This window comes from Roseburia sp. 499 (assembly GCF_001940225.2).
In the GTDB taxonomy this organism is placed as follows: Bacteria; Bacillota; Clostridia; order Lachnospirales; family Lachnospiraceae; genus Petralouisia.
Map to the genome: position 1 here is coordinate 519,045 of NZ_CP135164.1, position 115,343 is coordinate 634,387.

The window sequence follows — 115,343 nt, forward strand, 5'->3', positions numbered from 1 at the left end:
GAATATTTAGACTCCATGTCATATCTGAGTAAATTTGTAATAGAGAAAAAAGAAGCTTTGGTAGAGGAAGAGGCTAAGGCAGTAAGTGAGATTGACAAGGTGAAAGATTCCTATAATGAAGTAATTGAGAATAATGCAAAGGTCAGTGAATCTATTGATGCGTTTGAAACAGAGTTTGCAAGAATTGGAGAAATGTCCGGAGAGTTTAAAGGTGTGATTCAGAATGTTACAGAGGTATCTCGTGGGGCATTACAGGATATTCAAGATTTAAAGGATAGCTCTACCAAGGTGGAAGGACAGTTTGAAGAAATTGCAAAAATATATGATGAATTTCAGCAGAGATTTGATGAAATCAAGGCAACTATGATGAATATTGTAGGGGTTGCAAATCAGACGAATCTTCTGGCATTGAATGCATCTATTGAAGCGGCGCGAGCAGGGGAGCATGGAAAGGGATTTGCGGTAGTTGCAGATGAGGTCACTAGTCTTTCCATTGGAATCAAAGAACTGGTCGGTGATGTAAATAAAAGTATGGAAGGACTTCAGGTAAGTTCCGAGAAGCTTACCAAATCCTTAGAGGATGCCAAAGAAGCTTTAAATATGTCAAAAGAGCAGATGAACAATACAGAGAATATATTTAACGAGATTAATGAATCTGTTTCCGGTGTGGAAGATGTTCAGCAAGGAATTAACGAAGTGGTAGAGCGTTGTTCCGGTCAGGTGACAGATATCCAGCGCGATATGGAGTCTTATGAAAATCAGTATGGACAGGTTATGGTAAATATCGATGGATTAAAGAGCCTTATGACACAGAAGGGATTCATTTATGAAGATATTACTAATATGATGGAGCAGGCGGAACCATTAATCCAGAAAATATCCGCTGAAGTGGAGTAGTATGCAGATTACATATCCGGATTATTATAAAAAATTTTCCTGTACGGCAGATAAGTGTAAAGACACTTGCTGTGCGGGATGGGGGATTGTAATAGATGACAATACCTTAAAGAAATATCGTCGGGTAAAAGGCGCATTTGGCAAGCGTCTGCGGCAGGAAATTGACTGGAGGGAAAAGTCTTTCTGTCAAAATGCAGGCAGATGCGCTTTTTTGAACCATCAGAATCTTTGTGATATTTATACAGAATTAGGAGAACAGGCATTTTGTGACACCTGTCGACGTTATCCAAGACATATAGAAGAGTTTGAGAATCTGCGAGAGATTTCCTTATCGCTTTCCTGTCCGGAAGTGGCTGAGATTATACTAAGCTGTCAGGAAAAGGTACGTTTTCTGACGAAGGAAAAGAAAGGCGCAGAGGAGACGTATGAAGAATTTGACTTCTTCTTGTTTGATAAGTTAATGGATGCCAGAAGTTTTATTTTGGAGGTATTACAGAATCGTGACTATTCGATAGAACATAGAATAGGAATTGTGCTTGGCTTTACTCATGACCTACAAAGGAGAATTCGTAATCAGGAAATTTTTCAAATAGATGAGTTGATTGAGAAATATCAGACTAAGGGTGCTTTAGAGCGGATGCAAAGAGAATTAGAAAGTTATCGGGAAAGTACCAGAGAAAAGATTCTTCTAATGGATGAGATGATGGAAGCATTGAACCGACTGGAAGTGTTAAATCAGCAATTCCCCGCGTGGGTACAAGAGTCCAGACGAATTTTGTATGAGCGGGGAAATATCTGGTATCAGTCTCAAATGCAATTTTTTCGAGAAAAAGTACCAGAGTATCGAATCATTTTAGAACAATTAATGGTGTACTTTGTATTTACCTATTTTTGCGGAGCGGTATATGATGAAAATGCCTATACCAAGATGAAAATGGCAGTAATAAGTACGCTGTTTCTTCGAGAATGGATGATGGCGGTCTGGATAAAAAAAGGAAAACAGCTGGAGTTTTCCGAAATTGTGGAGCTTAGTTATCGTTACTCCAGGGAATTGGAGCATTCTGATTTGAATCTAAACACCATGGAAGAAATGTTAGGGAAAGATTCGCTGTTTTCTATGAAAAATTTGTTTACTGTTCTTATGAATTAAGCTTGCTCTAATTCCTTCTTTTTTATCCCCATTATAAAACTTTTGTGTTAAAATAGCGATAGATATTTTGAAAAGGGGGAAGAACATGAAAGAAAAGCTATATACCATTCCCATTCAGGATGCATTTTCGAAAGACTGTGAGTGTCCGGTCTGTGAAATGTATCGTAAACTTGAGGAAAATGCCATCAACTATAACATTGGTCCCGGAGCCAGTTATATGGAGGAGGACATACGGGAGCAAAGCGACAAAGAGGGATTTTGCCAAAAACATTTAAAACTGTTATATGAATATAATAATAAGCTGGGACTTGCTATGATGTTGAAGACTCATATGGATCGCACCATAAAGGAACTGGAAAAGTTCTCGAAGACTTCTCTGCCTCAGCCGAATTCTATGTTTAAGAAAAAGGAAGTGCAGTCTCATCCGATTACAGATTATATTGCAAAGTCAGAAGAGGAATGTTTTGTGTGCGGTTATATCAATCAGACCTTTGAAAGCTATATTATGACCATATTTTATTTGTACGAGAGAGAGGAAGAATTTAGAGAACAGTTTGCTTCCTCTAAGGGATTTTGTATCAATCACTATAAGATTCTGTTTGAACAGGCGCCAAGATATTTAAATAAGAAGTATCTGGAAACATTTTTAAACACATTAAATCAGATATTTATGGAGAACTTTAAGCGTGTAAGAGATGATTTGGAATGGTTTATCCGAAAGAATGATTACCGTTATAAGGAGGAGCCATGGAAGAACGGAAGAGACGCATTGCCACGAGCATTGACGAAAGTGGGGAGTATCTGGAACGGAGAAGAATAGTGTGATATCATATATTATTAAGATAGGGAAGTTACAGGAGGCTTACAATGATTAATCAGATGTACAAAGATATGTTAAACGGAAAATCTATTATCAGACAGCAGTCTGAGTTCGCAACAGAATTAGGAAAAAAAATCGGATATGAAAATGTATTTGATTATAGTCTTGGAAATCCAAGTGTTCCGGTGCATGAAGCATATACGAAAACCATGCATCATTTACTGGACACCTTAAGTCCTGCAGAATTGCATGGTTACAGCCCATCTCTGGGAAATACAGAAGTACGTACCAAGGTGGCGGCAAGTCTGAAGCAGAGATTTGGTCTGGATTATGAAACAAAGCATATTTTCATGACCAGCGGAGCAGCAGGTGCACTTGCTCATGCATTGCGTTGTGTGACTCAGCCGGGAGATGAAGTCATTACCTTTGCACCATTCTTTCCGGAATATTGTGAATATGTGGGAAAGACGGGAGCAGTTCTTAAAGTGGTACCGGCGAATACAAAAGATTTCCAGATTAATTTTGAAGCGTTTGAAGAGATGATGAATGAGAAGGTCCAGGCAGTTTTGATTAATACACCGAATAATCCGTCTGGTATTGCTTACTCAGAAGAAACGATTCTTAAGCTGACAGAAATTATGGATAAAAAACAGAAGGAATATGGACATGACATCTTCCTTATCAGCGACGAACCTTATCGTGAAATTGTATTTGATGGAAAAGCAAGCGTTTATCCAAGTAAATACTATGATAATTCACTTTCCTGTTATTCCTTCTCCAAGAGTCTTAGTCTTCCGGGAGAAAGAATTGGTTACATTGCGGTTAATCCGAAAGCAACAGATGCGGATATCATTGCGGTAATCTGTGGTCAGATTAGCCGTGGAATCGGTCACAATTGTCCTTCTTCCAGTGTACAGCTTGCGGTGGCAGAAGTATTGGATAAGACCAGTGATTTATCTGTTTATGAGGAAAATATGAATCTTATTTATGATGAACTGGTAAAACTGGGATTTACAGTAGTAAGGCCGGGGGGAACCTTCTATATCTTTCCGAAAGCGTTGGAAGAGGATGCAAATGCATTTTGCATGAAAGCAAGAAAATATAATTTGATTTTAGTGCCAAGTGACAGCTTTGGAGTGCCGGGGTATTTCAGAATGTCATATTGCATTGATACCGAGAAGGTAGTACGTAGCTTAAAGGCGTTGGAGCAGTTTGTAAAAGAAGAGTACGGAGTGAAATAGAAAATTGTGATTATAAAAAACAGCGTGAATTAGATTTTGAGTGCTAATTCACGCTGTTTTATGTTTATGTACGATTAGTCTTCTACTAATGCAGCAGTAATAATTGCCATAGAATAAACTTCTTCCGCATTGCATCCACGGGATAAGTCATTGATAGGAGCATTCAGTCCTAACAAGATTGGTCCGTATGCATCGAAGTTACCAAGACGCTGTGCAATCTTGTATCCAATGTTACCAGCGTTGATATCTGGGAATACAAATACATTTGCATGACCTGCAACTTCATTGCCAGGGCATTTTGTCTTTGCAACACGAGGAGATACGGCAGCATCGAACTGTAATTCTCCGGAAATTGGAAGATCAGGTCTTAATGCTTTTGCTTTTTCAGCCGCATTACGCATCTTATCTACATCTTCGCCTTTTCCGGAACCAAGAGTAGAATAGCTTAAGAAAGCAACTTTCGGATCGATACCGAAAATTTTACCACAGTCAGCAGCTTCGGAAGCGATTTCTGCTAATTCATCTTCGTTTGGCTTAATATTGATTGCGCAATCAGCCATTGCCAGTACTTCATTTTCACCGGTTGCAGATGGACGTACCAGAATAAAACAGGAAGATACAATGTTGTGTCCGGGTTTCGTTTTTATTAACTGTAAAGCAGGACGAACAGTATCAGCGGTAGAGTAGGTTGCACCACCTAATAAAGAGTCAGCAACACCCATCTTTACCAACATGGTTCCAAAGTAATTTCCCTGCTTTAAGATTTTGCGAGCTTCCTCAGGCTGTACATTCTTGCTCTTACGAAGTTCGCAGAACAAGTCTACCATTTCATCCATTTTTTCATAATTTTCCGGGTCAATGATTTGAGCGCCACGGATATTGTAACCTAAGTCTTCGCCAGCCTTTTCCACTACTTCAGGTTTACCAATTAAGATTGGTGTTAAGAAGTTAGATGCCAACAGACGAGAAGCTGCTTCTAAGATTCGTGGGTCAGATCCTTCTGTGAAAACAATTTTTTTGGGGCTCTTTTTTAGTTTATCAATCATCATGCCAAAGCCTTGCATATTCATAGTAACTTTCCTCCTAATTCTAAAGAATTATTTTTACTCTAAATATAATTTACCACGTTTCAAATTTTTTTCAACGGATAGAGTGTACAAAAAGAAGAACAGAAGCCCATTTTTTTGTTTTTTTTTGAAAACAGTTCTTCTTATTGAGAAAAATAAGCGAATATAATTTTTTGTTTTCATAAAGGGTGGAATATGGTATTATAGTAATAGTTTTTCTACATGCTGTAAAAATAAATCACATGACGTAGAGATGAAAACTACATGGTGCGGTTGACAATACCGCTATGCGATGATAGAATAGAGTGATTGAAAAAGAGGATGCTATGGAAAAGGAACAAAAAGTAATTTATTATAGTGATGAATTGAATGATGAGTTTTCCGGTGATAACATTGTAACGAAGCGAATTGACGGGGAATATCGGTATACCAGAAATAGAGTTCTGGATAAGATTTGTCATATATTTTTTTACCGTATTATAGCAATACCACTGGCATTTTTGTATATGAAGATTCATTTTCGTCATAAAATAGTTAATAGGAAAGTATTAAAGCAGATGCGTGGAAAGAGATGTTACATATATGGAAACCACACACATTTTTTAGCAGATGCGTTAATTCCTACAATGGTTAGTTTTCCTAAGAAAATTTCAGTTATTGTGCATCCGAATAATGTATCCATGCCCGTGTTGGGAAGAATTACACCTTATTTGGGAGCGTTGCCTCTTCCGGATGAGAAGCAGGCATGTAAGCACTTTGTAGAAGCAATAGGTCAGATTATGAAAAAAAATGGATGGATTATGATATATCCGGAGGCACATATTTGGCCTTTTTATACAGATATAAGGCCGTTCAAGGACACCTCTTTCCGATATCCGGTACAGTATCAGACACCTGTTTTTAGTTTGACAAACACTTATCAGAAGAGACGTTTTTCAAAGAATCCTCGGATTGTTACATATATTGATGGACCTTTTTATCCGGACCGGACAAAAGTATCAAAGGAACAAAAATTACAACTGAGGAATCAAGTGTATGAAAGTATGAAGGAAAGAGCGAAGCAAAATAATGTGGAGCTTGTCAGATATATAAAGGTAGAAAAGAAAAAGGAAGAAAAAGATGATTAATATACTTTTTTCAGGAAATGCAGGAGTATTTGATGGAATATTGACGTGCATGTTGTCTATATTTAAAAGGACGGACACCAAAGAGCCGTTTCGTTTCTTTGTATATACCATGGATGTGACTAGAATCAAGCCGGAGTATCAGGCAATTAGCGACAGGCAGATAGCATTTTTAAATGAAATAGCACAAGAATATAATTTGGAAAATAAGGTAATTAAGGTAGATGTGAAAGAGTTGTATGAGAGGGAATTTGGTGGGTGTCCTAACGAGCAAGCCTATTGTTCTCCTTATACGTTGCTCCGTCTGTTTGCGGATATAGTGGAAGGAATGCCGGATAAGCTGTTATATCTGGATGTAGATATTTTGTTTAACAGAGATATCACGCTTTTATATGAAATAGATGTTTCGGGATATGAGTATGCAGCAGCAAGAGACCATTATGGGAAATATTTACTCAATCCTAATTATATCAATGCGGGAGTGTTACTCTTTAATATGGAAAAAATAAGAGAAACCGGATTGCTGGAAAAGTCAAGGAAGCTGATTAAAGAGAAAAAACTGACTTTTGCAGATCAGAGTGCAGTTTACCGGAGTACCACAAAAAAGAAAATGCTGCCTCAGAGGTTTAACGATCAGAAATTTTTACATAAACACACCGTGGTAAGGCATTTTTCAAAAAGACTATTTTATCTGCCTTATCCTCATACTGCAAATGTCAAACAGTGGAAGGTAAGTGATATTCATAGGATATTCCGGTACTATGTGTTTGATGATATTTTATTTGAGTATATTTATTTGAAGAAAAAATACGAAAAGGAATGGATGGGAGATTACAAATGAACAGTAATAAAATAATACCAATATTTTTTGCATGTGATGATAATTTTGTAAAATATACGATGGTATCCATGCGTTCTATCATGGATAATGCATCTAGAGATTACAAGTATGTGGTACACATTTTGAATACAAATATTAGTGATGAAATGAAAAAAGCTGTTATGGATATGACAGAGGAAAATTTTGAAATTCGTTTTGAGGATGTGACAGGTTATTTGACGTCTATTAGTGACAAACTGCCTCTTCGAGATTATTATTCCAAGACAACGTATTTCAGAATGTTTATTGCAGAGATGTTTCCGGAATATGAGAAGGCAATCTATATTGATAGCGATACCATAGTGAATGGGGATATTTCAGAACTGTATCTTCATGACTTGAAGGATAACTATGTAGGAGCAGCAAATGAACAGGTAATGATTCAGGAAAACGTATATGGAGAGTATGTGGAAAAAGTGCTGGGAATTGACAGATACCATTATTTCAATGCGGGACTTCTGTTGATTAACTGTGAACAGTTCCGAAAAAATCATGTGTTAGACCAGTTTGTTGACTTGCTTCATACCTATAATTTTGTAGTTACGCAGGATGAGGATTATCTGAATCTTATCTGTAAAGATAGGGTGCTGTGGTTAGAACAACCATGGAACACAGAGGTGTTTGGTGAAATTGCTTATCCGGAAAGTGAATTTAAGATGATTCATTATATTATGGTTTCTAAGCCATGGCACTATGAAGGAGCAAAGTATTCCGAACATTTTTGGCGCTATGCGAAAGAAACAGCTGTTTATGATGAAATTAAAGAAGTGCTTGCTAATTATACAGATGAACAGCGAGAAGAGGATGCAGCTTCCTGTGACCGGTTGCTTCAGATGGCAAAAGATGAAATTGCAAAGGAAAACAATTATCTGAATTTGTTAAAGAGAGGACAGTTAAAGTCAAAGGAACGTTTGGAGGTATTGGATAAAATCGCAAAGTTGGAGCGAGAAGGAAGATTTGACGAGGATGTGGAGGAAGATCCACCAACCCGTGAACTTCAGCCGGAGGAAATTGATTATCTGCGAAAAAAGGTGAAAAGTAAGATAAAGACAAGACTTACTTATAAAGTTGCAAGAAAGTTTATGAATCATTTGCTTGATAGTAAACAGTTAATTATCAAGGAAATAAAAGGGATTGAGAATTTCTGTAACTTAGAAAGTGGAGCAATTATTACCTGTAATCATTTTAATGCATATGACAGTTTTGCAATGCAGATTGCGTATGAGAGTTCCGGGCATAAAAAGAGAAAGTTTTATCGTGTAATTCGAGAAGGAAATTATACGAACTTTCCGGGCTTCTATGGAATGCTTATGAGAAATTGTAATACATTTCCGTTGAGTTCTAATTTCAAAACCATGGAGAAATTTATGAAATCCATGGATATTGTATTACAGAAAGGAAATTTTGTATTGATTTATCCGGAGCAGAGTATGTGGTGGAATTACAGAAAGCCGAAGCCATTGAAAAAGGGTGCGTATACCTTTGCAGCAAGAAACAATGTACCGGTACTACCATGTTTTATTACCATGGAGGACAGTGATATTCTTGGAGAAGATGGTTTTTATGTACAAGAATATACAATCCATATCGGAGAGCCAATTTATCCTGATAAAAATAAATCAAGGGCTGAAAATGTAGAAGAAATGCGCCAGAAAAACGCAGACCTCTGGAAAAAGATATATGAGGAAAATTATAAAGAAGAATTGAGATACAGTTGTAATGCATAACTAAATTCCGCACTGTGATGCCCCCAGAAGTTAGATTTTAGAATTTGACTTTTGGGGGCATTTCACTTGCCCGCAAACTCTTTTTTATAATAATTTTATACTTTTTTTATTGTATTATGGATGAGAATCTGTTTATAATGAAACCAGAACTGACCAGTCGGTCGGGAAAATACGAAACAGAAAAAAGTATGAAAAACGGAGGATGAAAGGTAATGTCAAGATTCAGTGTGAAGAAGCCCTATACCGTAATTGTAGGGATTGTGCTGGTAATTATACTTGGTATTGTATCATTGAGTAAAATGAGTACAGATTTATTGCCAAGTATGAATATGCCCTATGCAATTGTAATCACAAGTTATGCCGGAGCCAGTCCGGAACAGGTGGAACGTGTGGTAACGGAGCCGGTAGAAAGTGCTATGGCAAGTACTTCGAATATTAAAAATATTAGTTCACGTTCTGCGAATAACATGTCCATGGTTATTCTGGAGTTTGAGCAGACCGCAAATATGGATTCCGTTACCGTAGAGATGCGGGAAAGTCTGGATCAGATTAAGGGATATTGGCCGGACGAAGTGGGAAATCCTATTATTATGAAGATTAATCCGGACATGATGCCGATTATGATTGCGGCAGTAGATGTGGAAGGAATGGATACCCTTGCGTTAAGCGACTATACAAATGATGAGTTGATTGCAGAACTGGAAAGCGTTGAGGGAGTTGCTTCGGTGTCTGCTACCGGTACCATTGAAGAGTCGATTCAAGTTACCTTAAAGCAAGATAAAATAGATGCGATAAATGAAAAGATTGTGGCATCTTTGGATGAAAAATTTTCTGATGCAGAAAGCCAGATGGATTCTGCAAAAAATGAGATAGAAAGTGGAAAAGATAAGCTCTCCAGTGGTCAGGATGAAATGGCAGGGCAGATCAGTGATGCTCAAAATCAGTTAAATGACAAGAAACTGGAGTTGATCCAAACAGAGGCAGATTTAAATGTTAAGTTAGCAGAATTACAGCAGACCAAAAGTAGCACAGAAGCTGGAATTGCTGCGTTGCAAGAAGCACAGCAACAGGTGCAGACTCTGATTGGTACGAAGAGTCAGTTGACTGCCGCAATTACAGGTATGCAGCAGGCAGGGCAGGATACTACAGAACTAGAAGCAAACCTGGCTCAACTAGAAGCAGGTCTGGTAGCAGTTAAGGGGCAGATGGCGGCACAGGAAGGAAGCACGTTATCTGTAAATGCTTCCGATGAAGAACTGACAGCATATATTGCATCTGCTCTTACACAGGCACAACAGGGACTGATACAGATTAACGGTGGAATTGTTACCATACAGACAGCCCTTGAAAATATTGCAGCCGGAAAAACAACCATTAATGAAACACTTGCCACATTGAATGAAAGCCAGATTGCAGGTGTGATTGAAATGGGAAGTGCTTCTGCACAGTTAGCAGGTGGAGAACAGAAGTTAGAAGAATCCCAGAAGGAATTTGAGAATCAAAAAGAAGAGGCATATGATTCTGCAGATTTAAATAATATTCTTACCATGGATACGTTAAGCGGAATACTGACTGCACAGAACTTCTCTATGCCGGCAGGTTATATTAACGAAAATGGTGTTCAGTACATGGTTCGCGTAGGAGATGCTGTTGACAGTATAGATGCATTAAAGGACATGGTATTGATGGACCTTGGCATGGATGGTGTGGATACCATACATTTATCTGATGTAGCTGAGATTGAGGTAGTAGATGATTCTACAGAGTCTTATGCAAAGGTAGATGGGAATGCGGGAGTTATGCTTTCTATCGAAAAACAGACCGGATATTCTACCGGAGATGTAACAGACCGTGTGTATGATAAGATTGAATCTATGCAGAAAAGTAACAAGGACCTGCATGTATCTGTTTTGATGGATCAGGGAATTTACATTGATATGATTGTAGATTCTGTATTAAATAATATGATTTATGGAGCAATATTGGCAGTTATTATTCTGATGTTGTTCTTAAAGGATATTAAGCCAACATTGGTAATTGCTGTATCCATTCCGATTTCTGTTATTTTTGCAATCGTGTTGATGTATTTCAGCGGAGTTACTCTGAATATGATTTCCTTATCCGGTCTGGCATTGGGAATTGGTATGCTGGTGGACAACTCTATAGTAGTAATTGAAAATATTTATCGTATGAGAAGTGAAGGAGTACCGGCAAGAAAAGCGGCAGTCGAGGGAGCAAAGCAGGTAAGCGGTGCGATAGCAGCTTCTACATTGACTACCATATGTGTATTCGCACCAATTGTATTTACAGAAGGAATCACAAGACAGTTATTTGTTGATATGGGACTGACCATTGCCTATGCATTGTTGGCAAGTTTGATTGTAGCCTTGACCTTTGTACCAATGATGGGCTCTAAAATATTGAAAAAGACAAAGGATATCAAGCATCCGTGGTTTGACAAATTCCAGGATGTATATGGAAAAGTACTAGGAAAATTGTTATATGTAAAACCATTGGTACTGCTGGTAATGGTAGCTTTATTGGTAGTAAGTGCGTATGCTTCTGTTTCTAAGGGAACAGCTTTCTTCCCGGATATGGAAAGTACACAGATGACAGTAACCATAACGCCACCGGATGATTATGAGTTTGAAGAAATCTGTGAATTGGCAGATAAAGTAACTGAGAAGATTCAAGAAATTGAAGATGTGGAATCCATAGGAGCCATGGCAGGCGGCGGAAACATGATATCAATGGGTGACAGCAGTGATGATCAGGTGACTTTATACCTGATTTTGAAGGAAGATAAAAAACACAGCAATGAGGAAATTGCAGCAATGGTTACGGAAAAGACCAAGGATATGGATGGAGAAATTGCTGCCAATGCATCCTCCATGGATATGACATCTATGATGGGAGAAGGACTTTCTATTCAGATAAAGGGAAGGGATTTGGATACTTTACAGAGTATTGCAAAGGATGTAGCTGAAATTGTAGAAAAGGTAGAAGGAACGGCAGAGGTATCAGATGGTCTGGAAGAAACTACACCGGAGTTTCGAGTTACCGTTGATAAGGAAAAAGCCGCAAAATATGGAATGACAGTAGCACAGATTTACCAGCTGGTGTATGCACAAATGGAAAATACAACAGCAGATGCTACCATTTCTACAGATATTAAGGATTATGATGTATATCTGGAATCAGTAGAACAGAGTACCGCAAGTATTGACAGTATTAAAAATCTGACCTTTACTTATACAGATAAGGAAACCGGTGATGAAACGGAAATTCCGCTCGGTGATGTGGCAGAATTTGAGGAAACCGAAGGCTTAAGTACCATTAGCCGTGATGGACAGCAGCGTTATATTAATGTTACAGCAGCTATTGCAGATGGTTATAATGTAGGTTTAGTGGGAAGTGATGTAAAAGAAGCTATAGAAAAATATGAGTGCCCAGAGGGATATTCCATGAAAATGGAAGGAGAAGACGAGATGATTAATGAGTCAATGGAACAGTTGATGCTAATGCTGATACTTGCCGTTGCGTTTATCTATCTCATAATGGTAGCACAGTTCCAGTCATTAAAGGCGCCATTTATTATCCTGTTTACGATTCCACTGGCATTGACCGGAGGATTCTTGGCATTGTTCGTTACCAATAATGAAATTAGTATCATTGCCATGATTGGATTTATTATGCTGGCAGGTATTATTGTAAATAATGGTATTGTGATGGTAGACTATATTAATCAGCTTCGGCGAGCAGGAATGGAGAAAAAGGAAGCAATCATTGCAGCAGGAAAAGCTCGTATCCGTCCTATTTTGATGACAGCAATGACTACTATTTTAGCAATGTCCACTACTGCATTCGGAAGTGATATGGGTTCAGATATGTCCAGACCTATGGCAATCGTAACTATCGGTGGTATGATATATGGAACACTGATGACATTGGTAGTAGTGCCATGTATTTATGACTTATTCTATAGTAATAAGAGTATGGTAGAGGAAGAGATATAATGGGAAGTGTAATGGAAAGTTATGAAAAAGAACCTTGGGCGGAGGAATATCCGCCTAAGGTAAAGGCAATGTTTGAGGCCGTATTGGAACTGTTTGAATCTGGAAGGGGACTAAGTAGCCTGACTGTATCTGAAATTACCGCAAAGGCAGGTATCGGAAAAGGAACAGCATATGAGTATTTTTCCAGCAAAGAAGAGATTATTGCCGGTGCCTTAAATTATGAAGCCAAAAAGCATATAAAAATAGTAAACAATCTGATAGAAGAGGAACGTAACTTTAGAGAAATCCTAATGACAGGATTCGATATTATGGATTCTGTTTTTGAAAAACAAAGAGGTTTTGCTTTAATTCTTAGAATTGTTCGCGATGATACCATAAATGGCGGAAATGTGCTGACAGAAATAGAAAAGCATAAGTGTAACTTTGATATGGTAAAAGATATGATAAATCGAGTTGCGGAAATTGCAAGAAAAGAAAACCTAATTCGAGAAACAGATGAGTATAGAGTACAAAGCGCCATTATCTCTCAAGTGGCAGAATATGCTATTTTTGTTATGCATCAGAGAGTGTATCAGGACATAGATAAACAGGTGGCAAAGGAAACAGCGTATGAAAATATATTGAAGATGTTGAATTAAAAAAGAAAAAAACTTGACAATTCAAAACTTACCTCTTAATATATAAAATATATTTTAAAAGGTAGTGAGAAAGAGGAGTACACAACCACCCTTGAAAGAGAGAATGGTTCACCGGCTGAAAGACCGTTTAAAGTAGGAGTTGTGGAAGGTAGCTTTTGAACCGGAAGGCTGAATTTGCAGTAGGCTTTCACGATTAATCCCCGTTACAGGATAAGAGATATGTATTACTTGTAGTGCATAAATAAAGGTGGTACCGCGAATTTTCGCCCTTTACTGGATTTCCAGTAAAGGGCGTTTTTAGTTTAAGAAGAAAAGGAGAGAACAACATGAGCAAAGAACTTGCAAAGACCTATGATCCAAAAGACATAGAAGACCGTCTCTATCAGAAATGGGAAGAGAATAAATATTTCCACGCAGAAGTGGACAGAAGTAAGAAACCATTTACGATTATGATGCCTCCACCAAACATTACCGGACAGCTTCACATGGGCCACGCATTGGATAACACCATGCAGGATATTTTAATCCGTTATAAGAGAATGCAAGGCTACAATGCGTTGTGGCAACCGGGAACTGACCATGCTGCCATTGCAACAGAAGTAAAGGTGATTCAGTCACTGAAGGAACAGGGAATTGATAAGGTAGAACTTGGAAGAGAAGGATTTTTAGAGAAAGCCTGGGAGTGGAGAGAAGAATACGGTGGACGTATTGTAAAACAGTTGCGCAAAATGGGTTCTTCTGCTGATTGGGACAGAGAGCGTTTTACTATGGACGAAGGATGTTCCAAAGCAGTACAGGAAGTATTTATTAAATTATATGAAAAAGGATATATTTACAAAGGTTCTCGTATTGTAAACTGGTGTCCGGTATGTAAGACGTCTATTTCAGATGCAGAGGTGGAACATGAAGAAAAGGACGGATTTTTCTGGCATATTAACTATCCGGTAAAGGGAGAAGAAGGAAGATTCGTAGAAATCGCAACCACTAGACCGGAAACATTATTAGGTGATACTGCAGTAGCAGTAAATCCGGATGATGAAAGATACAAGGATATTGTAGGAAAAACATTGATTCTGCCATTAGTAGGAAGAGAGATTCCGGTTGTTGCGGATAGTTATGTAGATAAAGAATTCGGAACCGGATGTGTTAAGATTACACCGGCTCATGACCCTAACGACTTTGAAGTTGGAAAACGTCATAATCTGCCGGAAATTAATGTATTAAATGATGATGCTACTATCAACAAAAATGGCGGAAAATACGAAGGTATGGATCGTTACGAAGCCAGAAAGCTTATAGTAAAAGAATTAGAGGAGCAGGGCTTATTAGTAAAGGTAGTACCACATTCTCATCATGTAGGAACTCATGACAGATGTAAAACAACGGTAGAGCCAATGATAAAGCAGCAGTGGTTCGTAAAAATGGATGAGTTGATTAAGCCGGCAGTAGAGGCAGTAAAAAATGGTGACATCAAATTACTTCCGGAGCGTATGGATAAGACATATTTCAACTGGACAGACAATATTCGCGACTGGTGTATTTCCAGACAGCTGTGGTGGGGACATCGAATTCCGGCATATTACTGTGATGAGTGTGGTGAATTTGTGGTAGCAAGAGAGAATCCGGGTAAGTGTCCAAAATGTGGATGTACGCATATGACACAGGATCCGGATACATTGGATACATGGTTTTCTTCTGCACTGTGGCCTTTCGCTACATTAGGATGGCCGGACAAAACAGAGGACCTTGACTACTTCTATCCAAATGATGTACTGGTAACCGGATACGACATTATTTTCTTCTGGGTTATTCGTATGATTTTCTCAGGTTATGAGCAGATGGGAGAAGCACCATTTAAGACAGTATTGTTCCATGGTCTGGTAAGGGACTCCGAGGGACGTAAGATGAGTAAATCTCTTGGAAACGGTATTGACCCATTAGAGGTAATTGATAAATACGGTGCAGATGCCTTAAGACTTACGCTGATTACCGGAAATGCGCCGGGAAATGATATGCGTTTCTACTGGGAGCGTGTAGAGGCATCTCGTAACTTTGCAAATAAGGTATGGAATGCATCCCGTTTCATTATGATGAATATCGGAGATGAAAAATTAACAGCACCATCTCTGGATGCACTTGCACCGGAGGATAAGTGGATTTTATCCCGTGTCAATACTTTGGCAAAAGATGTTACAGAAAACATGGATAAATTCGAACTGGGAATTGCAGTTCAGAAGGTATATGATTTTATATGGGATGAATTCTGTGATTGGTATATTGAAATTGCAAAGACCAGAACCTTCAAAAAGGAAGAAGACCCGGAATCTGCAAAGGTTGCAATGTGGACATTAAAGACTGTATTGATTCAGGGATTGAAACTGCTTCATCCGTATATGCCATTTATTACAGAGGAAATCTTCTGTACTCTGCAGGATGAGGAAGAGACCATTATGTTATCCAAGTGGCCGGAATATACTGAAGAGTGGAATTTTCCAGCAGAGGAAGAGGCAGTAGAGCATGTGAAGGATTTGGTAAAGGGAATCCGTAATACCAGAACTGCCATGGAAGTTCCGCCAAGCAGAAAGGCAAAAGTATTCATTGTTACAGAAGATAAAATACTTCAGGATACTTTTGAGAGCATGAAGAGTGCCTATGCTGTGCTTGCAAGTGCCAGTGAAATTATGGTACAGGCAGATAAGGATGGAATTGGTGAAGATGCAGTATCTGTTGTAATTCCGGGAGCAGTAGTATATCTGCCATTAGAAGATTTGGTAGATTTTGAAAAAGAAAAGGAACGTCTGCTGAAAGAAAAAGACAAGCTGGCGAAAGAATTGGCACGTTCTAAGGGAATGCTTTCCAACGAGAAGTTTTTAAGCAAGGCACCGGAAGCAAAAGTAAAGGAAGAAAAAGACAAGCTGGCAAAATATGAGCAGATGATGGCTCAGGTAGAAGAGCGTCTGGCACAGATGAAATAGTTGATATAGAGACAAAAGGAACCGTTATATGAGAAAAAATCATATGCGGTTTCTTTTTTTGCTGACAATATTCGTCAAAATATTACAAAATGATTGAAAAACCTCTTGAAAATTGGTAATATAAGATATATAACCTTATTTTACTAGTAAACGTGATAGGAGGGAAACAGATGGCAGCATCAAAAGAGCCACAGGTAAAAATCAGTGAAGACGAAATGCAGGCATTTCTTTATATAGCGGATGAAATAAAAGATGATTATGACAATGAGGAAGCTGTCCGTCGGTTTTTAAGTGAAAAGGGAGTTAACTCTGGCATCATAGAGGAAAATTTGAGAGAGTTGCTGGAGAAACAATTGTATGGCCGAGAGATACTTATTGCGGAGGGAACACAGCCGCAAAACGGCGTAGACGGATATTATGAATATAAATTTAATTTAGATTATAGTAAGAAGCCAAAGATACGTCCGGATGGAACGGTAGATTATTGGAGTATCAAAATGTTGGAAACAGTAGAGGAAGGCCAGGTCATTGCAGTATACCATAAGGCATATCAGGGAACAGATGGTATGAATGTAAAGGGCAAAATTGTATTGGCAAAACGTGGAAGAGACCAGGTACCTTTACGAGGAAAAGGATTTGAACGTTCTGAAGATGGAAACATTTATACGGCGTTAGTCAATGGAAAAATTGAAATGATGAATGGCAGAATCACGATACTTCCGGTTTATGAAGTAAGTGGTGATGTAGACTTGTCTGTTGGAAATATTGACTTCAGAGGAGACGTAATTATTCATGGAGGTGTTTGTTCCGGAGTCAGTATCAAGGCAACAGGAACCATCACCATTGACGGTATTGTAGAGGGCGCACAAATTGAGGCAGGCAAGGACGTGGTATTAAGAAGCGGTGTCATGGGCGCATCCAGAGCAAGTATTACTAGCCGAGGAAATATTACCGCAAAGTTTTTTGAGTATACCAGAGTGCATGCCAATGGTTCTATTCAGGCGGATGTATTTTTAAACTGCAAGGTTTCCTGCGGCGGAAGTATTCTTCTGGATGGGAAAAAAGCAAGTATCGTCGGCGGAGACGTATGGGCAATAGAGAGTATTTCTGTAGATACTTTAGGAAGTGACGGAGAGGTAAAGACAAAGGTTCGAATCGGAAATGATGCAGCTGTTATGCGTCGTATCTCTGTTTTAAAGAATAAGATAGAAGTAGAACAGGAGAACTTGAGTAAAATCGAAGAGGGATTGAAGGTTTTACAGGATGTGAAGAATGATCCACGTCGGACTGAGTTATTACGTGTAAAGATTCGTGACAGTGCATTGTTGGCAGACGATACAGCAGAGTTGAATAAGTTGGAAAATCAGATAGAACGTGCACGGGGCGGAAATATTTCCGTGAAAGGTAAGGTATATCCAGGAGTATGTGTAGAGATGGATGAGTTACGCGTTGTTGTACGAGAAGAACAGGAACGGTTAGAATTTGTCAAAAATCCAGATAAGATTGTGATGTGTCAGTTAGAGTCATAAGAAACTGTCGAAAAAACAATACAAAATATGCTTGCATAAAATCACCACTTCTTTATAATTAGAAGTGGTGATTTTTTATGAGAACATACGAAGAGATAATAGAAGCAATAGCGGAGATACCGAAGTTTACAACGAAGCATCCGTTAGCACATACAAAGGCTTTTTTAGAGCGTCTGGGGAATCCTCAGAATCAGTTTAAAGTGATACATGTAGCTGGTAGTAATGGCAAGGGAAGTGTTTGTGCGTGCATTGCCAGTGTTTTGGGAAAAAGTGGAAAACGCACCGGATTGTTTATTTCCCCGCATTTGGTGGATATAGAAGAGCGGTTCGTGATAGACGGGAAGCAATGTGCCAGAGAGGATTTTGTTCAGGCAGTAGAAATTGTTCAATCAGTAGTAAAACAGATGGAACAGGAAGGGATTCCGCATCCATCTTATTTTGAATACCTTTTTGCTGTGGGAATGGTGATTTTTCAGAAAAAAAACGTAGAGTATGCAGTATTAGAGACGGGGCTTGGAGGAAGATTGGATGCTACTAACGTGATAGAACATCCATTGCTCACTGTAATTACATCCATCAGCTTGGAACATACAGAGATTTTAGGAGATACCATCGAAAAAATAGCAGCAGAAAAGGCAGGTATTTTGAAGCCGGGAGTTCCTATCGTATATGATGCTTCCAATGAAAAGGCAGCGGAGGTAATTAAGCAGCGGGCAGAACAGTTGAATTGTAAAAGGTTTCCGGTATATCCGGAGAAAATTAAAATTTTATTAAACACTGGGAAAAAGATTGATTTTTCCTATGAATCTAGGTATGATGTTACTGAAGTGCAAATTCCCTTTGGAGCACCTTATCAGGCAAGGAATGCTGCAGTAGCATTAATGGCCGCAAATTGTCTTCAGGAAACAGAAAATATTTCAAATGAAGCAATTCGTGAAGGAATGTGCAAAGTACAGTGGAAGGGAAGAATGCAGGAAGCGCAAGAGGATATTTATTTTGATGGTGCACATAATGCAGACGGTATTCAGTGCTTTTTGCAGGCGGTGAAGGAGATTTCCAAAGAACCGGCTATTTTGCTCTTTTCCATGGTGCAGGAAAAGGATTATAATAAGGCAATCAGAGAATTATTGACTGATGGAAAATGGGAGAAGATTTTTGTGACGACTATTTCCGATGCCAGAGGAATTCCTGCAAAAAAATTAAAACAGGTGTTTGAACAGGAAGCACTTGCAACGAATCAGAATATACAGATAACAGAGATAGATTATGTAGAGAAAGCCTTTGCAGAGGCAGTGAAAGCGAAAAAGAAAGGGCAGAAGCTGTTTTGTGCAGGGTCATTGTATCTCATTGGAGAATTAGAACAGCTAACAGGAGGTATGAAAGATGCTTAATTTTGAAGAAGAATTGAAGAAGTTTAAACCAAGTCTTGAAGTGGAAGAGGCTGAGGATGCGATATATGACAGAGACCTTACCGATATGACGGATATTATGCAGGAAATTATCAAAGAAGCAAGAGAACAAAGATAGACGAGACGGTGAGGAAGGTAAATATGGATTCTTATAACAAAATTATTCGTATATCCAATTTGTTATACAATATTGGATTGGAAAAGGCAAAGGTACGTGACTTGTCCGGAGCAGCAGAGAGTTTGCGGAAGAGTTTACGTTTTTATAAAGCAAATATACAAGCAAGAAACTTATTGGGATTGGTGTATTTTGAAATGGGAGAAACGGTTGACGCCTTAAGTGAATGGGTAATTAGCCGTAGTCTTCAGCCGGAAGATAATATTGCAGAGCAATATTTGGAATCGATTCAGTCCAATCGGGCGAAATTGAATACAATCAATCAGACCATAAAGAAATATAATCAGGCATTGCTCTATTGTCAGCAGGGAAGTCAGGATTTAGCGATTATACAGTTGAAAAAAGTGCTTTCGTTAAATCCGAATCTGATAAAGGGACATCAATTATTAGCACTTCTTTATATGCAGGTGGGAAGATTTGACCAAGCAAAAAAGGAGCTGCGTGCAGCAGGCAGAATAGATGCTAATAATACCCTTACTTTGCGTTACTTAAAGGAGGTAAATCTACAGCTTCATGGAGAACAGCCTTCACAGAAGAATAGTCGTAAAGAGAAGGAAGAACAGATTGCATATCAAAGCGGGAATGAGACGATTATTCAGCCGGCTAATTTTAAAGATAATTCGGGAATTATGACAATTCTTAATATTGTCATAGGAATTGTGATAGGTGTAGCCATTACCTTTTTCCTGATTATGCCAAGTATTCGGCAGAATGCAACTTCAGATGCCAAGAAGTCTGAGGTAGAAGCGAATAATAACTTGAGTACTAAGAACCAGGAGATTAAGAAGTTAGAGAGTCAGATAGAGGATTTGAATAACCAGATTGCAAGTTTGCAACAGAAGGAAGAGGCAGCGCAGCAGGTAACAAATACCTATGATAAGTTGATAGAAGGATATCATGCATTTGCGCAGGAGGATATGGAAGGCGCAGGAAATGTGTTGGCAGAGGTAAATCCGGACTTATTATCAGAGAGTGCACGGAATGTTTACAATGAAGTAAATGGGAAGGTAAACGAGCAGTATATTGCAAGTGTGTACGAAAAGGGTGAAAGTGCGTATAATAACCAGAATTACGAGGAAGCAGTGGCAGAGTTGGAAAAGGTAGTACAGATAGAAGAAGATTATGATGATGGAAATGCAATCTATTATCTGGCTCAGTCTTATCGTAAACTGGAAGATACAGAAAATGCTAAGAAGTATTATCAGAGAATGGTAGAACTTCATCCGGGAACGGAAAGAGCCAGAACTTCTCAGAACTATTTGGATGAAATGTCTGAGGAGCCTGCAACAGAAGAATAAAAATTTCAGAAACATACAAAAGACGTCATGAAGAGTGATTCATGGCGTCTTTTTTTATCAATGCAAGAAAGGAAGAAAAATATGGAACATAAGTATGAAAGAGATTATGGGTGTCTGATTTTGAAAATGCCCAGAGAACTGGATCATCACCAAGCGGAATTTTTGAAAGAGGAGGCAGATGGCTTGATTATGAAGTATCCCGTACGAAGTCTGGTATTTGATTTTTCAGATACGCAGTTTATGGACAGTTCCGGAATTGGAGTAATTATAGGAAGATGCAAAAATGTACGGTTTTCCGGTGGGTATGTAAAGGCAGTTCATTTAAATGAACAGATTCAGAGAATTTTTAAATTATCCGGATTAATGAAAATTATAGAAATTGACAAATAGAGGGATCGTAAGGAGGATTATATGGAATATTTAAAGAATGAAATGAAGATGGAATTTCAAGCAGTATCTTCCAACGAAGGATTTGCAAGAGTGGCAGTGGGGGCTTTTATTGCAGAATTGAATCCTACGGTGGACGAGCTTGCAGATATAAAAACTGCGGTCAGTGAAGCGGTAACGAATTGTATTATTCATGGATATGAACAAAGGGGGGGGAGTATCTGGATTCAATGTCGAATCGAAGGAAATCAAATAGAAATATCCGTTACTGATACCGGAAGAGGTATTCGGGATGTAGAACAGGCGAAAGAACCATTGTTTACAACGAAACCGGAGTTGGAACGTTCCGGGATGGGATTTGCATTTATGGAGGCATTTATGGACGAGCTAGAGGTATTGTCCAAATTAGGAGAAGGAACTTGTGTGATAATGCGTAAAACCATAGGACAGGGGTGAAGGAGTGGAGCTGCTGAAAGAGAAGCCAGAACAGAAAAAGTCCAAGGATGAACAGGTGAAGGAACTGCTAGAACTGGCTCACAGCGGAGATAAAGTTGCAAGAGATACTATGGTAAAAGAAAATATAGGATTAATCTGGAGCATTGTGCGAAGATTTTCCAATCGTGGATATGAAGTGGAGGATTTGTTTCAAATTGGAAGTATAGGATTAATGAAAGCCATTGATAAGTTTGATACTTCATTTGAGGTAAAGTTTTCCACTTATGCCGTACCTATGATAACAGGAGAAATCAAACGTTTCCTAAGGGATGATGGGTTGATTAAGGTAAGCCGAAGCCTGAAAGAAAATGGAGCAAAGGTAAAACAGGCAAGAGAACGGCTTCAGGCAGAACGAGGACGGGATGTTACCCTGCAGGAACTGGCAGAAGAGACTGGGATAGAACGAGAAGAAATTGTTATGGCATTAGAGGCAAATGGAGAAGTAGAATCTATTTATAAGACCTATGCCCCGGAAGATGGAAAGGAAACTTGTCTGGCAGACCGACTTCCGCAGGAAAAGGACAGCCATGAAGTACTTATTAATCACATGCTATTAGAGCAACTGTTAGAAGAACTGGAGGTAGAAGAGCGACAATTAATAAAAATGCGTTATTTTGAAGAGTGTACTCAGATGCAGGTGGCAGAGGCAATGGGAATTAGTCAGGTGCAGGTGAGCCGGATGGAGAAAAAAATTCTGCTGTCCATGCGCAAAAAGTTATAAAAAGAAATAAAAAGAAACGTATAAATACGAAAAGTCATGGCATACTACTTTCGAAAGAATGAAAAAGGAAGTGAGTAAATGAGCCATACAAAAATTTATCGATTATGCCTTCTATCAGTGGTGATACTTACCATTATAGGAGGTATTTTTTATTATGTTAATTATGTAGAAAACGAGACAGCGATAAGAGAAGGAACGTTGGTGCAGAATCAGGAGTGGGTAGAATATGGCATCTAATTCAGATACATTGTATATAAAAATTGAGCAGAACGTTCTGGTAAAAGAACCAAATGTTGTTTTAAAAGATATTGCAAAAATCACATCCACCAATCGAGAAATGGTAAATAAGCTAAAGACCATGAAGGTATATCAGTTTCATACACCGGCAAATCAGGATAAGAAGAAAAAGCAGAGTGAAGTTTTTTCCATTTTGAAGATTATTGAACTCATTGGAAAAGAATATCCCAATGTAGATATTCAGAATATGGGAGAAAAAGATTTTATTATAGAGTATGAGCCGGTTCCGGAAATAAAGTGGAAACAATGTTTTAAGGTTGCTATCTTATGTGTATTTACTTTTTTTGGTTCTGCATTTACCATTATGACTTTTAATAATGACGTAGGGGTGGGGGAGGTTTTTTTGGATTTCTATCAACAGGTAATGGGAAGACCTTCCGATGGTTTTACTATTTTGGAAATAAGCTATGCAATAGGTCTTTCTCTTGGAATTTTGATATTTTTTAATCATATGGGACGAAAGAAGATTACTCATGATCCGACTCCGATTCAGGTGGAAATGCGTACTTATGAAAAGGATATAGACACTACTTTTATACAAAACTGTGGCAGAAAAGGAACGAACAATGATGTGGATTAAAGAAGTGTTTTTGGCACTTGTCGGACTGGCATCCGGTTTCGCAGTGTCAGCAGGTGTATTCGCATTTATCATATCGGTAGGTGTAATTCCGAGAATGATTGGAAAGACCCAGACGGTGAAAGATGTCCTGATTTATGAGACAATCATTTTACTAGGTGGAACCTTTGGAAATCTGTTTTCTCTGTTTCAATGGAATGTACCGTTGGGAATACCCTTATTGGTGCTGTTCGGAGTATCTGCCGGAGTATTTACCGGGTGTCTGGCAGTGGCATTGGCAGAGATTTTAAATTCCTTTCCCATTATGTTTCGAAGGTTGCGGATTAAGGAAGGACTTGGATGGATGCTATTTTTTATGGCGATGGGAAAGACCTTTGGTTCGTTATATTTTTATGCAAATCATATGCAGAAATTCTAGAAAAGAAAGTGAGAAAATAAAATGGCACAGGAAACTATGGCACAAAAAGAAAAGAAAAATCAAGCGTATAATGAGTATGTAAAACAGGTGACACCGACTCATTCACTGCCCGCAAATATGGCAAAGGCATTTGTGTTAGGAGGAATCATTTGCGTAATCGGGCAGTTCATTTTAAATATAGCAATGAATCAATTTGGGTTAGACAAGGAAACCGCGGGAAGTTGGTGCAGTATGATTCTGGTATTGAGTAGCGTTATTCTGACGGGATGTAACATCTATCCATCATTGGCAAACTGGGGGGGCGCAGGGGCATTGGTTCCGATTACCGGATTTGCCAATTCCGTGGCGGCACCGGCGATTGAGTTCCAGAAAGAAGGGCAGGTATTCGGAATCGGATGTAAGATTTTTACCATTGCAGGACCGGTCATTTTATATGGAATCTTTACCAGTTGGGCCTTGGGACTGATTTATTGGATTGGAAAGTGTATTGGATGGGTCTAATTTCATATTGACAGTTAAAAAAATAAGTACCTATAATTATGATAGGTACTCATTTTTTATAACGAAAGGAGGAGAAGGTATGGAAGGGAACAGCCATGGGGAAAATTGGGAAAAGTTTTGTCAGTTCATAGAGGTTTTGAATCCATGTATGGATGATTATTTGTATATATTTGATATAAGAGAAGATTTTTATGCGATATCATCTGGGGCATTGAAACGATTTAAGATATCGGCTGCTCAATTTCATAATGTGTCGGAAGGACTTCGAGAGTTTGTTTATGCAGAAGATATTGATATGCTTTTAGAAGATTTGGCACTGATGATTTCGGGGGAAAAGGATTTTCATAATCTTCAATATCGTTGGCTGGGGCCGGATGGGAAACCTATCTGGATTAATTGTCGTGGACGTATTATAAAGGATACCGATGGAAAGCCTGAGTTCATGATTGGTTGTATAAATGAAATTGGGGCAAAACAGAAAGCGGATAACACCAGTGGACTTTTGGGGGAATCCAGTCTTATGTCCTATGTGAGGGAAGTAGGTCCCCGTGTGCCAGAGGGGTATATTCTTCGTATTGGTATTGATAATTTCAAAGAAATTAATGAAAATAAAGGAATTGAATATGGAGATATGATCCTGCGAAAGACAGCAGAGTGTATCGAAGGGGTAATCCAGCCTGGGCAGAAGTTATATCGGATGGTGGCAGACGAATTTATGGTTATAGACTTTCAGGGTGGAAGTACTAAAAAGGCTCATAAATTGTATAAGAAGATTTGTCAGAAAGTGGAAGAGTTTATTGAACAAAATCACTATGAAGCAGTTTATACTGTTTCAGGAGGCATATTAAGTTGTAGCCAGATACAGGATGAGTCTTTTTCTTCTATTATGAAATTGTCGGAGTTTGCACTGAATGAGGCAAAACGGAAGGGAAAAAATAGGTCTTATATTTTTGATGAAAGAGATTATAAGGAATTTCTGCGGAAAAAGGAACTATTGAGCGAGATGCGCTATGCTATATATGATGATTACAAAGGATTTGAAGTGCATTTTCAGCCGATTGTGGATGCGAAAATAGGAAAATTGGCAAGTGCAGAGACTTTGCTTCGTTTTCATTCAGAAGTGACCGGAGCGGTTTCGCCGGTAGAATTTATACCACTTCTGGAAGAAACCGGATTGATTATACCGGTAGGAAGGTGGGTATTAGAGCAGGCTTGTTCCAGATGTAGAGAGATTCAAAAATACATACCGGATTTTAGGGTTAGTGTAAATCTTTCGTATGTTCAGGTAAAAAAGAGCAACGTTTTAAAAGAAATTACCAGTATGATAGAGAAGTATGAACTGAATCCCCGTAATCTTATTGTTGAATTGACAGAAAGCGGATTTCTGGAGTCGGATTCTAATTTTCGAAAACTTTGTGATGGATTGAAAGAAAGTGGTGTTGCGCTTGCTTTGGATGATTTTGGAACAGGATATTCCAATTTCCATTATCTTTATGATTTAGGTCCGAATATTATTAAGATAGACCGCTCCTTTACCGTAAAGGCTTTACAAAACGACTATGAGCATGGTTTGTTGGAGCATATTATTCAGATGATTCACAGCATTGAACTTCGTATCTGTATAGAAGGAATAGAGACAGAGGAAGAATTAGCGAAAATCAATAAATTGGAACCGGACTATATTCAGGGCTATTTCTTTGGACGGCCTTGTCCTTATGAGACATTTTATGAAAATCATGTCAAGGTAGCAGAAGTAGAAGAATAGTTGACAACCCGAAATATCAGTGCTACAATAGGACAAAATTAAAGGTAGGTATATGAAATGCAGAATATTCAGTTGAGAAAACTGAACAGGGACGACGATTAACAGCGTTTGCAGTTGTGACATAATCACAGGTGCAAGCGCTCTTAGTGTTGTACCTGTGTGGGATAGAAAGGGAGAACCACATTGGTAAGTTTATCAGTGAGGTTCTTTTTTTATACAATAAATCCCTTGTCACATTATACCAAGAAGGGTGGTGATACTATGTGGCATAAAGACGATGCCGGCATGGATTATAGCGTAAGACCTTAGAAATTGAGAATAGATTAGGAGGAATTACGCAAATGAAAGAGTTAAAAAATCACATTGGAGAAACTATTAAGATACATGGAAGTATTTATAAAATACGAAGAATGAGTGGGTTTGCATTCGTTCTATTACGCACCAAACGCGAAGTGGTACAGTGTGTGTATAGTGAGGCGTTTTCTGATTTTCAAATGGAAGAATTGCAGGAAGAAAGTTGTGTGATTGTAACTGCACAGGTGGTGGAAGAGGAACGTTCCAGAACCGGATGGGAGCTTCGAATGAAGGAACTTCGGATACTATCCAGACCGGAAGAGGAAAGTCCCATTGTAATCAATCAGAAGAAGGTAGATACTTCTATAGAGAATTTATTGGACTATCGCCCGATTACGTTACGAAATGAAAAGCAAAGAGCAATTTTTAAAATTCAGGCAGGAATTTGTCAAGGATTCCGAAGATTTTTGGAAGAACAGGAATTTACAGAAATCCATACACCTAAAATTGTATCGGAGGGAGCAGAAGGCGGGGCAAATATTTTTCAAATGAATTATTTTGGAAAGGAAGCTTATTTGGCGCAAAGCCCACAGTTTTATAAACAGATGATGGTTGGCGTATTTGAACGTGTATTTGAAATAGCTCCTGTATTTCGGGCAGAAAAACACGATACGGCAAGACATTTAAATGAATATACCGGTGTAGATTTTGAAATGGGATATATCGAAAGTTTTGAAGAGATTATGGAAATGGAGACGGCGATGATTCAGTATGCTTTTTCTTATCTAAAAGAAAATTATGCGCACGAATTAGAATTGTGGAAGGTACAGGTGCCGGAAATCAAAAAGATTCCTTCCATTAAGTTTCAGGAAGCAAAGGAACTGGTAGCAAAAACTTATGCAAGAAAAATCAGAGATTATGAGGACTTTGAACCGGAAGAAGAACGATTGCTGGGTGAAATTATGAAGGAACGGACAGGGAGTGATTTTGTATTTGTAACACATTATCCTACCAAGAAGCGTCCGTTTTATGCTATGGAGAATCCGGAAAATCCACAGGAGACCTTAAGCTTTGACCTGTTGTTCCGTGGTTTGGAAGTAACTACTGGTGGGCAGAGAATTCACAACTATAAGGAGCAGGTGGCAAAAATGCAGAGTAGAGGAATGGATGTCAGTGCATTTGAAAGTTACTTGATGATACATCGCTATGGAATGCCACCTCATGGTGGACTGGGAATGGGGCTGGAACGTTTTACAGCACAGCTACTAGGCTTTTCTAATGTAAGATATGCCGCTATGTTTCCGAGAGATATTCATCGGGTAACCCCCTAGAAAGCCGAGGAAGGTATGGAAGTATCACTTGTTTTATGATATGATGTGAAGAATAAGAACAAATCCGAGGAAAAGTATGAGAATTGCAATTTGTGATGATGAAGTGGCACAATTAAAGTTATTAGAGTCCTATGTGAAAAAATGGGAGAAGGAACAGAAGGAAGTAGTAGAAGTCTGCAAGTATGAGCGGGCAGAACACTTTTTATTTCAATGGGAAGAGCAGCAGAATATGGACATTCTGCTGCTCGATATTGAAATGCCGGGTATGGATGGTATGACCATGGCAAAAAAGCTGCGTGAAAAGAAAGATAGTATCCAAATTATTTTTATTTCCGGGAATTCCGAGTATGCTTTAGAAGGATATGAGGTAGAACCGGTAACATATTTATTGAAACCTGTAAGCAGTGAGAAACTTTATGCAGCTTTAAACAGAGCGGTGGAACGTATAGGAAGGACAGAACCCGTGCTATTGGTGGAGGAAGCTGGTGGAAAGGTTCGCATTCCGGTAAAAGAAATTTTGTATCTGGAAAGTGAAGGACATGATACCATGATAAAAACTGAAAATGGTATCTTTCGCTGTAAAAAGGGAATTCAGGAAATGGAACAGATGCTTGCAGATGTGGGGGCGGGAACAAGGGGTGGATTTTGCAGAATTCATCGTTCTTATTTGATTTCTATGGGGGCTGTGCTTCGAATTACACGTAAGGAAGTAGAACTGCAGGATTATACCAGACTTCCAATTGCAAGAGGAAAATGGGAAATGGTGAATCAGGCATATTTGGCTTATTATCGCAGGGAAATGGAGAAAATGAATGAATAACCTGTTTTTTCAATGTGGATGTCTGGTATTGTATTTATATTATTGTTACCAAATAGATCAAATAGAAAAAGGAAAGGGAAAACTGGCAGTAGTTTTAGGAATAGTATCTGGAATAGTGGTTGCTTTTTCTTACTGGAATATTCCGGAACTTGGTTGGTTTTTCATCACGGGAACGATTCTTTTATACCTTTTGTTTTATGGAGAAGAAGCATTCCGAAGTGTTTTTGGAAAGGCAGCAATGTTGGGGATATTGGTGGTGGTGTCTGAGTTTGTTATTTTACGAACAAAATGGGTGAGTGAATTCACAGTGGGAAGTGTACTTTTGTGGATAAGCTTTTTATTATTAGCAGGACATCGTGGATATTTGAATGCGATATCAGGTATACTTACTGCAATAATTTATGGAATTATTGTGTGGTTAACGTGCTTTCAGTCTGAAAATGCATGGATATATTTAACTTTGGCAACGTTGATTTTTGGCGTTTTGGAAATGACGCTATATCACTATCAGAAGGGATACGAGACACAGACCAGAGATTTTCAACAGAATGTTTTGCTACAGCAGTATGATGAAATAAAAAATATTTATATGAATATGCGCGGCTGGCGTCATGATTATCACAATCATATTCAGGTAATAAAGGCACAGATGGCATTGCAGGAGTGGGAAGAGGCAAAACAATATTTGGATGAATTGGAGCAGGATTTGGAGCGGGTAGATACTTATGTGAAGTCAGGAAATCTTATGATAGATGCGATTTTAAACAGCAAACTGACATTGGCAGAACACAAGAGAATTGCGGTAAACTGCAAGGCACAGGTGTCGGAAGAGCTGGAAATTGCAGATGTGGATTTGTGTGTAATTCTGGGGAATTTATTAGATAATGCCTTGGAGGCATGTGATCTGATACCGATAGAAAAGAGGTTCTTGCGCATATATTGTGTGGTAAATGGGAAACAGTTTTATTTATCCATTCAAAATTCTGCAAAAGAAGATCCGGACTTTAATGAACGCAATTATATTACCAATAAACGTGGAGAACATGGATTTGGGATGCGCCGGGTGAAGCTGCTGGTAGATAAATATCAGGGATATCTGAATCTTCAAAATGAACCGGGGATTTTTGCAACAGAGGTAACATTACCTTTAGGAAAATTGCAATCCGTGTAAAAAATATGACATTTCGTGCAGGAATTTCCATATGTGGAGATTCCTGTATTATTATATGGGGAGTAAAAGAAGGAGGAAAGAAAAATGGCGGAAAAGACATATTCATTGTGGAATCATATCAGATATTTCATGCGTTATTTTCATAAATATGAGGGTTATGGAATATATCCCGTTGCCGTATTGTACATTTTTTGCAGTGTAATGAATCCATTCTTAGGAATGGCATTTGCCAGTGCAGCAGTAAAACGGCTTACGATGGAGAATGTGACAAAAGCGCTGATTTTTATTGTAGGATATGTGTTGTTGCTTCAGGCAGTAGAAATGGGAGAGGTACTTGGGAGTGAAAAGGTATACGGAAAGTTCTTTTTATTCCGCATTGACTTTGCAGTGGAATATGAGAAACATTGTCTAGAAATGGATTATCAGGCCATGGAAAGTGATGAGGGACAGAAAAAGCAACAGGCAGGACTAAGGAATATCTGGGCTGGAAACAATGTGGGAATGGAGGCAGTACTGAGGAATGTTCCTATACTAATTAAAAACGTCCTGGGGCTGATTTTATATGGAATTCTGGTAGGGGGACAGAATATTTATATTTTGTTATATCTGTTTTTAACGGCATTTTTAGTGTGTGGACTGACCTGGAAAAATGGAAAACGTCACATGAGACTTTTGAAAGAAGAGCATAAATATGAGAAAAAGCAGACATATCTTTTTCGGGAAATTGTAAATCCCAAAAATGGAAAAGATATTCATATGTATCATGCGGAAGGGTGGTTTTTGGATTCGCTGAAAAAGATACATGGACAGATTATGGCAGTGATTCACAGAATACGAATGGGTTATTTTGGAGTGGACGTGTGTCAGGTACTATTAGCAGTTTTAAGAGATGGTCTGGCTTATGGATATTTTATTTATCAGATGCAACAGGGAAACATAACAGTAGCACAGTTACTATTATATCTTGGTGTGGTAGCGGGATTTTCTAATTGGATGGAACAGATATTTAATTGCATTCACGAAATGATTGAAAATAAACCGGTACTGGATAATTATCGTGATTTTATGGAATATGGAACAGAAAAGGAAGATGGGAAAGAGAGTAAAGTACAGGAAGGAATTCCGCATGAAGTTCGGTTGGAACATGTAAGCTTTACCTATCCGGGGAATGAAACACCGGCAATAGATGATATCAGCCTTACAATCTCCTCAGAGGAAAAACTGGCGCTGGTGGGAATGAACGGTGCAGGAAAGAGTACACTGATAAAATTAATCTGCGGACTCTACAAACCACAAAAAGGAAAAATATATCTGGATGGGGTTGATATTGAAACGATTCCAAAAGAAACCTATTTTAAAGAGTTTGCAGTGGTATTTCAGGAGGTCTTTTCCTTTGCGTTTTCACTGGAGGAAAATGTAAGCTGTCAGACAAAAGAGGAACAAGATGAACACAGAATAAGAGAGTGTTTAGAACAGGCAGAATTACTGGAAAGAGTAGAACGTATGCCGGCAAAGGCAAAAACAATTCTGGGAAAAGAACTGAGTCAAGAAGGAGTTGTGTTATCCGGTGGAGAAATGCAGAAATTAATGCTTGCAAGAGCTCTTTACAAGGATGCGCCCATTGTAATCTTAGATGAACCTACAGCCGCTTTAGATCCTATTACGGAGAGTAAAATGTATGAGAAATATTATTCATTTACAGAAGAGAAAATGAGCATTTTTATTTCTCACCGTTTAAGTTCTACACGGTTTTGCAACAGAATACTGTTTTTGCAGGATGGAAAAATTAAAGAGGAAGGAACTCATGAAAGTCTGATGGAACAAAAGGGCGCGTATGCACAAATGTTTCAGGTACAGGCACATTATTATCAGGAACAGGAGGCGCAGGCATGAAAAAACATTTTGCATATCAGAAGCAGGGAATGGAATTTTTGAAAATTGCATGGCGGCTAGATCATTCCGTTATTCCGGTTGGAATACTGTTGAGCTTGGTTGAAATTCTGCAAATCTATCTTGGATTATTTCTTTCAGCAGAGATTATTGATGAGTTATTGCAGAAAGATTATCAGGGCGGAATGATTTATGCAGGAATTTTAGTGGGAGCGAATCTCTTGTTAGGAGTTGGAAAAGCTTGGCTTACCATGCAGCGAAAAGAGCGGAATGAGTCCATAGATATGGCGTTTACGGAAATGATACGTGAAAAAGTATTGCATCTGGATTATGAATCTATGGAAGATGCAGATAAAATAGGAAATGTAAAGGCTGCTGAATTGAAAATGCGTTTTCAGGGAGGAATGGCGTCTTTGTTACTCTATTATCAGCAGGGCCTTTCTATTTTACTTAATATGGTTGCCTCTGTGATATTGATTGTAATATTATGTTTTTCGGTTCCGAAAAAAGGAAATGCATTCGTGCATTTTATTGGTCAGATTCCGGTATCCGTAGTTTTATTGTGTATGGTTCTTGGCGGAATCGGGATTTTCTTAAACAGAGTTATGGTAAATATGAACCGGAAATTTCAGGAGATTTCAGAGAAACATCCGGAAGCAGAAAAAGAACTGGCATATATTATAGAGGATATTATCACAAAATATGAGGCAGGAAAAGTAATTCGTCTGTTTGCCATGAAATCGATGATTATGGAGAATATTAAAAACAAGGGAAAAGAACAAAATAAATTGTTTACGGATATGATGGAATGGTATTTTAATATGAAGGCATTGCAGGGAGGAATGGGATGCGTATTTCGTGCTTTTTCCTATTTTCTGGTTAGTGTGAAAGTTCTGGCGGGGGCAGTCAGTATCGGTTCTTTTACAAAATATGCCGGAGCATTGGTACAGTTTGGACAGTCGGTATCACAGCTTTTAGAGTTAGAACCTCAGATTAAGCAGATTTGTATGGGAATGGAGTACTTTTTAGAATTTCTTAAGCTTCCGAATATGCGTGAAACAGGAAGTATTCCAATTGAGAAACGCTTGGACAATGAATATGAATTAGAATTTCATGATGTAAGTTTTCGATATCCGGGAACAGATGAGATGATTTTAAATCATGTAAATTGTAAGATTGCATTAAAAGAGAAAATGGCGGTAGTAGGAAGAAACGGAGCAGGAAAGACCACGTTTATTAAGCTTTTGTGTCGTCTGTATGATCCCACAGAAGGCTATATTACATTAAATGGTGTAGATATTCGAAAGTATGACTATAAAGAGTATATGAGTATATTTGGTGTAGTATTCCAGGATTATAGTTTGTTTGCGTTTTCAGTAGGGGAAAATGTAGCTACAGAAAATGCCATAAATCCTGAGAAAGTGTGGAAGTGTCTGGAAAAGGCTGGGGTAAAAGATGTAGTAGAACAGATGCCAAAAGGATTGGATACACCTTTATATCATTATGAAGAGGAAGGGGTAGAAGTCAGTGGTGGTGAGGCACAGAAAATTGCCATTGCAAGAGCACTTTATAAGGATGCACCATTTGTGATTTTGGATGAACCAACGGCGGCTTTAGATCCCATCAGTGAGTATGAAATTTATAAACGATTTGATGAGATGGTAGAGGATAAAACCAGTATTTATATTTCTCATCGAATGAGTAGTTGCCGGTTCTGCAATGATATTCTGGTTTTTGAACAGGGGAAAATTGTAGAGAGGGGAAGTCATGAACAGTTATTAAAACAGGATGGTTGTTATACAAAATTATGGAATGCGCAGGCAAAATATTACGCCTGAAAACTGTCGCGGGAAGCATGGAAAACATTTCCTAAGTTTTTAAAAAATATTAATTAACCTGAATTATTCACGGATCAGTATCTGAACCAATAAATTTACCGTGAATCAAAAAATCTAATCCTTGCCGTAACAACTTCTCTCAAATCACCTGCAAAAGGGTATAAAATACCTATGGAAAATTTCAGAGCAGTTATCGAGCTGTCAAGGTTCGTTAATAGTTGCTATTCCAGCTGTATACTAAGCTTGCTGATATTTGACAGAGTTTCATAAAACTCATTCTTGTAAGGACAGCTACTACACAGCTTGAATGTTATATATCTTGCTGAATGAACTGCTTTCGCAGCAATCTTCAGCAGTTTTAAACGGACGGTATCAATGCGTTGCTTTCGCATATTTGCTGATAACGCCAATCGTCTAAACCAATTAAATATGTTATACGCAAGAGCGTGTACCTGAAGCCTGTTGGCATTTACCATTCTGGTATGACTGCTTACGGAAGCGAAATCAAAACCGGATTTGCTTTCTTTGATGAAGTTTTCCATCAGTCCTCTTTTGCAGTAAAATTTGATGAGATACTCTGGTGAGGAATCCATGTTTGTGACAATAAATGTGTACATGTAAATCATCTGGTTCTCTGGCTTTTCAACCTTGCAGACCACGCGCCTTTCATAAGGCCATGAACCTGCTTTGTACATGAATTCACCATAAACTACCGCATAATCAACTTTGTTATTCCTTGTTATCTCATCAAGTTCATCCACAAGATGGGATGCTTTTTCACGGAGAATTCCATTCTCTTTCAGCCGGATAACATAGCTTGTGCCATTTTCCTCACACTGCGTATAAAGATCAGGCGTAGCGAAACCGCTGTCACCACGAAGCAGAATACGGATTGCCGGATAATCGTTCAGGTATTCATCAAGTATCGGCTGCAGGAAGTCAACCACTCCGGTACAGGAATACTGTGTTCCATCACGAAGCTGGATTTTAATCAGATCCCCGGTCATTCCATCATAACAGACAAGCGGATGGTATCCATTACTCTGATAGTGGAAGTTAAAGGCTTTTCCTTCCTGTTTACCATATGCATCAAGAAGAGTGGAATCAAGATCCAGAATAACAGCCTGTGGCATCTGGATACTGTAGATTTTCTTTCTCAGCATTCTGCCAATAGTAAGGAACTGGTTTAAGGTATCTTCATCCGTACGGTTAAAAAATCTTGATACCGTAGGTTGTGATGCAAGGGCATCTTTTTCAAGTACAGACTTGAATACAGGATCATTTGTAAGTTCATCGGAAGCATCATCTTCGAAATAACCGGCAATGATCATATATATCATCTGGAGCAGATTTTTCTGATCCGTATGATATCTGAATAATGCAGAATCATTGGTCTTGAAAGCTTTGTCAAAAAGCTTATCAATACCAAGTTTGCTTACGAATTCTTTGATAAGAAGTAAGCCTGCATCGGAGGACAAATCACCTCCGTCAAAATTTATTTTAATTTGTCTATTGCTTTCAAGAGATAAGGTGTTTACAATACTCATAAAGGGCTCCTTTTGGGTTATGATTTAAGATTCGACACCTTAATTTTACCACATTTGGATGCTCTTTTTTTATTCACTTAATAAGTGAAAAGCAATATTCAGTTAAAATACAGTAACAATGTGGCTTTCAGCCACTTTCACGGCACAACCGTGAATAAATCAGGATTAAGTATTTGTAAAACTTTGATTGCTTTTCTTTCACGTTCATAATATGATATAGAAAGAACCGAATGAAACAGGGGGAAGGGATTGTGAATGAAAAAGAACAGATACATAAGAGTAGGGAACGGAAGAAGCGGAAACAAAGAGAACAACAGATAAAAATAGGAATTGAAGTTCTTGCAGTAGTGTTAGTTATTGGATTTGCATTAGCTATAAAATGCTGTATGGGTGATAAGAAAGATCCTGAAAAAGATGTAATAGAAACCGCTGTAGTGCAGGAGAAATCTGAGAAAGTGGAAGAAAAGAAAAGGCAGCAGATTTTGGCTGAGGCAGACAGAATAGCAGCCGGATATGATTATGACAAGGCAATTGCACTGATACAGTCTTATAGTGAATATGAGACATATCAGGAACTGACAGAAGCTATTTCCAGATATTCTGCGGCGAAGGCAGAATGTGTTCCGGTTAATATAGACGAAGTAACACATATTTTCTATCACTCGTTGGTGGTAGACCCGCAGCGAGCATTTGCGAATCAGGACAGTGACCGACAGGCAAAGGGAAATAATCAGTGGATGACCACGATAGATGAGTTTAATAAGATTACCCAAAACATGTATGATGAGGGCTATGTATTGGTAAACCTTCATGATATTGCACAGCAGACGGTAGATGAGAATGGAAACGTGCATTTTTCACAGGGAACGATTTTACTTCCACCGGGGAAAAAGGCATATGTATTATCTGTAGATGACTTATCCTACTACCATTGTTATGATAACTATGGATTTGCTTCTAGGATGGTTTTGGATGAGAATGGAAAACCGAAATGTGAGTACATACAGGCAGATGGAACAACAGTGGTAGGAGATTATGATATTGTACCATTGCTGGATAAGTTCATGGAAGAACATCCAGATGGAGCTTATCGTGGTGCAAGAGGAACCATTGCTTTAACCGGATATAATGGAGTATTAGGATATCGTACGGATATTAGTTATGAGACGCGTCCGGCAGATATTTATAAAGATAAATTAAAATGGTTAGAAAATCATCCTGAATTTAACCTTGAAGAAGAACGGGCAAGAGCGAAGGAAGTTGCTGATGCAATGAAGGCAGAGGGATGGTCTTTTGCAAGTCATACCTGGGGGCATTTGAAAGTGGCCTCTATCTCATTGGAACAGTTACAAGCCGACACAACACGTTGGAAGGAAAATATTGAGCCGATTGTGGGAAGTACAGATACGATTATCTTTGCTCATGGAGAAGATTTAGGTGACTGGAAGGATTATGATCAAAATAATGCGAAATTTCAATATTTGAAGTCTCAAGGTTATAACTTCTTCTGTAATGTAGATTCGCGTCAGTATGGAGTGCAGATCAGAGATAATTATGTAAGGCAGACCAGAAGAAATATAGATGGTTATCGTTTGTATCAGAATGTCATTGGAAATGAAAATAATTTATCGGATTTATTTAATGCGGCGGAGATATTAGATCCGAGTCGGCCGCCGGTAAAACCTTTATAATTGCGAAGGAATAGTGCATATCACTTTTAGGTGAAATGCGCTATTTCTTTTTTTAAACATAAAATTCTGATTTTTGCAAAGACTATAAAAAGACTATGGAAATCAGGAGGAAATATTATGTCGCAAATGATTGGGACGCAAAGCATCCAGTTTGACCAAGCTCCTTATGTGCAAAGTAGTGCAAGTATTGTAGGAACGAAGGAGGGCGAAGGACCACTGGGAAAGCTTTTTGATGTAATTGGCGAGGATGATAAGTTCGGGGAAGAAACATGGGAAGAAGCGGAGAGTACATTGCAAAAGGAAGCTGCAACTCTGGCTTTGGGAAAAGCCAATTTGAAAAAGGAGGATGTTCGTTATATTTTTGGCGGTGACCTATTGGGGCAGAATATCGCTACCACTTTTGGAATCATGGAATTGAATATTCCATTATTTGGGTTATATGGAGCCTGTTCTACTGCGGGAGAGTCTTTGTCTCTGGCAGCCATGGCGGTAGCGGCAGGATATGGAGAAAATGTGCTGGCAGTTACTTCCAGCCACTTCGCCAGTGCGGAAAAACAGTTTCGTTTTCCCTTGGAGTATGCCAATCAAAGACCCTTATCAGCTACCTGGACGGTTACAGGAAGTGGTGCCTTTATACTTGGAACAAAGCGAAGTCACATACGGATTACCGGAATTACTACAGGAAAAGTTGTAGATTACGGAGTAAAAGATTCTATGAATATGGGAGCGGCTATGGCACCGGCGGCCTGCGATACCATTTATCAGAATCTGATAGACTTTAAGCGGCAGCCAGAGGATTATGACAAGATTATTACCGGAGATTTGGGTACAGTAGGACAGGAAATTTTATTTGATTTATTAAAGAAAAAAGGTTTTGATATTGCCAAAGTCCATATGGATTGTGGAATTGAGATTTTTGACAGCGAAACGCAGAATACCAATGCAGGAGGAAGCGGCTGTGGCTGCTCTGCTGTGACTTTGAGTGCTCTGATTTTGCCAAAACTGCAAAAAGGAACATATAAGCGAGTACTATTTGTGCCTACCGGAGCCTTGCTGTCTACGGTAAGCTTTAATGAAGGACAGAGTGTACCGGGAATTGCTCACGGAGTAGTTCTGGAGTATGCCGGATAGGAGGAAAATGATGGATTATATAAACGCATTCTGGGTTGGAGGACTTATTTGTGCTCTGGTTCAGATTTTAATGGAAAAGACCAAGTTGCTACCGGGAAGAATTATGGTGTTGCTGGTATGCGCAGGGGCGGTGCTGGGTGCAATTCAGATTTATGAACCTTTTCAAAAGTTTGCCGGAGCCGGAGCAAGTGTCCCACTTTTGGGGTTTGGAAATGTACTTTGGAAAGGGATTCAGAAGGCAGTAGATTCCGATGGATTTATAGGAATTTTTATGGGGGGATTTACTGCCAGTGCAGTAGGAATTTCAGCAGCATTGGTTTTTGCTTATCTTGCAAGTCTTGTGTTCCAACCTAAAATGAAAAAATAAAAGAAAAAAGGGAAGAATGTATAAATAAAGGGGAAAGAGTTCATATTAATAGGGACAAAATTATAAATAAAGAAGGAGATTTTATTATGAAACAGTTAAAAAAGATTCTGGTATTATCTACAATGGTACTGGCAATGTCCGGCATAACAGCTTGTGGAACGAATACAACAAATGACAACGGAACAACAAATGGAAATGGAACCGTAAATGATAATGAAACCACAAACGGCAATGGTACAACAAATGACAACGGAACAACAAATGGAAACGGAACAACAAATGGCAATGATGGTGTGATAAATGATGTGGGAAATGACATTATTGATGGTGTGGAAGATATTGGAAACGATGTAGAAAATGGAGTGAATGATATTACAAATGGTAATGGAAACAACAATAATGATGTAACCAATGGAACAGATACCAATGGTATAACAAATAATAACAATAGAGCAAACCCATAAAGAATACAGATAAAATGGGCTATGACTTTGCGATATTAAAATCGTTAAAGCCATAGCCCATTCTTGCTATATGTGTATATTATTCATCTATACTATAGTTTGGAGCTTCTTTGGTAATGTGAATGTCATGTGGATGACTTTCTTTTAAAGAAGCAGCGGAAATTTTAACGAACTGTCCGTTTTCCTTTAATGCTTCAATGGTAGGAGTACCACAGTATCCCATACCGGAACGAAGACCACCAACTAACTGGAATATAGTATCTTCTACACTTCCTTTATATGCAACACGACCTTCTACACCTTCTGGTACAAGTTTTTTTGCATCCTGCTGGAAGTAACGGTCTTTGGAACCATTTTCCATAGCAGCAAGAGAGCCCATACCACGATATACTTTGTATTTTCTTCCCTGATATAATTCAAAGGTTCCCGGGCTTTCATCGCATCCTGCAAACATGCTACCCATCATACATACGTTAGCACCGGCAGCGATAGCCTTGGTCATATCTCCGGAATATTTGATACCACCGTCTGCGATAATAGGGATGCCATATTCCTTGGCTACTGCGTAGCAGTCCATAATAGCTGTAACCTGTGGAACACCAATACCTGCAACTACACGAGTAGTACAGATGGAACCAGGTCCGATACCTACTTTTACTGCATCTGCGCCGGCTTCAATTAAAGCCTTAGTAGCAGCTCCGGTAGCAATATTTCCGGCAATTACCTGTAAGTCAGGATATGCAGCTTTGATTTTCTTTACTGCTTCTATGATATTTTTGGAGTGACCGTGAGCAGAGTCTACAACGATAACGTCAACCTTTGCTTTTACCAGTGCATCTACACGGTCCATCATATTAGCGGTAATACCAACACCTGCACCACAGAGAAGTCTTCCCTGTTCGTCTTTCGCGGACTGTGGATATTTAATCTGCTTCTCAATATCCTTGATAGTAATTAATCCCTTTAAATTGAAGTTATCATCTACGATAGGTAATTTCTCTACTCTTGCTTTTGCAAGAATTTCTTTTGCTTCTTCTAAGGTAATGCCTTCTTTTGCAGTTACTAATCCGTCAGAAGTCATGCATTCTTTAATCTGTTTGGAGTAGTCTTCCTCAAACTTCAGGTCACGGTTTGTAATGATACCAACCAATTTACCATTTTCAGTAATTGGAACACCAGAGATACGGAATTTTCCCATCAGATCATCAGCATCCTGTAATGTATGCTCTGGAGAAAGAGAAAATGGATCTGTGATAACGCCATTTTCAGAACGTTTTACCTTATCAACTTCCTCAGCCTGTGCCTCGATGGACATATTTTTGTGAATAATTCCAATACCACCCTGACGTGCCATAGCAATTGCCATTCTGTGTTCAGTAACTGTGTCCATGCTGGCGCTCATCATAGGAATATTTAACTTAATTTTCTTTGTTAAATTGGTAGAAAGGTCTACCATATTCTGTGTATGTTCTGAGTATGCAGGAACTAATAAGACATCGTCAAATGTAATTCCTTCGCCGATAATTTTACCCATTTTTTTTCCTCACTTTCTTTATCATTGCTTTTGCTGTTATTCCCTCGATTTTAACAAAAAGGAGCGAAACTGTCAATGACTGACGGACACTTATAATAAAAAATATTTATCATTTTTACTACTAAATAAGTAAAGAAATACTTATGATTGCAAAAATATGCAGCGGGAAAGAGATTTTATATTTTCATTTTTTATAGATTGTGTTATTTTAATAAGGAAACAATAGGATGACAGCATAAGGAGTTTGAAGATGGAATTTCGACCATGCATAGATATTCATAATGGAAAAGTGAAACAGATTGTAGGAGGGAGTCTGCGAGATGAAGGGAATCAAGCAGAAGAAAATTTTGTATCTGAGCAGGATGCTTCCTTTTTTGCAAGATTATATCAGAAATATGGGATAAAGGGAGGACATATTATACTTCTGAATCCTGCAGGAAGTGAATATTATAATGATACCAAGAAGCAGGCTATAAGTGCTTTGAAGGCTTATCCGGGAGGAATGCAGATTGGTGGCGGAATTACGGCAGATAATGCAGCGGAGTTCCTGGAGGTAGGAGCCAGTCATGTTATTGTTACTTCCTATGTATTTAAAAATGGGATAATTAATTACGAGAATTTAGAAAAATTAGTGAAGATTACAGGAAAAGAACATCTGGTGCTGGATTTAAGTTGCCGGAAGCGGGAAGATGGATATTATATCGTAACGGACCGTTGGCAGAAATTTACCGAAGAGAAGGTGACAGAGGAACTTCTGGAAAGATTATCTGTGTATGCAGATGAGTTTCTGGTGCATGCAGTAGATGTAGAGGGGAAAGCTGCCGGAATTGAAAAGGAACTGGCGGAACTGTTAGGAAACTGGCAGAAGCTCCCGATTACTTATGCCGGAGGAGTAGGAAGCATGGAAGATCTTCGACAATTGCAAGAATTGGGAAAAAACAGATTAAATGTAACGGTTGGAAGTGCACTTGATTTGTTTGGGGGAGATATGGAATTCGAAAAAGTATTATCCATTTGTGGAATTGACAAATGATAAAACCGTTGTTATTATCAGAAACAGAAGAAAGAAAAGGAGTGTTACGTCATGAGTAAGTATACGAAACAGGACATCATGCAGATGGTAGAGGACGAAGATGTGGAATTTATTCGACTTCAGTTTACGGATATGTTTGGCACATTGAAGAATGTGGCTATTACCAAAAGCCAGTTGGAAAAGGCGTTGAATAATCAGTGTATGTTTGATGGTTCCTCTATAGAGGGATTTGTGAGAATTGAAGAATCGGATATGTATTTGTATCCGGATTTAGATACGTTTGTAATTTTTCCATGGCGTCCTCAGCAGGGAAAGGTTGCAAGAATTATCTGTGACATTTATCGTCCGGATGGAAAACCTTTTGAAGGAGACCCAAGGTATATTTTGAGAAGAACCATTGCAGAAGCAGCAGAATTGGGATATCAGTTCAATGTAGGACCGGAATGTGAATTTTTCCTGTTCCATACAGATGATGAAGGAAGACCTACCACAATTTCTCATGAACGTGCAGGATACTTTGATTTAGGACCGGTAGATCTTGGGGAAAATGCCAGACGTGACATGGTGTTGACACTGGAGGATATGGGATTTGAAATCGAGGCGTCCCATCATGAAGCAGCTCCGGCGCAGCATGAGATTGATTTTAAATATGATGAAGCAATGCGTACTGCAGATAATATTATGACATTTAAGTTAGCAGTAAAAACTATTGCAAAACGTTTTGGACTGTTTGCAAGTTTTATGCCAAAGCCAAAGCAGGGAATCAATGGTTCAGGAATGCATATAAATGTTTCTGTTTCTAAGGATGGAAAGAATATTTTTGCTGATCCATCGGATGAACTTGGATTAAGTCAAGAGGCATATTATTTTATCGGCGGAATCATGAAGCATATGAAAGGAATGACAGCTATTACGAATCCGCTGATTAACTCTTATAAGCGTTTGATTCCGGGATTTGAAGCACCTGTTTATATTGCGTGGTCTGGAACAAACAGAAGTCCTTTGATTCGTATTCCGGCGGCTCGTGGCGAGGGAACCCGTGTAGAGTTACGTAGTCCGGATTCAGCAGCGAATCCGTATCTTGCTCTTGCAGTATGTCTTGCGGCAGGATTAGATGGAATTAAGAACAAGATAATGCCTCCAAAACCAGTGAATGGTAATGTTTTTGATATGACAGCAGAGGAAATGGAAGCATTGAATATTCAGGCACTTCCTGCTGATTTAAACGAGGCAATAGAAGAATTAGAAAAGGACAATTTTATCCAGGAAGTATTGGGAAACCACGCTTCACAGAAGTATGCGGAAGCAAAACGTGAGGAATGGGCGGCATACCGACAGCAGATTACAGATTGGGAAATTGACGAGTATCTTTATAAAATATAATTCCATGGAGGAATTGTCTTGATTAACGTAATAGTAGCATTTCCCAAAATTGAAAACGGGAAAAGTATTAAAAACATTCTGATAAAAAGTGGGTTTCAGGTTGGTTCAGTATGTGTAACGGGTGCTCAGGTTTTGCAGAATACCGATATGTTGGGGGATGGTATTGTGGTATGTGGGTACCGCTTGCAGGACATGTTATATACGGAATTACATGAATATCTGCCACCACATTTTCAAATGCTTATGGTGGCAGCCCCAAATTTGTGTGAAGAGAGAGAAGTAGAGGATATTGTGTGTCTTTCCATGCCGCTTAAGGTACATGAATTGGTTAGTACAATGGAAATGATGGTGTACACCATGGAGCGGCAACGTAAAAAACGAAAGTCCGCACCGAAAGCACGCAGTCAAGAAGAAAAACAGCTTATTCAGCAGGCAAAGGAATTGCTGATGGTGAGAAATAATATGACAGAAGAAGAAGCTCACCGCTATATGCAAAAGACAAGTATGGATAGCGGAACAGGACTGACGGAGACTGCTCAGATGATTTTGAGCATGCTTAGTTGAAGAGCAGAGAAGGAAAGGAAGGTGACAGCGTGAAATTTACGAAGATGCATGGAATTGGAAATGATTATGTATATGTAAACTGCTTTGAGGAAGAAGTAAAGAATCCTGCGAAGGTTTCAAAGTATGTTAGTGATCGGCATTTTGGAATTGGGTCGGATGGATTGATTCTGATAAAACCATCTATAGTAGCAGATTTTAAAATGGACATGTATAATGCAGATGGTTCCCAGGGAGAAATGTGTGGAAATGGTATCCGATGTGTAGCAAAGTATGTATATGACTACGGGCTTACCAATAAGGAAAATATTAGTGTAGAGACATTGGCAGGAATCAAACATCTGGAACTTACCGTCGAAAATGGCAAGGTGGCGTTGGTAAAGGTTAACATGGGTTCGCCGGAGTTAGTACCGGAAAAAATCCCGGTAGTGGCAGAGGGAGAACGTGCCATTGATGTGCCGTTAGAGGTAAAGGGAAAGTCTTATCAGATGAATGGTGTTTCTATGGGGAATCCTCATTGTGTTATTTTTATGGAAGAAGATGTACGAAATCTAGACCTAGAAGCAATAGGACCGGATTTTGAGAATCATGAGCGTTTTCCAAAACGAATCAATACAGAGTTTGTGAATGTATTGGACAACCAGACTTTACGGATGCGTGTCTGGGAACGTGGAAGTGGTGAAACCCTTGCTTGTGGAACCGGAGCATGTGCAACTGCAGTAGCAGCTGTGTTAAATGGATTGGTTCAAAAGGAGGTTACCGTGAAGCTTTTGGGCGGTGACTTAAAAATACAGTGGGATGGCGGTGAGTCGCCGGTTTATATGACCGGTCCTGCAACTACCGTATTTGACGGCATTGTTGAATTGCCCGATGGAATAGAATAAAATAAACAGCCGATAGGCAGAAAGAGGAGTAAGATGTACAAGATTAATGACAACTATCAGAAGTTACCAGGCAGCTATTTATTTAGTACCATTGCAAAAAAAGTGAATGCTTTTACAGCAGCGAATCCGGATAAAAACATTATTCGTCTGGGAATTGGTGATGTAACACAACCAATTGCACCAGCAATCATTGATGCACTGCATAAGGCAGTAGACGAGATGGGAAGTGCAGAAACTTTCCATGGATATGCACCGGACTTAGGATATGAATTTTTAAGAAATGCAATTGTAGAAAATGATTATAAATCCAGAGGTTGCGATATTTCTGCAGACGAAATTTTTGTTTCTGATGGAGCAAAGAGTGATTCTGCTAACATTCAGGAAATCTTTTCTGTAGATAACAGAATTGCCGTATGCGACCCTGTCTACCCGGTATATGTAGATTCTAATGTAATGGCAGGAAGAACCGGTGTATATGACCCGGAAAAAGAGACATGGAGCAATGTGATTTATATGCCATGTACCAAGGAAAACGGATTTGTACCGGAATTTCCAAAAGAAACACCGGATATGATTTATCTGTGCTTCCCAAACAATCCTACCGGAACCACAATTACAAAGGCTCAGTTACAGGAATGGGTTGATTATGCAAATAAAGTTGGCGCAGTAATTCTTTATGATGCTGCTTATGAAGCATATATTTCTGAAAGTGATGTAGCACACTCTATTTACGAGTGTGAAGGAGCAAGAACTTGTGCTATCGAGTTAAAGAGTTTCTCTAAGAATGCAGGATTTACCGGAGTTCGTCTTGGATACACTGTAGTTCCTAAGGACTTAAAATGTGGAGATGTTTCCTTAAATGCAATGTGGGCACGCCGTCATGGTACTAAATTTAACGGAGCACCTTATATTGTACAGAGAGCCGGAGAAGCAACTTATTCAACGGAAGGAAAGGCTCAGTTAAAAGAGCAGGTTGCTTATTATATGAAGAATGCAGCAACCATTAAGACCGGACTTCAGGATGCAGGATTTACTGTATTTGGTGGAGTAAATGCACCATATATCTGGTTAAAGACACCGGACAAGATGACCTCATGGGAATTCTTTGATTACTTATTGGAAAATGCTAATGTAGTAGGAACTCCAGGTTCAGGATTCGGACCAAGCGGAGAAGGATACTTTAGACTGACTGCATTTGGTACTTATGAAAATACAGTCGCAGCAATTGAGCGAATTAAAAAGTTATAAGAAAAATGTCGTCAGTTCCGTTATGGAACTGGCGACATTTAATATTACTCCTGACCCATCTCATTTAAAATCTGTCGTTTCATATCGTATAATTTATCTGACAAGTCCACATATACTTTGTGTGGATTTACAAAACGTTTTGTCTCATTCCAGAGTGTTTCTTTTTCTTTATCACAGTATTTTTGAATTTCCATGACTTTCGGAGAATGATAGACACAGGTTCCTTGGTCAAATATCTTTACCAGAAGCTCACGCATGGAATAGGTACCTGCTTTTAACAGAGTTTTTTTCCAGGGTTCATGTGGGTCAAAAATCCTCAAATCTTTATTGGTATCAAATGTTTCATCAGCCAGACAAATTAAATCAGCTTTTATCTTGTGAGAATCCTCTTCATAAATGCGGTAAACGGTTTTGTTTCCTGGATTGGTAACTTTTTCCGTGTTTTCGGAAAGCTTAATTTTAGGAATGAACTCTCCTTGTTCATTTTGGATAGCAGCAAGCTTATATACACCGCCGAAGGCAGGGCAATCCTTAGAGGTAATCAAGTGAGTTCCGACTCCCCAGGAAGTAATGGTAGCTCCCTGGTTTTTCAGACTTTCAATTAGGTATTCGTCAAGGTCATTGGAAGCCGAGATAACAGCATCAGGGAATCCGGCGTCATCTAACATTTTACGAGCTTTTTTGGATAGGTAAGCAAGGTCGCCGCTATCCATACGGATACCATAGAAGGTAAGCGGAATGCCGGCCTCACGCATTTCGGTAAAGACACGAATAGCATTAGGAATACCGGATTTTAAGGTGTCATAGGTATCCACCAGAAGAATGCAAGCTGAGGGATACAGAGTTGCATAGTTTTTAAAGGCAGTATATTCATCCGGGAAACTCATAATCCAGCTGTGGGCATGGGTTCCTTTGACCGGTACATCAAATAGTTGTCCACAGAGGACATTAGAGGTTCCACAGCATCCGCCAATGACGGCAGCTCTGGCTCCATAGGTACCGGAGTCTGGTCCCTGAGCACGACGGAGGCCAAATTCCATAACACCATCGCCCTGAGCAGCATAGCAGACCCTGGCAGCTTTGGTGGCAATCAGACTTTGGTGATTTAAAATATTTAAAATAGCAGTTTCTACCAACTGGGCTTCCATAATAGGAGCCACTACTTTAATCAATGGCTCTCTTGGAAAAATAACAGTACCTTCCGGAATGGCGTAGATATCACCGGAAAAATGAAAATTACTTAGATATTCCAGAAAATCATCGTCAAAAATACCAAGTCCTCGTAAATAGGAAATATCATCTTCATCAAAGTGAAGATTTTCAATATAGTCAATTACCTGTTCCAGTCCGGCACAGATGGCATAGCCGCCGTTGCATGGATTATTGCGGTAAAAAGCATCAAAAACAACAACTTCACGATTTTTAGTTTTAAAATACCCCTGCATCATTGTCAGTTCATAGAGGTCTGTCAATAATGTCAAATTTAATGTACTCATAATAACTCCTTTCAGAATAGGTGACCTTTGCTTAGTCACAATATATCACATTTCCCTAAAATTTTACAGTGTGCATGGGTGATTTATTTGCAATTTCTAATCTAGAATGCTTTTCAATTAGGTAAAAATGTGATATTCTTTATTATTGAGTATAACCATTTATAGTATTTATTTACAAGCGACTATAATGGAAACTAGAAAAGAAAGGTAAAGTAGAATGAAGAAAAAATTAGTAATACTATTGGCAGCTGTAGGTACCTTATCTATATTGGGAGGGTGCGGAAGTGACAAAAAGAGTACAACAGAATACGATGCATCTGATTATGTGACGCTTGGAGATTACAAAGGAATGGAAGTGAAAATGGATTCCAATTATGAAGTAACAGATGAGGATGTAAAAAACTATATAGAAACAACTGTATTTAATATGTATCCCGCATATGAAGATTCAGATAAGACTACAGTAGAAAATGGGGATTTTGTAAACATTGATTATGAGGGATTAAAGGATGGAGTAGCTTTTGACGGAGGTACTGCGCAAGGAACAGTTCTTGAAATCGGTTCCAATACTTTTATTGATGGATTTGAATCTGGTTTGATCGGGGCAAATGTAGGAGATACAGTTGCTTTAAATCTTACATTTCCGGAGAATTATCAGAGTACAGATTTAGCAGGACAGGCTGTGGTATTCAATGTAACCGTTAATAAAATCGTGAACAAGGTAGATATGACCTATGAGACTATAACAGATCAGTATGTAATTGATAATTTTAGCTCATGGGGATATGAAACAGTACAGGATTTAAAGGACGGAATAAAGGAACAACTGACACAGAGTAATGAATCTGGTAAAGAACAAGATACTCAGACTGCTGTGATAGAGAAGTTGCAGGAAATATGTACCGTAAATAGTCTTCCGGATGGAGTATTAGACGAAAGAGTGAAAGAATACAAAGAAGAGATGGAAAAGTCTTTAAAGGAAGACTATAATATGGGCATAGAAGAGTATCTGACTGCGATAAATCAAACACAGGAAGAATTTGATACAGAGATTACAGACTATATGAAACAGAATCTGGAGATGGAATTGATTCTGACGGCCATTGCGGATAAGGAAAAAATTGAAGTAGATGAAGAAGGATATAAGGAGTATATTAATAGCATAATCAGTAGTGGAAACTATGAGAGCGAAGATGCTTTGATGGAAGAATACGGCGAAGACTATGTGAAATCGGTCTATCGTAATAATAAGGCTATGGATATGATAAGAGAGAATGCGGTAGTTACTTATGGTGATTCTGCAGCAGAATAAAAATGGAATAGGAGAAAAATTATGGAACTGATTAATATCAGAGATTTATATAGAAAAAAAGAAGATTATCTGGAAAAAGAGGTACAAATTGGCGGATGGGTCAGAAGCATCCGTAATTCCAAAAATTTTGGATTTATTGTGGTAAACGATGGTACTTTTTTTGAACCGTTGCAGGTAGTGTACCATGATGGACTTGAGAATTTTGCAGAGATTGAAAAGTTAAATGTAGGGGCGGCTATTATTGTAAAAGGAAAACTGGTAGCCACACCGGAGGCAAAACAGCCATTTGAAATACAGGCAGATGAGGTTTTGATTGAGGGTCAATCTACACCGGATTATCCGCTTCAGAAAAAGAGACACAGTTTTGAATATTTAAGAACGGTTTCTCATTTAAGACCACGTACCAATACTTTTGAGGCAGTTTTTAGAGTACGTTCCCTGATTGCTTATGCCATTCATAAGTTTTTTCAGGAGAGAGACTTTGTATATGTGCATACGCCATTGATTACCGGAAGCGACTGTGAAGGAGCAGGAGAGATGTTTCAGGTTACTACTATGGATTTAAAGAATATTCCGAAGAATCCGGATGGTACGGTAGATTATAGTCAGGACTTTTTCAATAAGCCGACAAACCTTACTGTAAGTGGACAGTTGAACGGTGAGAGCTATGCCATGGCATTTAAAAATATTTATACCTTTGGACCAACCTTCCGTGCGGAAAATTCCAATACTACGCGACATGCAGCAGAGTTTTGGATGATTGAGCCTGAAATTGCATTTGCAGATTTGGAAGATGATATGATATTGGCAGAAAGTATGCTGAAATATGTAATTAATTATGTGTTGGAAAATGCACCGGAGGAGATGCAGTTCTTTAATAGCTTTGTAGATAAGGGGCTGTTGGAACGTCTGAATCATGTAGTAAATTCTGAATTTGCCCGTGTTACTTATACGGAAGCAGTGGAAATCTTAGAAAAGCATAACGACAAATTTGATTATAAGGTAAGTTGGGGTTGTGACTTACAGACAGAACATGAACGTTATTTGACAGAAGAGATATATAAGAGACCTGTATTTGTTACAGATTATCCAAAGGAAATCAAGGCATTTTATATGAAATTGAATCCGGATGGAAAGACAGTGGCAGCAGTGGATTGTCTAGTACCGGGAATTGGCGAAATAATCGGGGGTAGCCAGAGAGAGGATGATTACGACAAGCTGTGTCAGCGTATGGATGATTTGGGATTGAACAAGGAAGATTACGATTTTTATCTGGATCTTAGAAAATATGGTTCAGCCAGACATGCTGGATTTGGGCTTGGATTTGAGCGTTGTGTCATGTACTTGACAGGAATGAGTAATATTCGTGATGTTATTCCATTTCCAAGAACTGTAAATAATTGTGAATTATAGTACTAATTTCACAGAATCATAAAAAAACAACATAATATCATAAAAAAATAATATCGTTCTTTGATATATCAAGATATAATGTTATTAGGGGAAAAAGAAAGGTAACAAAGGAGAAGGAGGAAGCGGTGTGAGGGAGAAATATTTAAACTATGTTGATAGTTTTATACACACATTGATTTCCGGTATTGGGAGAAAAAGAAATAACTATCTTGCAATCAAACATTATAATAGATTTGATATTCTGCCAGAAGATATTGGGAAGATTCAAGAACAATATCCGGAAATTTATGTGTTTTATCACAGTTTTTATGAAAATGACATGCCAGATGCCTATGAACCATTTCTAACACTGATAAAAGAACTTTACAAACAGAATTCGAAAGGAATGACAGTAAAAGAATTTCTGGAAGAATGTGGTGTTTATAGTCAGCAGAGAGAATTGATTCAGTCCTATATGGAAACTGGAATCTGTCAGAGACAGGAAGAAGTAATCCTAAGTGAAGTGTCTTATGAACAGGAACGTATGGTGGATTCTCTAATTAAGGTAATGTTGTACTGTTCTCGTAGAAGACCGTTTTTGCTTGTACTGAATGGATTTCATCTGGCTGGAAGTTCTACGGTTACATTGATGAAACATCTTTTTGAGTATGATGAAAATGAGAACTTTTGTGCACTTTTGGCATATAATAGTCTTCATACAGTGCCGGCATATATGGCTACGGTATGGGATGAATATACAGAACTGTTAGAGGAAAATGGATGTGTCATCAATGGAGAAATGATGATGAATCAAGGTGCGGCAGAAGAGGAAGCTGCAGTATTTCATTTTGAGGCAAATCATATCTCACAGTATTTGAAGCAGCTTCACAATATGTATGAAACATTGGATTTGGAACAGGCGAAGTATTATCTTCAGATTCTTTATCGTAAGATTGAGATGGAAAATCTTTATCTGAAGGAAACAGATAAGTTCCAGGTTTTAGAGTTGTACGCAAGAGTGTCCATATTGGCAGACGATATTCCTAATGCGTTAATGGTTTGTGAGAATCTGCAAAGTGTGAAGTGGCAGCATGAGCAGCAGGAAGGCGAGTATCTGTATTATTATCTTCTTGGGATGACACAGATGTATAGTGGAAATTTAAAAGAAGCTATTTCCTGTGCGAAGAAATGTAGTGAGAGTGCCGAATCCATGAAAAATGATTTCTATGGATTTAAAGCACAACTATTAGAGGTTATGGCAAGGATGTCCGGATGGCATAATATTCTATTTTGTGCCAATGATGTGGAAATTGAGCCGGAATTTTTAGAGAAAGCCGAAGAATATAAGTATTGGAATCATTTGGCGTATACATATATATATGCCTATGATAATTCAAAAGAATTGTTCCAGGGAACTACCGGAATTGAAGAACGTCTGGTCCATTATCGGAAGGGCTTGGAGTTAGCGAAAAAAATAGATAATCAGTATCTGTTAGTAGAGGCTTATCGAAAAAATATTATGATAGCCTCAGTACATGGATTGTTTGAGATATCAGATTACTACTATTATAAGTGGAAGGACCTGGTAAAAGAAAGCGACCCATTTGCCATGGCAAATATTTACAACGGATTAGGATACAATAGTTGTGCTATGGAAAAGTATGAAAAGGCGAATGAGTGCTATAATAAGGCATTAAAATTGTTCTACGATTTGGAACGGGTAGATTATATGGGGGAAACCTTCTATAATATGGCCTTGAACTGCCTTTTAGCAGAAGATTTTGAGTCTGCTTATACATATTTAAAATTATGTCTTAAGATTGTCCAGAAAAAGAAGTTGAACGACCTTCGTGTATGCAATATTTCCAAGTTGTTCGGACTGTTGGCACTATGTAGTTTTCGGTTGAATATGATATATAATGCGAAGGTTTACTTAAAGAGTAATAAACAGTTCCTGAGTCACATTCTAGAAAAGGATCAAGAGGCAATAAAGAATAATATCGACCCTTCTTTTACGCTGTGTGATGATGATATTTTCCTGAGCTTTTATGTAGAAGGATTGATTGATACAGAGGAAGAACTGTATGAAGAAGCGTTGAAATGCTATGAAGCGGCGGATATTTATGCAGAGCGTTCGAAAGGTTTTCAGTTTTTCAGTTATATTCAGTTTCATGTTGCAAAGGCGAATCTTTATAACAAAATGGAGAAGCTGGAACAGGCACGGGAAGAATTAGAGTTAGCACTTGATTATGCCAAAAAACATAAAAACGTTCAAAAAGCAATTCAACTTCAGAATATATTAGAAGGAAAGAATAGTATTACAAATCGTTATGATTTGAAACTTCAAAAGCTTACGATAGAAGAAATTACGCAGGTAATTAAGCAGGCTGGAATTGTGCGAGATTATCAGGACATGAAAAGGCAGATGGATTTTCTTACCATCTGGCAGAAAATCATTGCCATAGATGGTAAGGAACGGGCAGAACTGGTAGAGAATGCATTGAGTGTATTTTCTATAAATGCTAATTTGGATGGAATTATTTTCATTAAGTATTATAATGGCAAACCACAGATTCTATATGAAAATACTCCAATTCCATTAAGTGACAAGATGCTTCCTATACTAGAAAAATACTTTACCAGACATAGAAGTGGATTTGTTACTTCTAAGTTGCAGGCAAATTACAATGAGTATCACCGTGTAATCTCTTTGTTTGGCGCAAGTAAGGTATGTTCTATGCTTTGTACGCCGTTTTATGTAAATGAAAAGTTGGACAGTATTTTTGTTACCTACATATTGATGAAAGATAACTGGAGTTCACCAATCAACCGATATATGTTGGATGAAAGTGATTATAATATGTATACACTGGTGTTCCAACAACTTTTGGATGCGTTAGCAAAGTTGGAGAATAATAAAAAGATTCAGAAGATAAATGCAAAATTGGAACATTCGGCAATAACCGATTTCCTAACGGGATTGTACAATAGGGATGGATTTTTCCAAAACATAGAGAATATGTTGGACATTTGTTTAAAAGAAAAGCATGGTTTGGATATGGCATTGATTTATCTGGATTTGGATAACTTCAAGTATTATAATGATACCTTTGGACATGATGTAGGAGATATGGTCTTAAAAGAAATTGCAGCCATCTTGAAGAAGGTATCTAGGAGTAATGGATTTGCTACCAGATTTGGTGGTGATGAATTCTTGGTTGTTCTTTTGAGTGCGGAACGTGAAAGTACAGAGAGAATCGTAAAACAGATTAGGAAAAAGATTCAGGAAGCACAGAGTTTTATCCCAATGATTGAAGAGTTTTTGGGAGAAAAGGTAGAAGTACCGGAAAACAAAAAAGTTTCCTGCTCCATGGGAATTGTATTGCGTGAGAATATTCAAAAGAAGCAGGAATTTGGTGAAATTATAAAAGAAGCAGATCAGGCTTTATATACAATAAAGCGAACTACGAAAAACGATTATCGTTTTGCAGATTAAAAATTATTGTGGCGTGTTTTTCATCATCTCCGCAATGGCATTCATAAATAAAGTGTGGATGCTGTTGTGGAGATTTTCACCAAGAAGATGAAAATGATCTTTTGGAATGATTCCACCGGCCATAGAAGGATGACCACCGCCACTTCCCAGCCCATTTAAGGTATGAGCAATCAGATTACCTGCATGAATACGATTTTCTTCACTTCTAATGGAAAAACGGATTCCATCTGTCTGCATTGCATATACAATTGCAATATCTACAACATCCAAAGATAGAATAAAATCAGAAATAATGGCAATTAATGCCTGTGCACAGTTAAATGGAATATACGCAAATCCGGTGCGGTCATAGATGCGGATGTTCTGAATAGCAGCACCATAAGCACGAAGGTCATTAAATTCCATAGTATTAGAGTACATATGAGTGACCAGATTCCAGTCTGCCAGTGGGAATAAAAAAGAGAGCATGTCCGTATCCAAACGGGTAGTGCCACGGGTAAAGTCTGCTGTGTCCATTTTGATACCATAGGCAAGAGCTGCTGCGCACGCTGGTGACATAGGAGTTTTCGTGTCATAGTAATAAGAGGCTATAATGGAGGCACAGGCACCAACAAGACGAATGTCACTGTATTCATAATTATATGGGAAAAAAGTAGGGTGATGATCGATACATGCTATTTCCTCACCAATAAAGTCAGTTACATTGCTGTTTTTTTTCTGGGAATCTACCAGTATGATAAAATCGGATTCTTTCATATGAGAAAGTTCTGTTTTGGAGAACATAGTGATGCCAAACGTATCTAACATTTTTTTAGAACTTAGGCGATCGATTCGTCCATCATAGCATAAAGAAGATTCAATACCATAATAGTTTAAGAACTGCTGCAGACCGAATGCACTGGAAATAGCATCCGGGTCCGGAAAGTTATGTGTCTGAATAAAAACAGTATGATTTTTTAAAATAGAAACCAATGCTAATGGATCCATAAAAAGCCCCTTTCCCTACCCAATATAGTTGTTTATATCTTAGCATAATTCCTTGAAAAAGTCATTACATTTTGCTATGATGCAAGTGCGGTAAATCATAATAGAAAAGGAAGTATAATGTGAACAAAAATTATAAATTAACCATACAATATGACGGAACCCGTTATAAGGGTTGGCAAAGCCAGAAGAGTACGGATATTACCATTCAAGGGAAGTTGAACGCTGTTTTTTCTCAAATGGAGGGAAAAGAGGTAGAATTACAGGGATCAGGCAGAACAGATGCGGGAGTGCATGCCGTAGGGCAGGTTGCAAGTGTGCATTTAGCAGTTGATATGACGATTCCACAGATGTTGGCGTATGTAAATCACTATCTACCGGAAGATATTGGAGTGGTGGAAATGGAGGAAGTGCCGGAGCGGTTTCATGCGCGACTTTCTGCAAAACAAAAGACATATATGTATCGAATTTTTAATAGCAATATGCCAAATGTATTTGAACGAAAATGGATGTATACGATAGAAGAACCTTTGGATTTGGCAGCCATGAAGAGGGCAGCAGCTTGTTTAGAGGGAACTCATGATTTTGCGGCGTTTTGTACAAATCATAGTAAAAAGAAGTCTACAGTGCGTACCATTTACAAGATTGATATTTTACAAAAAGGGCAGGAAGTGGATGTCTGTATAACCGGAAATGGATTTCTTCATAACATGGTGCGAATTATAGTAGGCACTCTGGTGGAAGCAGGAATGAAGAAACGAAAGCCAGAAGAGATAGGAGAAATTTTATCAAATAAAAAGAGAGAAAATGCAGGGATTACAATGCCGGCAAAGGGATTGACTTTGCAGAGCGTAGAGTATTAGAAGAATAGGAAAAATGAATAGAAATGGAAAAATGGTATGTAGCTGCCAAAAGGGCAGATTTTAAAGAAATTGCAGGGCGGTTCGGTATTGACCAGGTAACAGCAAGAATTATACGAAACCGAGATATTGTAGAAGAAAGTGAAATAGAGAAATATTTGAATGGAACAGTTGCGGACTTGTATTCGCCGGAAAAAATGAAGGATATGCAAAAGGCCGTTTCCATTTTGAAAGAGAAAATAGCAGAAAAGAAGAAAATCAGGATTATTGGAGATTACGATATTGACGGTGTACAGTCCGTTTATATTTTGTATTCTGCACTAAAAAAGTTAGGCGGAAGCGTAGATTATGCCATACCGGATCGAATTGCAGATGGATACGGTGTAAATAACCGATTGATAGAGAAGGCAAAAGAGGATGGTGTAGATACAATATTGACTTGTGATAATGGAATAGCAGCAACGGAAGCGTTGGCATTAGCAAAACAGTTTGGTATGACCGTTATTATTACAGATCATCATGAGGTGCCCTATGAAGAAAATGAAATGGGAGAAAAAAGATATTTTTTGCCGGAGGCAGATGCGATTGTAAATCCCAAGCAGGAGGATTGCCCTTATCCAAATAAATGTCTGTGTGGAGCAGCTGTAGCTTTTAAACTGGTTCAAGTGTTATACCAGGCAGAGGGGCAAAAAGAATCTGAAGCTATGGAGTTTCTGGAAAATGCGGCATTTGCAACGGTAGGAGATGTGATGGATTTATCGGGAGAGAACCGTATTATTGTCAAAGAGGGATTAAAGAGATTGAATCAGACCTCCAATTATGGAATGCGGGCATTAACAGCAAAAAATAATATCGAACCAGGTACGATTAAGTCCTACCATATAGGGTTTGTGTTAGGTCCTTGTCTGAATGCCAGTGGGCGTTTGGATACGGCAAAGAGGGCATTGGAACTTCTATTAGCTTCCAACGAAGCGGAAGCAGCAAGTTGTGCGGCGGATTTATATGACTTGAATGCAAGTAGAAAGGAATTGACAGAGGCAGGAGTAGAACAGGCGAAAGAGCAGGTGGAACAGTCTGACATAAAAAAGGATAAAGTGCTGGTTATTTATCTGCCGGAGTGTCATGAAAGTTTGGCAGGAATTATTGCAGGCAGAATTCGGGAACAGTATAACCGTCCCGTATTTGTGCTGACAAAAGGGGAAGAAGGAGTGAAGGGCTCCGGGCGCTCCATTGAAAGTTATTCTATGTATGATGAAATGGTAAAGTGCAGCAACTTGTTCACAAAATTCGGGGGGCATCCTATGGCAGCAGGGCTTTCTATGCCAGAGGAAAATGTGGAGGTTTTTCGGCGCCAGATAAATGAAAAGGCTTCACTTACAGAAGAAGATTTGTTGCCTAAGATTATGATAGATGTACCTATGCCATTGGATTACATATCGAAGGAATTGATTGAAGAATTGAAAATACTAGAGCCTTTTGGAAAAGCAAATGAAAAGCCGGTGTTTGCAGACAAAAATATACGGATATTGTCTATGCGGATATTTGGGAAAAATCAAAATGTATGCAAGATGAGGGTCGAAAGCCAGGGAGGAACAAAAATAGATGCTGTATATTTTGGTGATGCAGAGAAAATGATTTCCTACTACAGAGAAAAATGTGGGGAACAGGAGATGAGAGCGTCTTTTGTATATTATCCGGAAGTTAATGAGTATAATGGTAGGGAAAGTTTACAAATAATCGTGAAGAATTATTGCTGATTTCAGGAAAATGGTGTTATACTTACATAGGAAGATTGTAGAAAGGGGCAGGCAAATGTTTGGTGGACGAAAGAAACAGGATGAGACAAGAGAATTAGAAAAAGAACTGTTATCCAGACAGGTGATGTTGGATCGCTATTCTCAAGTGTTTGCAGAGATTACAGCAAAACAGCGGGATACAGATGAAAGGCTGGACACTTTAAAAAATAGTCAGGAGAAGATGGATCAGCAGTTGACAAGAGTAATAGATGCGGTAAATTGTGCGTCAGATCATACAGAGGAGCAACGACAGAAAAATAGCAGGATTCAGGAAGAAGTACGTAGAATTTCAAGTGGCTTGGAACAGTCTGAAACTTGTTATTGGAAGATTGTGGAAGAATTGAAGCAGCAGAAGGAGAATATGCTGGAAACGGTAGAACAGAATAAGCACTTTACAGCCCCGGCAGAGTTCTTAAGTAAAGTTCCTACAGAACTGCAGGAAGAATTAAAAGGCATTACGGCTCGTATAGAGGAATTGGATGATATGGGTAGGCAGATGGGAGTTCTTTCCTTGAATGCAGCCATTGAAGCAGGACGTATGGGAGAAAGCGGGAAAGAATTTGTGGCAGCGGCAGAAGAGGTACGGGAACTGGCAGGGCAATATCAGCAGATGACAGCTTCTTTTCAGGAGGCAATCGTAAAAATAAATGAAAAGTTAGAGGAAACTCAAAACCAGGTAGTACATTTAAATGGCTTGTTAAAGGATAATAATGTACGCATGGGAAAGACTACAAAAGAATTTGCAGATAGTATATATCGGATGGAACATTCAGACATACAGAATTTTAGTCCGGAAGTAAAACAACTAGAAGAGGAGATTACAGGTACTGCAGCAAAAGAAGAGGAGTTGGTAAGACAGTATGCATTAGCAACTGACGCCATGGAACAGGCAGGCGAAAGCTTTATGAAACAGCAGGATGCTTTGGAACGGCTAAAGGATGGACAGGAGGAAATCAGAGAGCAGATTAAGGCTGCTAAGTTGGAAATGGCAGAAAAATAAGGTGAGAAAGGATAGGCGAGGCGATGAAAAAGAGTACATTTGAATTTTTATCTGCAGACAGGGGAACCAAAATTCATGCTGTAAAATGGGAACCGGATACAGGGAAGATGAAAGGTATTCTCCAGATTACTCATGGAATGGTGGAATATGTAGAACGCTATGATGCCTTTGCAGAATATATGACCCAAAAGGAGTTTATGGTAGTAGGACATGACCATCTGGGACATGGTGCTTCTGTTGCATCACACGAATATTGGGGATATTTTGCACCGAAGAATGGAAGTGATATTCTAATAGAGGATATGAATACACTGCGTACTATGATCCAGAAGGAATATCCGGATATTCCCTATTTTATGTTGGGACACAGTATGGGGTCATTTCTTCTGAGAAAGTACCTTTCAAAATACGGACAGAATCTTTGGGGAGCCATTATTATGGGAACAGGAAGCCAGCCGGATAAGGCGGTACAGTTTGGAAAAGGGGTGTGCAAGTTTCTGGCATTTTTCCGAGGATGGAATCATCGAAGCAAACTGGTAAACAATCTGGCGTTTTCAGGGAATAATAAGCGATTTGAAGCGGAAGGAACTAACGCATGGCTTACAAAGGATAAGGATATGGTAAAGACTTATAACAGCGAAGCAAGATGTACCTTTATCTTTACCTTGAATGGTTTTTATAACCTTTTCGATACCATTCATTACATAAATCAACCGGAAAACATTGATGCAATTCCCAAAGAACTGCCTTTATTTTTTGTGGCAGGAGAAGATGATCCGGTTGGAAATTATGGCGCAGGAGTCAAAGAAGCTTATGAGACATATGAAAAGGCGGGGATAGAGGATATTACATGGAAGCTTTATCCTACCGATCGTCATGAGATTTTAAATGAACTTGACAGAGAAAAAGTATATGAAGACATCTATGCATGGATGAAGGTGCATATAGAATTAGCATAAAGACAGAAAGTGAGGACAACATGAAAAATCATATCAAACAGTGGATAAGTTTATGTCTGGCAGGAGTGATGATATTTACATCTTCAATAAGTGTACAGGCAACAGAGACAGCAGAGACACAGGAAAATACAGAGACACAGGGAGAACCTGCAAATCAGGAAGAAGCAGAAACAGAGCAAGCTGTACAGGAGCAAGCAGAAACTCAAGAAGAAGCAAAGGATGTTCAGACAGACACTTCAACGAATAACGAAACAACGACGGAACAGCCAACAGATACCAAGGAAGAGGAAACAAATGCGGGTAACAGTGTAGATACCGGAGCATTAGAACAGCAGGGTGAGGTAACGGAGCCTATTACAAAAGAGGATAAACCATATCTTGCATTGGGCGCTAATTTGACTGCACAGCAACAGGCAACTGTTTTAGAACTTCTTGGAATCAATCCGGCAGAACTTGATGAATATGACGTAATTTATGTAACCAATGAGGAAGAACATAAGTATCTGGGAGAATACGTTTCTTCAGATAAAATTGGAACCAAGTCGTTGTCTTCTGTTCTTGTAGTAAAAAGAGAAGAAGGACATGGAATCAATATTACCACAAAGAATATTTCTTACTGTACCATTGGTATGTATAAAAATGCGTTAATAACTGCAGGTATCACAGATGCAGACATTATCGTTGCAGGTCCGACACCAATTTCCGGTACAGCAGCATTGGTAGGGGCACTGAAGGCTTATTCTGTTATGACCGGCGAAGAAGTATCCGAGGAAAGCATGGATGCGGCATTGAACGAATTAGTGTTGACCGGTGATATTGCACAGATTGTAGGGGACTCTGAAAAGGCAGAAGAGTTGTTAGCATATTTGAAGCAAGTTATCATTGAAAAGGGTCTGGATTCTGAAAAAGAGATTCAAGAGGCAATAGAGGACGCGTGTGAGGAGTTTGATATTACTCTGTCACAGGATGAAATTGATCAATTGATTTCTTTGTTGATGAAGATTAAAGATTTGGATTTGGATTTAGATACGATTATGAGCCAGGCACAATCCTTATATGATAAGTTAGAATCTATGGATGCCGGAGGATTTCTTGATAGAGTAATTGAATTCTTCCAGTCTATTATAGATTTCTTTAAGAATTTGTTTTAGCGTTTGAGACGATTGAAATGGTAAGGAAAACCCTCTTATTTATTAGTTTAAAAGCTGATAAATAAGAGGGTCTTTCATTGATAAAAATCTACTTATAGAACAGCAGGGTCTTTTACACCATTTAGTTCAAAGGCACGGCGACGATCAATACAGGTACCGCAGGTACCACAAGGCTGTTCTTCACCGGCATAACAGCTCCAAGTTAATTCGTAAGGGACATGCAGACGCAGACCTTCTTTGACAATCTGGGCTTTGTTTTTGCCAATAAAGGGAGCAACTAATTGAATTTGCTTTCCGGAACCTTCAAATACAGCTTTGTTCATAGCTGTAAAGAAGTCTTCGCTACAGTCAGGATAGGCGTTTCCGGCAGCGTCATCTCTGTGAGCTCCGTAATAAATATAAGAGCAATGTTTTGACAGACCAATGCTTGCAGCTGCTGAAAGAAACAAACCATTTCGAAACGGCACATAGGTAGATACCGGTTTTCCGTCAGAAACCTTCAGTTGTTCCTCATAGGATTCATGTGGAATATCTGTGTTTGAATGAGTAAGCAGGGAACAATTGCTAAAGTTAAACATAGCTGACAAGTCAAGCTCCATACCAGTGATACCATAATAAGAAAGAATTTTCTTGGCAGCTTCAATTTCCTTTTGGTGCTTTTGACCGTAGAAGATGCTTAAGGCTTCTACGTTTTCTTGCCCAAATCGTTCTATGGCTAGTGCAAGACAAGTGGTACTGTCAACGCCGCCGCTGAATAATATTAATGCTTTTTCCATTATCTGTTATCCACCTTTTCCGGGTACATATCATGTTCACACAGACGTCTAAATGCCACATCTTCCCATTTTGTATTTCTTTTTCCATAATTACAGTAGGGGTCAATGGAAATACCGCCTCTTGGAGTGAATTTCCCCCAAACTTCTATGTATTTTGGTTCCATCAGTTTGATTAAATCTTTCATAATAATATTTACACAGTCTTCGTGAAAATCGCCGTGATTACGGAAACTGAATAAATAAAGCTTTAAGGACTTGCTTTCCACCATTTTTTTGTCCGGAATATAGGAAATATAGATGGTGGCAAAGTCAGGTTGTCCGGTAATCGGGCAAAGACTGGTAAATTCGGGACAGTTAAACTTTACAAAATAGTCATTGTCCGGATGTTTGTTGGGAAACCATTCTAACAGTTCCGGTGCATAATCGTCCGGATATTTTACCTTTTGATTTCCAAGCATAGTGACGGTTTCAAGTTCTTCTTTGTTTCTTCCGGTACTCATAAAATATCTCCTTGTTGTGTTAATTTTAAAAATTGTTTTTCAAATAATAAAACGATTGCAGTTCCACAGATTGCAGGTACAATCTGACCGATGCAAAGGCTTACTGCAAGTGCTGGATAGGGGAGATGCAGCAAGTAAGAAAGCCAGATGGGTACGCAAAGTCCCGGGATGAATGTGATTGGTAATACGATGAAAAGTTTGGGTAAATGGAAATTGCGTATTAGTACAATAATACCGGATGTTACAATTCCTACCAGACAGCCGCCAATCATATCGGGAAGTCCCAGACCGCCAAAAAGTGTATTTGCTATAAAGTTTGCAAGACCAAGGGGTAAAACTAAGAACGGACAAAAATAAGATAGTGCATACATAGATGTTGCAATTCTAATCTGGTATGCGCCAAAAGAAAAACTTTGTGTAAAGTAAAGTGTTACAATATAAAGGGCCATAACCATGGCCGATATCGTAAGCTTTTGTGTTTTGGAAAACTCTCTTTTATTCATAATGTCCACCTCCAATGTTTCACAACGATACAATTAATCATAGTTACAGTAATTGTCGTCCCTAGTTTTGATTTGGGGCATGTGTAAAAAACGCATGACCCGGACAGGATGGTTTCGAACTGTCCACATTAAAAGGTTTGCTACTGCATTATAAAATATTCGCCCTGTAAAAGCAAGAGAAACTTTTACAGGGCGAGAAGATTAAATTCTTCTTTTTAAAAAAGCAATCAGCTTATCAAATTGTAATCCATGGTTTTGCATTTCTTGAACTTTTAAACGGTTTTCTTCATTGAATCCAACTAGAATATTGTGATTTGCTTCTGCAAGGTAATCCATAATACCATCAATATCAGATTTCATGTTTTTCGGACACTGAATATACAGGTATTTGTTTGCCGTGATATGCAGTGTATAGGAAATGCTGAAGTGATACCAAAGGAATTTGTGCAATGTGGAGTGCTTGTATATCCATATCATTTCCTGAATTGGAACAATGGCAGTTCCATAATTAGCAAGTTCAATAAAATAATGCTCTGTAATAAACATATCTTCAGTAGCCAACTGTGGTAAGGTAGCCAATTCTTCTTCTGCTTGTGCCAATAGGACAGAAGGCTTGCCGAAGCGTGAAAGCTGACGGCATGGTGGAGAAAGAACCGGGAAAAAGATATAAAGCGTATCTAAAACCAGTCGAATCAGAGCATAAAGTCCTGTTAAAAAATAAACAACCATAAGTGTAGTACTTGGAATGGACTTAAAGGCTGGTTCGCTGATAATGTAAGGGCTGATTTTGCTGGAAATACCCTTAGAAGTCCAGTTCAAATCGTCTGCCAGAGAATCTAACAGAGTGTGAAAGGCTTTGTTTCCGGAAAGAACTCGTCCACGTATGTGAGCAGCTTCTATCTTGGGAAGTCCTTCTTCACAGGTTTTTGGAGATAACAGAACAATGACACATTTATCATCCCACATGGTGTAATAGTAATAGCCTGTTTTCTGTCCAAGAAGGGTGTTTGTATATCCGGTAAAATATAAATCCTTCAAATTAGTCTGAACATAAGAATCTTTTTGTCTCTGATGTTTACTTAAGTCGGAAACACTGGTGATTTTCTGTGGGAACAAAAGATGGTGTAAAGGTAAAATAATCCACAAAATCAACAGAATTACCAGATAAATAATAGGAGACAACAGTCTTCTTTTATATACGTTTTTAATATGTTTTGATATATAGTGGTCGTAATTTTCAGTCATAGAAACTCCTATATTTTAATGATAACCATAGTATACGGTTTTTGATGAAAATAATCAAGGGAGTTTGGGAAATGTAACAGAATGTTAGTGTATAATTTTTATTGGCAAGAAAATCGGGTGAAATAGTTATGTAAACCTAAAAAGGAAGCAGAGATAAAAATCCCTACTTCCCAATCATACAGTTTTTCTTTATGATGTTAATTGTCGAGAAAAACACGTAAAGGAGACTGTATGATGAAATCTATTGTAGAGGAAAAATCAGTAACATTCAAGGAGTTAGAGAAGAAAATTTTTGCATATGTCTGTGATGTTGCAGTAGAGATGACCCAGATTATACTGGAGGATTATGACAGAGAGCTTCATGACAGCCGTGACACAAAGAAATACAGAGATAAAGGCTGTCGTACCACTACCATAAAAACAGTATATGGAAATGTAACATATGACCGTCATGTTTACCAGACGGAGGACGAAGAAGGTCACAAGGCATATGTGTATCTTTTGGATGAAGCAGTGAAAATGGATAAGATAGGTCTGATATCTACTAATTTAGCAGAAAAGATAGCGTCCTGTGTGACAGAAAATCCATACCGTGTAACGGCAGATATCATATCCAGTACAAGTGGTCAGACAATCAGTCACGGAGGAGCATGGAAACTGGTACAAAAGCTTGGAGAACGCGTCAGCGAGGAGGAAAAACTACAGGTAAAAAAGATGAATGCAGATGAAGCAGAAGGAACCCGTGAGATCAAAGTACTTTTTGAGGAAATGGACGGTGTATGGCTGCGTCTGCAGGGAAAAGACCATAAATCAATCGCAAAGCAGGAAATGAAAGTGGCAACGATTTATGAAGGATGGGAAAAAGAAGATAAATCCGGAAGCCGTCTGTGTGGAAAGAAAGTCATTGCGGGAATGGAAAAAAGCAATGAATTTCACGAAAAACGTGAGGCACAGATCAGGAGCATCTATCGTGCAGACGAAATAGAATACCGTATACTGAACGGAGACGGAGGAAGTTGGATCAAAGACCCATATGAACCAGAGACGGTGTTTCAGCTGGACCGCTTCCACATCCGCCAGGAAATAAAGAGGAAACTGAATTGGGACAAAGAAGCTGCCAGAGAAGTGGAAAAATTATTTGAAGAAGAAAAGATGGATGAGATGCTGGAATATATCCGTATATATGCAGACAGTGTGGATACAGGAGATGAGAAAGACAGCCGTGCAAAAAAAGCGAGGGAACTGTATCAGTATCTGAACAACAACAAAGAGGGGTTGATTCCATACCAGAAACGGAATATCAAGCTTCCGGAACCGCCGGAAGGAATGAGGTACGGAAATATGGGAGTACAGGAGAACCAGAACTGTACAGTGATTACAATACGGATGAAAGGTAACAGGAAACGCTGGTCAGTGAATGGAGCGAATAACATGGCGAAACTGCTTTACCGGAAAGAAAACAAAGAATTAGTAGAAACAGTAAACAGATATGCAGAAACACTGATTTTTAACATCAGAATGTCAGAAATCATCACAACGTTGAGTGCAGCAAAAGCACCGAAGAAAGATGGAAAAGGGAATTCGTATGTGGATGTGATAAATATGCATGTACCGCTTCGTGATACAATACAGACAGCTTCAAGAAGAGTTTTTGCAAAAGCACTTTTATAAAAAAACTAAAGAATTAACATTTAGAAAAATTGAATGGAAAGTTGCCAATAAAATGTTGACACAAACTAACAGAATCGTAAACTTGATTTTTTAGGATAAACTTGTTAGTATTAGTTACATAGCGCATATAGGTGACGGACAGAAGAAATGGAGGAAGAGTTTATGAAAGCGAAACGGAAGATAAGTAAGGGGACTGTGATTATTGCGATTACAATTCTTTTGCTCGCAGTAGGAATTGGTTTTATTGTATACAGTTTTATGGAGATGCGAAGATATCAGGAATTTACACTGGTAATGTCATATGATATGGAATCACCGGAGGTTACCAATCGAGTAGAATATGAAGGGAAAAGTATTTCTGTGACAGCACAGAACTTAAAGAGTGTGGAATATTATCTGACGAATGATGAGCATAAGAGTCATGTGACTGGTGTGAAGAAGGGAGAATGTATCAAAATCCAATTTATTCGCGGAAATGGAGCAATTTCCAATGTAAAGATATATGAAACAAATCGTGATTATCTTTACTTGGAATATAGCAGTGAACAGGGTGAATGGAATTATTATATCGGTGGTGATAACTTTGAAAATATAAAAAAGGCCGTCAGCCCGGAAGGGAAACAGGAACCAAATACAGTGTTAAAGCATTAAGGTAGGAGTAAGAATGGAAGCATATACGGGTTTTGCAGAAGTGTATGATATGTTTATGGATAACGTTCCCTATGAGGAATGGAATACATATCTGACAGGATTGTTAAAAGAATATGGAATTGAGGACGGATTAGTACTGGAGTTAGGTTGCGGTACAGGTAAGATGACCCGTTTGTTGGCAAAGTCCGGATATGATATGATTGGTGTGGATAATTCGGAAGAAATGCTTCGGATTGCCATGGAGGCTGGAGAAGAAGACGAGGGAATCCTTTATTTGCTTCAGGACATGCGGGAATTTGAATTGTACGGGACTGTAAGAGCAGTAGTCAGTATATGCGATTCCATGAATTATATTTTAGAGGAAGAAGACTTATTGGAAGTATTTCGACTGGTAAATAATTATCTTGACCCGGGCGGTATATTTATTTTTGATATGAATACTATATACAAGTATAGGGAATTGCTGGGTGAGACTACGATTTGTGAGAATCGGGAAGAGGGAAGTTTTATCTGGGATAACTATTATGATGAAGAAGAGCAGATAAATCAATATGATTTAACTCTTTTTATAAAAGAAGAAAAAGAACTGTACCGAAAGTACGAAGAAACCCATTTTCAGCGAGCATATGAAGTGGAAACCGTACAAAGGCTGTTAGAGGAGGCTGGCATGGAGTTTGTAGCAGCATATGATGCATTTACCCATGACGGTATTCGGGAAGACAGTGAGCGTATTTATATGATAGCAAGAGAGAAAGGAAAAAAGCATGAGTGATTATATTGTAAGAGCAACCGCAGCAGAGAATCAGATTAGAGCCTTTGCCATTACATCAAAGGAGTTAGTGGAACAATCCAGAATTTATCACAATACAAGCCCGATTATAACGGCGGCTTTAGGAAGACTGTTGACAGGAGGCGCCATGATGGGAGCCATGATGAAGGGAGAGAAGGATGTACTGACCCTTCAGATTAAGTGTAGTGGTCCGGCAAAGGGATTGACTGTAACAGCGGATTCCAAAGGAAATGTAAAAGGCTATCCACAGGTGCCGGATGTGATGTTGCCACCAAATGCCAAGGGAAAATTGGATGTAGGCGGAGCGATTGATTTAGGTGTCTTAAGTGTTATCAAAGATATGGGATTGAAAGAACCTTATGTAGGACAGGTGCAGTTACAGACCGGGGAAATCGGAGATGATTTGACCTACTATTTTGCAACTTCCGAACAGGTACCATCTGCGGTAGGACTAGGTGTTTTAATGAATAAGGATAATACAGTAAAACAGGCAGGTGGATTTATTATCCAGTTAATGCCTTTTACCGATGATGAAATTATTGACAGATTAGAGAAAAAGGTGGCAGAAGTAACTTCTGTAACAGATTTGCTGGAACAGGGAGCGACACCGGAAAGTCTGTTGGAACAGATTTTGGGAGAATTTGGTCTGGAAATTAACGAGACTATGCCGGTACAGTATCATTGTGATTGTTCTAAGGAACGTGTTACCAGAGCGATTGCAAGTATTGGAAGAAAAGATATTCAGGAAATGATTGATGATAATGAACCAATTGAGGTAAACTGTCAATTCTGTGATAAGCACTATGTATTTACCACGGAAGATTTAAAGGAGATTATAAAGTGAGAGACGGGTATATAAAAGTAGCGGCCGTTACGCCTAAGGTTCGAGTGGCAGACCCTGCATATAATGGACAAGTGATTTTTGAAAAAATAAGAGAAGCAGAAGAAAAAAGAGCGGTAGTTGTAGTATTTCCAGAACTTTGCATTACCGGTTATAGCTGTGGAGACTTGTTTTTACAGGAAACTCTTTTGAAAAGTGCAAAAGAAGAGCTTTTAAAGATTGCAGCAGACACCAATGGAAAGAATATGCTGGTATTTGTTGGACTTCCAATATCCTGGAATGGGAATCTTTATAATGTGGCGGCAGCCTTATGTCAGGGAAGAATTTTGGGATTGGTGCCAAAGACGCATATTCCGAATTACAATGAGTTTTATGAAGCACGCCATTTTGCAAAGGGGATGGAAGAACCGGTAGAGGTACGTCTTACAGAGGAGATTACGGTACCTATGGGAAGTCATCTTCTGTTTTCACCGGAATCCATGCCGGAATTAAAGGTAGGAGCAGAAATTTGTGAGGATGTATGGGTGGCGAATCCACCAAGTATTTCTCATGCGTTGGCAGGAGCAAATTTAATCGTGAATTTGTCAGCAAGTGATGAAATCACAGGAAAAGATATTTATCGGGAAAGTCTGATTACCGGGCAGTCTGCAAGGCTGTTGTGTGGTTATGTGTATGCCAGTGCAGGCGAAGGAGAATCTACGCAGGATGTGGTGTATTCCGCACACAATATGATTGCAGAAAACGGAAGCCTTCTGGCATCTGCAAAGCGGTTCTGTAATGAATCGGTGTATTCTGAAATTGATATCCAAAAGATTAACGCAGAGCGAAGAAGAATGTCTACTTTTGAAGGAAACCCCGGAACTTACCGAGAAGTTATATTTCCGTTAAAATTGGAAGAGACGACTTTAACACGATTTGTTGACCCGGCACCTTTCGTACCCGGCAGATTAGAAGAAAGACAAAAGCGTTGTGAAGAGATTTTGATGCTTCAGTCCATGGGACTGAAAAAACGTCTGGAACACACCGGATGCAAATGCGCTGTTATTGGAATTTCCGGAGGTCTGGATTCTACGTTGGCTTTATTGGTGACCGTAAAGGCATTTGATATGGCAGGAATCGACCGTAAGGGGATTAAGGCAGTGACGATGCCGGGATTCGGAACGACAGACCGTACTTATGATAATGCAGTAAATCTAATTAAGTGCCTGAATGCAGATTTTCTGGAAGTGGATATTAAAGATGCGGTAAGGGTTCATTTCAGAGACATTGGACAAGAGGAAAGCTGTCATGATGTGACCTATGAAAATGGTCAGGCAAGAGAACGTACTCAGATTCTTATGGACATTGCAAATAAAGAGAATGGTATGGTAATTGGAACCGGCGATATGTCGGAACTGGCATTAGGTTGGGCAACTTATAATGGAGATCATATGTCCATGTATGGGGTAAATGTTTCTGTACCAAAGACATTGGTGCGGCATCTGGTGCAGTATTATGCAGATACCTGTCAGGAAGAAAAGTTAGAGGAAATCTTGTTAGATGTATTGGATACACCGGTAAGTCCTGAATTACTTCCACCGGAAGAAGGAAAAATTTCACAGAAGACAGAGGATATTGTGGGGCCTTATGAGCTTCATGACTTTTTCCTGTATCATATGTTGCGTTCCGGTTTTGGACCAAAGAAAATATATCGTCTTGCATTGAAGGCATTTGAAGGAACTTACGAAAAGGATGTTATTTTAAAATGGTTGAAAATCTTTGTAAGACGCTTCTTTTCTCAGCAATTCAAGCGTTCCTGCTTACCGGATGGTCCAAAGGTCGGTACGGTAGCAGTATCTCCAAGAGGAGATTTGCGTATGCCAAGTGATGCCAGCGGAAATGTCTGGTTGGCACAGTTAGCAGAATTAGAGAATTTATAAAGATTTTATAAATTCTTTCCTGTTTGTTAATTGAAATTTTTTCCCAAAGGATTAGAATAGTATTCAGAAAATATTTTATCCTTTGGGAGTTTTTGTATGTTTGGATATATTATTGTAAATAAACAGGAAATGAAATTTAAGGAATTTGATTTGTATCAGTCTTATTATTGTGGATTTTGTCAGAAACTGAAGGAGAGATATGGAAAGCGCGGTCAGTTGACTTTAAGCTATGATATGACCTTTGTAATATTACTTTTGACGAGTTTATATGAGACGGATACGAAGCAGAGTGCGTGCAAATGTATTGCGCATCCTTTTGAAAAGCATCCCACCAGAAGCAATGAGTTTACAGAATATGCAGCAGATATGAATCTGTTATTATCCTATTATAAGTGTATGGATGATTGGCAGGATGAGCATAAGGTAAATAAGAGACTTATGGCGGGTGCCCTGCATGGACGGTGTAAACGGATTGCAGAGAAATACCCTCATAAGGCAGAGGTCATGAAAGAGATGCTATCCAAGATTCAAGAGTGCGAGACCAAAAATTCAACGGATATCGATGAGGTTGCCGGATATTTTGGTGAAATCATGAGTGAGATTTTCGCATGGCGTGAAGATGAATGGGCAAAGGAACTCAGACGTATGGGATTTTTCCTTGGAAAGTTCATTTATTTGATGGATGCCTATGAAGATTTAGAGAAGGATAGAAAAAAGGGGAATTATAATCCGTTTTTCCAATGGGAACAGCAAGAGGATTTTGAAGAAAATGCGGGAAAGATTCTGACTATGATGATGGCAGAATGTTCCAAGAGTTTTGAACGGCTTCCTATTGTAGATAATACAGAGATTTTGAGAAATATTTTATATTCAGGTGTCTGGTGTCGTTATGAAATGGTAAAAAATAAGAGACAACAGCAGAAAGTAGAGAAAAATATACCAGCGTAAAGCGGAAAGGAATTTATATGTATGATCCATATGCGGTGCTTGGAGTAAGCAGAAATGCTACAGATGAAGAGATAAAAAAGGCATACCGCGCATTAAGTAGAAAATATCATCCTGATGCCAATATTAACAATCCGAATAAGGAACAGGCAGAAGAGAAGTTTAAGGAGATTCAGCAGGCATACCAGCAGATTATGTATGAGAAAGAGCATGGAACTTCTGGTGGTTATGGGCAAAATGGATATGGACAGAGTAGCTATGGTGGGCAGTCTTCTCAATACGGCGGTGGAAGTTATTGGGATTTTGGCGGTTTTGGAGACTTTTTCGGTGGTTTTGGAGGCAATCAGGGACAAAGTAGAACCAGTGGAACGGATGAAGAAAGTACCTATAAACAGGCTGCGGCAAATTATATTCGAAGTGGACATTATAAGGAAGCGTTGAATGTGCTTAACAGTATGAACAAGAGGGATGCCCATTGGTATTATTTAAGTGCCATTGCCAATTCCGGAATGGGAAATAATGTTGCGGCATTAGAATATGCGGAAAAGGCAATGCAGATGGAGCCGGGGAATCAGGAATATCGACAGCTGTATGCACAACTTCAGAACGGTGGAAGTTGGTATCAGGGACAACGACAGAATTATGGAAGTGGCATGGGCGGAAGCGGAAGCTTTTGTATGAAACTCTGTATCGCAAATCTGATTTGCAACATGTGTTGTGGAGGCGGCGGTTTATGCTGCGGTGGAATGCCTTATAGATATTATTGATAATGAAACGAGGTCTTTGATTATGGATTATATGGTAGTTTATTCCAGTAGGACGGGGAATACCAAGCAGATTGCCAGAGAGATTTTTAGTGCATTGCCTGGAATGTCTAAGGATATGCAGAGCATAGAGGAGTATACCGGAAAGGATGCGGATACATTTTTTGTGGGTTTCTGGACAAATCGTGGAAGCTGTGATATGTCTGTGATAGATCTTATTTCGGAACTTCACGGAAAAAAGATTGCACTATTCGGAACCTGTGGTTTTGGTGGAGATGTAAATTATTACAAGGCCATTGAGCAGAAAGTCAGTGTATGGATACCTGATGACTGTGAATATCTTGGCACGTTCATGTGTCAGGGAAAGATGCCAATGCAGGTGAGAGAGAAGTACGAAATCCCTATGGAAGATCCAACGCAAGAAACATGGCGTAAAAAGATGCTACAGAATTTTGATGAAGCGTTGTTTCATCCCAATGAAACAGATTTTGAGAATGCAAGAGTATTTGTAAATAAGACATTAGAATAGATAGGATATTAAAATGATAAGAATACCACTGAATCGTGTAAGACGGTTCAGTGGTATTTTTAAGGTTAAGTTAAGAAAATAATTGTTGACAAATAATATTATACGATGTATAGTATTGATTAAGAAATAGTAATACATTTCAAATAGTAATGTACAATAAATAATATTTCATAAGGATAAGGAGTGATGGCATGGTATTTAATACAGGTGCAGCTCTTCTGGATGCCATTGTACTGGCAGTTGTTTGCAAGGAAGAGGAAGGCACATATGGCTACAAAATCACCCAGGATGTCCGGCAGGCAATCGAGGTATCCGAGTCCACATTATATCCCGTATTACGGCGACTTCAAAAGGATGATTGTCTTGAGGCATATGATGTAGAATGTGGCGGAAGAAATCGTAGGTACTATAAGATAACGGAAAGAGGAGTTGTCCAGTTGGATATGTACCGGACAGAGTGGAAAAATTATTCTTCTAAAATTACAATGTTATTTTCGGAAGGAGAGTCGGCATGAGCAGAGAAGAATTTATGAAGCAATTAGAAAACTTATTAAGTGATGTATCAGAAGAAGAAAAGAAAGAAGCGCTGGATTATTATTACAGCTACTTCGAAGATGCAGGGGAAGAAAATGAGGAAAGAATCCTAAGAGAATTGGAATCCCCGGAGAAGGTGGCACAGACCATTAAGGCAGATTTGGGAATGGGAAAAGGTGAAGAAAGCGAAGCTGGAACCTATACAGAGCAGGGATATCAGGATGAACGTTTTACAGAGAAACAAGAGATGGGAGTTCGGAATGAATCTTCTGCAAAACAGGAAAACAATGATAGAGCAGGAAAAATTGTACTGATTGTAATTATAGCGATACTTACCAGCCCAATTTGGGTTGGCGCAGTTGGAGGTCTCTTTGGAGGAGCATTGGGGCTTGCAGGCGGATTACTCGGAATTGCAATAGCAGCGATTGCAATAGCAGGTTCTTTGTATATTGCAGGTGCGGCAGTAACGGGTGTTGCAATTAGCCAGTTAGTAGTTGGTAATGTTGCAGCAGGAACTGCATTAGGTGGCGCAGGATTTTTAATATTTGCATTGGCAATATTGGCAACCATAGGTTGTGTTTGGCTTTACGGTAGATTTTTACCATGGTTGATAAAAGGAATTATATCATTATTTAGAAGAGCATTTTCTGGAAGGGGGAAAGCAGAATGAAGAAATTTACAAAAGGAGCATTGATTATAGCATTAGTATTTATGGTTTTTGGCTTTACCTTATGTGCAGTAGGTGCCGGAATAGGATTTCATTATTCCTCCATTCCGGAAATGATAAGTAAAGGTGTGTTTCAACTAAATTTTGGCAATTGGAGTGAGCACTGGAATAATGCATGGAGTTGGAATAATTGGGATGATGACTGGGAATCCTGGATTGATGGAACTACGGAAAAATATGATTTTTCTACGGACGAATGTGCTGATATTCAGAATTTAAAACTCATTGGAGAGTGTGGCACTATAGAAGTAGAGGAAGCGAAGGAAAATCAGGGAATTCATGTAGAAGTAACATATCGAAAAGCGAATACAAAACGCAAGGTTAATGTAGAAAAGAATGGAACTACTTTAGAAATTGAAGATAAGAGTTCATGGGGATTGGTAAATAATGATAATGTACACATAAGCATACAGATTCCGAAAAATATGGAATTTGAGAAAGTGGAGTTAGAGAATTCAGCAGGAGAGATTACATTGAATCATGCTTTAAATGCAAAAGAGTGTAGTGTAGTAGTAGGGGCAGGAGAATGTGTAATTAACAAAGATTTACAAGTGTCTGGAAAATTATATGCAGAAGTGGACGCCGGAGAAATTGATTTTGCTAAAGTAAGTGCAGAAAAAATAGAGTTAAATGCAGGAGTTGGAGAAATTGATATAGAGTATGCCAGTGCGGATGAAGTATTTTTGGATTGTGGTGTCGGAAGCTTAAGTGTGACATTAGCAGGTACAGAAGAAGATTATAGTTATAGCATTGACTGTGGAGTTGGTGATGTTGAAATTGGTCACAGTAGTTATAGCGGTCTCGGAACAACAAAGAATATCTCAGGCGGTAGCAAGAAGGTAGAGATTGACTGTGGAGTTGGCGAAGTTAGTGTAGAATTTAAAAAATAAGGAGATGAGAATATGGAACCAAAGAGATTATTTAAGTCAAGAACAAACAGAGTATTTTGCGGAGTATGCGGAGGAATAGGAGAATATTTTAATATAGACCCAACTATCATTCGCTTGCTGTTCGTATTGTTAGGATGTACAACAACCGGAATTATTGCATATATCGTTGCAGCGATCATTATGCCGGAGCAGATTTAAGCAGCTCCATGAAAAGGGTGTTCCTTAAGTCATTTATGACTTTGGGGGCACCTTTAATAAATTTCATATATATTTTTTATCTAAACTATGACATAATGATGTCATAGTTTGTTTGTTATTATGGGGAAGAAAAGGAGGACATATGAAAATCGATCGTCTCATGGGAATTACGATTTATCTATTAAGACATGGAAAAACATCAGCACAAAGGCTGGCAGAAGAGTTTGAAGTGTCGAGCAGAACAATTATGCGGGATATGGATACCTTGTGTCAGGCGGGAATTCCTATTCAATCCACTTGTGGCATAGAGGGAGGATATAAGATTCTGGATACTTATATTCTGGAAAAACAGATGGCAGATGGTCAGGATTATGAATTTATCTTGACGGCGCTGAAAGGCCTTGCCAGTGCCTATGCAGATAAAAGTATACAAAAAACCATAGATAAAATAGAGTTACTTTCCGGTAATGGGGAAAATACACTCAATTTAGATTTTAGTGTAGCCCATGAAAATAGAGAAATCAATGAAAAAATTAAGGTATTAGAGGAAGCCGTCAGGAAAAAGAGAATTGTACAATTCCAGTATACAAACAATTCGAATGAAGGAAAGGAAGTACAGACAGAGCCGGTTGGTGTCGTTTATAAATGGTATAACTGGTATCTGATAGGATATTCCGAAAAATATATGGATTATTGCATGTACAAGCTGGTGAGAATGGAACAGCTTATCATGACCGGAAGACAGAATACCCAAGAACATTCCTTAAGAAAAGCACTTGCGCAGATGGAACATACAGAAGGGAAAGAATCCGCACAGGAGACGATTGAAATAAAGCTTTTAGGAAAATCCCATATTAAGGCAAAATGTAAGGAATATCTAAATGGAAAAGTAACAAAAGAATATGAAAATGGAGATTTTGAATTTTGTTTTCATGTACCAGAAAAAGAATTTTTCTGGTATGGTGTGGTACTTTCTTTTGGAAATGCAGCTAAGATATTGGAACCTCAGAGTGTGGCAGAACGTATCACCACGATTTGTCGAGAAATACTGGAAATCTATAGTAGTTGACAAAAGAAGTAATATTTAAGAAATGATAGTGTATAGAAAAAACGGAGGAAAACAAGATGAGTAATGTATATGAAACATGTCCGGTATTGGAAAATGAACAGTTTTTATTAAGACTTGTAGAAGAAAATGATGTAAAGGATTTGGTCAAAGTATATAGCGACAAAAATGCTTTGCCTTTTTTTAACAGTGATAACTGTGCTGGAGATAATTTCTATTATCCAACAGAAGAAAGAATGCTGGAAGCAATTAAATATTGGTTAATGGAATATTCCAATAAAGGGTTTGTACGGTTTACAATTGTTGATAAAACAAAGCAAGAGGCAGTAGGAACCATTGAACTGTTCCATCGTATATCAGAGGATTACTATAATAATTGTGGGATTTTAAGATTAGATTTGAGAAGTGATTATGAGAATTATGAGGTGATTGAAAATATCTTATCTGTTATCATTGCTCCGGCATATGAAATGTTTGATTGTAGTATGATTGCTACCAAAGCACCAATATATGCAATAGAAAGAATAGATGCATTAAAAAATAGAGGATTTGAGAAGTCAGAGGAACCTTTGGTAGGAGGACATGATGGAAAACAATATTATGATTATTGGATGGAGGAGATAGCGTGAAATTGAGGGAAGAATATACATGCCCTTTAGAACTGGTGCATGACATGATAAGAGGAAAGTGGAAAACTATTATTTTGTGGCGACTGAGATTAGGACCGACTTCTCTTGCAAAACTTGAAAGAGACATTGAGGGAATTACACAAAAAATGCTGTTAGAGCAGTTGAAAGAACTAATAGATTATGGATTTGTGGAAAAGAAGATATATGAAGGATACCCACTTCGTGTAGAATATTTTCTTACGGAAGATATGGAGATGGAGTAATTTTAGATAAGTTTGGTGTGAGGGGAACATCATTTAATGAAAATGGTATTCCTGATTGTTCTCTGCCATTTCGGGTAGAGGATTTACCGGAAAATACAAAGTCACTGGCATTGGTATTAGAAGATAAGGATGCATATCCGGTGACAGGAGGATTTGCATGGATACACTGGTTGGCAGCGGATATCACTCGATGGGAGTTAAAGGAAAATGAAAGCCGGACGGCAAAGGATTTCGTGCAGGGATGTAACAGTTGGTCTAGTATACAGGGAGGAGAGCAGTCAAAGGAATTGTGTTGCTACTATGGAGGAATGACACCACCGGATAAAGATCATCTGTATGAACTTCATGTATTTGCATTGGATAGAATATTAGGATTACAGCAAGGATTTTACATGAATGAATTGTTTCATGCCATGGAAGGACATATTCTAGATAGTTTTACTTTGAAGGGAATATACAAAAAACTGTAGGGTTTGAGATAAATTGAATTTGCGGGAAAAGGAGAAGTTAAGATGAATATAGATGAACAATTTAATTTAGTTGCAAAGGAATATGATGTTAATCGAAAAAAATTTATACCATGCTTTGATGAGTTTTATGAGGAGACCACAAATTTTATAGCATCTAACATTATTCAGCCAAAAAGAATATTAGATTTGGGTGCAGGAACAGGTCTTTTATCTTATTTTTGGTATCAATATTTTAAAGAGTCTGAATATGTTCTTGCAGACATTGCCAGCGAGATGTTAGAGGTTGCAAGAAAACGATTTGATGGCTTGGAAAATGTAGATTATCAGATTTTGGATTATTCGAAAGAATTTCCTATAGAGGAATTTGATATTATTATTTCAGCATTATCCATTCATCATTTAGAAGATAAGGATAAAAAGGATTTATTTTTGCGTATTTATGATAAACTTCCTGACGGCGGCGTGTTTATTAACTATGATCAATTCTGTGCCGGTTCGGCGGAAATGAATGTATGGTTCGATTCATTTTGGGAGAATCATTTGGAAAAAAGTGGTCTGTCTGAACTTGATTTAGAAAAGTGGCAGCAACGAAGAAAACTAGATAGGGAATGCTCTCTTGAAGAAGAAATAGAAATGCTTCGAAAAAGTGGATTCAGGGAAGTAAATTGTGTTTATTCGTATCAGAAATTTTCTGTGATTGTTGCAATGAAATAAATGAAAAGTTTAATGGGACCTTTCTTCTGTTCATATCAGAAATTGTATGTTATGATAAACGATAAGAACAAAATCGGAGGTACATATCAGTGGAACTTCGCGGACTTATTATTTCCCTACAAGAACTAAATATTGCAAAGGAAGATGACCCGGAACGTTTTGTCATGGAAGATGGTCTGACAGAGCTTTTGGATGGACTTTATCGTCATAATGTGCAGATTATTAACATAGATATGTTTCAGGCAGATAATGCGGAAAAGCTAAAGGTAATTCTGGAACTTCACAAGTTGAAGGAAGAGGAATGTCTCATGATAGCTGCAACAGGGAAAACACTACGGATAATAGAAAAAATGAATATAGCAAGTATTGGATATCTGAATCCTATTTGTCGAAAACAGGACTTATCTCAGGCAGAAGTGTTGGTAGAAGGCTTTGATGAGGTGGATTTTTTCTTTTTGGAGCGGATTTATCAGAGAAAACATGGAATTCCATGGACTGTCATTGAAACAGACCGATGCTTCCTTAGGGAAATGACCATGGAGGATTTGGATGCATTGTATCAGTTGTATGAAGAACCGGAAATTACCAGATATATGGAAGGTCTGTATGAAGATAGGGAGAAAGAGGAAGAATATACCAGAGCATATATTAACAACATGTATCGCTTTTATGGATATGGCATGTGGTTAGTGATTGAGAAAGAAACAGGAAAAATCATTGGAAGAGCGGGGCTTAATAATGTGGATATTCATGGAGAACCGGCATTGGAAATGGGATATATGGTAGGAAAGCCATATCAGAATCAGGGATATGCTACAGAGGTTTGCGAAGGAATTTTGCAGTTTGCAGCAGAGGCAACAGAGTTTAAAATGATAAATTGTCTCATTCAAAAAGAGAATGTAAAATCTGTGCATCTTATTGAAAAACTGGATTTTACATGGGAGGAAGAATTAGAAATTCAGGAAAAGACCATGCAAAGATACACGAAAACATTGCATTTTTAGACAAAATTACTTATAATAGTGAGAAAACCCATAAAGTAAAGATGGAGAAGTGCAAATGGAAGACAAAAACAGAATTCAGTTAGAAGAACAAGAAGAAATTGCAATGCAGACCGAGCATATCAAGCCAACCAAGGAGTTTGTTAGTCCGGAAAGCTTATATGATGAGCTGATTGCAAGCGTAAAACGGTATCATCCGTCTACGGATATTTCTTTAATTGAAAAAGCATATAAGATTGCAGACGCAGCTCATGAGGGCCAGGTGCGAAAATCGGGTGAAGCATATATTATTCACCCTCTTTGTGTTGCTATCATTTTAGCTGAACTGGAATTGGATAAAGAGACCATTGTAGCAGGAATTCTCCATGATGTAGTAGAAGATACGGTAATGACGGAACAGGAAATTGCCGCTGAATTTAGCGAAGAAGTAGCACTTTTGGTAGATGGTGTTACAAAGTTAGGACAGTTGTCTTATGATGCAGATAAGGTAGAAGTTCAGGCAGAAAATCTTCGTAAGATGTTTCTTGCTATGGCGAAGGATATTCGTGTTATTCTGATTAAGCTGGCAGACCGTCTTCATAATATGCGTACTTTGAAGTATATGAAGCCGGAGAAACAGAAGGAAAAGGCAAGAGAGACCATGGATATCTATGCGCCGATAGCACAGCGTCTTGGTATCTCTAAAATTAAGATAGAATTAGATGACTTGTCTTTGAAATATTTAGAGCCGGAAGCATATTATGATTTAGTGGAAAAAGTTGCTATTCGTAAAAATGTCCGGGAAGAATATATTCAGCAGTTAGTAGAGGAAGTAAAAAAGCATATTGAAGGTGCGGGAATCGAAGCGAAGATAGATGGACGTGCAAAGCATTTTTTCAGTATCTATAAGAAGATGGTAAATCAGGATAAAACCCTAGATCAGATTTATGACCTGTTTGCAATTCGTATTATTGTAAATTCAGTTAAGGATTGTTATGCAGCACTTGGTGTGATTCATGAGATGTATAAGCCGATTCCGGGACGTTTCAAGGATTATATAGCCATGCCAAAGCCAAATATGTACCAGTCACTGCATACTACATTGATTGGACCTACCGGACAGCCTTTTGAGATACAGATTCGTACCGTTGAGATGCATCGTACCGCAGAGTATGGTATTGCCGCCCATTGGAAGTACAAGGAGGCAGCCAATAACGGTGGTGTGGTTTCTACTACAAAGTCGGAAGAAGAGAAGTTAAGCTGGTTAAGACAGATTCTGGAATGGCAGAGAGATATGTCCGATAACAAGGAATTTATGAGTTTGCTTAAGAGTGACCTTGACCTGTTTTCGGATACGGTATTCTGTTTTACGCCATCCGGAGATGTAAAGAATCTTCCAAATGGTTCTAATCCAATTGACTTTGCTTATAGTATCCACTCAGCAGTAGGAAATAAAATGGTTGGTGCTAAGGTAAATGGTAAGCTGGTAAATATTGATTATGTGATTCAGAATGGTGATCGTATTGAGGTATTGACTTCTCAGAATTCCAAGGGACCAAGTCGTGACTGGTTGAATATTGTAAAGAGTACTCAGGCGAAGAACAAAATTAATCAATGGTTCCGTAGCGAGTTCAAAGAAGAAAATATTTCCAAAGGAAAAGATGTAATTCTTCAGTATTGTAAGTCTAAGGGAATCAATTGGCCAGACTTGAATCAACCGAAATATCAGAGCCGTATTATGCGAAAATATGGTTTCCGTGATTGGGAATCTGCATTAGCAGCAGTGGGACATGGTGGTTTAAAGGAAGGTCAGATTATCAATAAGATGCTGGAGTATTACCAGGCTGACCATAAAGCTGCCATTACCGACGAAGATATTTTGGAAAGCATAGGAAATGGAAGTGCGGTAGCAGGACCGGCAGAGGGAAAGGAAAAGGGCAAAAAAGGTAAGTCAAAGAGCGGAATTGTCGTAAGAGGAATTGACGATATGGCAGTACGTTTTTCCCGTTGTTGTGCGCCGGTACCGGGAGACGAGATTGTAGGTTTTGTTACCAGAGGACGAGGAATTTCTATTCATCGTACGGATTGTATCAATATTATAAATCTTTCTGATATGGATCGTGGACGTTTGATTGAAGCAGAGTGGCAGAATACAGAAGGTGAAAATGGACGTTACATGGCAGAAATTAAGATATATGGTAATAACCGTACCGGACTTCTGGTAGATATTACCAAGATATTTACGGAGCGTCAGATAGACATCAATTCTGTTCATTCCTCTACCAGTAAGCAGGGAATTGCCACAATTACCGTAGCATTTGGAACAAAAGGAAAAGAAGAATTGAATTCACTGGTAGATAAGATTCGACAGGTAGAAAGTGTAATTGATATAGAAAGAACAAGAGGTTAATTCATGACAGAAATAAAAGTAGAAAGCTATGTGGTAAGTGACTTTGGAACGAACTGTTATTTTGTGATTAATACAGAGACAAAGGAAACGTTGATTGTAGACCCGGGCGATAATGCAACTATGCTTGCTGCTAAGATAGAAGACGAGCAGTTGAAACCGGTGGCAATTCTCCTTACACATGGACATCTGGATCATGCCAGTGCAGCAGAGGAGCTTGCCAAAAAGTTTGAGGTTAAGATTTATGCGCATGAAGCAGAAAAGGAGACATTAGAAGACTCTCGTATGAATCTGACAGCTGCTTTTGGAGCGGCAAAAGTATTTCATGCAGATGTGTTTTTGAAGGATGATGAGATTCTCGAATTGATTGGATGTAAGATAAAGGTTCTGTTTACACCGGGCCATACACCGGGAGGATGTTGTTATTACTTTAACGACCAAAGAATCCTTTTCAGCGGAGATACATTATTCTGTGAATCAGTAGGAAGAACGGATTTCCCGGGAGGAAGCAGTTCCACTCTGATTCGCTCTATTCGTGAAAAACTTCTGAATCTTTCCGATGATATTAAAGTATATCCGGGTCATATGGCACAGACCAGCATCGGTACCGAGAAAATGTATAATCCATTTATATAATAGTAACAGTTCAGCCATAGGAGGGCTTAGAGATGAATCATGCTTGCATGAATGAGAATCTAAGTCCTGCTATGAGCGGAACGCCTGTTTATGAGCAAACTTAGCTGCAACGCAGCGGGAAAGCATCGCAGATGAGGGTTTGCGAATGGCGTGGGCTGAACTGTTACAAATTTTTAAAATTATGTAGAAATATGTGGGAAAGAAATTTATGATAACGGTTAGTTTAAATGAGGCAAATTTTGAATACGATATTCATTCTCTGGTGAAAGCTTTTTATGGAAAAGAGGATGTAAAAGTATTTGCGGATAAAGAAAAAATAAAAGAATTGGAAGAAGAAAAGACACCTCTGTTTCATATGGAGGTTTCTTATATTTCAAGAGAAGAATCTGAGGAACCGGAGGATAAAATCCGATTTGAAATATGGAAGCCGGAAGCGGAAGGCAGTAAGAAACAAGCTGAGACAGAGGTTAGTGCTGATTTTTCCAATCGCAAGGAAACAAAAAATCGCTTGAAGCAGTCTTTGTATCAGATGCTTAAGGAATACACCGGACAAGAGTTGCCTTGGGGAACTCTGACTGGCATTCGCCCGACGAAAATTCCTATGGCGATGTTAGAAGAAGGAAAGTCAAAGGAAGAGATTCGCCGGTATATGAAAGAGACCTATTATGCTTCCGATATAAAAACAGATTTGAGTATTGATATTGCGGAACGTGAACTGGAATTATTAAAAAAGATTGATTATGAAAATGGGTATAGTCTTTATATAGGAATTCCTTTTTGTCCAAGTATTTGTTTGTATTGTTCTTTTTCCTCTTCTCCGATTGGAATGTGGAAAGATAAGGTAGAGGAATATCTGGATGCATTGGAAAAGGAAATTGCATATACGGCAGAATCTTGCAAGGACAAGGTGCTTAATACCATTTATATTGGTGGTGGAACACCTACAACCCTGACGGCGGAACAGTTGGACAGACTGCTGACAAAGGTAGAAGAAAGTTTTGACTTTTCAGGACTTCTGGAATATACCGTAGAAGCAGGCAGACCGGATAGCATTACAAGAGAAAAACTTGCAGTATTAAGAAAACATGATATTTCAAGGATTTCCATTAATCCGCAGACCATGAAGCAGGAAACACTGGATTTTATCGGAAGACACCATACGGTACAGCAGACAGTGGAAAGTTTCAATATGGCGCGGGAACTGGGATTTGATAATATCAATATGGACTTAATTGTAGGACTTCCGGAAGAGCGAATCGAAGATGTACGGGAAACCATGGAACAGATAAAGAAGTTAAATCCGGACAACCTGACGGTACATTCTCTTGCAATTAAGCGGGCAGCCAAGCTTCGAATGTTCCGAGACGAGCATGCAGATATGCATATTTATAATAGTTGGGAAACCATAGATATGACAGCAGAATATGCAAAAGAGATGGGGATGGAGCCCTATTATCTGTATCGTCAAAAGAATATGGCAGGTAACTTCGAGAATGTAGGATATGCTACGCCAGGAAAAGCAGGAATCTATAATATCTTGATTATGGAGGAAAAACAGTCTATAATGGCACTTGGCGCAGGTGCATCCACAAAGTATGTACTTGACCATGGAAAACGCATTGAGCGTGTGGAAAATGTAAAGGATATTAAAAATTATCTGGAACGAATTGATGAAATGATAGATAGAAAGAGAAAAATGGAGGAAAAGTTATGGCATTAGCAAAAAAGCCGGTAAATGGCATGAAAGATATTCTGCCGGAGGAAATGCAGATTCGTGATTATGTAATGAGTGTGATTAAGGAGACTTATCGCAGCTTCGGATTCACTCAGATTGAAACACCGTGCATGGAGAACATTGGAAACTTAAGTAGTAAGCAGGGTGGAGAGAATGAAAAACTGATTTTTAAGGTATTAAAAAGAGGAGAAAAACTGAATCTGGAAACAGCGAAAGAAGAATCAGATGTAGTGGATTTTGGAATGCGTTATGATTTGACCTTGCCTTTGACAAGATTTTATTCCAACAATGCAAATGACCTTCCTTCTCCATTTAAGGCATTGCAGATGGGAAATGTATGGCGTGCAGACCGTCCACAGAGAGGACGTTATCGTCAGTTCATGCAGTGTGATATTGATATTTTGGGCGAGCCAAGCAATCTTGCAGAAATTGAATTAATTCTTGCAACCACCACCACACTTGGAAAGTTAGGCTTCAAAAATTTCCAAATTCGCATTAATGAGAGAAGAATTCTGAAAGCTATGGCATCTTATAGTGGATTTTCAGAAGAGTCATTTGATACAGTATTCATTATTTTAGATAAGATGGATAAGATAGGTCTTGAAGGCGTCGCAGAGGAATTGGAAAAGGAAGGATTCGCAAAAGAGTCTATCGATAAGTATTTAGGGCTTTTCAAAGGCGTAGAGGATGCAGAAGACGGAATCGCATATCTTGCGAAAGAGCTGGAAGGATTCTTGGAGCCGGATGTAGAACAGAATTTACAGGAAATTGTATCCAGTGTAACTGCTACAAAAACAGCAGATTTTGAATTAGTATTTGATCCAACACTAGTACGAGGAATGTCTTATTATACAGGAACAATTTTTGAAATCGCAATGCCGGAGTTTGGAGGAAGCTGCGGAGGCGGCGGACGCTATGACAAGATGATTGGAAACTTTACCGGAAAAGATGTTCCTGCTTGTGGATTTTCCATCGGATTTGAGAGAATCGTGCTGTTGCTGATGGAAAGCGGATTTAAGATTCCTGGTCAGGCACAGAAGAAGGCGTATTTAATTGAAAAGGGGTATCCGGGAGAAAAACTTTGTGACGTAATTGGTCAGGCACAGGAAGAACGTAAAAATGGTGTTCAGGTGCTGGTAGTTCGTATGAACAAGAATAAGAAGTTCCAGAAGGAACAGCTTACCAAAGAGGGATATACAGAATTTGTAGAATTTTTCAAATAAAAGGAGGAAAACATCATGGCAGAATCCATGAAAGGGTTACACAGAACCCACAGATGTACCGAAGTGTCCAATGCAAATATCGGCGAAAAAGTAACCGTTATGGGCTGGGTACAGAAAAGAAGAAATTTAGGAAGTCTTATTTTCATAGATTTAAGAGACCGTTCCGGAATCTTACAGCTTGTATTTGACGAGCCAAAGGTAGGAAGTGAAGGATTTGCAAAAGCAGAGACCTTAAGAAGTGAATTTGTTATCGCTGTAACAGGTACAGTTCAGAAGAGAGCAGCGGCAGTCAATGAGAACTTAAAAACAGGTGATATCGAAGTAATTGCAGAGGATATTCGTGTCTTATCTGAATCAGAAACACCGCCTTTCCCAATCGAAGAAAATTCTCAGACAAAGGAAGACTTAAGACTACGTTATCGTTATCTGGACTTAAGAAGACCGGATATTCAAAGAAATATTATGATGAAGAGCAAGGTTTCCATGCTGCTTCGTAAGTTCATGGAGAAGGAAGGATTCCTTGAAATTGAAACACCAATGCTGACAAAATCCACACCGGAGGGAGCAAGAGATTATCTTGTACCAAGCCGTGTGCATCCGGGAAACTTCTATGCATTGCCACAGTCTCCGCAGTTGTTTAAGCAGTTGTTGATGTGTTCCGGTTATGATCGTTATTTCCAGATTGCAAGATGTTTCCGTGATGAAGATTTGCGTGCAGACCGTCAGCCGGAATTTACACAGGCAGATATGGAGCTGTCCTTTGTAGATGTAGATGATGTCATTGAAGTAAATGAGCGTCTGTTACAGTATGTATTTAAAGAAGCAATCGGTATTGATGTTCAGCTTCCAATTCCAAGAATGACTTGGCAGGAAGCTATGGATCGTTTTGGTTCCGATAAGCCGGATACCCGTTTCGGCATGGAACTGGTAAATGTATCTGAAGTAGTAAAAGGATGCGGTTTCGGTGTGTTTACCGGAGCATTAGAAAACGGTGGCTCTGTTCGTGGTATCAATGCCAAAGGACAGGGAGCAATGCCTCGTAAAAAAATCGACAAACTGGTAGAGTTTGCAAAAGGCTATGGCGCTAAGGGATTGGCTTATCTTGCAGTAAATGAAGATGGTACTTACAAGTCCTCTTTTGCAAAATTCATGACAGAAGAAGAGTTGAAAGCATTAGTAGAAAAAATGGAAGGCGAACCGGGCGACTTACTGTTGTTTGCAGCAGATAAGAATAAGGTTGTCTGGGATGTATTAGGTGCATTACGTCTGGAACTTGGAAAAGAACTGGGCTTAATGGATAAGAATAAATACAACTTCCTGTGGGTAACAGAATTCCCATTATTAGAGTGGTCTGATGAAGAAAACCGTTTTATGGCAATGCATCATCCGTTTACTATGCCAATGGAAGAAGACTGGGACAAAATTGATTCCGATCCGGGTGCAGTGCGAGCAAAGGCATATGATATCGTACTGAATGGTACAGAAATGGGTGGTGGTTCTGTTCGTATTCATCAGGATGATATTCAGGAAAAAATGTTAGAGGTACTTGGATTTACTAAGGAACGTGCTCATGAGCAGTTCGGATTCCTGTTAGATGCATTTAAGTTCGGTGTACCACCTCATGCAGGATTGGCATATGGATTAGACCGTATGGTAATGTTGATGTTACAGTGCGAATCTATTCGTGACGTTATCGCGTTCCCGAAGGTAAAGGATGCTTCCTGTCTTATGACAGATGCACCAAATGTGGTGGATGAAAAGCAGTTAGAGGAACTGTCTATTAAAGTAGATGTAAAAAATGAAGAAGAATAAATAAGAGATGTAGCCCCAGCAAGTTTAGAAAATTTGTTGGGGTTTCTTCGTAGAGTATGAAAACAAAAAAATGTAATGACAATACGAATGCGGTGTAGTATAATATAATGAACAGAACACATGTTTGCTAGAAACGGATTTCATAAAGTATGAGGAGCGCAAACACATGCATAACATCCACCCAAAGTCAATCTTATCTCCAAAAAACGGAATGAATCTCTATCGTGGCTGTACGCACGGCTGCATTTATTGTGATGCCAGAAGTACCTGTTATCAGATGGATCATGTTTTTGAAGATATTGCAGTAAAGATAGATGCACCGGAGTTGTTAGAACAGGCATTGCGCCGGAAACGAAATAAATGCATGATAGGAACCGGAGCTATGAGTGACCCTTATCTTCATGCGGAAAAAGATTTAAAATTAACTAGACGTTGTTTGGAATTAATTGAGGAATATGGTTTTGGACTTGCCATTCAGACAAAGTCTGACCTGATATTGCGCGACTTGGACTTACTAAAGCGCATCAATCAGAAGACAAAATGTGTCGTTCAGATGACACTTACTACTTATGATGAAGATTTGTGTAAAATAGTAGAGCCGAATGTCTGCACCACAAAACGGCGGGCAGAAGTGTTGAATATTTTAAGAGATGAGGGAATACCAACTATCTGTTGGATGACGCCCATCTTGCCTTTTATCAATGATACGGAAGAAAATATTCGAGGAATTTTGAATTACTGTGCGGAAGCAAAGGTTTACGGCATTATGCAGTTCGGGATTGGTGTGACGCTTCGCGATGGAGACAGACAGTATTTTTACAATAAGTTGGATAAACATTTTCCGGGAATAAAAGAAAAATACATAGAGAAGTATGGAAATGCATATGAACTGCCTTCGCCGAATCAACCACATTTATTGAAAGTTTTAGCAGAAGAATGTAAAAAACACCATATGGTTTACGATGCAGGAGCATTATTTCAATATATGGCTCAGTTTGAGGACAAGCAGGCAGGGGAGCAATTGACATTGTTTTAATGATAGAAGAATTGAGGCAGGAAAATGATTTTAAGTGTCAGTAGACGAACCGATATTCCCAATTACTATTCAGAATGGTTTTTTAATCGTATTAAGGAAGGATATCTCTATGTGAGAAATCCAATGAACTTTCATCAGATTAGTAAAATTTCTCTAAGTCCGGAGCTTGTGGACTGTATTGTATTCTGGACAAAGAACCCAAAGCCCATGCTAAATAGGCTTATAGAGTTAAAGGACTATCATTATTATTTTCAATTTACCCTTACCGGATATGGAAAGAACATAGAACCCAATGTTCCACATAAGAAAAAAGAAATGATACCTATATTCCAAGAACTGTCTGAGAGAATCGGAAGTGAACGGGTTGTCTGGCGGTATGACCCAATATTGCTGACAGAGCGATATACGACGGAATATCATATAAAAGCCTTTGAGGAAATTGTTAGAGAACTGGAGGGGTATACTAAGAAGGTTGTGATTAGTTTTGTGGATATGTATGACAAAATGAAGCACAAGGGTGTATATTTTAATGAAATGAAAGAGGAAGAATGTCGTTTTCTTGCAGAGAAGATGTCAGAAATTGCAAGGGCGCATCATATGGAAATCGCTTCTTGTGCAGAAAAGATAGACCTAAGAGAGTGCGGAGTAAAACATAACAGTTGTATCGATAAAGAATTGATTGAGGAAATAATCGGATGTCAGTTGAATGTGAATAAAGACAAAAATCAGAGAGAAGCGTGTGGATGTGTGGAAAGTATTGAGGTGGGCACCTATGATACCTGTCTGAATGGCTGCCAATATTGCTACGCAAATCGAAGTGAACAGAGGATAAAAAACATCATAAGTCATTATAATCCGCTTTCTCCATTGTTATGTGGTGAAATAACGGAAGGAGATAAAATAACAGAGCGAAAGGTGAAGTCCTTTCGGGAAGAGCAACTGAGCCTGTTTTAAAGGAGGAAATCATATGAATCGTTATCACTATAAATTTCCCATTGGAACGGTATGTATAGAAGAGGAAAATCATTTCATTACAGGCTTGTATATGGATTCGAATATAGAAGAAAATGAAAAGGAAACAGAATTGCTGCAAGAGGCATATCAGCAGTTAAAGGAATATTTTTCAGGAAACAGAAAAACTTTTGATTTGCCAATACATCTGGAAGGAACGGAATTCCAGAAAAAGGTCTGGGCAGCATTGCAGACTATTCCTTATGGGGCGACGCGTACTTATGGAGAAATTGCAGAGCAGATAGGGAAGCATAAGGCATCCCGGGCAGTAGGTGGAGCAAATCATAACAATCCGATAATGATTATTGTTCCCTGTCACAGAGTAATAGGAGTGAATGGTTCATTGGTGGGATTTGGTGGTGGATTGGATATGAAGAAGTATCTCTTGGAACTGGAAAAAAGAAAAAACTAAGAAATGCGGATATTGCACTTCTTAGTTTTTGGTGTTCCATACACTGTCTCCTTATCTTGCGTTGTCATATTCCAAAAGACGGATATAGTGGTTCGCTTCTCGAAGTACATGGTCTGCAAGAAGAGGCAAAATAATAGAATCAATTTTACAATTTAAAATATCTTCCGCACCGGCTTCTTTGAATTCACGGTATTTTAAGGTTTCTTTTAGAGACTGTTCAGTTAATTCAGTAGCTACAGCATCCTGGCATCGTGCCTGCTCTAAAAGTTCACAATATTCTTTGGAAAAGTTGTCTGCAGTATCAATGAGCTGTTCTTCACAAGGGTCTAACAAGCCACGAATAAACAAGGCGTGTTCCATCATAATCTGATTCCAGAAGTCTTCTGTTTTTCGTAAGTTTTTGTAAGAAGGGCGTTTGTTTTGCATTAATTCTTCGATAGTAGCCCGATACAATTTTGCTTCCCGTAAGATATGCTTAATCAGCAGCGGATAATTTGTGGTAAAAAGTCTGCAATTACCGACTTCTCTTAAAATACTTTCCTTAAAATCAATCAAACCATTTAGCAGGCGGAATGCTCGCTCATTTAGTCTTTGAACAAGTGGAACCAATCGCCGAAAGTCCTGCCTGCTGCATATAGGGCGGAGATTCTGCGCGGCAACAGAAAGTTCACTGTCGATGGGAACGCCACTTAATGCAGCGGTTCGTTTTTCTGCCGGAATAGTAAATCTGGTTACTAATTCATCGGATTCTGTTACACAACGATTGATGCGTCCATCACTAATGCTTAAGGCATCGCGAAGCAGGTTTTCAAACTGTTTTCGGAACCAGTCAGCCTTTTTTATCCATTCTTCTTCCTTGCAGGGGAATCCTGCTTCCAGAAAAAGAGCATGCTCTCGCATGATGCGTGCAAAAAATAAATGGGTTTCTATAGATAAAATTACAAAATTTTCCATATTCTCTCATATCTTTTCTTTTTATAGTCTTTATAGTATATGCGGATTTCTATTTTTGTGCTATACTCAGAAAGGACGTAAAACGCCTATTTTAGCGGTATGCAACCGCAAGTTTACATGAAAATCTTCAAAAGCAACAAAGAATATATAGACGTTACATAGGTGCTATCTTATGATAAGGACACCAGAAGCGCAGAAGGAAAATAAAATAATAGAAAGAAAAGGTGGAGAAAATATGAGTTTATTAGGAGAGAATTTACAATTTTATCGAAAAAGAGAAAATATGACCCAGGAGCAGTTGGCAGATAAGTTAGAAGTGTCCAGACAAACAATTTCGAAATGGGAAGCAGGAACTTCTTATCCTGAGATGGAAAAGCTTCTACAATTATGTGATTTGTTTTCCTGTACCATGGATACATTGATGCGGGAGGATGCAAGTAAAGCGGAAGTAGAAGACAGTGAAAATTATGATTGTCATATGGAAAAACGAAGAAAACATATTACGTTGGGTGTGATTTTAATCATTACGGCAGTGGCGCTGTATGAACTCCTGGCTGGATTTGGTGTGATGGAGGTAATAGCAGATACCGCTTTTTTGGCAGTTGTCATTGTAGGAGTTCTGGTGCTTGTGGTAGCAGGTATGCAGCATGAAAATTTCAGAAAGAAACACCCGGTCATTCCGGAATTTTATTCGAAAGAAGAGAAAGAGAAGTTTGATGAAAAGTTTCCGATTCGTGTTGCAACCGGAATTGGAACAATTTTACTTGGATTCTTAATTGGTATGAATGGGGAGAATTTCCCAATGGTAGCGGGAATGACAGAGGATTTCTATTATGGCATCTTTATGATTTTTGTGGCAGCCGGAGTAGGAGTTCTGGTTCACACCGGAATCGGGAAAGAAAAGTATGATATTGCAGCCTATAACAAGGAAAAGGAAAATGAGGAAAAAAATGATAATAAAGTAGGGATTTGGTGCGGTTGTATTATGCTGTTAGCTACCATTGGCTATTGTATCACCGGATTTTGCTTTGAATTGTGGCATATTAATTGGGTGATATATGTGGTAAGTGCTTTGTTATGTGGGATTGTAGCTTTGATTTTGAGCGGACAAAAGAAGGATTAAGAAAGGAATAAGGAATCGATGCGACACAATATATTAAAAAACAAATATTATCTTTATCTGACTGAATTTTTTGCGGGAATGTCGGTGATGGCTGTAGAACTAGGTGCAAGCAGGCTGCTTGCACCTTATTTCAGTTCTTCACAGATTGTCTGGACTATCATTATTGGAACGATTATGATAGCTATGGCGCTGGGAAATGTTTGGGGTGGTAGACGCGCAGATAAGGACCCAAATCCAGACAAGTTGTATCTAAGGCTAATAGTATCGGCTGTGTGGATTGCAGCGATTCCTTTGCTGGGAAAATATGTAATTCTGGGAATTTCAGGAATTCTGGTAATAACTGTAAACACGAATTTTCTGATTTGGGCAGCCTTTTTGGCATGCATGGTGATATTCGTATTTCCACTGTTCTTGTTGGGAACGGTTACCCCTTCTTTGGTAAAATACACTGTAGATAGTCTGGAAGATAGCGGAAAAACAGTAGGAACCCTTGGCGCTTTTAATACGATTGGAAGTATTATTGGAACTTTTCTTCCTACCTTTGTTACCATTCCGGCAGTGGGAACAGCCGTTACTTTTTTGATTTTTTCGGGAATTTTGCTGGTGCTTGCTTTGGTTTATTTTATCAGTACCAGAGCAAAGAAGTTACATTGTGTAATAGGTGTGGCATTGTTTCTGGTATGCAGTATTTTGGGGAATTCCACCAGTTTTGCTTTCTGGGAGGATGATTTGGTATATGAGGGAGAATCCATTTACAATTATCTTCAGGTAAAGGAGGATGAGGAGAATGTGATTCTTTCTACCAATGTTTTGTTTGGGGTTCAGTCTATTTTGAAAAAGAATCAGGAGCTTACCGGGATGTACTATGATTACGCGCTTGCTGCACCGGTGATGGCGAAATTGGAAGAAAAAGAGAATCCGCAGGTTCTGATTCTTGGAATGGGAACCGGAACCTTCGCCAGGCAATGCAGGAATTATTTTGGCGAAGTGTCCATAGAAGGTGTTGAGATTGATGAAAAAATAACCAACCTTGCATATGAATGTTTTGAACTGCCGGAGGATATTCCGGTTATTACTTACGATGGAAGAGCGTACCTTGGAGCTGTCGATAAAAAATATGATGTGATTATGGTAGATGCTTATCAGGACATCACCATTCCCTTTCAGATGTCTACCAAAGAATTTTTTACTATGGTAAAGGAACATTTGAAGGAAGATGGCATTATGGTAGTGAATATGAACATGCATACGGAAAAGGAAGGAAATATCAATCAGTATCTTTCTGATACCATAGCAGTTGTATTTCCCGAGGTATATACGGTGGATGTGGCAGGTTCCACCAATCGCGAGCTGTTTGCATCCGTGGATGGAAATATCATGGAGTGCCTGAAGACAGGAACAGAAGGACTTGAGAGTAGTGAGTTAAAGGAAATGATGCAGCAGGTGGCAGAAAATATGCAATGTTATGAAAAGGGAGATTATCTGCTGACAGACGATAAAGCGCCGGTAGAACTTCTGGGGATGCAGGTTATAGATGAACTGATTCAGGGGGAACTTGGATATTATAAGGAAATTTTCGAGGAAGAGGGAGTACAAGGGCTTTTAAACAGAATAGAATAATACCACTAAAATTCTTGACATTTATAGAGACTAGCTATAAAATATGAAAATATGCAATACAGAGACTGACGTATCATGGAATGGAGGTGTGCAGAATGAAAAAAGTAAGTAAGTTGATAGCTATAATGGCGATGATATGCCTGTTGGCAGGAATGCTTTTTTCTTATGATTATATCATTGAAAATGCACACCATCATTGTTCTGGCGAGGACTGCCCTATCTGTATGGAGATAGAAGCAGCCGTTCATTTTGTTTCCAGTCTTCGTGTTATTCTTATGCTGTCATTTGTTATGGCAGTTCTTTGTGTATTCACACGGGTAGTTACGTCTGTGGGAAATCATGCTGGCGTAAAAAAAACCCTGATTACCCTAAAGGTAGAATTACTGAATTGACTTTATAATCTAAAACTAGGTTCCAACTAAAGTTGGTTTTTTTTTGTGTACATTTTTTTAGATTATGGAGGTTTTATTTCAATGAAGAAAAATAGAATATTAACATGTTGTTTTGCTCTTGTTTTATGCATAGGGCTTCTTGCAGGTTGCGGTAAAAGTGCGTCTGGTGATGCGAAAACAGAAGAAGTGACTACAGATAAAATTAGTGTTGTATGCACCACATTTCCACAGTATGACTGGGTAAAAGAAATGATTGGGGATGAAGCAGAAAAATTTGAGCTCACATTGCTTTTGGATAATGGGGTGGATTTGCATAATTATCAGCCCACAGCAGAAGATATTGCGAAAATTGGTTCAGCAGATGTATTTATTTATGTAGGCGGAGAATCGGACCAGTGGGTGGATGATGCATTAAAAGAAGCAACAAATAAAGATATGAAGGTTATTAATTTATTGGAAGTTATGGGGGATAAAGTAAAAGAAGAGGAAGTAGTAGAAGGTATGCAGGCCGAAGAGGAAGAAGGAGAAGAAGGAGAAGAGGAAGAAGAGACGGAATATGACGAACATATATGGTTATCATTGAAGAATGCCAGTGTTTTAGTTCCTGCAATTTCTGACGTGCTTCAGACCGTGGATACAGAGGATGCGGAGAAAATTGCAGAGAACTGTGATGCTTATGTTCAGAAGCTGAGTGAGTTGGACAAAGAGTATGAACAGATGGTACAGAGTGCAACACATAAAACAGTAATATTCGCAGATCGCTTTCCGTTCCGTTATTTGGTTGATGATTATAGTCTTGATTATTATGCTGCATTTGTAGGATGTAGTGCGGAAACAGAGGCAAGTTTTGAGACAGTTACATTTCTTGCAGGAAAAGTAGACGAGTGTCAGGTGCCAGCTATTTTAGTAATTGAAAATTCAAATCAAAAGATTGCTGAGGCCGTAAAGGAGAATACTACTGGAAAAAATCAGGAAATTTTAGTAATGGATTCCCTGCAGTCTGTTACAAATGATGACATAAGTGACGGATTTAATTATCTGAAGGCAATGCAGGACAATCTTGATGTTTTGAAACAGGCTTTGAATTAGGAGGAAGGAATGATGGCATACATTACCTGTAATGATTTAAACCTTGGATACGATGGGAAGCGGATTGTGACGAATTTGAATTTCAAAGTGTGTAAGGGAGACTATCTTTGTGTTGTAGGAGAGAATGGGGTGGGAAAAAGTACTCTTATAAAAACATTATTGCATCTGCAGGATGCAGTAAGCGGCGAAATCATTATGGGTGATGGCTTGATGCCGTATGAAATTGGTTATCTTCCACAGCAGACAGTAGTGCAAAAAGATTTTCCGGCTACGGTATGGGAAATTGTATTATCAGGTACATTAGCAAAGTGTGGAAAAAGCCCCTTTTATAGAAAAGAACAAAAAGATTTGGCTACGGAAAAAATGAAGGAAATGGGGATTTGGGAACTGCGGAAAAAATGTTATCGGAATCTTTCGGGGGGACAACAGCAGCGAACCCTTTTAGCAAGAGCATTATGCGCCACAAGCAAACTAATCTTGTTGGATGAACCGGTTAGTGGTCTCGACCCACGGGTAACCATGGAACTTTATCAGACAATTAAGAAACTGAATGAAGAAGGAACTTCTGTTATTATGGTGTCGCATGATATACAGGCGATAGAGTATGCGACGCATATTCTTCATATCGATAAGGATGATTCTTTTTACGGGGAAAAGAGTGAATACTTGAAAAACGATAAATGGCAGTTGTTTCAGAAGGTGAGAGGTGATAGAGCATGAGTGGTATGATTGATAAAATTCAGTTTTATATGGCCTATCCGTTTGTAAGGTATGCATTGATTGTAGGAGTTTTGATAGCGCTTTGTTCTTCGCTGTTAGGAGTAACGTTGGTGTTGAAGCGGTTTTCCTTTATTGGAGATGGACTTTCACATGTGGCATTTGGAGCGATGGCAATTGCAACTGTTTTTAAACTTGCAAATGATACGATTTTTATTATGCCTGTTACAGTAATTGCGGCAATATTACTTTTAAGGACAGGGCAGAATTCTAATCTGAAGGGAGATGCTGCGATTGCCATGCTTTCGGTGGGAGCATTGGCAATCGGTTATATGGTGCTGAATCTGTTTTCTACCTCTGCCAATATTTCAGGAGATGTATGTTCAACGCTCTTTGGCTCCACCTCTATTTTGACCCTAACTATGGGAGAGGTGAAGCTCTGCGTTGTGATGTCTGTTATTGTAGTTGTGTTTTACTGTTTATTTTATAATCGGATTTTTGCAGTAACGTTTGATGAAAATTTTACGAAGGCAGTGGGAAAAAATGCAGAAGTGTACAATCTGATGATAGCAGTTATTACAGCAGTAATTATTGTGCTTGCTATGAATTTAGTGGGTTCATTGCTTATTTCAGCATTGATTGTTTTTCCGGCGTTGTCCGCTATGCGGGTGGTACATGGGTTTAAAGGTGTTGTCATCTATGCAGCTGTTCTTTCAGTAGTTGCTGCATTGGTTGGTATTTTGGTATCCATATTGTTTTCAACGCCAGTTGGCTCCACCATTGTTACGATTGACATATTGGTCTTTGGTGTGAACTGTATCATCGGAAAGGTCTTTGGGAGGTAGTTATATATGAAGTATAGAAAAAAAGCATTTTTAATACTTGGAATTCTTCTGATTGCCGTTGGGTGTGGGAAAAAGGAAAGCAGTCCGGTGGAAAATAATGTATCGGAAGAAACTCCTGAAGAGACAGAGAAAGTGGAAGAGCAGGAACAGGAGAATACCATTGATTATGATCTTACGACGATGGGAAGTGATATGGTCTATGCCACGGTGTATCAGTTTATGATGAGTCCCGATGATTATATTGGGAAAACAATTCGAATGGAAGGCAGTTATTCTGCCACATGGTATGAGCCTACTGCGAAATATTATCATTATTGTATTATACAGGATGCAATGGCCTGTTGTGCACAAGGAATGGAGTTCGTATGGGATGATGGAAGTCATGTTTATCCGGATGAATATCCACAGGAGAATGCAAAGATTGTTGTGACTGGTGTATTTGAGACTTATCGGGAAGAAGGAGATAGTAATTTATACTGTAGGTTAAAAGATGCTACCATGGAGGTGGAATAAAGCATACTATTCAAAAACAGGAGAGACAGCTTGAATGGAGTGTAGCCATTTAGGCTGTCTCTTCTGCTTTTCTTGACAGGCTAGTAATTACTAGTTATAATTAAGGCTAGTAAACACTAGCCAACAAGAAAGGAAGAATGATTATGGATACATTTCAGTTAGAAGAATATTTAACAAGAGGAGTTGAAAATATTGTAAAGGGGGCGATAAAAGCCACCTTAAAAAATCCGAAAGAAAGTGCGTTCATCGGGAAATTTATGCTTGCTGCCAAGAAGGCAGCTCTGGTGCGAAAAGAAAATGAAGAAAGAGGAATGCATATTCCACCATTTTTAATTGCAAGTATTACCAGTAGTTGTAATTTACATTGTGCAGGGTGCTATGCAAGAAGTAATCAGTCCTGTCATGACGGTGTAGGGGAAAATCAAATGTCAGGGGAAGAGTGGAATCGTATTTTTACAGAAGCGAAGGAATTGGGAATTAGTTTTATCCTTTTGGCAGGGGGAGAACCTTTGATGCGAAGGGATGTTTTGGAGCAGGCGGTGAAACATCCTCAGATAGTATTTCCTGTATTTACCAATGGAACTATGTTGGACGCATCATACATAAATTTATTGGATAAAAACAGAAATGTGATACCTGTATTAAGTATAGAGGGAGAGAAAGAAGAAACAGACAGACGGCGCGGAGAAGGGGTTTATCAAAAATTAGAAGAGGCTATGTCGAAGTTACAGGATAAAAATTTGTTGTTTGGAGCATCCATTACAGTAACAACAGAAAATGTGGAGAAGGTGACTAGCACAGCTTATGTTAAAAAATTACAGGAAAAGGGATGCAAGTTGGTGATTTTCGTAGAATATGTTCCTGTAAATGTGCAGACAAAACACTTGGCATTAGGAGAAAAAGAACGTACCATAATGGAAAAAAGTATAGGAAAAATGCGAGAGGAAGAAATGGATATGATATTTCTTTCCTTTCCGGGGGATGAAAAGTCTTCCGGAGGTTGTTTGGCAGCCGGTAGAGGATTTTTTCATATCAACTCAAAGGGCGGAGCAGAGCCGTGTCCTTTTTCTCCATATTCTGATACCAATATTCGAGGAAAGAGCCTAAAGGATGCATTGCAATCCCCATTATTTTTTAAATTGCAGAAAAATGCCTGCATGGAACAGGAGCATATCGGCGGATGTGTACTTTTTGAACAGGAAGAAAAGGTAAAACAATTAGCAGGAGGTGTAGAATGACTACCAAGGAACGGATTATAGACGAGTCCTTAACATTGTTTTCAGAAAAGGGGTTTAGCGGAGTAAGTGTAAAAAAAATTGCAGAAGCGGTAGGCATTAAAGATAGTTCTTTGTATAAGCATTTTTCCAGTAAACAGGAAATCTTTGATACTATATTGGAAGAGATGACCCGAAGAATGGATGAATTGACTGAAGTGCTTCATATTGCAGATGCTACGAAGGAGGACGCAGCACCTTATTTTGCTAATCTGACTATTGAGCAATTAGTAGAGTTATCTAAAAAGGTATTTCTATTTTATCTGAAGGATGAATTTGCGGCGAGATTTCGAAGAATGCTTACGATTGAACAGTATCATGATTCTGAGATTTCAACATTATATAAAAAAATTTTTACAAGGGATAGTATTGAATATCAGACCCTTCTTTTTTCACAATTGATTCAGGGGGGAGTATTTGGTAAGGAAGACCCGGAACTCATGGCAATGAATTTTTATGCGCTCATTTTTCTTTTGATAACCAGATATGATAATGAAACGGAAAAGGAAGAAGAGGCTTTGGAAATTTTGGAAAAGCATGTAAGAGAGTTTTCCAGAATTTATAAAAAATGATATTTTTCGAAACAGGTTGAGTTTTCTTAGACAAGTCTATATAATAGATGAGTATAATACCTATTAAAATAATAGGGAAAAGAGTAGGAAGATGAGATACCATGGAAAATATAGATATAACTTGTGAAGAGTTAAGAAAACTGGAAAAAGACACCTATGTGTTAGTAGATATCCGAGATGAATCGGCAGTAAATTATGGGACTTTGCCGGAGGCAATTCACATTCCGCAGGAGCAACTGACAGCAGAAAATACAAAGTTGCCGAAAGAAAAAAAACTTGTCCTTTATTGTACAAAAGGAATTTTCAGTAAAGAAAAAGCGGAAGAATTGTGTGAAGCAGGATACCAAGCATACAGCCTGACAGGCGGTTATACTGGTTGGTTGTTAGCACATATGAAGGAAACGGAGAAGAGAGAGGAACATTCTGCAGAGGAAATTGAAAAGAGCATCCGCAAGAAGTTTCATAAACAGTTATTTTCTAGATTTGCCAAAGCGGTTCGGGATTATGAACTGGTGCAGGAGGGAGACAAGATTGCAGTCTGCATTTCCGGTGGGAAGGACTCTATGTTGATGGCAAAGTTGTTTCAGGAGTTAAAAAAGCATAATAAAGTGTCATTTGAGTTGGAGTTTTTAGTGATGGACCCTGGTTACAGTGAGGCAAATCGTCAGGTAATTGAGAACAATGCCAAGCGGATGAATATTCCAATTACTGTGTTTGAGTCAGATATTTTCGATGCAGTATATGATATAGAAAAGTCACCTTGTTATCTGTGCGCCCGGATGCGAAGAGGTCATTTATATAATAAGGCAAAGGAACTGGGATGCAATAAAATTGCATTAGGACACCATTATGATGATGTGATTGAGACTATTTTAATGGGAATGCTTTATGGAGCACAGGTACAGACCATGATGCCGAAGCTTCATAGCACTAATTTTGAAGGGATGGAATTGATTCGTCCTATGTATTACATTCGGGAAGATGATATTAAGCATTGGCGAGATTATAATGACCTTCATTTTATCCAATGTGCCTGCCGGTTTACAGACACTTGTACTACCTGTGATCCGGATGGACGGAGTGTATCAAAGCGCATGGAAGTGAAAAACATGATAGCAGAGATGAAGAAAATCAATCCTTTTGTAGAAAGTAATATTTTTAAAAGCGTGGAAAATGTAAACTTAAGCACCGTAATTGCATATAAAAAAGATGGTGTGAAGCATCATTTCCTTGAGGAGTACGAATAAAAAATTTATGGGAGGATTTATGGGAAAAAGTATAGATATGGCATTAATCATACAGCAGCTGGAATTAATGGTAAGAATTGTACTGGCAGGAATCTGCGGAGGAGCGATTGGATATGAACGCGAGAGCCGTAAAAAGACAGCCGGACTGCGTACCCATGTAATTGTGGCAGTATCTTCTGCCTTAATGATTGTGTTATCGAAATATGGTTTTGATGATGTATTAGGACAGTATGTCAGATTAGATCCTTCTCGAATTGCAGCAGGAACCGTTACTGCAATTGGATTTCTAGGTTCGGGAATTATCTTTTCCAGAAATAAAAATGTAAGCGGAGTAACAACTTCTGCCGGAATCTGGGCAACTCTTGGAGTAGGAATGGCAGTAGGTGCCGGCATGTATGTCATTGGAATTGCCACTACGTTTATTGTGGTATTGGTAGAGATATTTATTGGGCGAGGCGGTAAGCTTTCTCATATTATGAAGCAAGTGTATCAAATTGAGATAGAGTATACGCCATCAGCGGAAAATGATATGAAAATAGCAGAGATTGTAAAGAACGAATTGGAATCTAGTTATAAATGCAAAATTTTGAGATTTCAGACCAGGCGGAAAGAAGGAAATATCCGATTGGAACTGATGGTACGGACCGCCAAGGGAAGTGAACTGATACGGTTGGCAAAACTGGCGGAGGAATACCCGGAGATTGAAAAAATTTCAATATAAGGAGAGTGCATATGCTGGATAAAATATCAGAACAGGCATTTTTTATATATGATAGAGATTTGGAATATATTTTGGGCGCGCAGGAATTGCTCAAACCTTTGAATCGGAATAAAACTGTTGCTGAAGTATTAGAGGAACCGGAAAGTGACAAATATTTAGTACTGAAAGAGGTTTATCAGGGATTTGGAGAAGAAATCTGGGGTGGAATCCTTGAGCCTATGGAAGAAATGGTGGAACAAGGAGTTTCCCTAGCATCGTATGAAAATTATCTAAAGCATATGGAAAAGCAGAAATTTTTAAGTAAATTTCTGCAGTTGCCACAGGAAGAAATCCAACAAGCTCTGGAGTCTTCTGCAAATTTAATGAAATTCTATCAAAATCATCAGGAGCGTTTCTCAAATTATTTATCGGTAGAAAGATTGTTTGAAAAGACAGAATGGTTTCTGGAAGAATTTTTTTCTTTTGTAAGGGAATTAAAAACGGAGAAGGCGGAAAAATTTTTGCATGAAAAAGAAGAAATCATTAATCAGTGGAAAGGGGAAGTGGTAAAGGAATTAAAAAGAGAGGACCCTTTAGCCTATTCTGAAAAATTGATGGAGAAGAGCTTTTACCGTAGAGGGCCTTATGAAAAATATTTTTTTATGCCGTCATTTTTTATCCCTGTATTGTGTTGCAGATGGTTTGGAAAAAATCAGATTCTGATATTTGATGCCATACGGATTCACGAACGCGGGTATGAGGTTCCGCAACAGTTGAAAATGCTTTCCGATAATGCTAGATTTCGGATTTTAAAATTATTAAAGGAAAATGGACACTTAAGTGGAATTGAAATTGCTGAGAAAATGAATTTGGCTACGTCGACGGTATCACATCATATGACGCAGATGAAAAATTGTGGACTGGTGCATGAAGAGCCGGTGAAGAATACGAAGTATTTTAGTTTAAATGAAGTTAGTATAAAAAATTGCATACAGGTGTTGCAGGAAACATTTTTGTGATGAAAGAGAGGACAGAACGTTCTCTCTTTTTTTACGTTATAGGAAACATCTTGACAATCCCAATAAATTCCATTATCATCTAATTCGATAGAGATAGAATTTTATAAGGAGGAAATTATGAAAAATGTAATTGAAGTACAGGATTTAAAACGTGAATATGTGACAAAGAAAGGTTGGATTCATCCTAAGACAACCAGAGTCACAGCTGTGGATGGAATTTCATTTCAAGTAAAACAAGGAGAGATATTTGGTCTGTTAGGTGAAAATGGAGCCGGAAAAACAACAACAATTAAGATGCTGATTACATTATTGGCACCTACGGGAGGAGTGTGCAAGGTATTGGGATATGATACCTTTGGACAGGAGAAAAATGTGCGTTCCAGAATAAACTTCATTTTTGGTGGAGAAATGGGAGTATATCGAAGATTATCAGCAAGGGATAATTTATTGTATTTTGCAGGGCTTTATAAATTAGAGAAAAAGGAGGCAGAAAGACGGGTAGAAAAGTTGCTGGAATTGGTAGATTTGAAAGAAGATAGTGAGCGTCTGGTGGAAACCTATTCCAAGGGAATGATTCAGAGACTACAGATTGCAAGAGGACTCATTAATGATCCTGAAATTATCTTTATGGATGAACCAACAATAGGATTAGACCCGGTAGGCGCGAAAATGCTTCGTGATATTATAAGGAAACTGAAAGCATCCGGAAAGACGATTCTGCTTACTACGCACTATATGTATGAAGCAGATGAACTTTGTGACAGAATTGCCATATTAAATCATGGAAAAATTTTGGCATTGGATACACCGGAGGGCTTGAAAAAGAGCTACGGAGAAAAGGGAGAAGAAACTACATTAGAGGATGTATTTTTGAAGTTGGCGGGAAAAGGAGAGAAATAAAATTGATGAAAAGTATGAAACAAACAATGAATGTAATCTGGATGACTATGAAACTTCAGATGAAGCAGTCTTTTGCACGCCCTATGTTCCGATTCTGTTTATTGATAAATCCGGTAGTAAACACAATTTTTCTTTACGAAATGTTTCTAAATAGCGGTGAAGATAATTTTATGGCATATGTAGTTTTAGGAGCCGGACTTATGGGGCTTTGGTGCTGTATTTGTTTTTCTTCAGCAGGAGACATTAATCGAGAGCGTTTTTCAGGAACGTTGCCACTGATTTATGTAGCACCGGAAGGATTTGGAACAATTATATTTGGAAAAATATGTGGAAATACATTGATATCATTATTAAGTTTTGGAATTTCCTATGGAACGGCATTTTTGTTGACGGGAAAATCTATCACAATACAGTATCCGGTAAAGTTTCTGTTTGCTTTTCTCACGGCTGTAACCTGTTTTGTGATTGTGTCATTATGTGTAGCCTATTTTCTTATGCTATCACGAAAGACAGAATTATATATGAATTTATTGGAAATACCGTTTGAATTGCTTTGTGGATTTGTTTTCCCGATTGAGATACTGCCGAAATGGATTCAGTACATATCAAATCTGCTGGCACCTACATGGGCAGTGCGTATTTTAAAAGAAAGTATAGCAAAGAATAACATGGAAAAAGAAACCGTATATTATTTGATTCTTGGAGTGGAAGTTTTGATTTTAGTTGCGATTGCGGTAATCCTTTATCGATGGATGGACAGAAGCATAAGAAAAAAAGCAACATTGGAGGTAAGTTAAATGAAACGTTTTTTAAAACAATCATGGCTGGATTTTAAGGGGCAAAGAGCAGCATTTTCGCTGGAAGAATTTGCATTGATGGAGACAATGTATCCTTTTGTGACTATGGTTTTCTATTGTCTTGTGGCAGGATATGCATTCCGAACAACGAATCTTAGCAGATGGGTAGTAGGAAATGCTTTTTTACTATGCACCAATACCTGTGTGTTTTCGTTAGGAAGTTGCTTTATGGGAGAACGATATTATGGAAGAATTCGTTCCATTATAACAGCACCGATTTCTAAGTTAGAAGTCATTCTGGAAAAGGGATTTTTTCCATGTATGATATGTATTATAACTACATTTGTTGGATTTGGAGCGGGAAGTATCGTATTTCATGTAAACTGGTCGGGAGTTAACATAGGTCTGTTTTTGGTGATTCTATTAATTGGTATGGCGTCAGCAGCGGGCTTTGGATTATTTTTAGCAACTCTTGGACTCATTTCGAATCAGATGCATTTGATTTTAAATCTGGTGGCCAATTTATTGGTTATATTCTGTGGGGCGAATTTTCCAATCAGTCAGTTGCCGGCAGCAGGACAGTTGATATCAAAATTGTTGCCCCTTACAAGAAGTATTGAAGCATCACAATTGTTATTAGAAGGGAAAATAGCATTTGAGCAAGTGCTTTCCTTATTGCTTGGCGAATTAGGAGTAGGAGCGGTATATGTGATATTAGCATTTTGCGTAGTAAAAAGTGCAGAAAGAGTTGCAATACGGAAGGGGACGTTGGAGTTATTTTGAGAATTTGAGATGAAAGTATAAAAGCGAAGGATTACATCTTGGTCTGTAATTCTTCGCTTTTTATCTACGCTAGTAGGGATAGAATCAATTACTCAGCATCGCCTGTTTCTGATAAACTACCGAGATAATCATTGACTGCACTTAAGTCTATTTCAGTGCTGGTAGGATTTTCTGCTTTCTGTGATTGATAAAAATTATATCCGGAATAGCCAATCCATCCTACGATAACAACACATAGAATAGTTCCAACAACAGAACCAATAGCCTTTTTGATTTTTTCGCGCTTCATGATTTTCTTACGGTTTGCTTTTTCTTCTTTATAGCGGTCTACTTTTTCCTGACTCATAGTAATTCTCCTTGTCCTTATGTAATGATTATAGTATACACTATTTCTGTGAAAAAATCTTGAAAATTTTTAAAATTAGAGAAAAACCAGAAAAAAGTTCAAGAAAAGGAGAAAAAACGAGGTTTCATGTGGTCTGTTTTTATGATAGAATAGCAAGTAAGTATATTAGAAGGAGCAAAATAATGAGTTTAGCAGATAAGATTTTCATTGATATGTGTCAAGATATAATAGAAAATGGAACCAGTACAGAGGGAGAAAAGGTGCGGCCTCACTGGGAAGATGGAACAAGTGCGTATACGATTAAGAAGTTTGGTGTGGTAAATCGCTATGACTTATCCAAAGAATTTCCGGCAATTACTTTGAGAAAAACAGCAATTAAGAGCTGTACGGATGAGATGCTTTGGATTTGGCAACAGAAGTCTAATAATATCAATGACCTTCATAGCCATGTGTGGGATGAGTGGGCAGATGAGACAGGTTCTATCGGAAAGGCATACGGCTATCAGATGGGTGTGAAGCATCAGTATAAGGAAGGCATGATGGATCAGGTAGACCGAGTGATTTATGATCTGAAGAACAATCCTTTCAGCCGTCGTATTATGACAAATATTTATGTCCATCAGGATTTACATGAAATGCATTTATACCCTTGCGCATACAGTATGACTTTTAACGTCACCCAGAAACCGGGGCAGGATAAGTTAGTGCTAAATGCTATTTTAAATCAGCGTTCTCAGGACGTTCTGGCAGCAAATAACTGGAATGTATGCCAGTATGCTGTATTAGTGCATATGCTGGCTCAGGTATGTGATATGGAAGTGGGAGAATTGGTACATGTGATTGCAGATGCACACATTTATGACCGTCATATTCCGCTGGTGAAGGAATTGATTAGCAGAGAGACACATCCGGCACCAACCTTCTGGTTGAATCCGGAAATCAAAGATTTCTATAAGTTTACCAGAAATGATGTGCGTTTGGACAATTATGTGACCGGACCACAGATTGAAAATATTCCAATAGCTGTTTAAAAATAGGAGGACACAACATGAATTTAATCGCAGCAGTAGACAAGAATTGGGCAATCGGATTGAACAACAAGTTGTTGGTGAGTATTCCGGAGGATATGAAATTTTTCCGTACGACCACCACGGGCAAGGTCGTTGCCATGGGAAGAAAGACACTGGAGAGTTTTCCAAATGGGCAGCCGTTGAAAAATCGAGTCAACATTGTATTGACATCCGATAAAAACTATAAAGTGAAGGATGCTATTATTGTACATTCCATGGAGGAAATGTTAGAGGAATTAAAGAAATACAACAGTGAAGATATATATGTCATCGGTGGCGAGAGTATTTATCGCCAGATGGTGGATTTGTGTGATGTGGCACATATTACAAAAATCGATTATGAATATGAAGCAGATGCTTATTTCCCAAATCTGGATGAAAAGGAAGAATGGGAAATTACTGCAGACAGTGAAGAACAGACATATTTTGACTTGGAATTTTATTTCCTGAAGTATGAGAAAAAGAAGAAGTAGGATATGGAAAATTTTATTTTTAGTATTAATGTGACAATGCCAATCTTCCTGGTAATGGTACTGGGTTGGTTCTTAAAGCAGATTGGTATGTTGAATGATAATTTTGTAACAGTAGCGAATAAGTTCAATTTTCAGGTGACACTGCCCTTTTTGTTATTTAGGGATCTTTCTTCCGTGGATATCAAAGCAGTATTTGATTTGAAATATGTGTTGTTTTGTGCTATTGCAAGTTCCATTTGTTTCTGGGTAATTTGGGGTGGTACAAAGTTGTTCATGAAGGACAAGTCTATGACAGGTGCTTTTGTACAGGCATCATTTCGAAGTAGTGCGGCGGTAATGGGGCTTGCATTCATCCAGAATCTATATGGACAATCTGCAATGGGGCCTTTAATGATAATTGGAGCGGTGCCCCTTTATAACATTTATTCTGTAATTGTTTTGACATTTGAGGCACAGGGCAGTGAGGAAAGTAGCCAGAAAAATAAAATAAAGGAAGCTTGTATTAATATTTTAAAAAATCCGATTATTATTGCAATTTTCTTAGGATTGGTGGTATCTCTTCTGGAAATTGATTTTCCGGTGCTGGTGGATAAAACAGTGAATAATGTGGCACAGATGGCAACACCATTGGCATTAATTGCATTAGGAGCTGGTTTTGAAGGAAGAAAGGCATTGGGAAAGATTAAGCCTACACTTGTAGCTTCCTTTATAAAATTGATTGCACAGGCTGCAATATTTTTACCAATCGCAGCCTGGATGGGATTTGATGGAGAAAAAATGATTGCGTTGATTGTAATGCTGGCAGCTCCAACAACTCCAAGTTGCTATATTATGGCAAAAAATATGGATAATGATGGCGTGCTGACCGCAAGTATCGTGGTGACAACTACATTACTTGCAGCATTTACCCTGACAGGATGGATTTTCTTATTAAAAACAATGGGATTGATATAGGATGAGGTGAAAAATATGGCGATGGATATAACCGGCAGAAAATTATTTGTAAAAGCATTATTAGAAGAGGGCGTTGATACAGTCTTCGGATATCCGGGCGGGATGGTAACAGATATTTTGGATGAGCTTTATAAACATGAAGAGATTGAACTGGTGTTGCCCAGACATGAGCAGGGGTTGATTCATGAAGCAGAAGGTTATGCCAAGGCAACCGGGCGGGTTGGAGTTTGTATTGTAACCAGTGGTCCGGGTGCTACCAATATCATGACAGGTTTGGCAGATGCTTATTCTGATAGTATACCGTTGGTATGTATCACTGGACAGGTTCCCTTGAATCTCATTGGAAATGATGCTTTTCAGGAAGTGGATATTGTTGGTATGACAAGAAGCATTACAAAGTATGGAGTAACTGTTCGTGATAGAAAAGACCTTGGAAAAATCTTAAAAATGGCATTTCATATCGCAAGTACAGGAAGACCGGGACCGGTGCTTATTGATTTACCGAAAGATATTCAGACCCAGATGGGACCGGCAGAATATCCAGAACATGTAAACATTCGTGGTTATAAACCAAATGAAAGTGTACATATTGGTCAGTTAAAAAAAGGTTATAAGTTATTGAAGTCTGCAGAAAAGCCGTTGTTTTTAATCGGTGGCGGTGTAAATATTGCCAAGGCAAATGATAAGTTGTTAGAGCTGGTAGAAAAGACGAAAGTTCCGGTAGTTACTACTATTATGGGAAAAGGAGCCATTCCTACTACTCATCCGTATTATATCGGAAACAGCGGAATGCATGGGAGATATGCTGCCAATATGGCAGTCAGTGAATGTGATGTGCTCTTTTCCATTGGAACCAGATTTAATGACCGTATTACCGGAGATTTGAATGAGTTTGCGCCGAAGGCACAGATTGTCCATGTAGATGTAGATACTGCATCTATTTCCAGAAATGTAGTAGTAGATGTTCCAATTGTAGCTGATGCAGGACTTGCTATTGAAAAGATGTTGGAGTGGGCTGAGCCACAGAAGACGGATAAGTGGATTGCACAGATTAAGGAATGGGATAAAGAAAATCCATTGGAAATGCGCAGAGACCATGGTATGACACCACAGATGATAATGGAGCATATCAATGAGCAGTTTGAAGAGGGAATTATTGTAACGGATGTAGGGCAGCATCAGATGTGGGCGACCCAGTACATAGAATTAAATGAGAAAAAGAAGTTTATTACTTCCGGTGGACTTGGAACCATGGGATTTGGTTTCCCGGCTGCTATCGGAGCTAAGATTGGATGTCCGGATAAAGAAGTTATCTGTATTAGCGGTGATGGCGGTATGCAGATGAATATTCAGGAACTGGCAACTGCCATGGTACAGGATGCTCATGTGATTGTATGTGTATTTAATAACTATTATCTTGGAATGGTACGCCAGATGCAGCAGCTTTTCTACGGAAAGCGTTATGAAGCCACCTGTTTAAGACGCAGAAAGAATTGTCCGAAGGACTGTAAAGGACCGAATCCTGCCTGTCCACCTTATGAACCGGATTTTGTAAAACTGGCAGAAAGCTACGGTGCAACGGGAATGCGTGTAACGAAGGAAGAAGAGATAGCACCGGCATTTGAACAGGCAAAAAAAGTAAGTGGACCGGTAATTATTGAATTTATGATAGCAACGGAAGAAATTGTACTGCCCATGGTAAAGAGCGGAAATCCCATGAGCGAAATGATTTTGAAGTAAGGAGGGAAGGACATGAAAAAGAGATGGATTGCATTATATGTGGAAAATGAAGTGGGTGTCCTTGCCAAGGTATCCGGTCTTTTTTCCGGAAAATCTTATAATTTACAGAGCCTCACAGTGGGAACTACGGAGGATGAAACTGTGTCTCGTATGACAATTTGTGTTGCTAGTGATGATGTGACTTTTGAGCAGATTAAAAAGCAGTTGAATCGTATGGTAGAGGTTATTAAAGTTATGGACCTCACAAATGTGCCGACGCATATGAAGGAGATTCTGTTTGCTAAGATTAAAAATTGTTCTCAAGAGGACAAGACAGAGGCATTCCAGATTGCACAGGTATTTCATGTAGAGGTATCGGATATCGGAAGTGACAGCGTATTGCTGGAATGTAAGCTGACAGAGCGCCGGAATAATGAACTGATTGCTTTGTTGAAGAGTAGATTTAAACATGTTGAGGTGGTTCGTGGCGGTGCAGTAGCTATCGAGTCTATTAGTACCTCTTGTGCAGGAAAGACGGAGTATGACCGGAAATAGGAGAAATTAAAATGGTATTACTTATTGTTGACACACAGGAGATGATTGTAACAAAGCAGTTGTATCAATATGAAAAATTTATTCAGAATGTGAAAAAAGCAATTGAAACAGCAAGAGAAAATGATGTAGAGGTTGTCTATATTCGGCACGATGATGGATTTGAATTAACAAAAGGTGTAGATGGATTTGAAATATACGAAGAATTTGCACCAAAGCAAGGAGAAAAAATATTTGATAAGCATGTGAATAGTGCGTTCAAGGAGTCTGGACTGCTTGAATATCTTAGCGCTAAGAACGAGAAAAGTGTTATGCTTGCAGGATTACAAACAGACTATTGTATCGATGCAACTGTAAAATGTGGTTTTGAACATGGATTTGAGATGTTGATTCCGGCATATTGTAATACCACGGTGGATAATGAATTTATGTCAGGAGAAAAAACATATCAGTATTACAATGAAAAAATGTGGCATGGGCGTTATGCAAAATGCATGAGTTTAGAAGAAGCGCTAGCAGTTATGAAGAACTGATGTCCGGGAAAAGAATTTAGCTTGTGCTCTTTTGGGGAATATGATATTCTTGTCCCAGAGTGAAGTTTAGAGGTAAAGGTAACAAAATACAAAAGAAAAATTTAGCGGGAATAAAGAACACTAATAAAAATGGAATGAAAGGAGGGATAAGAGCGATGTTGAATGCAAAAGATTTATGTGCAATCCGAGAAGTTATGCAAGAAGTTATGCGAGAAGAAATTGCAGAATCAGAAGAACGAATGACAGGAAAAATTGCAGAATCAGAAGAGCGAATGCAAGGAGCAATGAGAGGAGCAATCGCAGAATCAGAAGAGCGAATGCAAGGAGCAATGAGAGGAGCAATCGCGGAATCAGAAGAACGAATGATAGGAAAAATTGCAGAATCAGAAGAGCGAATGCAAGGAGCAATGAGAGGAGCAATCGCAGAATCAGAAGAGCGAATGCAAGGAGCAATGAGAGGAGCAATCGCGGAATCAGAAGAACGAATGATAGAAAAAATTGCAGAATCAGAAGAACGAATGATAGGAAAAATTGCAGAATCAGAAGAACGAATGATAGGAAAAATTGCAGAATCAGAAGAGCGAATGACAGGAAAAATCGCAGAATCAGAAGAGCAAACAAGAGGCTATATTGATAGTCGGGTAACGGAAAGCGAAAACTTGATTTTGAAGTATGTTGATGATACCAGAACTACTCTTGAAAATAAGATTCAGATGGTACAGGATAATCTCAATGAAATTACCCAGTATTATAGGATTAAGCGACTAGAAGATGAAAACATAAGTTATTTGATTAGGAAGACTGGAGAACTAGACATTCGTGTAGAAAAATTGGAAAAGATTGCTGGAAAAACAGCATAAAACAGAGGAAGAAAGCAAAATTGATAGATTTTATCAATTTTGCTTTCTTATATCATGTATCATAGGAAAGATGCAGCTTATCTTGCCAAAATTTCTATGATTTCACCTACATACATGGTATGTGGATTTTCTCCATTATCACCGGTATACCATTTTTCTTTTATTTCAGGGTCGATGAAGTGAGCTTCTTCAATTGGAACAGCAGCCATCTTTTTGCAAAGTACCACAAAATTTCCTTCGTCTATGTAAGGAATACCATCTTTATAATCCAAATTGAGTCCGGAAGTTTTGAATTTATCCTCCTGACGTCCGGATACGACACCGAAGTATTTTAAATCATTTTTGTATTTGGAGTCAAAAAAGGTGCAGGAAAAAGTATTTCCATTGTCGATGAATTCTTTCGTATAACGTTTTTCACGAACAAAGATAAATGCTACATTTTTCCCCCAAAGGACGCCAAGTCCACCCCAGCTGGCAGTCATGGCATTTGCTTTTTTTTCATCCCCCGAGGCAATCAGCATCCACTCAGTTCCAATTTTGGTAAATGGATTGAACTCTAAAAGTTCCACAGGATATGGTTGAAATTGATGCATAGTCATTCTCCCTTTCTATAATCGTAATCTATTATCATAAGTATACAACATTTCTAAAAAAATTCCTATAACAGTTTCAGAATTTCTTAAGAAAAACGTAGAATGAAATTCAAGATTTTTTCATAAACTAGTAGTATTATGACGTAGTAAACGTGAAGAGGTCTTTGGAGGAAAGTACAATGAGAAGAAAGAAAGACGAATTTGACAGTATAAATAAAACGAAAAGCAATGGAAAATTAGTAGTGGTAACTGTTGCAGTTCTGGCAATTTGTATTACAGGATTCATGTGTGCAAAGAAATTGCAGATGGATGAGAGATATATATCTTTAAAAAATGCACAGGAATGTAGAATGGAGGAAATTTTTAACGGGTAGTTGCATAAAATATCAATAAATGCATAGTATCAGAGGTATTTATGAATCAAAGATTGCGTGCAGCTCAGATGAACCATGTAGATATGGGAAAGCTAAGGGTTGAGGCTACGTCAGCAGTAGGAAGGCTCCCAGTAGATAATGCCAAAGTAACTCTTTCTTATACAGCAGAACCGGGAAGTACGTTGGAGGAGCTAACAACAAATTCTAATGGACAGACAGAAGAAGTGTCAATTGCAGCTCCACCATTGGAATATAGTATGGAGCCGAATCAGCCACAACCTTACGCTGAATATACGATACATGTAGAAGCAGAAGGGTATCGTCCGGTTAATGTGGATGGAATGGACGTATTTTCAGGTCAGACTGCCTTACAGGAAGTGAAGATGGAGCCATTAGAGGTGTCGGAACCGGATTTGAAAAATATTGTGATTCCGGCGCATACGTTGTTTGGAGATTATCCCCCTAAAATTGCAGAGGATGAGATAAAGCCTGTGAATGAGAGTGGCGAAATTGTTTTAAGTAGGGTGGTGATACCGGAATATGTGGTTGTACATGATGGAACACCGGGGGACTCTACTGCAAGTGATTATTATGTAAGATATCGCGATTATATTAAAAATGTAGCTTCAAGTGAGATTTATGCTACCTGGCCGGAATCCACCATAACAGCTAATATTTTAGCAATTATGTCCTTTACATTGAATCGTGTATACACAGAGTGGTAGGGGAAACGCCACTCATTCGTGGTTGTCGTTCCCTTATCCTCAATGAACTTGTTATAAAAATGACTGGGAAAAATTCTTACGAGATTGAATATTACTAGAATGTTGGACAAGCAGTAAAAAGGCAGGTACGAAATCAATCGTGCCTGCCAAAATTGTAAGTACTTAATCTAAACTTTTGCCGAATGTGCTTCGGACAATATCACTTAAAAGTGAGGGCTTTTCTTTTCCTCTATTAAATTGTAGCATATTGATTTTTCAAAAGCAATGGATGAAATTATTACAATCCCAACAATTCTTTTTTCTTTGTATTGAATTCATCTTCTGAAATAATGCCTTCATCTAACAGTTGTTTGAACTTTCGTACCTCCTCAAATGCATCTGGTTTACTTTGTTGAGTAACTTGTTCGACCATTTTTCTTACTTGTTCCTCCTGCTGTATTTTTTGCATTTCTAATTTTTTTTGTTCAGCTTGAGCTATCGCCATTTGGGTTTCTTTATCAGCATTAGCAATCAATTCATTTATTGTGTTTTTAATTGCTTCTACTTGTTGCCTGATTTTTTTGCTTTCAAATGGTATCGAATTATTAAAGAAGAAATACTCACAACTATATGATTGCTTTGAAGAAACACCTTTCGGAATAAACTTTAAATATCCATTTGATGTATTGGAACTGCTGTAAATTTCAACACCTGCCATATTTCTAAGGTCTATTCGCCTTTCACCTACAGAAATCAATTGTCCAACATTTTTATGTCGTTCTCGTGACTTCTTTTCTGAGTTTTTTTCTTTTTCCTGCTGGTTTAATGTTGCTGATATTGCGACACCGATACCAGTTTGTACCAGTTTTCCAGACATCAATCCTTTTACAAGATTGCGTTTATCATCTGATGAAATCAATGTATCGTCATCATCGTCATCATCTTCAAAGTCAGAAAACATATTTTCTAACTCCGCTTTCTTACTCTCGTTTTTAGTAGTAATAATGCAATATGTAGAAAATACCTTTAGTGATTGTCCTGCCTTACCTTTGATAGCAGTAATAAATCCTGCATTGATATACTCGTCAAAAAAACGTGTTATTTCTGCAATTATCCCTTGTGGCATATTATTTGCAGTTGCTTTTTGAAGTGCGTCATTCTTCTGATTTATCAATTCATCCATTGATAAAAACTCCCTATTGTTCCACATTGAAACATTTGCTAATGAACTACAGTTTTTGCATAAAACAACATTTCCAAAAGTTGTAGTAAGTAATGCTGTTTTTCCACACGACATACATTTAGCCATAACTTCTTCCTCCGTTAATATATAATGATTTGTGCAAATGTATTTACACTATAATAGATTGTGCAATTTTCGCGAAGTTGTATTATTTATTACAAACTACCCAATATTTTATCATAAACAGCAATATTTCACAATCAATCATGCCTCATAACATAGAAACATCGAATTTTTTATCTTAGATATGATGTAATAGATGTATCAATCCTATTATGCCCCAAGGCTTGCGATACCACATACACAGTATCACGCTCAAAGACATTTCCCTCTCTATCCCTATAAAGGTCACCTTTCACTTTTTCATGTCTTGCAGGATAGAAAGATAAATATTCATCCCTTAATGCTTTATTGTCTGTAAGTGTGTGATATAGTTCTTGTGCATACTCCCTACGCAATCCATGTATGTCTATTTCTTTTGGTATATGTTCAAAGAGTTTTGTCTTTCCGCTTTCTCTCGCACGTTCAAAGATTTGTTTTACTTCATCTACCTTAGATGGAAGAATAGGAGCAAGACGGTCACGACCACCTTTACTTTGTTTTATGTCAAGAAAATATTTGCCATCCCTCTCAACCAGACTATTGATATTCAATGTTTTCAAATCACACCTACGACAGCCTGTAGCCGTAGCCACAGTAAATATATCGGCATATTTACCAGTTCTGCTTATATGCTTATCATTAAATGTTTCTTCACGACTACGCTTCACATCTCCATTGTGGCGAATCGGCAAGGGCACTTCGATATTATGACCGTATATCATTCCAAGTGCAGAACGCTCCATTTTAAGCGTATAAACCGATTTTCCATCTTCTAAGCGTGTTTCTATGTATTCTCTTGCGTAACGCTCTGTATCGGCTAATTTGCCATATCTAACGCCTTTTTCAGCGAGCCACTTCCCATATTCACGACCGACTTTATTGTATGTATCATAAGTGCTGAAGGAATAGATTTTATAAGTGCTTTTACCGAAACTTGTTTCTCTTTCAATTTTATCTAAATGCTTGCTTTCTCCGAAAGCTATCTTATCCGCTAATGCGGAATGTATTTGATTTGATATAGTCTTTCTTCCCATTATCAGACCTCCGATTTTAATATTTGTTAAACCCGAATAATCGGTGGTAGGCTTTTTTGACCTGCTTGCCCTTGCAGGCTTTTATTTTTCTCTCTATGATAAAATGCCAATAGGCACATTGCTAAATTGTTATAATGGAAAACTTATGAAACACTATACTAAGAATATCCGTAACAGGATATATCAGAAATACTTACATCTATATTATACAGCACAGATATTCTAAATCAAAGTTATGTAGGCTTATAATCGTTTACATACTACATATTTATGTGTATGTAACCATATAAGCTATATGGGGGCGGTATTACCTACAAGTCAAAGCATTGCAATTCATTACCAGTCATTACCTTTCAATATCTTTCCTTTCCAAGCAAATCATTACAAGACAATACAGAACATTACATATCACTACCAGTCATTACATTATAAGAGTATATTATGAGTAGGTGCTTGTTCCGTACGGAATATATGTCGGGAAAAGCAGGACACCCAGAAGAGTGTCCCATGATTATTAGTTGAACGGTAATCCGTCATAATAGCTATCATTAAAACCTGTATTATAATGTTGTTCAATATTACTTTGAGGAATACTGCTTTGTTGTGTACTGTTGGCTGAATTTGTATCAGTAGTAGGTTTATTCTGTTTGTTCTTGCTGTTTCTGTCACGAGCTCTTTTAGCTTGTAGCATTTCCCAGTTGTAAATTTGTTGAACATCTGTAAGATATTCAATTCCATCATGCTGAAAGTTATGTATAATTTTATTATCAAGAAGCGTCGTGATAATTGAAGAGCTGTCGTTCTCTGATACTCCCCAAAGTGTCAATCGTTCTAAAATATCTTCCTTTGTATCATTATCCCATAGCACATACCAACCATTGTGACACATTCGTTCTCTTAGATACATATATACAACCAGTACCTTGTTGTTTGCTTTTACTAACTTACGAAAGATTGAATTATTAAACACTTCAACCTCTAACGTGATATAGTCCATGTCTTGTGCATAGCAGACACCTTTTTCAGATTTGACAGGGTGTTTCTTCTGCAATTCTTCCATAATTCCATCATCAATCATTTTGCGACGTTCTATCTTCATAATTTTGTACCTCCTTATTTAGCGTTCATACCAGAAGAAAATAACTGCGTCTGCTGGTGTTCCAAACGAATCAATATGTTTTTCTGCGTGAATTACAATAGAGCCATCATATACAGTATTTCCAAAAGGACTGTCATAACTTCCGTATTCATGCCCTAAAGAAATGTATTCTTCATCTTCATAGAAGTTTCCATAATCACCACTTACAAATCGGTCTATTGCTGAAATAATAGCGTTATACCATTCGTTTGTATCATCATTTTCAAGTACCAAGAGCATACCAGAGCTAAAGGCAAATATACCATTTGATTCTGTAAAGAACGGTCTTTTTTCTGGTATGATTTGTTTAATGTAATCATAATCCATATATACTCCTTTCTAATAGCAAGTTTACAATTAACCACTTTTTGTGAGCTTGCTATATTCTAAAAAATATATCCCCCCTTTTGAGAGGATATATTAATATTACTACAAGCTTTTGAATTTGTCAACCACTTTTTGTGTGTTGACTTATTTCATCTCATTTCATCCAAGTATTGAAGTATTTCATCACATTGCGTATAAAAGTCTGTTGGAGCATTTCCAGAAGCAACCCATTCATCAAATCCATTTATCAAATCGGTATCATATCGTTTGGTACATCTTGCAAGCTCTTTACGACCTCCCTCGGCTTTCAAGACAAGTCGCTTATAATCAACTGGGAATATCATTGGTACTTTACAATGAATACAAGCCATTTCAAGACTACCTTTTTTCTCATACCAATGTATCAGCTTATCAAAGTTTTCTGGAACAGGTCTGTTCCTCTTTACTAAGGTAGATATATTATATTTCTGGTCGAACAACTCTAACTCTTTCTTATAATTAACTGTTTGCTCATAGTTGTCCGCTTTCATATGAAAGCCATTTTTACTGAATCCAGACATTGAAACCGCTGTTTTCTCTGGTATTTTGAATAGTTCATAGAGCCAAAAGGCCACACGAAAAGCCATACTATAATCTTTTCCAATACGACCACGACTGTCTGGGATATCGCCATCTTCCAATCGTGCTACAAGGTCAAAAGCTCGGTCATACTCTGATTTTGTGCGAGGTTTAAAGCCGAAATCAAATGTACTAAATTCTGATAATGAACTTTCTCGTGTATAGTCTGGAAAGAGAACACCTATGTTCTTTTCTCTAAATATCTTGTAATACTTCTTAATGTTTGCCACATTTCCAAAGGCACTAAGAGAATTGATGATAAGCACAGTATTGAAAGGTTTAAAGGGCTGTTCATCAGACTGCTTAATTATGCTGTCCAGTTTAAAGAACATTCCGTCTCTGGCACTTGTAATCACATCTACTTGTAATGTAGTCTCTGGATTGAAAGACATATTGTTTTCTATAATGTCATAGGTAGGTGTAACAGCGTCCTCTGATACATAAACGAACATATTCTTCATGGTCTTTACTATATCCAAGTAGTCAGCATATAACCTTGTATTCTCAAAGTTTTTCTTTAATTCGTCTTTGGTGTGACCTG

The 115,343-nt window shown here is 38.4% G+C and carries 110 protein-coding genes, 1 pseudogene and 1 other annotated feature (2 of these 112 cut by a window edge); of the genes and pseudogenes, 94 read left to right on the forward strand and 17 right to left on the reverse strand.

Going from position 1 to position 115,343, the window contains the following annotated elements:
* From BIV20_RS02730 to BIV20_RS02745, 4 genes are all read left to right on the forward strand, one after another.
* Positions 1-897: the 3' portion of a methyl-accepting chemotaxis protein gene (locus BIV20_RS02730; protein WP_075717830.1), read on the forward strand. It extends 78 nt beyond the left edge of the window; 897 of the gene's 975 nt are visible here — the last part of the coding sequence; the start codon falls outside the window, past its left edge; the stop codon is at positions 895-897.
* A 1-nt stretch (position 898) separates the two neighbouring features.
* Positions 899-2,047, forward strand: a complete 1,149-nt coding sequence (gene fliB, locus BIV20_RS02735; RefSeq protein ID WP_075717832.1) for a flagellin lysine-N-methylase — start codon at positions 899-901, stop codon at positions 2,045-2,047.
* A gap of 85 nt (positions 2,048-2,132) precedes the next feature.
* A complete protein-coding gene (locus BIV20_RS02740; RefSeq protein WP_075717834.1) occupies positions 2,133-2,867 on the forward strand; it encodes a DUF6062 family protein in 735 nt (244 codons plus the stop codon).
* 47 nt (positions 2,868-2,914) lie between these two features.
* Positions 2,915-4,108 (forward strand): pyridoxal phosphate-dependent aminotransferase, encoded by a 1,194-nt coding sequence (locus BIV20_RS02745; protein WP_075717836.1) that lies wholly within the window; start codon positions 2,915-2,917, stop codon positions 4,106-4,108.
* 74 nt (positions 4,109-4,182) lie between these two features.
* Here BIV20_RS02745 and pta read toward each other — a convergent pair whose 3' ends face one another.
* A complete protein-coding gene (gene pta / locus BIV20_RS02750) occupies positions 4,183-5,172 on the reverse strand; it encodes a phosphate acetyltransferase (RefSeq protein WP_075718212.1) in 990 nt (329 codons plus the stop codon).
* Positions 5,173-5,501: 329 nt separating this feature from the next.
* Here pta and BIV20_RS02755 point away from each other — a divergent pair, with 329 nt between their 5' ends.
* The 23 genes from BIV20_RS02755 to BIV20_RS02865 all read left to right on the forward strand — a co-directional run bounded on the left by BIV20_RS02755 (position 5,502) and on the right by BIV20_RS02865 (position 33,451).
* Positions 5,502-6,302, forward strand: a complete 801-nt coding sequence (locus BIV20_RS02755) for a lysophospholipid acyltransferase family protein (protein ID WP_075717838.1) — start codon at positions 5,502-5,504, stop codon at positions 6,300-6,302.
* Positions 6,295-7,140 (forward strand): glycosyltransferase, encoded by an 846-nt coding sequence (locus BIV20_RS02760; protein WP_075717840.1) that lies wholly within the window; start codon positions 6,295-6,297, stop codon positions 7,138-7,140. The genes BIV20_RS02755 and BIV20_RS02760 overlap by 8 nt, the downstream gene beginning before the upstream one ends.
* Positions 7,137-8,906 carry a glycosyltransferase gene (locus BIV20_RS02765; RefSeq protein ID WP_158024897.1) on the forward strand — a complete coding sequence of 590 codons (1,770 nt, stop codon included), beginning with the start codon at positions 7,137-7,139 and terminating at the stop codon, positions 8,904-8,906. Before BIV20_RS02760 ends, BIV20_RS02765 begins: the two co-directional genes overlap by 4 nt.
* A gap of 212 nt (positions 8,907-9,118) precedes the next feature.
* Positions 9,119-12,922: an efflux RND transporter permease subunit gene (locus BIV20_RS02770; protein WP_075717842.1), complete on the forward strand. Its 3,804-nt coding sequence runs from the start codon at positions 9,119-9,121 to the stop codon at positions 12,920-12,922.
* The gene (locus tag BIV20_RS02775) at positions 12,922-13,560 is read left to right on the forward strand and encodes a TetR/AcrR family transcriptional regulator (protein ID WP_075717844.1); all 639 of its coding nucleotides are present in this window, start codon (positions 12,922-12,924) and stop codon (positions 13,558-13,560) included. The genes BIV20_RS02770 and BIV20_RS02775 overlap by 1 nt, the downstream gene beginning before the upstream one ends.
* Before the next feature lie 55 nt (positions 13,561-13,615).
* Positions 13,616-13,834 (forward strand) — a binding site (T-box leader).
* 52 nt (positions 13,835-13,886) lie between these two features.
* Positions 13,887-16,535, forward strand: a complete 2,649-nt coding sequence (locus BIV20_RS02780) for a valine--tRNA ligase (protein WP_075717846.1) — start codon at positions 13,887-13,889, stop codon at positions 16,533-16,535.
* Positions 16,536-16,705: 170 nt separating this feature from the next.
* The gene (locus BIV20_RS02785) at positions 16,706-18,064 is read left to right on the forward strand and encodes a DUF342 domain-containing protein (protein WP_075717848.1); all 1,359 of its coding nucleotides are present in this window, start codon (positions 16,706-16,708) and stop codon (positions 18,062-18,064) included.
* Positions 18,065-18,141: 77 nt separating this feature from the next.
* The gene (locus tag BIV20_RS02790) at positions 18,142-19,455 is read left to right on the forward strand and encodes a bifunctional folylpolyglutamate synthase/dihydrofolate synthase (protein ID WP_075717850.1); all 1,314 of its coding nucleotides are present in this window, start codon (positions 18,142-18,144) and stop codon (positions 19,453-19,455) included.
* Positions 19,448-19,591: a hypothetical protein gene (locus BIV20_RS02795; protein WP_192848861.1), complete on the forward strand. Its 144-nt coding sequence runs from the start codon at positions 19,448-19,450 to the stop codon at positions 19,589-19,591. Before BIV20_RS02790 ends, BIV20_RS02795 begins: the two co-directional genes overlap by 8 nt.
* 23 nt (positions 19,592-19,614) lie before the next feature.
* Complete coding sequence (locus BIV20_RS02800) at positions 19,615-20,946, forward strand: tetratricopeptide repeat protein (RefSeq protein ID WP_083655071.1); 1,332 nt, start codon at positions 19,615-19,617, stop codon at positions 20,944-20,946.
* 81 nt (positions 20,947-21,027) lie between these two features.
* On the forward strand, positions 21,028-21,336 hold the full coding sequence (locus tag BIV20_RS02805) for an STAS domain-containing protein (RefSeq protein ID WP_075717854.1): 309 nt from the start codon (positions 21,028-21,030) through the stop codon (positions 21,334-21,336).
* Between the two features lie 21 nt (positions 21,337-21,357).
* Positions 21,358-21,789, forward strand: coding sequence for an anti-sigma F factor (spoIIAB, locus tag BIV20_RS02810; protein WP_075717856.1), 432 nt, complete (start codon positions 21,358-21,360; stop codon positions 21,787-21,789).
* 4 nt (positions 21,790-21,793) lie between these two features.
* Positions 21,794-22,549 (forward strand): SigF/SigG family RNA polymerase sporulation sigma factor, encoded by a 756-nt coding sequence (locus BIV20_RS02815; protein ID WP_330554408.1) that lies wholly within the window; start codon positions 21,794-21,796, stop codon positions 22,547-22,549.
* Positions 22,550-22,627: 78 nt separating this feature from the next.
* Positions 22,628-22,786, forward strand: coding sequence for a hypothetical protein (locus BIV20_RS02820; RefSeq protein WP_158024898.1), 159 nt, complete (start codon positions 22,628-22,630; stop codon positions 22,784-22,786).
* Positions 22,776-23,426, forward strand: a complete 651-nt coding sequence (locus tag BIV20_RS02825; RefSeq protein ID WP_075717858.1) for a stage V sporulation protein AA — start codon at positions 22,776-22,778, stop codon at positions 23,424-23,426. The genes BIV20_RS02820 and BIV20_RS02825 overlap by 11 nt, the downstream gene beginning before the upstream one ends.
* A complete protein-coding gene (locus BIV20_RS02830) occupies positions 23,413-23,841 on the forward strand; it encodes a stage V sporulation protein AB (protein ID WP_242939771.1) in 429 nt (142 codons plus the stop codon). The genes BIV20_RS02825 and BIV20_RS02830 overlap by 14 nt, the downstream gene beginning before the upstream one ends.
* Positions 23,842-23,862: 21 nt before the next feature.
* The gene (locus tag BIV20_RS02835; protein WP_075717862.1) at positions 23,863-24,342 is read left to right on the forward strand and encodes a SpoVA/SpoVAEb family sporulation membrane protein; all 480 of its coding nucleotides are present in this window, start codon (positions 23,863-23,865) and stop codon (positions 24,340-24,342) included.
* Positions 24,343-24,421: 79 nt separating this feature from the next.
* Positions 24,422-26,107: a bifunctional diguanylate cyclase/phosphodiesterase gene (locus BIV20_RS02840; RefSeq protein WP_075717864.1), complete on the forward strand. Its 1,686-nt coding sequence runs from the start codon at positions 24,422-24,424 to the stop codon at positions 26,105-26,107.
* Between the two features lie 341 nt (positions 26,108-26,448).
* Positions 26,449-27,732: an aspartate--tRNA(Asn) ligase gene (gene aspS, locus BIV20_RS02845; protein WP_075717866.1), complete on the forward strand. Its 1,284-nt coding sequence runs from the start codon at positions 26,449-26,451 to the stop codon at positions 27,730-27,732.
* A gap of 76 nt (positions 27,733-27,808) precedes the next feature.
* The gene (locus BIV20_RS02850) at positions 27,809-28,552 is read left to right on the forward strand and encodes a LytR/AlgR family response regulator transcription factor (RefSeq protein WP_075717868.1); all 744 of its coding nucleotides are present in this window, start codon (positions 27,809-27,811) and stop codon (positions 28,550-28,552) included.
* A complete protein-coding gene (locus BIV20_RS02855; RefSeq protein WP_083655072.1) occupies positions 28,545-29,723 on the forward strand; it encodes a sensor histidine kinase in 1,179 nt (392 codons plus the stop codon). The genes BIV20_RS02850 and BIV20_RS02855 overlap by 8 nt, the downstream gene beginning before the upstream one ends.
* 84 nt (positions 29,724-29,807) lie before the next feature.
* Complete coding sequence (locus BIV20_RS02860; RefSeq protein WP_075717870.1) at positions 29,808-31,616, forward strand: ABC transporter ATP-binding protein; 1,809 nt, start codon at positions 29,808-29,810, stop codon at positions 31,614-31,616.
* Positions 31,613-33,451, forward strand: a complete 1,839-nt coding sequence (locus BIV20_RS02865) for an ABC transporter ATP-binding protein (protein ID WP_075717872.1) — start codon at positions 31,613-31,615, stop codon at positions 33,449-33,451. Before BIV20_RS02860 ends, BIV20_RS02865 begins: the two co-directional genes overlap by 4 nt.
* Before the next feature lie 221 nt (positions 33,452-33,672).
* On the opposite strand, the gene BIV20_RS02870 is transcribed toward BIV20_RS02865, so the two are convergent.
* Positions 33,673-34,998, reverse strand: a complete 1,326-nt coding sequence (locus BIV20_RS02870) for an IS1380 family transposase (protein ID WP_075717874.1) — start codon at positions 34,996-34,998, stop codon at positions 33,673-33,675.
* Between the two features lie 251 nt (positions 34,999-35,249).
* Between BIV20_RS02870 and BIV20_RS02875 the strand changes: the two genes are divergently transcribed.
* From BIV20_RS02875 to BIV20_RS02890, 4 genes are all read left to right on the forward strand, one after another.
* A complete protein-coding gene (locus tag BIV20_RS02875) occupies positions 35,250-36,689 on the forward strand; it encodes a polysaccharide deacetylase family protein (RefSeq protein WP_242939772.1) in 1,440 nt (479 codons plus the stop codon).
* Positions 36,690-36,806: 117 nt separating this feature from the next.
* Positions 36,807-37,820, forward strand: coding sequence for a stage V sporulation protein AD (spoVAD, locus tag BIV20_RS02880; protein WP_075717878.1), 1,014 nt, complete (start codon positions 36,807-36,809; stop codon positions 37,818-37,820).
* A gap of 10 nt (positions 37,821-37,830) precedes the next feature.
* A complete protein-coding gene (locus tag BIV20_RS02885) occupies positions 37,831-38,187 on the forward strand; it encodes a SpoVA/SpoVAEb family sporulation membrane protein (RefSeq protein ID WP_075717880.1) in 357 nt (118 codons plus the stop codon).
* Positions 38,188-38,273: 86 nt separating this feature from the next.
* On the forward strand, positions 38,274-38,651 hold the full coding sequence (locus BIV20_RS02890) for a hypothetical protein (RefSeq protein ID WP_075717881.1): 378 nt from the start codon (positions 38,274-38,276) through the stop codon (positions 38,649-38,651).
* Between the two features lie 79 nt (positions 38,652-38,730).
* Here BIV20_RS02890 and guaB read toward each other — a convergent pair whose 3' ends face one another.
* Entirely contained in the window at positions 38,731-40,185 is a 1,455-nt protein-coding gene (gene guaB, locus BIV20_RS02895) for an IMP dehydrogenase (RefSeq protein ID WP_075717883.1), read from the reverse strand.
* Between the two features lie 250 nt (positions 40,186-40,435).
* Between guaB and hisA the strand changes: the two genes are divergently transcribed.
* From hisA to BIV20_RS02920, 5 genes are read left to right on the forward strand one after another with little or no spacing between them, the layout of a single operon-like run.
* Entirely contained in the window at positions 40,436-41,218 is a 783-nt protein-coding gene (gene hisA, locus BIV20_RS02900; protein WP_075717885.1) for a phosphoribosylformimino-5-aminoimidazole carboxamide ribotide isomerase, read from the forward strand.
* 51 nt (positions 41,219-41,269) lie between these two features.
* A complete protein-coding gene (gene glnA, locus BIV20_RS02905) occupies positions 41,270-42,601 on the forward strand; it encodes a type I glutamate--ammonia ligase (RefSeq protein ID WP_075717887.1) in 1,332 nt (443 codons plus the stop codon).
* Between the two features lie 18 nt (positions 42,602-42,619).
* Positions 42,620-43,165 carry an ANTAR domain-containing response regulator gene (locus tag BIV20_RS02910; RefSeq protein ID WP_075717889.1) on the forward strand — a complete coding sequence of 182 codons (546 nt, stop codon included), beginning with the start codon at positions 42,620-42,622 and terminating at the stop codon, positions 43,163-43,165.
* Positions 43,166-43,194: 29 nt separating this feature from the next.
* Positions 43,195-44,046 (forward strand): diaminopimelate epimerase, encoded by an 852-nt coding sequence (dapF, locus tag BIV20_RS02915; RefSeq protein WP_075718220.1) that lies wholly within the window; start codon positions 43,195-43,197, stop codon positions 44,044-44,046.
* Between the two features lie 33 nt (positions 44,047-44,079).
* Positions 44,080-45,294 carry an LL-diaminopimelate aminotransferase gene (locus BIV20_RS02920; protein WP_075717891.1) on the forward strand — a complete coding sequence of 405 codons (1,215 nt, stop codon included), beginning with the start codon at positions 44,080-44,082 and terminating at the stop codon, positions 45,292-45,294.
* A 44-nt stretch (positions 45,295-45,338) separates the two neighbouring features.
* On the opposite strand, the gene BIV20_RS02925 is transcribed toward BIV20_RS02920, so the two are convergent.
* On the reverse strand, positions 45,339-46,790 hold the full coding sequence (locus BIV20_RS02925) for a nicotinate phosphoribosyltransferase (protein ID WP_075717893.1): 1,452 nt from the start codon (positions 46,788-46,790) through the stop codon (positions 45,339-45,341).
* 217 nt (positions 46,791-47,007) lie between these two features.
* Between BIV20_RS02925 and tig the strand changes: the two genes are divergently transcribed.
* From tig to BIV20_RS02940, 3 genes are all read left to right on the forward strand, one after another.
* Entirely contained in the window at positions 47,008-48,102 is a 1,095-nt protein-coding gene (gene tig, locus BIV20_RS02930) for a trigger factor (protein WP_075717895.1), read from the forward strand.
* 21 nt (positions 48,103-48,123) lie between these two features.
* Positions 48,124-49,515 (forward strand): asparagine--tRNA ligase, encoded by a 1,392-nt coding sequence (gene asnS / locus BIV20_RS02935; protein WP_075717897.1) that lies wholly within the window; start codon positions 48,124-48,126, stop codon positions 49,513-49,515.
* Between the two features lie 127 nt (positions 49,516-49,642).
* Positions 49,643-52,990 carry a tetratricopeptide repeat-containing diguanylate cyclase gene (locus BIV20_RS02940; RefSeq protein ID WP_075717899.1) on the forward strand — a complete coding sequence of 1,116 codons (3,348 nt, stop codon included), beginning with the start codon at positions 49,643-49,645 and terminating at the stop codon, positions 52,988-52,990.
* A 3-nt stretch (positions 52,991-52,993) separates the two neighbouring features.
* On the opposite strand, the gene BIV20_RS02945 is transcribed toward BIV20_RS02940, so the two are convergent.
* Positions 52,994-53,977 (reverse strand): DHH family phosphoesterase, encoded by a 984-nt coding sequence (locus tag BIV20_RS02945; protein WP_075717901.1) that lies wholly within the window; start codon positions 53,975-53,977, stop codon positions 52,994-52,996.
* Positions 53,978-54,096: 119 nt separating this feature from the next.
* Between BIV20_RS02945 and truA the strand changes: the two genes are divergently transcribed.
* The 5 genes from truA to BIV20_RS02970 are packed head-to-tail and all read left to right on the forward strand — an operon-like array spanning position 54,097 to position 59,740.
* Positions 54,097-54,837: a tRNA pseudouridine(38-40) synthase TruA gene (gene truA, locus BIV20_RS02950; RefSeq protein WP_075717903.1), complete on the forward strand. Its 741-nt coding sequence runs from the start codon at positions 54,097-54,099 to the stop codon at positions 54,835-54,837.
* 23 nt (positions 54,838-54,860) lie between these two features.
* Complete coding sequence (gene recJ / locus BIV20_RS02955; RefSeq protein ID WP_075717905.1) at positions 54,861-56,591, forward strand: single-stranded-DNA-specific exonuclease RecJ; 1,731 nt, start codon at positions 54,861-54,863, stop codon at positions 56,589-56,591.
* A 55-nt stretch (positions 56,592-56,646) separates the two neighbouring features.
* A complete protein-coding gene (locus tag BIV20_RS02960) occupies positions 56,647-57,630 on the forward strand; it encodes a methyl-accepting chemotaxis protein (protein WP_075717907.1) in 984 nt (327 codons plus the stop codon).
* A 23-nt stretch (positions 57,631-57,653) separates the two neighbouring features.
* The gene (locus BIV20_RS02965) at positions 57,654-58,589 is read left to right on the forward strand and encodes an alpha/beta fold hydrolase (RefSeq protein WP_075717909.1); all 936 of its coding nucleotides are present in this window, start codon (positions 57,654-57,656) and stop codon (positions 58,587-58,589) included.
* Positions 58,559-59,740: a DUF1002 domain-containing protein gene (locus tag BIV20_RS02970; protein ID WP_143524486.1), complete on the forward strand. Its 1,182-nt coding sequence runs from the start codon at positions 58,559-58,561 to the stop codon at positions 59,738-59,740. Before BIV20_RS02965 ends, BIV20_RS02970 begins: the two co-directional genes overlap by 31 nt.
* 92 nt (positions 59,741-59,832) lie before the next feature.
* On the opposite strand, the gene queC is transcribed toward BIV20_RS02970, so the two are convergent.
* The 4 genes from queC to BIV20_RS02990 form a co-directional block, all read right to left on the reverse strand.
* Positions 59,833-60,516: a 7-cyano-7-deazaguanine synthase QueC gene (gene queC, locus BIV20_RS02975; protein ID WP_075717911.1), complete on the reverse strand. Its 684-nt coding sequence runs from the start codon at positions 60,514-60,516 to the stop codon at positions 59,833-59,835.
* Positions 60,516-61,016, reverse strand: a complete 501-nt coding sequence (gene queF / locus BIV20_RS02980; protein ID WP_075717913.1) for a preQ(1) synthase — start codon at positions 61,014-61,016, stop codon at positions 60,516-60,518. The genes queC and queF overlap by 1 nt, the downstream gene beginning before the upstream one ends.
* A complete protein-coding gene (locus BIV20_RS02985) occupies positions 61,013-61,519 on the reverse strand; it encodes a QueT transporter family protein (protein WP_075717915.1) in 507 nt (168 codons plus the stop codon). Before BIV20_RS02985 ends, queF begins: the two co-directional genes overlap by 4 nt.
* Positions 61,520-61,720: 201 nt before the next feature.
* Complete coding sequence (locus BIV20_RS02990) at positions 61,721-62,764, reverse strand: DUF6709 family protein (protein ID WP_075717917.1); 1,044 nt, start codon at positions 62,762-62,764, stop codon at positions 61,721-61,723.
* A gap of 231 nt (positions 62,765-62,995) precedes the next feature.
* On the opposite strand from BIV20_RS02990, the gene BIV20_RS02995 reads away from it, so the two are divergent.
* The 26 genes and pseudogenes from BIV20_RS02995 to BIV20_RS03120 all read left to right on the forward strand — a co-directional run bounded on the left by BIV20_RS02995 (position 62,996) and on the right by BIV20_RS03120 (position 87,617).
* Entirely contained in the window at positions 62,996-64,435 is a 1,440-nt protein-coding gene (locus BIV20_RS02995) for an ISLre2 family transposase (protein ID WP_075717919.1), read from the forward strand.
* Positions 64,436-64,597: 162 nt separating this feature from the next.
* Positions 64,598-65,086 (forward strand): hypothetical protein, encoded by a 489-nt coding sequence (locus BIV20_RS03000; RefSeq protein ID WP_075717921.1) that lies wholly within the window; start codon positions 64,598-64,600, stop codon positions 65,084-65,086.
* A gap of 13 nt (positions 65,087-65,099) precedes the next feature.
* Positions 65,100-65,858, forward strand: coding sequence for a class I SAM-dependent DNA methyltransferase (locus BIV20_RS03005; protein ID WP_075717923.1), 759 nt, complete (start codon positions 65,100-65,102; stop codon positions 65,856-65,858).
* Positions 65,851-66,720, forward strand: coding sequence for an Hsp33 family molecular chaperone HslO (gene hslO / locus BIV20_RS03010; RefSeq protein WP_075717925.1), 870 nt, complete (start codon positions 65,851-65,853; stop codon positions 66,718-66,720). The genes BIV20_RS03005 and hslO overlap by 8 nt, the downstream gene beginning before the upstream one ends.
* Positions 66,717-68,636 carry an NAD(+) synthase gene (locus BIV20_RS03015; protein WP_075717927.1) on the forward strand — a complete coding sequence of 640 codons (1,920 nt, stop codon included), beginning with the start codon at positions 66,717-66,719 and terminating at the stop codon, positions 68,634-68,636. Before hslO ends, BIV20_RS03015 begins: the two co-directional genes overlap by 4 nt.
* Before the next feature lie 96 nt (positions 68,637-68,732).
* Positions 68,733-69,584, forward strand: a complete 852-nt coding sequence (locus BIV20_RS03020; RefSeq protein WP_075717929.1) for a DUF5685 family protein — start codon at positions 68,733-68,735, stop codon at positions 69,582-69,584.
* 17 nt (positions 69,585-69,601) lie between these two features.
* Complete coding sequence (locus tag BIV20_RS03025) at positions 69,602-70,348, forward strand: DnaJ domain-containing protein (protein WP_075717931.1); 747 nt, start codon at positions 69,602-69,604, stop codon at positions 70,346-70,348.
* 22 nt (positions 70,349-70,370) lie between these two features.
* On the forward strand, positions 70,371-70,874 hold the full coding sequence (gene bilS / locus BIV20_RS03030; RefSeq protein WP_075717933.1) for a flavodoxin family protein BilS: 504 nt from the start codon (positions 70,371-70,373) through the stop codon (positions 70,872-70,874).
* A gap of 191 nt (positions 70,875-71,065) precedes the next feature.
* A complete protein-coding gene (locus tag BIV20_RS03035) occupies positions 71,066-71,389 on the forward strand; it encodes a PadR family transcriptional regulator (RefSeq protein WP_075717935.1) in 324 nt (107 codons plus the stop codon).
* Entirely contained in the window at positions 71,386-72,078 is a 693-nt protein-coding gene (locus tag BIV20_RS03040) for a DUF1700 domain-containing protein (protein ID WP_075717937.1), read from the forward strand. The genes BIV20_RS03035 and BIV20_RS03040 overlap by 4 nt, the downstream gene beginning before the upstream one ends.
* Entirely contained in the window at positions 72,075-73,025 is a 951-nt protein-coding gene (locus tag BIV20_RS03045) for a DUF4097 family beta strand repeat-containing protein (RefSeq protein WP_075717939.1), read from the forward strand. Before BIV20_RS03040 ends, BIV20_RS03045 begins: the two co-directional genes overlap by 4 nt.
* A gap of 12 nt (positions 73,026-73,037) precedes the next feature.
* Positions 73,038-73,223 (forward strand): PspC domain-containing protein, encoded by a 186-nt coding sequence (locus tag BIV20_RS03050; RefSeq protein ID WP_075717941.1) that lies wholly within the window; start codon positions 73,038-73,040, stop codon positions 73,221-73,223.
* Positions 73,224-73,365: 142 nt separating this feature from the next.
* On the forward strand, positions 73,366-74,292 hold the full coding sequence (locus tag BIV20_RS03055; RefSeq protein WP_075717943.1) for a helix-turn-helix transcriptional regulator: 927 nt from the start codon (positions 73,366-73,368) through the stop codon (positions 74,290-74,292).
* A 56-nt stretch (positions 74,293-74,348) separates the two neighbouring features.
* Positions 74,349-74,918 (forward strand): GNAT family N-acetyltransferase, encoded by a 570-nt coding sequence (locus BIV20_RS03060; protein ID WP_075717945.1) that lies wholly within the window; start codon positions 74,349-74,351, stop codon positions 74,916-74,918.
* Positions 74,915-75,163 (forward strand): annotated as a pseudogene (locus BIV20_RS03065) (winged helix-turn-helix transcriptional regulator); the annotation flags it as partial. The gene BIV20_RS03060 and the pseudogene BIV20_RS03065, both read left to right, overlap by 4 nt.
* Positions 75,164-75,198: 35 nt before the next feature.
* Positions 75,199-75,651, forward strand: a complete 453-nt coding sequence (locus BIV20_RS03070; RefSeq protein ID WP_242939773.1) for a YbhB/YbcL family Raf kinase inhibitor-like protein — start codon at positions 75,199-75,201, stop codon at positions 75,649-75,651.
* Positions 75,652-75,693: 42 nt separating this feature from the next.
* Entirely contained in the window at positions 75,694-76,365 is a 672-nt protein-coding gene (locus tag BIV20_RS03075) for a class I SAM-dependent methyltransferase (RefSeq protein WP_075717949.1), read from the forward strand.
* 89 nt (positions 76,366-76,454) lie between these two features.
* On the forward strand, positions 76,455-77,369 hold the full coding sequence (locus BIV20_RS03080; RefSeq protein ID WP_075717951.1) for a GNAT family N-acetyltransferase: 915 nt from the start codon (positions 76,455-76,457) through the stop codon (positions 77,367-77,369).
* Positions 77,370-77,424: 55 nt separating this feature from the next.
* Positions 77,425-79,755: a RelA/SpoT family protein gene (locus BIV20_RS03085; protein ID WP_075717953.1), complete on the forward strand. Its 2,331-nt coding sequence runs from the start codon at positions 77,425-77,427 to the stop codon at positions 79,753-79,755.
* A gap of 3 nt (positions 79,756-79,758) precedes the next feature.
* Positions 79,759-80,388 carry an MBL fold metallo-hydrolase gene (locus tag BIV20_RS03090; protein WP_075717955.1) on the forward strand — a complete coding sequence of 210 codons (630 nt, stop codon included), beginning with the start codon at positions 79,759-79,761 and terminating at the stop codon, positions 80,386-80,388.
* A 208-nt stretch (positions 80,389-80,596) separates the two neighbouring features.
* Positions 80,597-82,108, forward strand: a complete 1,512-nt coding sequence (hemZ, locus tag BIV20_RS03095) for a coproporphyrinogen dehydrogenase HemZ (protein WP_075717957.1) — start codon at positions 80,597-80,599, stop codon at positions 82,106-82,108.
* Entirely contained in the window at positions 82,099-83,346 is a 1,248-nt protein-coding gene (gene hisS / locus BIV20_RS03100) for a histidine--tRNA ligase (RefSeq protein ID WP_075717959.1), read from the forward strand. Before hemZ ends, hisS begins: the two co-directional genes overlap by 10 nt.
* Positions 83,347-83,361: 15 nt before the next feature.
* Positions 83,362-85,158: an aspartate--tRNA ligase gene (gene aspS, locus BIV20_RS03105; RefSeq protein ID WP_075717961.1), complete on the forward strand. Its 1,797-nt coding sequence runs from the start codon at positions 83,362-83,364 to the stop codon at positions 85,156-85,158.
* A gap of 166 nt (positions 85,159-85,324) precedes the next feature.
* Positions 85,325-86,194: an SPL family radical SAM protein gene (locus tag BIV20_RS03110; RefSeq protein ID WP_075717963.1), complete on the forward strand. Its 870-nt coding sequence runs from the start codon at positions 85,325-85,327 to the stop codon at positions 86,192-86,194.
* A 24-nt stretch (positions 86,195-86,218) separates the two neighbouring features.
* On the forward strand, positions 86,219-87,148 hold the full coding sequence (locus BIV20_RS03115; protein WP_075717965.1) for a DUF1848 domain-containing protein: 930 nt from the start codon (positions 86,219-86,221) through the stop codon (positions 87,146-87,148).
* Positions 87,149-87,161: 13 nt separating this feature from the next.
* Positions 87,162-87,617 (forward strand): methylated-DNA--[protein]-cysteine S-methyltransferase, encoded by a 456-nt coding sequence (locus BIV20_RS03120; protein WP_075717968.1) that lies wholly within the window; start codon positions 87,162-87,164, stop codon positions 87,615-87,617.
* A 51-nt stretch (positions 87,618-87,668) separates the two neighbouring features.
* Here BIV20_RS03120 and BIV20_RS03125 read toward each other — a convergent pair whose 3' ends face one another.
* Positions 87,669-88,571, reverse strand: coding sequence for a DUF2935 domain-containing protein (locus BIV20_RS03125; RefSeq protein WP_075717970.1), 903 nt, complete (start codon positions 88,569-88,571; stop codon positions 87,669-87,671).
* Positions 88,572-88,743: 172 nt separating this feature from the next.
* Here BIV20_RS03125 and BIV20_RS03130 point away from each other — a divergent pair, with 172 nt between their 5' ends.
* The 15 genes from BIV20_RS03130 to BIV20_RS03200 all read left to right on the forward strand — a co-directional run bounded on the left by BIV20_RS03130 (position 88,744) and on the right by BIV20_RS03200 (position 102,162).
* Positions 88,744-89,694 (forward strand): helix-turn-helix domain-containing protein, encoded by a 951-nt coding sequence (locus tag BIV20_RS03130; protein ID WP_083655076.1) that lies wholly within the window; start codon positions 88,744-88,746, stop codon positions 89,692-89,694.
* Positions 89,695-89,712: 18 nt separating this feature from the next.
* Positions 89,713-91,314 carry a spermidine synthase gene (locus tag BIV20_RS03135; RefSeq protein WP_075717972.1) on the forward strand — a complete coding sequence of 534 codons (1,602 nt, stop codon included), beginning with the start codon at positions 89,713-89,715 and terminating at the stop codon, positions 91,312-91,314.
* A 95-nt stretch (positions 91,315-91,409) separates the two neighbouring features.
* On the forward strand, positions 91,410-91,706 hold the full coding sequence (locus BIV20_RS03140) for a hypothetical protein (protein WP_083655077.1): 297 nt from the start codon (positions 91,410-91,412) through the stop codon (positions 91,704-91,706).
* Positions 91,707-91,787: 81 nt separating this feature from the next.
* Complete coding sequence (locus BIV20_RS03145) at positions 91,788-92,795, forward strand: metal ABC transporter substrate-binding protein (RefSeq protein ID WP_075717976.1); 1,008 nt, start codon at positions 91,788-91,790, stop codon at positions 92,793-92,795.
* 12 nt (positions 92,796-92,807) lie between these two features.
* Positions 92,808-93,515: a metal ABC transporter ATP-binding protein gene (locus BIV20_RS03150; protein ID WP_075717978.1), complete on the forward strand. Its 708-nt coding sequence runs from the start codon at positions 92,808-92,810 to the stop codon at positions 93,513-93,515.
* Positions 93,512-94,357 carry a metal ABC transporter permease gene (locus BIV20_RS03155; RefSeq protein WP_143524487.1) on the forward strand — a complete coding sequence of 282 codons (846 nt, stop codon included), beginning with the start codon at positions 93,512-93,514 and terminating at the stop codon, positions 94,355-94,357. The genes BIV20_RS03150 and BIV20_RS03155 overlap by 4 nt, the downstream gene beginning before the upstream one ends.
* Before the next feature lie 6 nt (positions 94,358-94,363).
* Positions 94,364-94,870, forward strand: a complete 507-nt coding sequence (locus BIV20_RS03160) for a hypothetical protein (protein ID WP_075717980.1) — start codon at positions 94,364-94,366, stop codon at positions 94,868-94,870.
* Positions 94,871-95,013: 143 nt separating this feature from the next.
* Positions 95,014-96,108, forward strand: coding sequence for a radical SAM protein (locus tag BIV20_RS03165; protein WP_075717982.1), 1,095 nt, complete (start codon positions 95,014-95,016; stop codon positions 96,106-96,108).
* Entirely contained in the window at positions 96,105-96,716 is a 612-nt protein-coding gene (locus BIV20_RS03170; RefSeq protein ID WP_075717984.1) for a TetR/AcrR family transcriptional regulator, read from the forward strand. The genes BIV20_RS03165 and BIV20_RS03170 overlap by 4 nt, the downstream gene beginning before the upstream one ends.
* A gap of 101 nt (positions 96,717-96,817) precedes the next feature.
* A complete protein-coding gene (locus tag BIV20_RS03175) occupies positions 96,818-97,963 on the forward strand; it encodes an ATP-binding protein (protein WP_075717986.1) in 1,146 nt (381 codons plus the stop codon).
* A gap of 19 nt (positions 97,964-97,982) precedes the next feature.
* A complete protein-coding gene (locus tag BIV20_RS03180; RefSeq protein WP_242939774.1) occupies positions 97,983-98,684 on the forward strand; it encodes an MgtC/SapB family protein in 702 nt (233 codons plus the stop codon).
* An 11-nt stretch (positions 98,685-98,695) separates the two neighbouring features.
* Positions 98,696-99,682 (forward strand): ArsR/SmtB family transcription factor, encoded by a 987-nt coding sequence (locus BIV20_RS03185; RefSeq protein WP_075717988.1) that lies wholly within the window; start codon positions 98,696-98,698, stop codon positions 99,680-99,682.
* A gap of 117 nt (positions 99,683-99,799) precedes the next feature.
* Positions 99,800-100,582 (forward strand): ABC transporter ATP-binding protein, encoded by a 783-nt coding sequence (locus BIV20_RS03190; protein WP_075717990.1) that lies wholly within the window; start codon positions 99,800-99,802, stop codon positions 100,580-100,582.
* A gap of 5 nt (positions 100,583-100,587) precedes the next feature.
* Positions 100,588-101,379, forward strand: a complete 792-nt coding sequence (locus BIV20_RS03195) for an ABC transporter permease (protein WP_083655078.1) — start codon at positions 100,588-100,590, stop codon at positions 101,377-101,379.
* Positions 101,380-102,162 (forward strand): ABC transporter permease, encoded by a 783-nt coding sequence (locus BIV20_RS03200; RefSeq protein WP_075717992.1) that lies wholly within the window; start codon positions 101,380-101,382, stop codon positions 102,160-102,162.
* A gap of 88 nt (positions 102,163-102,250) precedes the next feature.
* Here the strand turns inward: BIV20_RS03200 and BIV20_RS03205 are convergent, their stop codons facing one another.
* Positions 102,251-102,508, reverse strand: coding sequence for a hypothetical protein (locus BIV20_RS03205; protein WP_075717994.1), 258 nt, complete (start codon positions 102,506-102,508; stop codon positions 102,251-102,253).
* Positions 102,509-102,690: 182 nt separating this feature from the next.
* Here BIV20_RS03205 and thyA point away from each other — a divergent pair, with 182 nt between their 5' ends.
* The 7 genes from thyA to BIV20_RS03240 all read left to right on the forward strand — a co-directional run bounded on the left by thyA (position 102,691) and on the right by BIV20_RS03240 (position 108,669).
* Positions 102,691-103,539: a thymidylate synthase gene (gene thyA / locus BIV20_RS03210; protein WP_075717997.1), complete on the forward strand. Its 849-nt coding sequence runs from the start codon at positions 102,691-102,693 to the stop codon at positions 103,537-103,539.
* A gap of 17 nt (positions 103,540-103,556) precedes the next feature.
* The gene (locus tag BIV20_RS03215; protein ID WP_075717999.1) at positions 103,557-104,051 is read left to right on the forward strand and encodes a dihydrofolate reductase; all 495 of its coding nucleotides are present in this window, start codon (positions 103,557-103,559) and stop codon (positions 104,049-104,051) included.
* 3 nt (positions 104,052-104,054) lie between these two features.
* The gene (locus BIV20_RS03220) at positions 104,055-105,005 is read left to right on the forward strand and encodes an AEC family transporter (protein WP_075718001.1); all 951 of its coding nucleotides are present in this window, start codon (positions 104,055-104,057) and stop codon (positions 105,003-105,005) included.
* 21 nt (positions 105,006-105,026) lie between these two features.
* Positions 105,027-106,745, forward strand: coding sequence for a biosynthetic-type acetolactate synthase large subunit (ilvB, locus tag BIV20_RS03225; protein ID WP_075718232.1), 1,719 nt, complete (start codon positions 105,027-105,029; stop codon positions 106,743-106,745).
* A 12-nt stretch (positions 106,746-106,757) separates the two neighbouring features.
* Positions 106,758-107,279, forward strand: a complete 522-nt coding sequence (ilvN, locus tag BIV20_RS03230) for an acetolactate synthase small subunit (protein ID WP_075718003.1) — start codon at positions 106,758-106,760, stop codon at positions 107,277-107,279.
* 11 nt (positions 107,280-107,290) lie between these two features.
* Complete coding sequence (locus BIV20_RS03235; RefSeq protein ID WP_075718005.1) at positions 107,291-107,809, forward strand: cysteine hydrolase family protein; 519 nt, start codon at positions 107,291-107,293, stop codon at positions 107,807-107,809.
* Between the two features lie 155 nt (positions 107,810-107,964).
* On the forward strand, positions 107,965-108,669 hold the full coding sequence (locus tag BIV20_RS03240; protein ID WP_330554418.1) for a hypothetical protein: 705 nt from the start codon (positions 107,965-107,967) through the stop codon (positions 108,667-108,669).
* A gap of 77 nt (positions 108,670-108,746) precedes the next feature.
* Here the strand turns inward: BIV20_RS03240 and BIV20_RS03245 are convergent, their stop codons facing one another.
* Positions 108,747-109,262 (reverse strand): flavin reductase, encoded by a 516-nt coding sequence (locus BIV20_RS03245; protein WP_075718011.1) that lies wholly within the window; start codon positions 109,260-109,262, stop codon positions 108,747-108,749.
* 179 nt (positions 109,263-109,441) lie between these two features.
* Between BIV20_RS03245 and BIV20_RS03250 the strand changes: the two genes are divergently transcribed.
* Together BIV20_RS03250 and BIV20_RS03255 are read left to right on the forward strand one after the other, a co-directional pair.
* Positions 109,442-109,636: a hypothetical protein gene (locus tag BIV20_RS03250; protein WP_075718013.1), complete on the forward strand. Its 195-nt coding sequence runs from the start codon at positions 109,442-109,444 to the stop codon at positions 109,634-109,636.
* A 41-nt stretch (positions 109,637-109,677) separates the two neighbouring features.
* A complete protein-coding gene (locus BIV20_RS03255) occupies positions 109,678-110,361 on the forward strand; it encodes a carboxypeptidase-like regulatory domain-containing protein (protein WP_075718015.1) in 684 nt (227 codons plus the stop codon).
* A gap of 277 nt (positions 110,362-110,638) precedes the next feature.
* Here BIV20_RS03255 and BIV20_RS03260 read toward each other — a convergent pair whose 3' ends face one another.
* The 5 genes from BIV20_RS03260 to BIV20_RS03280 form a co-directional block, all read right to left on the reverse strand.
* Positions 110,639-111,649 (reverse strand): SHOCT domain-containing protein, encoded by a 1,011-nt coding sequence (locus BIV20_RS03260; protein ID WP_075718017.1) that lies wholly within the window; start codon positions 111,647-111,649, stop codon positions 110,639-110,641.
* Positions 111,650-111,819: 170 nt separating this feature from the next.
* On the reverse strand, positions 111,820-112,719 hold the full coding sequence (locus BIV20_RS03265; protein WP_075718019.1) for a hypothetical protein: 900 nt from the start codon (positions 112,717-112,719) through the stop codon (positions 111,820-111,822).
* 514 nt (positions 112,720-113,233) lie between these two features.
* Positions 113,234-113,818, reverse strand: a complete 585-nt coding sequence (locus tag BIV20_RS03270; RefSeq protein WP_075718021.1) for a Lin1244/Lin1753 domain-containing protein — start codon at positions 113,816-113,818, stop codon at positions 113,234-113,236.
* Between the two features lie 18 nt (positions 113,819-113,836).
* Positions 113,837-114,184, reverse strand: a complete 348-nt coding sequence (locus BIV20_RS03275; protein ID WP_075718023.1) for a hypothetical protein — start codon at positions 114,182-114,184, stop codon at positions 113,837-113,839.
* 149 nt (positions 114,185-114,333) lie between these two features.
* On the reverse strand, positions 114,334-115,343 hold the 3' portion of the coding sequence (locus BIV20_RS03280) for a hypothetical protein (protein ID WP_075718025.1). The gene runs 46 nt beyond the window's last position; only the last 1,010 of its 1,056 coding nucleotides appear in the window; its start codon lies beyond the right edge, outside the window; the stop codon is at positions 114,334-114,336.

Bases quoted from the DNA above. Each gene is read 5' to 3' on its own strand.
- BIV20_RS02870 (WP_075717874.1), bottom strand. From the start codon at position 34,998: ATGAGTATTGTAAACACCTTATCTCTTGAAAGCAATAGACAAATTAAA.
- BIV20_RS03195 (WP_083655078.1), top strand. From the start codon at position 100,588: ATGAAAAGTATGAAACAAACAATGAATGTAATCTGGATGACTATGAAA.
- BIV20_RS03090 (WP_075717955.1), top strand. From the start codon at position 79,759: ATGACAGAAATAAAAGTAGAAAGCTATGTGGTAAGTGACTTTGGAACG.
- BIV20_RS03055 (WP_075717943.1), top strand. From the start codon at position 73,366: ATGAAAATCGATCGTCTCATGGGAATTACGATTTATCTATTAAGACAT.
- BIV20_RS03145 (WP_075717976.1), top strand. From the start codon at position 91,788: ATGAAGAAAAATAGAATATTAACATGTTGTTTTGCTCTTGTTTTATGC.
- BIV20_RS03050 (WP_075717941.1), top strand. From the start codon at position 73,038: ATGGAACCAAAGAGATTATTTAAGTCAAGAACAAACAGAGTATTTTGC.
- BIV20_RS02820 (WP_158024898.1), top strand. From the start codon at position 22,628: ATGAGCCATACAAAAATTTATCGATTATGCCTTCTATCAGTGGTGATA.
- BIV20_RS02825 (WP_075717858.1), top strand. From the start codon at position 22,776: ATGGCATCTAATTCAGATACATTGTATATAAAAATTGAGCAGAACGTT.
- BIV20_RS03025 (WP_075717931.1), top strand. From the start codon at position 69,602: ATGTATGATCCATATGCGGTGCTTGGAGTAAGCAGAAATGCTACAGAT.
- BIV20_RS03135 (WP_075717972.1), top strand. From the start codon at position 89,713: ATGCGACACAATATATTAAAAAACAAATATTATCTTTATCTGACTGAA.
- hisA (WP_075717885.1), top strand. From the start codon at position 40,436: ATGGAATTTCGACCATGCATAGATATTCATAATGGAAAAGTGAAACAG.
- asnS (WP_075717897.1), top strand. From the start codon at position 48,124: ATGGAACTGATTAATATCAGAGATTTATATAGAAAAAAAGAAGATTAT.
- BIV20_RS03170 (WP_075717984.1), top strand. From the start codon at position 96,105: ATGACTACCAAGGAACGGATTATAGACGAGTCCTTAACATTGTTTTCA.
- BIV20_RS02855 (WP_083655072.1), top strand. From the start codon at position 28,545: ATGAATAACCTGTTTTTTCAATGTGGATGTCTGGTATTGTATTTATAT.
- bilS (WP_075717933.1), top strand. From the start codon at position 70,371: ATGGATTATATGGTAGTTTATTCCAGTAGGACGGGGAATACCAAGCAG.
- BIV20_RS03215 (WP_075717999.1), top strand. From the start codon at position 103,557: ATGAATTTAATCGCAGCAGTAGACAAGAATTGGGCAATCGGATTGAAC.
- recJ (WP_075717905.1), top strand. From the start codon at position 54,861: ATGGAAAAATGGTATGTAGCTGCCAAAAGGGCAGATTTTAAAGAAATT.
- BIV20_RS03260 (WP_075718017.1), bottom strand. From the start codon at position 111,649: ATGGCTAAATGTATGTCGTGTGGAAAAACAGCATTACTTACTACAACT.
- BIV20_RS02885 (WP_075717880.1), top strand. From the start codon at position 37,831: ATGGATTATATAAACGCATTCTGGGTTGGAGGACTTATTTGTGCTCTG.
- BIV20_RS02945 (WP_075717901.1), bottom strand. From the start codon at position 53,977: ATGGATCCATTAGCATTGGTTTCTATTTTAAAAAATCATACTGTTTTT.
- BIV20_RS03270 (WP_075718021.1), bottom strand. From the start codon at position 113,818: ATGAAGATAGAACGTCGCAAAATGATTGATGATGGAATTATGGAAGAA.
- BIV20_RS02860 (WP_075717870.1), top strand. From the start codon at position 29,808: ATGGCGGAAAAGACATATTCATTGTGGAATCATATCAGATATTTCATG.
- BIV20_RS03020 (WP_075717929.1), top strand. From the start codon at position 68,733: ATGTTTGGATATATTATTGTAAATAAACAGGAAATGAAATTTAAGGAA.
- BIV20_RS02785 (WP_075717848.1), top strand. From the start codon at position 16,706: ATGGCAGCATCAAAAGAGCCACAGGTAAAAATCAGTGAAGACGAAATG.
- BIV20_RS02775 (WP_075717844.1), top strand. From the start codon at position 12,922: ATGGGAAGTGTAATGGAAAGTTATGAAAAAGAACCTTGGGCGGAGGAA.
- BIV20_RS03250 (WP_075718013.1), top strand. From the start codon at position 109,442: ATGAGAAGAAAGAAAGACGAATTTGACAGTATAAATAAAACGAAAAGC.
- BIV20_RS03085 (WP_075717953.1), top strand. From the start codon at position 77,425: ATGGAAGACAAAAACAGAATTCAGTTAGAAGAACAAGAAGAAATTGCA.
- aspS (WP_075717961.1), top strand. From the start codon at position 83,362: ATGGCAGAATCCATGAAAGGGTTACACAGAACCCACAGATGTACCGAA.
- aspS (WP_075717866.1), top strand. From the start codon at position 26,449: ATGAAAGAGTTAAAAAATCACATTGGAGAAACTATTAAGATACATGGA.
- BIV20_RS02755 (WP_075717838.1), top strand. From the start codon at position 5,502: ATGGAAAAGGAACAAAAAGTAATTTATTATAGTGATGAATTGAATGAT.
- BIV20_RS03035 (WP_075717935.1), top strand. From the start codon at position 71,066: ATGGTATTTAATACAGGTGCAGCTCTTCTGGATGCCATTGTACTGGCA.
- BIV20_RS03000 (WP_075717921.1), top strand. From the start codon at position 64,598: ATGAAAGCGAAACGGAAGATAAGTAAGGGGACTGTGATTATTGCGATT.
- BIV20_RS03160 (WP_075717980.1), top strand. From the start codon at position 94,364: ATGAAGTATAGAAAAAAAGCATTTTTAATACTTGGAATTCTTCTGATT.
- BIV20_RS03235 (WP_075718005.1), top strand. From the start codon at position 107,291: ATGGTATTACTTATTGTTGACACACAGGAGATGATTGTAACAAAGCAG.
- BIV20_RS02805 (WP_075717854.1), top strand. From the start codon at position 21,028: ATGGAACATAAGTATGAAAGAGATTATGGGTGTCTGATTTTGAAAATG.
- BIV20_RS03040 (WP_075717937.1), top strand. From the start codon at position 71,386: ATGAGCAGAGAAGAATTTATGAAGCAATTAGAAAACTTATTAAGTGAT.
- BIV20_RS02970 (WP_143524486.1), top strand. From the start codon at position 58,559: ATGGATGAAGGTGCATATAGAATTAGCATAAAGACAGAAAGTGAGGAC.
- spoVAD (WP_075717878.1), top strand. From the start codon at position 36,807: ATGTCGCAAATGATTGGGACGCAAAGCATCCAGTTTGACCAAGCTCCT.
- BIV20_RS03130 (WP_083655076.1), top strand. From the start codon at position 88,744: ATGATAAGGACACCAGAAGCGCAGAAGGAAAATAAAATAATAGAAAGA.
- BIV20_RS03110 (WP_075717963.1), top strand. From the start codon at position 85,325: ATGCATAACATCCACCCAAAGTCAATCTTATCTCCAAAAAACGGAATG.
- glnA (WP_075717887.1), top strand. From the start codon at position 41,270: ATGAGTAAGTATACGAAACAGGACATCATGCAGATGGTAGAGGACGAA.
- BIV20_RS03115 (WP_075717965.1), top strand. From the start codon at position 86,219: ATGATTTTAAGTGTCAGTAGACGAACCGATATTCCCAATTACTATTCA.
- BIV20_RS03165 (WP_075717982.1), top strand. From the start codon at position 95,014: ATGGATACATTTCAGTTAGAAGAATATTTAACAAGAGGAGTTGAAAAT.
- BIV20_RS02830 (WP_242939771.1), top strand. From the start codon at position 23,413: ATGATGTGGATTAAAGAAGTGTTTTTGGCACTTGTCGGACTGGCATCC.
- BIV20_RS03125 (WP_075717970.1), bottom strand. From the start codon at position 88,571: ATGGAAAATTTTGTAATTTTATCTATAGAAACCCATTTATTTTTTGCA.
- BIV20_RS03045 (WP_075717939.1), top strand. From the start codon at position 72,075: ATGAAGAAATTTACAAAAGGAGCATTGATTATAGCATTAGTATTTATG.
- BIV20_RS02800 (WP_083655071.1), top strand. From the start codon at position 19,615: ATGGATTCTTATAACAAAATTATTCGTATATCCAATTTGTTATACAAT.
- BIV20_RS03220 (WP_075718001.1), top strand. From the start codon at position 104,055: ATGGAAAATTTTATTTTTAGTATTAATGTGACAATGCCAATCTTCCTG.
- BIV20_RS03060 (WP_075717945.1), top strand. From the start codon at position 74,349: ATGAGTAATGTATATGAAACATGTCCGGTATTGGAAAATGAACAGTTT.
- BIV20_RS02840 (WP_075717864.1), top strand. From the start codon at position 24,422: ATGGAAGGGAACAGCCATGGGGAAAATTGGGAAAAGTTTTGTCAGTTC.
- BIV20_RS03185 (WP_075717988.1), top strand. From the start codon at position 98,696: ATGCTGGATAAAATATCAGAACAGGCATTTTTTATATATGATAGAGAT.
- BIV20_RS03190 (WP_075717990.1), top strand. From the start codon at position 99,800: ATGAAAAATGTAATTGAAGTACAGGATTTAAAACGTGAATATGTGACA.
- queF (WP_075717913.1), bottom strand. From the start codon at position 61,016: ATGAGTACCGGAAGAAACAAAGAAGAACTTGAAACCGTCACTATGCTT.
- BIV20_RS03140 (WP_083655077.1), top strand. From the start codon at position 91,410: ATGAAAAAAGTAAGTAAGTTGATAGCTATAATGGCGATGATATGCCTG.
- hisS (WP_075717959.1), top strand. From the start codon at position 82,099: ATGGCATTAGCAAAAAAGCCGGTAAATGGCATGAAAGATATTCTGCCG.
- BIV20_RS02985 (WP_075717915.1), bottom strand. From the start codon at position 61,519: ATGAATAAAAGAGAGTTTTCCAAAACACAAAAGCTTACGATATCGGCC.
- BIV20_RS03205 (WP_075717994.1), bottom strand. From the start codon at position 102,508: ATGAGTCAGGAAAAAGTAGACCGCTATAAAGAAGAAAAAGCAAACCGT.
- BIV20_RS03175 (WP_075717986.1), top strand. From the start codon at position 96,818: ATGGAAAATATAGATATAACTTGTGAAGAGTTAAGAAAACTGGAAAAA.
- tig (WP_075717895.1), top strand. From the start codon at position 47,008: ATGAAGAAAAAATTAGTAATACTATTGGCAGCTGTAGGTACCTTATCT.
- BIV20_RS02790 (WP_075717850.1), top strand. From the start codon at position 18,142: ATGAGAACATACGAAGAGATAATAGAAGCAATAGCGGAGATACCGAAG.
- hemZ (WP_075717957.1), top strand. From the start codon at position 80,597: ATGATAACGGTTAGTTTAAATGAGGCAAATTTTGAATACGATATTCAT.
- BIV20_RS03240 (WP_330554418.1), top strand. From the start codon at position 107,965: ATGTTGAATGCAAAAGATTTATGTGCAATCCGAGAAGTTATGCAAGAA.
- BIV20_RS03245 (WP_075718011.1), bottom strand. From the start codon at position 109,262: ATGCATCAATTTCAACCATATCCTGTGGAACTTTTAGAGTTCAATCCA.
- BIV20_RS02740 (WP_075717834.1), top strand. From the start codon at position 2,133: ATGAAAGAAAAGCTATATACCATTCCCATTCAGGATGCATTTTCGAAA.
- BIV20_RS03200 (WP_075717992.1), top strand. From the start codon at position 101,380: ATGAAACGTTTTTTAAAACAATCATGGCTGGATTTTAAGGGGCAAAGA.
- BIV20_RS03005 (WP_075717923.1), top strand. From the start codon at position 65,100: ATGGAAGCATATACGGGTTTTGCAGAAGTGTATGATATGTTTATGGAT.
- BIV20_RS02765 (WP_158024897.1), top strand. From the start codon at position 7,137: ATGAACAGTAATAAAATAATACCAATATTTTTTGCATGTGATGATAAT.
- BIV20_RS02865 (WP_075717872.1), top strand. From the start codon at position 31,613: ATGAAAAAACATTTTGCATATCAGAAGCAGGGAATGGAATTTTTGAAA.
- BIV20_RS03075 (WP_075717949.1), top strand. From the start codon at position 75,694: ATGAATATAGATGAACAATTTAATTTAGTTGCAAAGGAATATGATGTT.
- BIV20_RS02960 (WP_075717907.1), top strand. From the start codon at position 56,647: ATGTTTGGTGGACGAAAGAAACAGGATGAGACAAGAGAATTAGAAAAA.
- pta (WP_075718212.1), bottom strand. From the start codon at position 5,172: ATGCAAGGCTTTGGCATGATGATTGATAAACTAAAAAAGAGCCCCAAA.
- ilvN (WP_075718003.1), top strand. From the start codon at position 106,758: ATGAAAAAGAGATGGATTGCATTATATGTGGAAAATGAAGTGGGTGTC.
- thyA (WP_075717997.1), top strand. From the start codon at position 102,691: ATGAGTTTAGCAGATAAGATTTTCATTGATATGTGTCAAGATATAATA.
- BIV20_RS02795 (WP_192848861.1), top strand. From the start codon at position 19,448: ATGCTTAATTTTGAAGAAGAATTGAAGAAGTTTAAACCAAGTCTTGAA.
- spoIIAB (WP_075717856.1), top strand. From the start codon at position 21,358: ATGGAATATTTAAAGAATGAAATGAAGATGGAATTTCAAGCAGTATCT.
- BIV20_RS03180 (WP_242939774.1), top strand. From the start codon at position 97,983: ATGGGAAAAAGTATAGATATGGCATTAATCATACAGCAGCTGGAATTA.
- guaB (WP_075717883.1), bottom strand. From the start codon at position 40,185: ATGGGTAAAATTATCGGCGAAGGAATTACATTTGACGATGTCTTATTA.
- BIV20_RS03150 (WP_075717978.1), top strand. From the start codon at position 92,808: ATGGCATACATTACCTGTAATGATTTAAACCTTGGATACGATGGGAAG.
- hslO (WP_075717925.1), top strand. From the start codon at position 65,851: ATGAGTGATTATATTGTAAGAGCAACCGCAGCAGAGAATCAGATTAGA.
- ilvB (WP_075718232.1), top strand. From the start codon at position 105,027: ATGGATATAACCGGCAGAAAATTATTTGTAAAAGCATTATTAGAAGAG.
- BIV20_RS02995 (WP_075717919.1), top strand. From the start codon at position 62,996: ATGATGAAATCTATTGTAGAGGAAAAATCAGTAACATTCAAGGAGTTA.
- BIV20_RS03265 (WP_075718019.1), bottom strand. From the start codon at position 112,719: ATGGGAAGAAAGACTATATCAAATCAAATACATTCCGCATTAGCGGAT.
- BIV20_RS02920 (WP_075717891.1), top strand. From the start codon at position 44,080: ATGTACAAGATTAATGACAACTATCAGAAGTTACCAGGCAGCTATTTA.
- BIV20_RS02745 (WP_075717836.1), top strand. From the start codon at position 2,915: ATGATTAATCAGATGTACAAAGATATGTTAAACGGAAAATCTATTATC.
- BIV20_RS03120 (WP_075717968.1), top strand. From the start codon at position 87,162: ATGAATCGTTATCACTATAAATTTCCCATTGGAACGGTATGTATAGAA.
- BIV20_RS02925 (WP_075717893.1), bottom strand. From the start codon at position 46,790: ATGAGTACATTAAATTTGACATTATTGACAGACCTCTATGAACTGACA.
- BIV20_RS02990 (WP_075717917.1), bottom strand. From the start codon at position 62,764: ATGACTGAAAATTACGACCACTATATATCAAAACATATTAAAAACGTA.
- BIV20_RS02890 (WP_075717881.1), top strand. From the start codon at position 38,274: ATGAAACAGTTAAAAAAGATTCTGGTATTATCTACAATGGTACTGGCA.
- BIV20_RS02760 (WP_075717840.1), top strand. From the start codon at position 6,295: ATGATTAATATACTTTTTTCAGGAAATGCAGGAGTATTTGATGGAATA.
- BIV20_RS02850 (WP_075717868.1), top strand. From the start codon at position 27,809: ATGAGAATTGCAATTTGTGATGATGAAGTGGCACAATTAAAGTTATTA.
- BIV20_RS02770 (WP_075717842.1), top strand. From the start codon at position 9,119: ATGTCAAGATTCAGTGTGAAGAAGCCCTATACCGTAATTGTAGGGATT.
- BIV20_RS03275 (WP_075718023.1), bottom strand. From the start codon at position 114,184: ATGGATTATGATTACATTAAACAAATCATACCAGAAAAAAGACCGTTC.
- BIV20_RS02965 (WP_075717909.1), top strand. From the start codon at position 57,654: ATGAAAAAGAGTACATTTGAATTTTTATCTGCAGACAGGGGAACCAAA.
- BIV20_RS02780 (WP_075717846.1), top strand. From the start codon at position 13,887: ATGAGCAAAGAACTTGCAAAGACCTATGATCCAAAAGACATAGAAGAC.
- fliB (WP_075717832.1), top strand. From the start codon at position 899: ATGCAGATTACATATCCGGATTATTATAAAAAATTTTCCTGTACGGCA.
- queC (WP_075717911.1), bottom strand. From the start codon at position 60,516: ATGGAAAAAGCATTAATATTATTCAGCGGCGGCGTTGACAGTACCACT.
- BIV20_RS02835 (WP_075717862.1), top strand. From the start codon at position 23,863: ATGGCACAGGAAACTATGGCACAAAAAGAAAAGAAAAATCAAGCGTAT.
- BIV20_RS03155 (WP_143524487.1), top strand. From the start codon at position 93,512: ATGAGTGGTATGATTGATAAAATTCAGTTTTATATGGCCTATCCGTTT.
- BIV20_RS03255 (WP_075718015.1), top strand. From the start codon at position 109,678: ATGAATCAAAGATTGCGTGCAGCTCAGATGAACCATGTAGATATGGGA.